Consider the following 115,343-nt stretch of genomic DNA (forward strand, 5'->3'; position numbering starts at 1 on the left):
TTATTAGTTTTTTTTTATTAAAATAAAAAAATTATTTATTATTTTCTTGTTATTAGCTTGGTGTTTTTATTTTTCCATAGTTTATCCACAAAATATGCAGCTGAATAATTGTTCGTTTTCAAAACAATTTATTAGATTCAGCGTTGGAGAATAGGCTTGTTTCTCAATGTAAGTTTGTTTCACATTTTGTGTGGAAATGATTTTTGTGATCCCCCACCTTTTAATATAAGCATTAGCAGTCATAAAATGTAATTTAGATCTGTGAAACAATGGATTGAGTTATGCACAAAGTTATCCACATTATCCACAGATAGATTTTTGCTTTTTCCCACTTATCCACATAAATCAAACAAATAGAACCGCAACTGTTATATTCAGAATATTTTTGGTATAATGTGTAGTTGTGATTATACAAATAATCTTTCTATATACATAAGTGTTTTAGGCAGGCGGGTTTATTTTTATCCGTGTCTGTTTTTGTGCCGTTTGATGAGTTTTAGCCGAAAGTATTCTCGGCAATTTTGGAGGTATAGTGGATGAATATCTGTGCTGTAGTTATGGCGGCCGGTGAAGGTAAATTAATGATGTCAAAACATGCCAAGGTCGCACATAGAATTGCCGGTAAACCTATGATCAGCTGGGTTCGTGAGGCCTTGACCAAAGCCGGTGCTGAAGATCAGGCATATATAGTGGGGCACAGACAGGAAGAAGTAAGGTCAATTCTAGGTGAGGACGTAGCCTTTATTCTGCAGGAACATCAGCTGGGAACAGGACATGCTGTTTTGCAGGCTTCACATTTTTTGGAAGGTAGAAGAGGTTGTACTCTTGTAATAAATGGAGATATGCCTTTAATTACTGCTAAGACTTTAAATAAAATTCTCAGTCGATTTCAGGAGGATAACTATGCTGCGATTGTTTTGTCTGCCGATGCTTTAAATCCTGAAGGTTACGGTAGAATAATACGTGATGATCGAGGATGTTTTCAGGCTATTGTTGAGCAGAAAGACGCTTCTGCTAAGCAACTTGAAGTAATGGAAGTTAATGCAGGACTTTATTGTTTCGATACGGCTCTTTTGCTTTCTGCTCTGGGGCGTATAGGCTGTCGAAATAAGCAGCATGAATATTATCTTACAGACACAATGGAAATATTGTTAAAGGATGGACATAAGATTGATGCTTATAAAACTTCTTTTGAAGAAATAATGGGTGTAAAAGACAGGGTTCAACTGCAGCTTGCAGCAGATAAACTAAATAAAAGAATTATTGAAAAACATATGCGAAAAGGCGTTACAGTTGTTGACCCTGCCAGTACATGGATTGATGAGTCTGTAATTATAGGGATGGACACTGTGATATTGCCGAATTGTTCGCTCAAAGGAAACACAATTATCGGCGAAGAATCTGTAATCGGACCGGATACACATTTGGCTGATGTCAGAGTAGGTGATAAAGTGCAGCTGGATCATGTTACTGCAAGAGAAGCTGAAATTGAAGAAGGTACAGTGGCAGGTCCTTATGTTCAGATCAGACCTGGTTCTTTAATTGGTCCATATTGCAGGCTGGGAAATTTTGTTGAAATAAAAAATTCAACAATAGGAGCTTATAGTCAGTTGGTTCATCAGACTTATGTTGGTGATGCAGATGTTGGCGAGAATGTGAATTTTGGTTGTGGTTGCAGCACTGCCAATTATGATGGTCTTAACAAATCAAGAACCAATATAGGAAGTCATGCTTTCATTGGCAGCAATAGTTGTTTGGTATCGCCAGTAGATGTTGAGGAAAATGCATATGTAGCAGCAGGCTCTACTATCACAGAAACAGTTCCTGCCTATTCTTTGTCAATAGCAAGAGCCAGACAGACCAATAAAGAAAATTGGGTTGTCAGCAGAGGACGAGTTAGAAATCAAAGAGTAAACCCTTAAGTTAGGATTTGCTGGCTGCCCTGCAAAATATAGATACCGGAGTAATATGGTTAGTTTTAAAAATTTCTTAAATAAGAACAGGAAAATATCCTTATCAAAAGATACAGGTGAAGATTTGTGGTTAATTGCTGGCTTGGGAAATCCGGGAAGTAAGTATGAGAAAACATGGCATAATGTTGGGTTTCTTACTTTAGAGATATTAAGTCAAAGGCATGATATAAATATTAATAGAATAAAATTTAAAGGGTTATATGGTCGTGGCAAAATCGGTGAAAAACAGGTGGTTTTATTGAAACCAACCACCTATATGAATCTAAGTGGAGAAAGTATACGCGAAGCAGCAGCTTTTTTTAAGATACCTGAGCAAAAAATTATCATTATATATGATGATCTTGATGTTGAGACCGGTCTTGTAAGAATTAGAGAAAAAGGTGGTCCGGGAACTCACAATGGAATGAAATCAGTGGTTAACTGTTTGTCCGGGAACCAATTTCCTCGTATAAGAATAGGAATAGGGCCTTTGCCTGAAAATTGGCAGCTTGTCAATTATGTGCTTTCAGAAATACCGGAGGATAAGAGAGATCTTTGCTGGGAAGGACTCAATACTGCTGCTGATGCGGTTGAAATCTGTGTACAAAAAGGCATAGACCTGGCTATGAATCGCTGCAACAAAAGGAAGAAAAAGAGTGATGATAAATAATAGCTATTTGCGAAAAAGTGCTTTGCGGGATAAAAAATTTGCTGAGCTTGATAAATTCTTTCATTTGAAAGACAGCCAGGCAATAAACATTAATGGGCCGGGTGATGCGCAAAAAACGGCTCTAATGATAGCTTTAACACAATCTGAAAATAAACCCCCCTGCCTTTTAGTGCCGGATGAGCTTCGAGCAAGAGCGGCATCATCTGAAATCAGAGCTTTTACAGATTCTTCCGTATTTATTTTCCGCCCTAAAGAATATAATCTGACAGATGCAGATGCTGTAAGCCGTGAATCTGAAATGAAAAGAATGGCAATACTGGATTCTGTTCTATCAAATAAAACAGAAGCTTTAATAATTACTGCTGCGGCATCTATGCAGAAGTTGATGCCTGTTGAAGTATTTCAAAAGTCTTCTTTTAAGATTAATCAGGGCATGAGCATTGAAATAGAAGATCTTTGTAAACACTTACAGAAGATAGGATATGAAAGAACCAGTCTTGTAGAAGATGCCGGACAATTTGCTCGTAGAGGCGATATTGTAGATGTTGCACTGCCTTCACCAGAGGAGGGCATAGAGGCAAATGCTCTTAGAATATCGTTTTTTGATCTGGATATTGACTGTATAAAAACATTTGATATGGCAACACAAAGATCACAGGAAAAAGTTGATCAGATAAATATATTTCCAATAAGAGAAATTCTTATTGAAGATTATCAGATAGAAGACTTGTCAAAAAAAATAGACGCTACAGCCGCTGCTGTATATCGCCAGTCAGTTGAATTGGGTGCCGCAAAAGCTTTGGCAGAAAATAGCAGAAGTATTTGCCGCAGAGATGCTGAACGTATTGCTCAATCCATTTATTTTGCAGGCCTGGATAGGTGGATTTCCTGGATATATCCCCAAAGTACAACTGTTTTTGACTATATAAATGCAAAACACAATAGTCTTTTTATAGATGAACCGTTAAGATTTAGAAATCGTCTTGACGCTGCACAAGCTGATTTGAACGAGCGAATAAAGCATATGATGGAAAAAGGGCAGACGGTTGTTGTCAGTGGAGAACCTTGTTTGCGAGGTGCAGATGTAGGAATTATTCTCAGCAATTGGCCTGGTCTAACTGCTTTTTGCCAAATTGCCTCATCTGGAAATGGTCTGCCGGGTGCAAAGTCTTTTGATATTCAGGGAAGAGCAGCTGATAATTTTCGCGGTAGAGAAAAACAGTTGATTGAGTTTATTAGACAACAACCGGAAGATTCCTTGAATATAGTTTTTACAGGTTCTGAAACAAGGAAAAAAAGAATAAGTGAGTTTTTTGCCGAAAATGAAATTAGTGCTTTGATTAGTGATAATTCTCTTGTTCAGGGATTTGTGTGGCCGGCTGCCAGAATAAGTGCAATTGGAACACAAGATGTTTTTGGCTCTGAAAAAAGTTCAAAAAAAAGACGACACTCCGGCATTAAGATAGATCTATTTAGTGATCTGGTTACAGGAGAGTTTGTTGTTCATGAAGCTCATGGTATAGGGCGTTATGAAGGTTTACATAATATGGATAATAATGGCATACGTCGTGATTATCTTAAAATCAGGTATGCAAATGATGATGTTTTGTATATACCTATAGAAAGTCTTGATCAGATTCAAAAATATGTAGGTGCTGAAGGCAGAGATCCAAGGTTATCAAAATTAGGCGGACAAGACTGGAATAAGCTAAAGGATAGAGCAAAACAGTCTATAAAAAAACTGGCAACCGATCTGATAAAGTTATATGCTCAGCGTCAGGCTGTAAAAGGATATCGCTTTTCTCCGGATACAGTTTGGCAAAATGAATTTGAGGATGATTTTCCTTATGTTGAGACTGAGGATCAGCTAAAATGTATTGAAGAAATTAAAACAGACATGGAATCAGAAAAAGTTATGGACAGGCTTTTGTGTGGTGATGTAGGGTTTGGTAAAACAGAAGTTGCTTTTCGTGCTATTTTTAAGTGTGTAATGGATAGTAAACAGGCTGTTATGCTTTCACCAACTACTGTTCTTGCACAACAGCATTATGAAAATTTAAAAAGGAGAATGGCTCAGTTTCCTGTAAAAATTGGTCTTTTAAGTAGATTTGCTTCTTCTGCAATGCAAAAACAAACTATAAAAGGTTTGAATAATGGAGAAATAGATATTGTTGTAGGCACACATCGGCTTTTATCAAAAGATGTTGTATATAAAGATCCGGGATTACTAGTGGTTGATGAAGAACAACGTTTTGGTGTTGATCATAAAGAAAAAATAAAGGATATCAGCCCTAATATAGATGTGCTTACTCTCACAGCTACACCTATTCCACGTACTTTGCATCTTTCCATGACAGGAATAAGAGATATCAGTGTAATTGAACAGGCTCCTCAGGAAAGAAGACCTGTTCAAACATATGTGATGGATTATGATGAAGACATTATAACTGAAGCTTGTTTGCGAGAGATATCACGCAAGGGTCAGGTTTTTTACCTTTTCAACGATACTAGAAAAATAATTGAGAAGACTGCAGCTTTAGAAAAATTGCTTCCAGGTGCTCAGATTGTTTATGCACACGGGAAAATGGGAGAGAAAAAATTAGAAGATATTATTAATTCCTTTATAAATGGTGAAGCAGATATTCTTGTTTGTACGACAATTATTGAGTCCGGAATAGATATGCCAAATGTAAATACAATTATTGTTGAAAATGCTGATAGATTAGGTCTATCGCAATTATATCAGCTAAGAGGAAGGGTTGGACGCTCCGACAGACAGGCCTTTGCATATATAACATATAGACGGGATAAAATTCTTACCGAAATTGCTGAAAAAAGGCTTGCTGCAATTAGAGATTTCACTGAACTTGGTGCTGGATTTAAAATTGCTTTGAGAGATCTGGAAGTAAGAGGTGCAGGGAATTTGCTTGGAGCTGAACAGCATGGACATCTTGATTCAATAGGATATGATCTCTATTGTAAAATGCTGGAAGAAACTATAAAAGAGATGCAGGGATTTGAAAAACAAAAACTTCAGCCTACTGTAATTGATCTTGATGTGGATGCATATCTTTCCTCCTCGTTTATTCCTGATGAAGGACAGAGAATGGACATGTACAGAAAAATAGCTGGCATAGACAGTTTGACCGTGTATCATGATGTTATAGATGAAATAATCGACAGATATGGAGATTTGCCTGTTGCAGCAATGACTTTAACCGATATTGCCTATATTAGGGGGATATCCCAAAAAAGAGGGCTTATTCGCATATATGAGCAAAAACCCAATATAGTAATGACCTATGCTGATCAGTATAAACCAGATATGGCATTTGTTTCTGCGCTGATGTCACTGCCGGAGGCAAAAGGTATGCTTTTATTTAATGCAGGAATTAAACCACATATTGTATTCAGACAGGCTGGTGCCGACAGAAACAATATGATTTCAAAATTAAGGCGATTATTGGCTGCTGCCGAACAGGTTTTGAGCACTTTAAATGATCAAGCAAAAAGTTCATAGTAAATTAGCAGGACACGGTTGTTTGCAGATGATTCTATTTGATTTTATAAATGAATTCACGTATAATAACTTGGCTGAATGTCCTGGTGGCCTAATGGATAAGGCAGCAGTTTCCGGAGCTGCTGATACGGGTTCGATTCCTGTCCGGGACGCCAAAATAACCGCTGAAACTGCATCGTTTTGGCGGTTTATTTATTAAATATACTGTTTGTTGCTTTGGCAAGAAGTTTGGAAACAGTGGTATAAACAGAAGGTTTGAATTTTATGACTGATCTGAATTTTGTAAAGCCTCTAATAATAGGGAAAGTTAAACTGGAGAATAATATTGCTCTGGCTCCTATGGCCGGTACCACCGACATTACCTATCGTCAAATTTGCCGGCATTTTGGAGCTGGTTTTACTGTAACTGAACTTGTTAGTGCCAGAGGTATAGTCTATGATCCTGAGTTAAAAAGAAATTATCGGTTTCTGGAAATTTCTCCTGAAGAGAATCCTGTATCAATACAACTGTTTGGTTCTGACCCTCAGGATTTCTCAATAGCTATAAACCGTATATTAAAACATCCCATATTATCTCAATGCGCAATGATAGATATCAATATGGGATGTCCCGTTGCCAAAGTTGTTAAACAGGGGGCTGGCAGTGCATTGATGTGCAATCCTGCTCTGGCAGGAGAAATTGTTGGCAGAAGTGTTGAGGCTGCTGCTGAATATGATAAACCTGTTACCGTGAAAATACGAGCAGGTTGGGATGATCAGTCAATCAATTGTGCAGAAATAGCTAGAGTTTGTGAAAAAAATGGTGCAGCTGCCATAACTGTTCATGCCAGAACGAGAGCACAGATGTATAATGGTAAAGCTAACTGGGAATATATCACTGATGTGAAAAAATCTGTAAATATTCCTGTTTTTGGCAACGGAGACATAAATTCTGTTGATGCAGCCAGACAGATGATCCAGCAGACTAATAGTGACGGCATAATGATAGGAAGAGCGGCACAGGGTAATCCTTGGTTTTTTTCAAGCTTTTTAACACAAAAAACAGAAAAAAACGCAGCAGAATTGATAACAAATCTTGAACAGAAGCCTGATAAAGATGTAAGAATGTACTGGATTATTAAGCATTTAGATGGGATGATAGACAGATTAGGTGAGTCTACTGCGATCAAGGAAATGAGACCTCATCTAGCTCACTATTTTAAAAATACAAGGAATGCAACTACATTTCGTAGACAAATAATGACAGCACGAACAAGAGCTGAACTAATTTCTATACTGGAAGAATGGCGTATATATTGAACTAAATATTGTGAAAATACATAATAGAAGTTGTTTAATCTGCATAGTATAATGATAGCCACGGTGCTTGAGTTTTGTTGCAGAAATTATTTTAATACAGGAAAGCCCAGGCATCAGTAAGATACGACAAGGGGGAATCCTGGATATGAAAAATTATCCCACTGCTAAGATCCGCAATCTCGCTCTGCTGGGCCACGGTGGTTCCGGCAAGACAGCATTAGCTGAAGCAATTCTTTACCATGCAAAAGCAATTGACCGCATGGGCAAATCAAACGACGGAAATACTGTTATGGATTTCGATCCCGAGGAAATTCGCCGCAATATTTCTATTAACACTTCAGTAGCGACTTGTGAGTGGAAAGATTGCAAGATTAATCTGCTTGATACACCAGGTGATTTTGATTTCCTGGGAGAAGTAATGCAGGCGCTTCGTGTTGCCGATAGTTCATTAATTCTTGTTAGTGCCAAAGATGGTTTGTCAGTTGGTGCCGAGAAAGCAGTACGTCACTCTCGTAAGGCTGGTCTGCCGATATTCTTTATGATAAGTCGAATGGACGAAGCCAACGCAAATTTTGACAAATCTCTTTTAAGTTTGAAAGAGAAATATAACAATCAGGTAATTCCTTTTATTTTGCCTATAGTAACCGATGGCAAAATGACAGGACTGATTGATGTTATAGAGCAGCAAGCATATGTTTTTGATGCTAAAGGTGCTATGACACCAGGTGCGATACCTGATGATATGGCTGATCAGATTGCTGAACTTCAGGAAAATATAAATGAGGCTATTGCTGAAACTGATGAAACCCTGATGGAAAAATATTTTGGTGGTGAAGGCTATAGTGATGAAGAAAAATTGAACGGTTTACGTACTGCTATTTTAAACGGTTCAATCTATCCGGTTTTTGCGGGTTCTTCTGGATCGAACTGGGGAATATCCGCTATGGTAGATAGACTTATCAAATATATGCCGTCTCCGGCAGACCGTCCTGTCGTTAAAGCGGAGAAACCAGACGGAACTGAATTTGACTTAAAAACTGATTCAGACGGTCCTCTGGCTGCTTTTGTTTTCAAAACAATTGCTGATCCTTTTGTTGGAAGAATATCAATTTTCCGTGTCTATTCCGGTGTTTTTAAAGGCAATACAACTCTTTTCAATCCCAAGAAAGAAAAAGATGAAAGAATTGGTAATGCTTATATGCTTCTTGGTAAGAAGCAGATTGGTTCCGAACAAATTGTAGCAGGAGATATTGGAGCTGTTACAAAACTTCTGGTAACTGCAACAAATGATACACTTTGTGACAAATCTTCGCCGATTATTCTACCACCGATAAAGTTTCCTGTTCCTTGTTTATCTATGGCTATTTTGCCTAAGGTAAAGGGTGAAGAGGATAAAATTGTTGCAGGTCTACATAAACTGGAAGATGAAGATCCTGTTTTCTCAGTGGTAAACAATGCAGAAACCCATCAAGTTGTGCTGTCTGGACTTGGTGAGCAGCAGCTTGATGTTTTGCGGTCAAAACTTAAGGCTAAGTTCAATGTTGAAGCTACTCTTGAGGAACCAAGAGTGCCTTATAGAGAAACAATAAGGAAAAAGGTTAAAGTGCAGGGCAAACATAAAAAACAATCAGGAGGGCACGGTCAATACGGTGATGTGTGGATAGAATTCGAACCGGGAGATGCTGAGAACCTGACTTTTGAAGAGAAGATATTCGGTGGTTCTGTTCCCAAATCATTCCATCCTGCAGTTGAGAAGGGTCTCCAGGACGCGATAAAAAAAGGTGTGCTTGCAGGCTATCCTGTAGTTAATCTTAAAGCCGTCCTTGTTGATGGATCCTATCACGATGTTGATTCTTCTGAGATGTCATTTAAACTTGCTGCACGGCTTGCTTATAAGAATGGCTTGCCACAGGCATCCCCTGTTTTGCTTGAACCAATAAGCACCGTACAGGTGCATATTCCAGATGATTATCTGGGAGATATAATGGGCGATATGAATAAAAGAAGAGGCAGAATTATGGGAATTAATCCTGACAGCGAAGGTCAGGTAGTGGTTGCAGAGGCGCCAACTTCTGAATTGGCAAAATACGCAACTGATCTAAAATCAATGACACAGGGAAGAGGTTGGTATACCATTGAGTTTGCAAGATACGAGCAGGCTCCTCAACCAATAGCAGATAAAGTAATAGCTGACGCAAAAGCACGTTCGGAAGAAGAAGGCGATTAAGCACCTGATCCCTTGCAGAAAACCTCCTGGAACAATTAATTTGTTCAGGAGGTTTTTTCTTAGCCTGATCGTGTATGATTATAATTAGAAACAAGATTATTTATATTTAAGAAGAAGGTGCGGTGATTGATTTGATAGAGCAGAGAATTCAGGCATTGAATGAAAAAAATATCGGCAAAGGACCGGTTATATATTGGATGCAAAGAGATCAGCGAGCAATTGATAACTGGGCACTATTATTTGCAATTAATCAGGCTGAAACAATTAATCAGCCTATTATTGTAGTTTTTTGCTTGTTAAAGGAATTTCTAGGTGCGCCAAATAGAATGTTTGAATTTATGCTTGCAGGCTTAAAAGAGACATGGGAATACCTTGCAACTAAAGATATTCCCATGTTGATACTTGATGGGGCAAATGATCAAAGCCTGGTTCAATTATCTGAAAAAATAAATGCAGGCGTTATTGTAACTGATTTTAATCCAATCAAGCCTATTAATAAATGGAAAATAGCAGTTTCGGAAAAAATTAATTGCAGGATGATTCAAGTTGATGCTCACAATATTGTTCCTTGTACTGTAGCTTCAGATAAACAAGAGTATTCTGCAAGAACTTTTAGAATTAAAATAAACAAAATGTTGCCTTTATGGCTCAATGAATATACGCCTATTAAATTTTCTTCAAAAAGACAAAGCGAATTCTTTAGGTTGTTAAAAGAAAGTTCGCATTTTTTAGGCAATGAAAATAATATGAATTCTGAAAATAAATTCGATGATCAGATTGGTAAAATAGCAGATATCTATACTCAAACAAGAGAATTGTTAAATGAATATAAATCTAAAAAAGATTTGGGCTTTCTAGTAAAGCCTGGATATAAAAATGCTCAAAAAATTTTCGGGCAATTTATAAATCAGAGATTACCTGAGTATCATTTAAGGAATGATCCCAATGCTAACGTTGTTTCTTTCATGTCTGCATATCTGCACTTTGGACAGATTTCTGCACAAAGATTAGCTCTTGATATTTTTAAGGAAAAAAAAGCAAATGCTGGGAATTCCGAAAAGTGTTTGGATTATCTTGAGCAATTAATAATAAGAAGAGAATTATCTGACAATTTTTGTTGCTATAATAGTGATTATGATAATGTAAATTGTTTTCCTGATTGGGCCAAAAGATCACATGCCAGGCATGCAAATGATTTAAGACCATATAAATATACATTATCACAATTGGAGAATGCAGAAACGCATGACGCTTTATGGAATGCTGCCCAGAAAAACATGGTTAAAACAGGTAATATGCCTGGATACTTAAGAATGTATTGGGCTAAAAAAATATTAGAGTGGACAAACAATTCAGAGGAATCTCAGACTATCTGCATATATCTTAATGATAAGTATATGTTAGATGGAAGAGATCCAAATGGTTATGCAGGAATTGCCTGGTCGATTGGAGGGGTGCATGATAGGCCATGGATAGACAGACCTATATTCGGGCAAATTCGACTCATGACTTTGTCTGGTTGTTACAGAAAGTTTGATGTAGACAACTGGATTAAAAACAATTCTTAAACTGCCCGACAGATTGTTCTTATTTCTAACTTTTTTAAACAAATAAATTAGGTTTGGGAGGATATTTAAATGGATAATAAAAGTCCGGTAATCCTTAGTGAAAAACCAAGAATAGGTATAAGTGCATGTTGTATGTCCTGTCCTGTTAGATATAATGGGAAAGGTTTTGATCTGGTAAAAAATCTGGGACGGGAAAAACAGGATTTTGTTTGGACTGCAGTTTGTCCTGAATGCCAATCTGGTCTTGGAGTTATGAGAGAGCCAATACATATAAGTGGTACGAATGGGTCTGAAGTCTGGAGTGGCAAGGCACAAATTAGAAACAGGCAAGGACTTGATTTGACTGATCAAGTTAAGGCAGGATCACTTGAATGCCTTTCTGTTTTGCAAAGAGCCGGTATAAAAGCGTTTATCTATATGGATGGAAGTCCCACCTGTGGTGTATACAGAACTATTTTAAGAAAGCAAAGCAGAGGCAAGCCACCAGGTGTTTTTGGCTCACTACTGTATCAGAATGGTTTTTTTCTTATACCTGCTTTGGATTTGCAAAGTCCTTTAAAATGGTGGGACTGGCGCAGACGCCTTCTGGCCTACATCTGGCTAAATGAAATAAACATTGATGATCGATCGGATCTTTATGCTGTTTGGTATCGCCTTAAATTTTTAGCGCAGGAAATTGATAACACGAAGGCAAGGTCATTGGGGCATGAAATAGCAAATTGGACAGGATCCCTTGAATCTGAAAAAGTTTTGGATTTTAAAAAGCGTGTATCAGATATACTGAGAAATCCTTCTGATAAGGCAAGAATGATGAATAGTTTGTGGAAGAATTACAGCTTTTATAGAAAAGCCACCGGACAATCTATTCCTGAAATAGGGAAACCTGATGAATTGCGAAATATTACAACAATTGCACGGGAAATGATTCTCATGGAGCGCGCCGCAGCTGATGCAAATCTTGTGTTTGGCACTTCGCCTGTTTTGTACAGAGGTAATAGAAAGAAAACAGATAAAGAAATAAATGCAGAAGGCATACTTGACCGGTCAAGAAATGAATTCGCTTGAAATCTCAACCGGTCAAACTTTTATTTAATCATGAATAAACATTAGTTTCAAAGGAGGGGTTACACCGGTTTCGGGATCAAAATCCATGATTAAAATATCTGCCATATAATCATTCCAGCGCTGTACAACGGGACTGTCAGCCTGAACTTTTGTTGCATGTTCTATATCGGCACATTCATAATAGCCAAAAAGATCTGTTCCGGAAAGCCAGATGGAATAATTATGAATGCCTGCTTCATTTAGGACCGCAGTCATTTCAGGCCATATTTCGTCGTGCCTTTTTTTATAATCCTCTTCTGTGCCCTGTTTTATTCTTGCTCTCCATGCAAACTTTTCTGCTTTTTTACTCATTAACTTTTCCTCCTATTTAGTAATTCTTGATGGTACCAAAAGGTTTAATAAATAGACTAAGCAATATTATACCTTCCATCCTATTATTCGGCTAATAAATTTATTAAATTCCATTGAATCAGACTCTTGATATATGCTTTCACTTTGTCCATGTGTTTCTATATATCCCTTGCTTACAAAAGCAACATAATCACAGGCATGTCTGGCAAAACCAATTTCATGGGTTACTAGAATAAGATCACGATTTTGTTTCCTAAGATTATTAATCACATCAAGTACCTCAGCAGTTATTTCAGGATCAAGTGCTGAGGTAGGTTCATCAAAAAGCAAAATTTCTGGTTCAAGAGATAATGCTCTGGCGATTGCAACTCTTTGTTTTTGTCCGCCGGAAAGAAGATTTGGAGAGTGTTCGAGATGCTCACTCAAACCAAATTGAGAAAGTAGTTCACATGCTTTTTCCTTGGCATATTGGCGTTTTATACCTCTGGTTTTAGTTAGAGGTAAAATTATATTTTCAAGGACTGTTAAATGTGGAAAAAGATTGTATGATTGAAATACTACAGCAATTCTTTTTCGATGTTCAAGCATAGTTTGTTCACATGAAAAATCAACTTTTTTGTCATTTAATATTATTTCGCCTTCATCCGGTATTTCAAGTCCGGCCAGAATACGTAACAAAGTTGTTTTTCCTCCGCCTGAGGGACCTATTATTGCAAGAGATGATATACTGTTTAATTCCAGATTTAATTTATCTATTGCTGCAATATCACCATATTTTTTTGTTAAATTTTTAATTTTAATTTGCATATGCCATTTTCCTCTCAAGTTTTCTTGTGATCAGAGAAATTGGCAAAGTAAGAGCCAGATAACCAATTGCCAGTAGAATATAATTCTCAAAACTGGTAAAGGTTATACTATCAACCTCCTGAACATTTTTTGTGAATTCATTTACTGCTATTAGAGAAAGAATAGATGAGTCTTTAATCAAAGAAGCAAACTGGCCTGTTAGAGGCGGTAAAACTATTCTGCTTACCTGAGGGATTACAATGTATCTGTAGGTCTGTGATTTTGTGAAGCATAGAGATCTGGCTGTTTCTAGCTGCGCAGATGCAACACTATCCAAACCTGCCCGGATTATTTCAGAAACATATGCTCCTGCAAAAATAGATAAAATAATAATGCCCATCAAATATCTGTTATTTAACCTATAAGCTGTTCCGATAAAATAAAAGAAAAAAATCGTCTGAACAAGAAGAGGAGTTCCTCTTATTACCTCTATATATACAGTTGCAAGATAGCGAAAAAAGAGGATCTCGGACCTTTTTGCAATAGCTGAAAGAATCCCTATTACTAAACTTAATATAAGTGAAAAAAAACTGATCAGAATAGTTATTCCAAAACCAAAAGCAAACTTGTTTCTATATTCGAGCAACCTTAACCATTGCCACCTGTGTTGAAGCTGCCAACCGGCAAAGCCAAAAAAAGTGATCAATAATACTATTACGAGCAAAGCGTGCAACCATGGTTTGCTGGTTTTCCAGCTTTTATTTTTCATTTTATATCAAAGAAAAAAGGTATGCCCAATGAATCAAATGTGTTTTTCTCTTCCGACAAGTGGGATTCTGCTAGTCTATCAAAACCTCCGCTGCTTCTGAAAACTTCAATAAAATCATTTATCTGAGAAGTTAACTCAGGATTTTTTTTGCTTACTCCTATTCCCCAAAAATCGGGTTGCTCCTGATATCTTTCGAGATTTATTCTGGTCGTGCTTTCGTGTTCAAGCCAATTGCGATAGATAGTAAGCTGATCGTAGGTAAAAGCGTCTGCTTTTCCTTGCACAACTTCCAGTACACATGCTCCCTCATTATCAAAAATCATTATATTTTCTTCAGGAAGATTTTCCTGAGCATAAAGATGCCCGGAAGTGCCTCTTTTAACTGCCAGTATTTTGCCGGATTCTTTAAGATCATCATACTGATAGACATCAGAATCAGCGTTTATTAGCAGAGCTAAGCCTGTTGACGCGTAAGGTTCTGAAAAGTCTATTGTTTTTCTGCGTTCTTCATTTATAGTCATAGATGAAATTATAATATCTATTTTTCCAGATTCAAGAGACGGTATCAGACCACTCCATGCCAAGTTTTCTATTATTACTTCCTTGTCTAGATATTCACCCAGTTCTTTTGCAAGATCTACACTTAGACCGGCAGGATTATTATTAGCATCAGTAGTTTCAAAAGGAGGATATTTCAATTCCATCCCTACTACCAGTTTGCTTTCGTCTCTCTTACCACAACTTGAAAACAAAAAACTTATGCTTATCATTCCAATAATTACAAGCAGGCTAAAAAATTTAGTTTTTTTCCTTATCATAATCTATACACAGGGACATCTTCAGAGTCCTTGCTACCTCCTTTTTAACCATTATACTAGATAGCGCATTAATCCTGACATCTTTCTTTCAATTTTTTAACAAGTTTTTCCAGTCTTTCAATTACTTCTTCGCGCTGTCTTTGTACAGTTGGTATTTTTTGAATATAATCATCAAAATAATAACTTAAAGATCTTAGTATGTTTGCCTCGCTTAGCATAATGGAAATAGGGGTTTTCTTTTGGGCGGTGCTTGGAGAAAACAGAGCATTGCAATTTTCTTTGTAAACGATATTGACACTTATGTCTTCAAGGCCGGGAGTCAGGTTACTCAAATAAAGGTTGTAGTTTGTTTTTTGCCGAAGCACATCGATGATTTCAAGAAGCCAGCGAATTGTATTTTTTGTATCAAGTAAAAGTGGGTTTTCCAGACAAAGTAAACAAGCGTCCACTTCTGTTTGACCTTCATTTTCAATTTGTTCCAGCAAAGAAATAGGTAGAATATCGAAATACTTTTCCTGCTCAATTTTTTCAAAAAAAACTTTTTTATGAAGTTTAATTTGCTGTATCAAATCTTTTGACTTTACAGTTTTTAAGGTTTTATCTGAAAAAGAATCAAGTATATCATGTGGGAGCATTAAAGCATTCAGATGACTACGTATATTAAATACATTACCAACTCTTTGCCTTGTTTCCAAACCGGTTTCTAAAAGGAGCTGGCAATTTTGTTTTGTGAATACTGAAAAAAGATTATTGCATTGGCAAAGGTGAGCCTCATAAATAGATTCAAACATGGCAACTGTAGATTTTTCTGTATAGTACAAAGTAAGAGTGTCTTCAGGATCAGCGTCTGCTGTATTCCAAGCGGCAATCGTAATATGTCCACGGGAAATGAAAAGCGTTCTTTTTACATTCTGATCAGTATATCTTGGATGATAATAAGAGTTGATATTACCCACAAGATGTAAAGGCATCCAGTATCTTAAAGCATCCATTATTTCTTCTTTTTGACGATTAACCACGTGAATCACTGAAATTGTATGTCCGGATTCGATAATCTGCTTTAATAAAGACGCCCATATCATAGTGAATTGTTTATCACCTGTAAGCCATTCCAGATCATCTTCGCTGGTAAGGAGAAGATCATGCTTGCGATCTGATTGAACAATGCTAAGCAAAAAATTTAGTACTGCCTGTCTGCGCCCGGTAAGTCCTTTGTATATTTCATAATCACAGATTTTCCCTGGAACGGCAGTTGGTTTTGTTAATGTTTCTGCTGCCTGCGTCATTTTCTCAAAAACTTTTTTGTGATTTGTTGTCATTAGTCCGGCTATATTGGCTATTATATTGTTTGTCATATCAGGATTCTGAGGCTGATTCATAGACGCATTGAGATCAATTGGTTCATCAGATACCAACCAGTCAGAAAGTGCATGTATTCTTCTGCTTTCATCATTAAGAGCATCTTCGGGAAGATGACTTTTAAGAATAAAATCTAAATATTCCTTCTGATAATGATATGAATTAAGTTTAAGAAAAAAACTTGCAATTGCCGGTATGTGAGGTGAGTTCACGGACATTACTCTTTCACCGGATTTCCACCTGCTCACAAGAGAAGCATCAACATTGATTCCTCTTGCCAGTTTGCTGTTGCTAACCTTAAAAAGCTGCATAAGTCCTCGTAATTTATGATCAAAATACATATTAAACCTCCGTGAGTATTATAGACCTAAACATTATGGCATGTATAAGAGGTATGGTCAATGACAATCAGTGTCAAATAGTGCCAAATAATTAATCGTGACAAGTTATATGACATTTTCAAAATTTGATTCTTAAATTTGCTTTTGGTTGTAACATAAGGCTTTTTAAGTGCATAATACTTATTATTTAATAAGCAGCATTGCCACTAGCGATATTGCTTTGAAAAAGTAAACCTGTTATATTGATATCGTCTTAAAACAAAAAAAATTTTAAGTCAAAAGAGTTTTGGGACGTTGCTGTCATTTTTAAAATGTATATAATTATATGCACAAATAGAGGAGTAATTGCTGTGATTGACTACAGTTGTCCTGGTTTGATTCATTTTGCCATGTCTGCTGGGACGGGTTCAACTAGCTTCCCTTGGCTGGATTTTTTAGTTGTAATGCTACTTGTGGCTTTAACCGCTTTTTTTGCCGCAGCTGAGCTGGCGATAATATCATTGAACGATAATAAAATAAGTAAGCAAGCTGAACAAGGTGACAAAAGAGCCGCTCGTTTATGCAAGATTATTAGTGAGCCTGGTGCGTTTATGGCAACCATAAGGGTTGCTATAACTTTAACTGGATTTTCTTCGGCAGCTTATGCTGTATTACGATTTACAGATCAAATATACTTAGCTTTTAATTATGATGCTAATTGGCTTAAAATAGTCATAGCCTTTGCCATAATTATTTTTCTGACATACTTTTCTTTAGTTTTTGGGGAGCTGTTGCCAAAAAGATTGGCTCAATCTTATCCTGAAAAGTTTGCCAGATCAGTTTCTGTTATCATAAGTGCTGCTGGAATAATTTTACGTCCTTTTGTTTTTATTCTTACTAAATCAACAAATTTTGTTTTAAGAATTTTAGGTGTTGATCCAAGTGGCACAGACAAAACTGTTACTGAAGAAGAAATTCGTATGATGGTTGATGTAGGTCGTGAATCCGGGAATATAGATGATGAAGAGAGTGTTCTTATTGAAAATATTTTTGAGTTTAACGACAAAGCTGTCTCGGAAATAATGACACACAGAACAAGTATAGTTTCGTTGGATGTAGAATCTGATTACTCAGAAGTTATGGAAGTAGCTATAAGTGAAAAATATACCAGAATACCTGTGTATGAAGAAACTATCGATAATATAATCGGTATTCTTCATATAAAGGATCTGATTTATCATGTTGCAGAGGGTCTTGATCAACCTTTTTCCTTAAAGAAAATGATAAGAGATCCCTATATTGTGCCTGAATCTAAAACAATAGATGTTTTGTTCAGGGAAATGCAAAAAGAACATGCACAAATGGCAGTTGTCATAGATGAATACGGAGGGACTGCCGGTATAGTTACTTTAGAAGATCTGATGGAAGAGGTTTTTGGCAGTATTCAGGATGAATATGATGATGAAGAACAGGATATAATTAGAAAAGATGACCTTACTTATGTCATATCAGGATTAACCCCTTTAGATGAAGTTTCAGATGTGATAGGGTTCGATTTCCCAGATGAGGATTACGATACTCTGGCAGGTTTAATGCTTAGTCTTCTTGGCAGAATTCCTGAAGAAAACGAGTTTCCAGAGGTAAGGTATAAAAATTTCAGATTGAAAGTCATGAGTATGGAGGAAAAACGAGTTTCTCTTGTAGAAGTTAAAGTTTTTCCAGAAGGCAAGGAAGAGGGTAAGAAAGAGTTTGATTGACGAAAAATATAAGTTTGACGGAATACTATTCGATATGGATGGGACTATTCTTGATACCATACCTTTGATCATTGAAAGTTTTCAGTTTGCGTATAAGAAACATTTTGGACATGTTGTTGATGAAAAAGAAATCTTAGCAGGGATAGGAGTCCCACTTGAAGATGTTTTTTCTAAACTTTCACCCGAAGAATCAAAGTCAATAATTAAAACATATACAGATTATAATCATCAATTATTGCCATCTCATATTGGCCTTTTTGTAGGTATAATTGAGCTTTTGGAACACTTGAAGTATACAGGCATGAAAACAGGGATTGTTACTTCTAAAAGAACTGATTCAGCGATTGCAAGCTTAAAGCCTTTTAATCTTTTAAAATATTTTGATCTTATACAAGCCAAAGAAGCAACAAAAAAGCATAAGCCTGATCCTGAACCACTGATTAAAGCAATGCATGATTTAGACCTTACTGACCCCCGGAGGGTGGTCTATGTTGGTGACAGTGTTCATGATTTGCTATGTGCAAAAAACGCTGGTTGTAAGGCTGCTATTGTTGACTGGACAAGAATGCCAAAAGAAGATTTGCTTAAGCATAATCCAGATATCTGGATTAATAAAGCGATGGATCTTTATGATTGGGTGGTGAATAAATAATGGCTAGGTATGGGTATATGAAACTTGATTGTGAAGAGACTGATGTTAGTAGACAGGCTTTGCTTCTTGATCCGATGGGTGATTTTACAAGAATTTTTGTTGATCAGATTAACAATGGAAAGATTGTCAGGGAACAAAGAAAAAGACTACTATCTTTACTTCAGCAAGGCGATCTTGTTTATGTTGCAGCTGCAGATCGGTTTTGTGATAATACCAGAGATTTTTTAATAACTGCCGACAAAGTTCTGCAAAGTGGTGCAGAACTGATTCTTCTTCAGGAGAATATTGACACTAGAAGTCCGGCAGGAAGACAAGCTCTAAAAGTTCTAACGGCTTTTGCCGAAATTGATTATAAATGGCAATCTGAAAGAAAAAAAATGGGAATTCAGACTGCTCGTAATCAAGGAAGAAGAATAGGCAGGCCTCCGGTTTCTGTTCCGGCTGATTTTAGAAGAATATGTCAGGACTGGACAAATGGGGAAATAAATGGTCAAGAAGCTGCAAATCGTAGTGGTTTGCGAAGTACCAGTTTTTACAAAAAAGCTGCCGAACTTGGCTTTAAAGCGCCTTCACGCAAGAAGAATCATTAAAGCTGTCATATTTACGACATAATATTTTCGTAATATAACGATTGAATTGACCAAAATGCTTGTGTATAATGACGTGTGATTATGACACATTACATAATCGATTCCCAACAGAATCGATATTTATCTAAAACAAAGGACGGATTTAAGTATGAAAGATACTACAGAAAGCCAGAAAAAGTGGAAAGCAGAAGAAATGCGTGAAGAACGCAAAGCTCGTCTGGCTCAGATGAAGTCGAAAAATGGCGGCAAAAAACCGGTCAGATCTGGAAGCCGTTTAGCTGCGGTAATAACAATTGCCGTACTTGTTGTGCTTCTGCTTGTTGCCGGCCTGTGGGGAGCTGTAAGATTGGGTCTGCCTCAACAGCATCTTGCAGCAATGACGGTTGGTGATGAAAACATTAAAGTGGTTGAATTTAACTATTATTATCATAATCTGGCAGGACAGTTCCAGCTGGATCCTAATGATCCGGCAAGTGCGCAGACCTTAAAATCTGATAGCGGTATAGAAGGCTATGAAACAGTAGAAGATTACATTAAAGATGTTGCTGCCCAACAGGCTCAGATGAATGTAATGCTCGCAAGTATGGCAAAGCAGGACGGCCTTTCTCTGGATGATGAGGATAGAGCAGTCATTGATGATTTCTATACGCAGATTGAAACAAACGCTGCCCAGCAGGAAATAAGCACAAATGCATATTTAGTGTCACTGTTCGGTAGAGGCGCAAGCAAAGATTCTATGCAGCCTATACTTGAAAGATACCTGCTTGCGCAGAAATACAGCACAGAAAAACAAGCATCCTTTACTTTTGAAGACGATGAAATAGAAAATTATTACCAGGAAAACAAAGATAATTATGATCGTGTTTCATATAGACTTTTTACTGTAAAAGCTGATTATGATTCAGATTCAACAGATGAAGAAAAAGAAGCTGCAATGTTAGAAGCAAAGGAAAAGGCAAGTGAAATGCTCTCGGCTGTTAGTGATGATGAATCTTTCAAGCAGGCATGCATAGATTTTGCTGCTGATGATGATGAGCGTCTTTCTTATGAGTCTTCCGATAAAAGTAAACTTATACTGAAACTCAAAAGCTCGATATCAGGCTCAGATGCTTCAGATTGGTTGTTTGATTCTGGCAGGTCTGAAAATGATAAAACTATTATTGAAGCCAGCGCCGGTTATCAGGTTATTTTGTTTCTGGAAAGAAGCGAGTCAGATTTTTCCTACGTAAATGCCAATCATATATTGATTAGTGCAGACCGGAACAACGCTGAGGCTGCCGAAATTGCAGAGGCAAAAGAAACAGCCGAGTCAATTTATGCGGAATATCTTGCAGGCGATAAATCACAGGAATCTTTTGCTGAGCTTGCCAAAGAACATTCATTAGATTCCAGTGCGGCTAACGGTGGGCTAATTGAAGGGATCTATCCAGGTCAAATGGTTGCTGAATTTGAGCATTGGTTGTTTGAATCAGGAAGAAAAGTTGGTGATACAGATATTGTTCAGACCGATTATGGTTTCCATATAATGTATTATGCCGGCACATCGGGCGACTCTGATCGCCATATAAGAATAGAATCGGAATTGCGTTCGCAGGCATATGAAAAATACGTAGAAGAATCTTTGATTAACTATCCATACTCAATTAATTCATTTGGTTATCGATTTACAACCTGAATTATTCGGACTTTAAGAGCAGTCGAGATTAAGACTGCTCTTTTTTTATCAGATAATCTTCGTGAAATTATACAAATCATGTAAAAAAATGGACATAAAAAAAGTGCCAAATCTCGTTGACACTTAGTCTCTGTAGTGCTATTATTTTATAACGCGTCATAAGTTGGAGGCATATCGTCTGCCCGCCAGATTATGCGCAAAAGATCTCGTGTTATGTCAATTATAACATCTGAAGTAGAACCGTCAATCTTTTTGTTGCGGTTCACAATAAACGGCCAGGCCGGAATATGCGTGAGGTGATCGTTGATGGTGCGTCCCGTCAAGTTGGGAAGAGCCGAAAGAATGTCCTATTCGAGAATTGATGAAGTCATCGATATCCCGAATCTGATAGAGATTCAAAAGAGCAGCTACCAGTGGTTTATAGATGAAGGTCTAATGGAAGTGCTGCGAGATGTCTCGCCGATAACCGATTATTCTGGTGACATCGAATTATCCTTTATTGATAAAGAGTTTGATATCACCAGCCCTACCTACTCTATTGAAGATTGCAAAGAAAGAGATGCTAATTATGCAGCTCCTTTACGTGTAAAAGTAAGACTGCATAATAAGAAGGATGATATTCTGAAGGATCAGCAGATCTATATTGGGGAATTCCCCATTATGACTGATAACGGTACCTTCATTATTAATGGTGCAGAACGTGTTATTATCAGTCAGCTGGTAAGGTCACCGGGTGCATATTTTGATATTGCTCGTGACAAAAATGACAAAGAACTGTACTCAAGCCAGGTTATTCCAAACAGGGGAGCATGGCTGGAGTATGAGACTGATGGCAATGACTTGCTTTGGGTACGTGTAGATAGAACAAGAAAGTTTCATCTAACTATCTTTTTGCGTTCTTTGGGCTTTGGTACTAATGAGCAAATTATTGAAACTTTCGGTGAAGAAAACAGCTTGATGCAGACAATGCTAAAAGATGGCTGTCGAAATCGTGAAGAGGGTCTGCAAGAACTGTATAAGAAATTGCGACCTGGTGAGCCTGTATCAGTAGAGGGTGCGGAAACATTGCTTCATAACATGTTTTTTGATCCCAAAAGATATGATCTTGCTCGTGTAGGTATATATAAGATTAATAAAAAGCTTAGCCTTGCAGCCAGACTGGTTGGACACAAGGCTTCTGAAAACATTGTAGATGAAGATGGTGAACTGCTTATCTCGGAAGGTGATATTATCACTGCAGATATTGCACAAGCCATTCAGCAAAGTGGGATTAATGATGTAACGGTTTACCCGATGCTGGTAATTGGTGATACTGTAACTCAGCTCGAGAATAAGCTTAAAGTAATTGGTAATAACCGTGTTGATGCCGGTTTGTTCTTGTTGCGCCATTTCTCAACTGACGAAATCGGTGATCTGGATGTTAAGTCATTAGGGGTTACAGAACTGGTTCGTACCAATGTTCTTAGACAGATTATTCAGGAGGCTCAAGGATCAGATAAACCCGTTGCACGCTTAAAAGAATTACTGATGAATAATGTTTCTGAGTTGATGCCTAAGCATCTTACTGTTGAAGATATTGTTGCAACGGTTAGTTATACAATAGGTCTTGAGTATGGTATTGGGGAGAAAGATGATATTGATCATCTTGGTAACAGACGTATCAGATCAGTAGGTGAATTGCTTCAGAACCAGATCAGAGTGGGTTTTTCCAGAATGGAAAGAGTTGTTCGTGAGCGCATGGGAACTTTAACAGACATGGCTACTGCAACACCTCAGCAAATAGTAAATACCAGACCTGTAAGTGCCGCTGTTAAGGAATTCTTCGGTTCCAGCCAGTTGTCACAGTTTATGGATCAACCAAATCCTCTAGCTGAGTTAACACACAAACGGCGTTTGTCGGCTTTAGGTCCTGGTGGACTTTCTCGTGAACGTGCTAATTTTGAAGTTCGAGACGTACATTCATCGCATTATGGACGCATGTGTCCTATTGAAACTCCTGAAGGTCCTAATATCGGTCTGATCAACTCACTTGCTACATATGCTCGTGTAAATAGATATGGCTTTATTGAGACTCCTTATCGTGTTTATGATAAAGAGAAAGGTATCGTTACAAGAGAAGTAAAATACATGACAGCTGATCAGGAAGATTATTTTAATATTGCTCAGGCGAATGAACCTTTAGATGAGCAAGGTAGATTTGTTGCTAAAAAAGTTGTTTGTAGATATCTTGATAAATTTATTGAGATGGAGCCGGCAAAAGTTGATTTGATGGACGTATCTCCGAAACAGCTTGTTTCGGTTGCGACTGCATTAATTCCTTTTTTGGGTAATGACGATGCTAACCGTGCTTTGATGGGTTCAAACATGCAAAGACAAGCTGTTCCTCTCATTAATACCGAATCTCCGATAATTGGTACCGGGATGGAGCATAGAGCTGCAAAAGACTCAGGTGTATGCGCAGTAGCTAGGCAGTCTGGTGTAGTTGAATATGTAGGTTCAGATAAAATAGTTATAAAAACTGGAAGTCTAGGGCATGATACGTATAATCTGACAAAATACCAACGCTCAAATCAGGGAACCTGTATTAATCAGCATCCTCTTGTTAGAGTTGGTGACAAAGTAGAAGCTGGGGATATCATAGCAGATGGTCCTTCTGTAGATAATGGTGAAATAGCTTTAGGACGCAATGTTCTTATCGGCTTTATGACTTGGGAAGGCTACAACTATGAAGATGCTGTTCTTATTAATGAACGTTTAGTAAGAGATGATGTCTACACTTCAATACATATTGAAGAATATGAATGTGAAGCCAGAGACACTAAACTGGGTCCTGAGGAGATAACAAGGGAAATACCCAATGTAGGTGATGAAGCTCTTAAGGATCTGGACGAAAATGGTATTATCAGGATCGGCGCCGAGGTAAGAGCGGGCGATATTATTGTAGGTAAAGTTACACCTAAAGGTGAGACAGAGCTTACCGCTGAAGAACGCCTTTATAGAGCGATTTTTGGTGAAAAAATAAGAGAAGTTCGAGATACATCGGTTCGTGTGCCGCATGGTGAGTCAGGCATCATTGTTGATGTAAAAGTATTTACACGTGAGAATGACGATGATCTCAAGCATGGCGTGAATAAGTTGGTTCGTGTATATATCGCTCAGAAACGAAAAATTTCTGTTGGTGATAAAATGGCAGGTAGACATGGTAATAAAGGTGTTATTTCTCGTATATTACCTGAGGAAGATATGCCGTTTATGCCAGATGGGACACCACTGGATATTGTATTGAATCCTCTGGGCGTTCCCTCGCGTATGAATATCGGACAGCTTCTGGAAGTTCATCTTGGTCTTGCAGCCCGCAAATTAGGTTGGAAAATTGCAACTCCTGTTTTTGATGGTGCTACTGAAGAAGATGTTAGTGAAGCGTTTAGACTTGCAGGCATGGATGAAGATGGTAAAACTATTCTCTTTGATGGTCGTACAGGAGATCCTTTTGAAAACAGGGTGACTGTAGGTATAATGTATTACCTTAAACTTCTACATCTTGTTGACGATAAAATACATGCACGTTCCATTGGCCCATACTCTCTTGTTACACAGCAACCATTGGGTGGTAAAGCACAGTTTGGCGGACAGCGTTTTGGAGAGATGGAAGTCTGGGCTCTTGAAGCATATGGTGCAAGTTATACTCTGCAAGAGATATTAACTGTTAAGTCAGATGATATTTCAGGAAGAACAAAAACTTATGAAGCTATCGTAAAAGGTGAGAGTGTACCTGAAGCCGGTGTGCCTGAATCCTTTAAGGTATTGGTAAAAGAGCTGCAAAGTCTTTCTCTTGATGTTCAGTTATTTACAGATGAGAGACAGATTATAGCTATCAAAGAGTCGGTTGACGAAGAAAATGATGTCCCTGAAATTGATCGCAATAAGCTTGATGAGTTAATGGGAACAACCTCGTCTGTCAATGAAAATCTGGCTGCTGCCGGTTTTTCTGAAGGAGTACTGGATGCAGAAGGCGGAGTATCTTCTGATTACCAGGATGAAGACAATGATAACGATAGTTTTGCCGGCTTTGTTGATCTGGCGATTGGCGATACCGACGATCGTGACGAAGACTGATTTAGAGTTATAAACTGATAACTGGCAGGTGGAACATTTTGATGTTAAACCTGCCGGATATTTTCTGTTATGCGGAAGGAGACAGCGCATCATGTTTGAAATGAACAATTTTGAGGCCATTGGTATAAGCCTGGCATCACCGGAAAAAATTCTGGAATGGTCGCGCGGTGAGGTTAAAAAACCCGAAACTATTAATTACCGTACTTTAAAACCTGAAAGAGACGGTTTGTTTTGTGAGAAAATATTTGGCCCTACAAAAGACTGGGAATGTCATTGTGGTAAATATAAAAAAATCAGATACAAAGGAATAGTTTGTGATCGCTGTGGTGTTGAGGTAACAAAGTCCAAAGTAAGACGTGAGAGATTAGGCCATATAAAATTGGCTGCACCTGTTTCTCATATTTGGTATTTCAGAGGAATTCCAAGTAGAATGGGACTTATTCTTGATATGTCACCACGTAATCTTGAAAAGGTTCTTTATTTTGCCGCCTATGTTGTTATAGATCCCGGAATGACTAGATTTTCTTTGCGTCAGGTCATTAATGAACGTGAATATCGTGAAGCAATCGAAGAATTTGGTAGAAATTCTTTCCGTGCAAAAATGGGTGCGGAAGCAGTTAAAGAATTACTTGCATCAATTAAAGTTGATGAAATGGCAGCTGAATTGAGAGAAGAATTCAAAACTGCTAGTGGTCAGAAAAAAGTTAGAATAATTAAAAGACTGGAAGTTGTAGAAGCTTTTAAGAAATCTGGAAATCATCCTGATTGGATGATTTTAGATGTTTTGCCTGTACTGCCCCCGGAATTAAGACCTATGGTTCAGCTAGATGGTGGCAGATTTGCAACCTCAGATCTTAATGATCTGTATAGAAGAGTCATAAATCGTAATAACAGGCTTAATAAACTACTGCAGTTGGGCGCACCTGATATTATTGTCAGAAACGAAAAAAGGATGCTGCAAGAGGCTGTGGATGCTCTTATTGATAATGGCCGCCGTGGCAGACCTGTTACAGGTGCAGGAAATCGTGCCCTGAAATCACTTTCAGATATGTTAAAAGGTAAACAAGGCCGTTTCCGTCAGAATCTGCTTGGAAAACGTGTTGATTATTCTGGTCGTTCGGTTATAGTTGTTGGACCTGAGCTTAAATTGCATCAATGTGGTTTGCCTAAAGAGATGGCTTTGGAATTGTTCAAGCCTTTTGTAATGAAGAAAATAGTACAGGCAGGGCATGCGCATAATATAAAAACTGCTCGTCGTCTTGTAGAGCGGGCAAATGATCTTGTTTGGGACATGCTTGAAGAAGTTATCAAAGATCATCCTGTTCTGCTTAACCGTGCACCTACTCTTCATAGATTAGGCATACAGGCTTTTGAACCGGTTCTTGTTGAAGGTCGTGCGATAAAACTTCATCCTCTTGTTTGTACAGCTTATAACGCAGACTTTGATGGAGATCAGATGGCTGTTCATGTGCCTCTTTCTGCTGAAGCTCAAGCTGAAGCAAGATTTTTGATGCTATCTGCGAATAATCTTCTGAAACCTCAAGATGGTAAACCTGTTACTGTACCTACTCAGGACATGGTTATGGGCTGTTACTATTTGACAATAGACAAAGAAGGTGAAAAAGGAGAGGGCAAAATATTCGCCAGCCTTGAAGAAGCTATAATGGCTTATGATGACAAGGAAGCTGCTCTCCATAGCAGGGTTAAAATCCGTCAGAAGAAGACCATAAATGGTAAAACTTACAGTGGACTTGTAGAGAGTACTCTAGGTAGATTTATTTTTAACGAGATTATTCCGCAAGATCTTGGTTTTGTGGATCGTAGTAAAGAAGAAAATGCACTTGTTCTTGAATGTGATTTCCTTGCCGGCAAAAAAGAACTTGGCAGGATAATAGAACGTTGCATACATACACATGGTATTACAAAGACAGCTAAGATTCTTGACCAGATTAAATCTCTGGGTTATCACTACTCAACTAAAGGTGGAATATCAATCGGCATATTCGATATGATTGTTCCTGATGTCAAAAAGAAATTTATTGATGAAGCTGAACAAAAGGTAGACTATATTAATCGTCAGCATGAACGTGGATTGCTTAATGATGACGGCAGATATAAATCAGTTGTTGAAATCTGGCGCAGAACAACTGATGATATTACGGAAGCTTTGAAAAATAATCTCGGTAAATTCAATCCCGTGTATATGATGTCACAATCAGGCGCCAGAGGTAATATTAATCAGATAAAACAGCTTGCCGGTATGCGTGGTAATATGACAGATACATCTGGTAAAACTATTGAAATACCGATTAAGTCAAACTTGCGTGAGGGTATGAATGTTCTCGAATTCTTTATATCTTCACACGGTGCACGTAAGGCTCTGTCAGATACTGCTCTTAAAACTGCTGACTCAGGATATTTGACCAGAAGACTGGTTGACGTTGCTCAGGATGTTATTGTACGAGAAGAAGACTGTGGTACGGAAGAGTATATAGAAGTTGGTTCTGTTATTGTTGGCGGTGGCAATAAGAAAAGAATAGTTGAATCTCTTGAAGACAGAATCAGTGGAAGATATGCTGCAAAAGACATTATTAATCCTGAAACAGGAGAGATCATGGTGCAGGCACAGTCAATAATCAAGCCAAGAATGGCTGCTGCTATTTCTGATCTAGGGATTAAAAAAGTTGCAATTCGTTCGGTTCTGACATGTCGTGCCAGAGTTGGTGTTTGCAGTAAGTGCTATGGATTGAATTTGGCAACAGCTGAACCTGTAGTTGGTGGTGAAGCCGTAGGTATCATGGCTGCTCAATCTATCGGTGAACCTGGCACACAGCTTACGATGCGTACTTTCCATACAGGAGGGATAGCTTCGGGTGATGATATTACTCAAGGTTTGCCACGTGTTGAAGAACTGTTTGAGGCCAGAAAACCAAAAGGACAGGCAATCATATCAGAAATAGCTGGTGTGGTTAAAATAGAAGAAGCCAGTAAGCGTAAGCGCGAGATTACAATTACTGCTCCTGATGGAGAGACAATAACCATAGCTGTTCCTTTAAGTGCACCTTTACTGGTGCAGACAGGTGATACAATTGAAGAGGGAGACTTACTCACTGATGGTTCTGTAAATCCTCATGATATTATGAGAATAAAAGGTGTTAGAGGTGTACAGAAGTATATTATTGGTGAAGTCTTAAAGGTTTATAAGAATAACGGTGTTGAGATAAATGATAAACATCTTGAGATCATAACCAGGCAGATGATGCGTAAGATAAGAGTAGATGATCCAGGTGACACTGATCTTATGACAGGAAGCCTTGTTGATATGTTTGATTTCGAAAGAGAGAACGACAGAGTATCGGCACAAGGACTTACATTAGCAAGTGGCAAAAGAGTTCTTTTAGGTATAACAAAGGCATCTCTTGCAACTGATTCTTTCCTTTCGGCAGCATCGTTCCAGGAAACAACAAGAGTTCTGACAGACGCAGCTGTAAAAGGTAAAATTGATCCGCTTCTGGGTCTAAAAGAAAATGTAATTATTGGTAAACTGATACCTGCAGGAACAGGAATGACAAGCTATAGAAATATAACTGCTGTGCCTGTTGTTGAACAAAATTTTGATCTTATAGAAGAATAAAACAATTTAAGTTTAATAAAAAAGAAGGGGCTGTCTCAAAACTGTTTGAAAGAACGTGAGAGATAGCTCTTTTTTCATGCCTAAACAGGCTAAAAAATTTGGAAAACCAAATCAGGACAAGTAAATTTTGTGGAAAACCAGTAAAAAACAAATTTATGGCGTACAAAATTAAGCTCAGGAGCGAATCTGAACTGAAAAACTTTTTTAAGCGGCATGCACAGTTGAATATAGCCCCCGTTTTTGCCATAAAAAAGAGCCGTCCCATAATTTTCATTTTGAGACAGCCCCTTTTTAATCGGAAAAATCACTTAATTCTTCAAGATTCAGGTCAGAAAGTTTTAAATCAGGGAATTCCTCTTTTGTTCTTTTTATATAATTAAAAAGAACCTGCGATGATTTTCTTTGGGTGCTTAGACCACACAGATAATCAAGTGAAACATCCATTAGTCCGGCTATTTTGTTTAACATAGCCAGGTCTGGTTCTCTGGTTGATTTTTCATAATGAGTATAAGTCGATCGTGAGATATTTAATAAATTAGCAATCTCTTTCTGAGTCAATGATTTTTCTTTTCTGAGTTGATAAAGTTTTTGACCTAAGTCCATAATAACCTCACAATTGTTAATGTTGCATATTGCAACATTAACTAAACAAAAAATGAATCATTCTTATAATGAAACATCATGTTCCAAACTGCAACACAATGTTGCGAATTGTAACTGGCAAATGATTAAGAAGTAGACGTTTGACAATTATTCTTTCTGAATATATTATGATGATGTTGCAATACGCCACATAAAAATGCATGAGGTATGGTTTTGAGTATAAATGGCAAAAATGCAAAGAGATACTGGCTGATTAAAGTCAGAAAGGAATTGAACTATAAACAGGATCAGGTTGCTGATGCTGCAGGTTTATCAAGAACCTTTTATTGTCAAATTGAAAATGGCAGCAGAAACCCTTCCCCAGCAAAAGCAAAAAAAATAGCAAAATTTCTGAATACAGATTGGACATATTTTTATTCAGAGAATGAAAATATATCTAATCTGTAATATCAATTGTTAGTCAGCAAATACGCTTTTAAATTTTCTGGAGCATTATTTGTTATAAAAGCTGTGAGGCCATTATAATAGCGTGAAATAGCACTTATTTGATTTTGATCATCACATTTAAATATCAAAGGTACGGCGGTGTTCATCTGCAAATCAGTGAGCGCCTCAATCAGATCAGATTGCTCTGCAAATTTTATCTGATTGAGATCAATGCAGATCGCTTCCGGATCTTCATCAAGGTAATCAAGCACATCATCAACCATATCTGCAATATCATGGCAAATTATGATAGGCCAATTTTCTCTGTCAGAGAGTGTTATATAATTTCTTCCAGAAGAAATTATAGCTTTTTTCTCTTCTTCTTTGGACAATATCTTACTAAATTGAGGCAAAACTTTTTTTTGAGTACAAGTTTTGTTATAAATAGTTTTTTTCTCTATCAATTTTTTATACAAAGATTTGATATGAGCAGGAGTTGTTCCACAGCAACCACCAAAGAGTTTAACCCCTATTGGCAGAAATGCAAGCATTTGTTCAGCAAATTCTTCCTCATTCATATCAAAAACTGTTTTACCATCTTTATCCAGGCTTGGAACTCCTGCATTCGGTTTGGCGAAAATCTCGCATGTACTTAAAGAAAAATCTATGCTCATATGTTTAACCATTTCCATAGGTCCGGAGGAACAGTTCAGTCCAACTGCCTGTACGTCAAGGCAGGCAAGGGATAAAAGGCATGTTTCAAAAGAATTTCCTGATAAGGTTCTGCCATTTTTTTCAAGTGTAAAAGACACCATTATTGGTAGATTGCTTGCCTCTCTTATTGCAATAACTGCTGCACGAGTCTGAGCTAAATCCATCATCGTTTCAACAACAAAAAGATCAACTCCACCTTGTTCAAGGCCAATAACCTGCTCTTTGTATATTTCAACTAAATCATCAAAATCAAGATCGCCTGCCGGTTTAAGGAATAATCCTGTAGGAGACAAGTCGCCTGCTACCCAAAAGTCTTTTTCTGGATATTTCACTTTCATGTCATCTCTTACTTGACATGATATTGAAGCCAGCTGCTTATTCATTTCTATTACATCTTTTTGATCAGCGGGTAGATTATGTCTTGCAAGTTTTATTTTATTGGCACCAAAACTAAATGCGTATACAACATTGCTTCCAGATTCATAAAATGATTTTTGCAATTGCTGCAGAACATCGGGATTGTCCAGAATCCAAGCTTCTGGACATACTCCTGATGGCATTCCTGCATATTGCAAATTAGTGCCAGTTGCACCATCAAGCAATACTAATGATTTACACTTTTCTAAAAAATCACTCTTCTTCATAGAATTCCGGCCTTTCCTCGTTTTCTGAAGGATCATAAAATCTTATATTTTCAAGCCTGTCCGTCCAGCTAGCTGTTGAAGCAGATAAAGGGTAACCATTTTGGGCTATTGATATTTGTAGAATTCTGGCATTAATAATTATTGCTTCACTCTCTTTCCTGGCAGGCCAGGCATTGATTTGAGAAGATCCTGAATAATTATCGGTTAACAAGATTGTTCCCTGTGGTAATCTATTATCTGAAGGTGCAGGCAAAAGCATCAGGTCAAAATTTCCAGACTCAGCCATCGCGGCCATCTCAGGCCAGTCAACAGCAACAGGCTGTATTTTAATATTAAATCGTTCAAGTTCTGCCGACAAATCAGTGATTGTGCTTAAATTGTACTGTTCAACAGTATCATTTACTCCCTTGAAATAATACCATTCGATAGTATCATCGAGTGAATTCAAAAGATTAACTTCCGACTGACTTAAATCGAGTTTGGCTATAGCTCTTAAAAAAGCTGCTCTTTTTTCTGTAGAATTTAGAACTTTTGCCTGATCTCCTCTTCCAGTCAAAGCGTACGATTCAATTTTGCTTGCTGAAGGATAAAAGGTATATTGTTTTAAAGATTCTGAGCGTATATACATACGTTCATTCCATTGGTTTCTTACTATATCAAGTTTTCCGGCTTTGAGTAAATCATATTTGTCTTCCAAAGCAATTTTCTGAAATGTTATTTCTTCGATTACTCCTGCATAACCTTGTCTTAAATTAATTACTACTTCATCTTCGCTGTATTCTTTTAATTCAAAAGCACCACTTCCTTCAGGAGCTTTTTTGTCATTATACATTTCAAATACATTATCACTTGAATAATCATAATAATCACTTTTTAAAATGCCTACGGTAAAAAGTGCAAAATCAGGATCAGTTACAGACTGATTGAATTGAAAAATAACAGAATCATCTTTTTCGCCTTTTTCTATCGAGATGATATCTGAAAATCTACCTTTATATGGACCATTGTAGGAGCCCGATATTAGACAATTGTAAGTGAAAATAACATCATTTATATCAACGGCTCTGCCATCACGAAAAAAATGCCCTGGTTTAAGAGTAAACGTTAAGGTTTTGGCCGATTGATCAAAAAGCCAGCTTGAAGCTAAAACAGGCATGGGCTGATAATTATCATTTAATTTTATAAGTGGTTCAAAAATAAGAGATACAAGATCTTTCTCGCCGTCACTGCTTGAATATATAGGATTTATAATTTCGACAGCATCATCTATTCCTACAACAATACTTTTACCTCTGGAAAGACTGACTGGGGAAACAGCAAGAGGATCTCCCAGAATAGTTTTGTTTGAAATAATTTTTTCAGAAATTTCCGTCGTGCTTTCAGAATAATCAGCCTTATCAGATCCTATTGACGCATCTGATCCATTCTGCTCAATTTCTGTAGTTTTGATCCAGTTATTTACATTAATCGCTATTATGATCAGGATTATCAGAGCCACAACAATAGCAACCCCATTTGCAATATGCTGAAATTTGCTTAATGGCGGTGCCGGCTCAGGGAAAACAGGTGTCACATTTCTAATTCCATTATCTTCTTTTTTGCCGTGTTTTCTATCTTTCATAGATAAGATTATAGCATGAAGTAGTAGTTAAAATAAGAAGTTATAAGCTAGATATTTCGAAATATGTACTTAAAAAATCTTCTCTGAATACGTAACAGAGGTTATTAAATAAAAATTGGTTAGGATCTGCTTGACATACTAATAGTTATATATATAATTTAATTAAAGACAAAGATAGTCAAAGTCTAAGGGGGCTAAAATATGGCTCGGATAAGTGATAGTATTGAAGCAATATTAAAAAAGATGATAGATCAGAATCAAGGAAGTGTGGAAATCACAAGAAGTGAACTTGCTGATATAGTAAAGTGTGTTCCATCACAAATTACATATGTACTTACTACCAGATTTACAAATGGGCAGGGATATCTTGTAGAAAGCCGCAGAGGCGGTGGTGGCTGGATCAGGATATCAAGAGTTGTACACGATTCACCAGCAAATTATTTGATGCATGCTTTGAATAATATAGGTGATCATTTGTCACAGCATCAGTCTACCGTGTTGGTAAGGAATTTTATTGATTACGGAGTTATAAGTAAAAATATAGCCGACCTTATTCTGGCAGCTGTTTCTGATCAGGCTTTATCCGATCTTGAACCAGATATCCGCGATCAGATAAGGATGAAAATTTTTAAAAATATGTTGACGAGTTTAATTATAAGGGTAAAGCATAACAAAATTAATTAGTCAAAACATATTCCAAAGTAAACTGATCCAATAAAAATAAAGCTGAAATATAAAGCTTAGGGGAGGAAATAAAATGCGTTGTGACAATTGTAAAAAAAATGAAGCAACTTTACATATATCACAAACAATTAATGGCAAAACGCAAGAACAGCACTTGTGCGCAAATTGCGCACAAGAGACAGGTATAAATAATTCTTTTAATCCCTATGTTGAAGAATTTTTGAAATCTGGCTCTATAGCACAGGGCATTTTCAATACTGCCGGAGGAATTCCTGCTTTTGGAAATACAGGAATAAAGCCTGTTGTTTGTTCTTCTTGTGGACAAAGATATGAAGAGTTTCGGAAATCAGGACTTTTGGGATGTAGTAATTGTTATAAAGCATTTGAGGATCGTCTGGATGCTATTTTTCGCAGAGTTCAAGGTGGAAATAGACATGTAGGAAGAAAGGCTTGTGAAACAGCAGGACAACAAGAGCTTTTGCTTTATAGACATCAAATGATAGATCTAAAAAATAAATTACAGGAATATGTAGAAAAAGAAGAGTACGAGAAAGCAGCAGAATTACGTGATGAGATACGTGATTTGCAAAAACAGATTACAATTATTGAAAAACAAAACATTGCTGACAATTGTAAGACTGCTCAATTACCAAGCAAGTCTGAAGCGTCCAGCGAAATTGATAACTCTAAAAATTATGAAGAAAACGATAATACGAATGGAGAGGACTCTTCCAAAGGAAAAGGAGGTGAGTCAGAATGACATGGTATATTGATCAGGGGCCGGAAAGCGATGTAGCTATCAGCAGTAGGATAAGACTTGCCAGAGATCTGACGCAATATCCTTTTCCACATAAATTAGATCATCGTCAGGCGGCTCAGGTTGCAGATGAGGTTGAAACAGCTTTTTTCAGCTGCTCTCCAGTTATGGAAAAACAGTATTTAAAAGTTAGTCTTGAAAATCTTACTGATGAAGAACGGCTTGCACTGGCAGAGAAACATCTCATTTCAGATCAATTTGCAAAAGCAGGTACAAAACATGGTCTTATTATCAGTAAGGATGAAGCTGTTTCAATTATGATAAATGAGGAAGATCATATAAGAATACAATCGATGCGGGCTGGTCTTGCCTTAGAAAATGCTTATCAGACTGCTGCCGAGATATCATTAATGCTTGAACAGAAACTTTCTTTGGCATATTGTGAAGAATATGGTTTTCTTACTGCCTGCCCTACTAATACAGGAACAGGTATGAGGGCTTCGGTAATGGTTCATTTGCCTGGTATGAGTATGGCAGGAAGTATAAAAAATATTGTTGAAAGCTTGAGTAAATTAGGTTTTGCTGTCAGAGGCTATTTTGGTGAAGGAAGTAAAAGTCAAGGGCATTTATATCAAATATCAAATCAGCTTACACTTGGATTTTCAGAAGAAGATCTGATTAATGATCTAAAAAGAATAGTACAACAGCTGATTGAACAGGAAAGACAAATAAGAAGAGAATTATATAAGCATAGAACAGCAGTGCTTGAAGACAGAATTATGCGGTCATATGGTATCTTAAATAATGCCAGAATCATTTCGGCAGAAGAAGCGATGTCTTTACTTTCAGATGTCAGACTAGGATTGGCTTTGGGCTTGATTCGTGACATCACAGCTTCAGATATAAATAGACTTTATGCCTATTTAGGGCCTGCAGGTATTCAGAAGATGAATGGAAGGCCTATGTCAGCTGAAGAAAGAGATCTTAGCCGAGCTGAGATGATAAGAAATATATTTTGACCAGTTATAAAAGCAAATTAAAAGAAACGTTAAGAGGAGGATAAAGACATGATGTTCAGATTTTCAGAAAGAACAGGAGCTGTATTGGCTATAGCATATCAAACGGCTAAGGCTTATCAAACTAATTACATAGGAACAGAACATCTTTTGATAGGAATTTTATCTGAGGGAAGTGGAATGGCCTTTGAAGCCCTTTCCAGAGCTGGATTGAGCATAGAACACGTGCAGGCGGCACTTGTTCAACTTACAAACCAACAACCTCAAGAAGTAGAACCAGAGGAACAACTTCAAGCCGATAAAATAATGTCAATGTTTACTCCAAGAACAAGAAGAGTAGTGGAACTTGGAGCCTATGAGGCACAAAACAGAAAACAGACAGTTTTGGAGCCAGAACATATTCTTATGGGCATTATACGCGAAGGTGAAAGCGTTGCGGTAAGAGTTCTTAAGGCTGCTCAGATAGACTCCCAAAAGTTATATGCAGCATTATCCGAGAGTATCGGTAAGTCAACATATGATGAATCTGCAACAGATAGCAGACAGACAACTGATCCGGATTTGGCAGAAATAAACCAGAATTTAAATAATATGAACAGTTCTGCTGCAGAAAATAATTTGAAAAGCAATAAGGGACAAAAGACTCCGGTTCTTGATAAATATGGACGTGACCTAACAAAATTAGCAGCCGAAAAGCGATTTGATCCAATAATTGGACGAGACGAAGAAATCAGCCGCGTGATGCAAATACTTTGTCGTCGCACAAAGAACAACCCTGTTCTCATAGGAGAACCAGGTGTTGGCAAAACGGCCATTGCCGAGGGTCTTGCTCAAAAAATAATAAGTGGAAATATGCCGGAGCTTCTTAGGAAAAAAAGACTTGTAGCACTTGATATGACAGGAATGTTAGCAGGCTCAAAATATAGAGGCGAATTTGAAGAAAGATTAAAAAAAGCACTGGATGAAGTAATTTCAGCTGGAAATGTAATTCTTTTTATTGATGAGCTTCATACAATTATAGGGGCTGGTAATGCTGAAGGTGCCATGGATGCCGCTAATATATTAAAACCACTGTTGGCAAGAGGAGAGATGCAGGTTATAGGTGCCACTACTCTGGAAGAGTATAGAAAGCATATAGAAAAAGATTCTGCATTGGAAAGACGTTTCCAGCCGATTACGGTGGGTGAACCAACTCCTGAAGAAGCTATACAAATTATGAAAGGCTTAAGAGATAAATATGAGAAGCACCATAAGGTGAGAATAACTGATAAGGCGGTTGAAGCTGCCGTGCAGCTTTCGGTAAGATACATACCAGATCGTTTTTTGCCTGATAAAGCAATTGATCTTATCGATGAATCAGCATCAAAATTGAGAATGGGACATACCAGCACTGAACCGGAAGCTCTGAAATCTCTCGAAACAGAGCTTGAGGAAATTATTAAAACAAAAAAAGATGCTGCTGATCAGGAAGATTTTGAAAAAGCAGCACAACTTAGACAGGAAGAAATAAAACTGATGCAAAAAATAGATCAGATAAAAAAAGAATGGAAAGATAATGAAACAGAATACCAGCTCATTCTTGATGAAAACATGGTTGCTGATATTGTATCAAGCTGGACTGGAATTCCTGTACGCAAATTGACGGAAAATGATACTGAAAAATTGAGAAAGCTGGAAGATGAATTAAGAAAAAGAGTAATCGGGCAGGATGAAGCGGTAACTGCAATTGCAAAAGCTATCCGAAGAGGCAGGCTTGGTCTTAAAGATCCCAAAAGACCAACTGGATCTTTTATTTTTCTCGGAACCACCGGTGTTGGGAAAACTGAATTAGCAAGAGCATTGGCCGAGGTTTTGTTTGGTTCAGAGAATTCTATGATTAGAATTGATATGTCGGAATATATGGAAAAATTTGACGTTAGCAAATTAATTGGCTCGCCTCCAGGGTATGTTGGTTACGAAGAAGGTGGACAGTTAACTGAAAAAGTAAGAAGAAAGCCTTATTCAGTTGTCCTTTTTGATGAAATAGAAAAAGCTCACCCCGATGTTTTTAATACTTTATTGCAAATTATGGAAGATGGTAGACTGACAGATAGTCAGGGACGAGTTGTAAGCTTTCAGAATACAGTCATAATTATGACTTCGAACATTGGAGCAAGGCTATTAACTACTTCTGCTGGACGTAAAATAGGCTTTGATATTACATCAGATCAAAACGATGATGGATCGGCACCATATCTTTATGGTGGCAAGAGTTTTGATGCTGCTAAAAATCTTGTGATGGAAGAAGTAAAAAAAGCTTTTAACCCCGAATTCATAAATAGAGTAGACGAAATAATATTCTTCAGAATGTTGGATAAGAATTCAATGCTTAGCATTGTTGATATAATGCTAAAAAGTCTCTATAAGCGAATAAATGAAATAGGGTTGCAAGTAGTTATTTCAGAAAATGCCAAGTTATGGCTTTCGGAGAGGGGATATGACCCCACATTCGGAGCAAGACCTTTGAGACGTGTTATTCAATCACTCGTAGAGGATCAGTTTTCGGAAGCTCTTTTAGATGGAATAATTGCTGAAGGAGATCTTGCATTAGTTGATGTTGTTGATGAAAAAATCGTTATAACTAAAGGAAGCAAGGATAATAAAGAAGCAGTAAAAATAAATGAAGATAAACCTTTAGGATCAGAAGATGAGGTTGAGAACAAATGACATTGTTTCACAAAGAAAATATAGCCTGCCCCTATTGTTTAAATGAGGAAGAAATAACTATCTGGGATGAAATTGATGCAGTTGAAGATCCGGATCTAAAAGAAAAGCTTCTTAAAAAGAAACTGCAGGTATTTGACTGCAGAAATTGTGGAAGAACACATTTACTTGCAAGCTCTATGCTATTTAAGGATGAGCATAACAAAATTATGATATGGTGTGATCCTAAACTAGAAAGTCAGACAGATCAGGCAAAATTGCCTGGTCTGCTCAATTCTTTTAATGCACCGGAATCATATAAATTAAGATTGACAACAAGTAATAACCAAATGATAGAGAAAATTCATCTGGACGATCATAATTTGGATGACAGAATAATGGAAGTTGTTAAACTGGCAGTACTTGAGTGGCAGCAAGAAGAAATTAAGATAAGCGAATTATACTTCTTGTCTGCTTCTGCTGAACGATTACTTTTTTTGGCTTTAGGCGAGGACAAAAACTGGTATCAATTACCAGTATCTGCGGAGTTATATAATCAGATTGAGGCAAGGATTGGAGATCGTTTTGCAGAAGACAGAGGCTGGCAAAAAATTGACAAATCTTTTGGGATAGAATATTTCAAACTTTTCAAGTGAGTTCAAATTACAATAGACATGTCAAATAAAGTTGAAAGAACTGGCATTGTTAGCCCAATAAGTACAGAGATTATTGCGCCATATACTACCATTAGTAAAATTGATAAAATAAGAGCTCGATTTTCATCAAGCTGGCATAGTTGCCGTATAGCCAGAAAAATGATAATTGTGGAAATTGCAAATGAGCAGCAAAGAAAAAATCCAGCATGAACAAGTGACGTAGACAAGGCTGATATCGCCATGAAAATAAAAATAGTACTGTAAAAAGATACTGGACTTATGGCTGAGTAAAGTCTTATAAAATCAGTTGGTTGACGAGCGATAAAACGCAGGGTTGTGTAAATTAATGCAATGATAATAAAATGCAGACATAAAATGAAAGCAATTCCTTGGGCGAAGAGAAATAAATTGTTCATGAAAGTTACCCTTAGCCCGGTTTTGATTATTGTCAGTTCCATCAGAGCACTTAAACGGCTTTGCCTGGTCATAGAGATAAATAAAAATCCGCCTGCGATACATTCAATAAATAAAAGCAGGAACGCTTTACGCTGATCGGCAAATTGAGATGCTTGCCGTATTGTATCGGCTGGTCTGGTGAAATACCTTAATATTTGTTGAAAACCGGCAAAAATAGCCGCTTTGTCTGGTTTATAAAAAGTTTTGTTTTTTGTTTTACTGTGTTTGAAATTTTTTTCTTTATTACTTGTGTATTTATTCTTAAACTTGTTTTTCCAGCTGCCGCTGCTTGCTTGGTTAAAACCAGTGCTATTGTTATTTTTTTTAGCCCTGTTTGTGCTCTTGTCAGTATTATAACCTGATCTGCTAGCCCCTGAATCAGCTTTTTCAGGAGAGGTTGTGTCTTCGCGACAAGTGCACTTTTCGCCTGGCGACAATGCGCGGCCGCAGTAGAAACAATATCGAGCCATAACTGAAAATTCCTCCACAGGTTTTGTCTATTCTATAATAATGCGAATATGTTATCATAGTGTGACAAAAAAATATCAATCTTTATTTTTTTGGGATAACCGATAGGAGATAGCAACTATGAACATATTAGATCAGTTAAAAGAACAATTCAAGTTAAAATCAGAACAGATAGAAAAGACAGTAGATCTTTTGAACGATGGTAACACAATTCCGTTTATTGCGAGATATAGAAAAGAAGTAACCGGCAATCTAGATGATCAGACATTGAGACTGCTTGCTGATAGATATGAACAGCTCAAAGCCATTGAACAAAAGCGAGAAGATATACTACGTCTTTTACAAGAACAGGAAGTATTAACAGACGAGTTGAAAAAGAAAATTGATTCTGCTTTGACAATAACTGAGCTTGAAGATTTGTACAGACCTTATAGACCTAAGAGAAAAACAAGAGCCAGTATTGCCATATCTCAAGGGCTTGAACCGTTGGCCGATATGTTGATTGAACAAAAACATGGAGAGACAGAAATTATAGCTTTAGCAGAAAATATTCTAAGAATATCAGAAGATTCAGAGCTTGAGACTTCTGAACAGGCTATTAGTGGTGCACTGGATATACTTGCCGAGCGTGTTTCAGATGATGCTTGGGTTAGACGGCGTCTAAGACAGGAATATTTACGCAATGGTATCGTAGAATCAACCAAAACTAAACAGGCAGAGGAATCTGTATATGAGGCGTATTATGATTTTAAAGAACCTGTTCGCCAAATAGCATCCCACCGAATTCTTGCTTTAAATAGAGGCGAGAAGGAAAAAATGCTTAATGTAAAAGTTGTTTTGCCTGTCAATGAGGTTATATCACTTCTTTCTGCTTACACCTTAATTGAAGGCAGCAAATCGGCAGACTACCTTTTAAAGATGATAGAAGATGCCTGGAAAAGACTATTACAACCATCTTTAGAAAATGAGATTCGTCAGATTATGACAGAGCAGGCTCAGGAAAAGTCTATCAATGTATTTAGCAGTAATTTAAGAAGCCTTCTTATGCAGGCTCCTGTAAAAGGTTTTAGAATAATAGGCCTTGATCCGGCTTATCGAACTGGCTGCAAACTGGCTGTTGTTGACGAAACCGGACTTGTTCTTAGTACAGATGTTATTTATCCTACTCCCCCTCATCTCAGGATAAAAGAGGCTTCAGAAAAAATGCTGATGTTGATCAAAAAGTATGATATAGGCTTGATTGCCATAGGCAATGGTACTGCGTCAAGAGAATCAGAGCAATTTGTTCGCGATCTGATTCATGATAATAAGCTTTCTGTACGTTGGCTTATCGTGAGTGAAGCAGGTGCTTCGGTATATTCAGCTTCAAAATTAGGCGCAGAAGAATTTCCCGAATATGATGTATCTTTAAGAAGTGCTGTTTCTATTGCCCGCAGACTTCAAGATCCACTGGCAGAGCTTGTAAAAATTGAACCAAAAGCGATAGGAGTTGGTCAGTACCAGCATGATATGAATCAAAAAAGACTTGATGAAGCACTTGGTGGAATTGTTGAGGCTTGTGTTAACGAGGTAGGTGTAGATATAAATACTGCATCCCCTTCTCTATTAGGATATGTAGCGGGACTTACGCCTGCTGTTGCTAAAAATATTGTAGCACAAAGGGAAAAGGCCGGTTCCTTTAAATCAAGAAAGGAACTTCTGAAAATACCTAGACTAGGAGCAAAGGCTTTCGAACAATGTGCAGGATTTTTAAGAATCCCTGAAGCTATAGAGCCACTTGATAATACATCTGTTCATCCTGAATCTTACGAAAAGGTATATCAGCTCAGTAAGATGCTTGGGGAAGCCCCATCATCTTTACTTGCTGAAAAAGCCGAAAAATCAGATATTTCAGAATTGGCCAAAGCTCTGGAAATAGGAGAATTAACACTTTTAGATATAATAGATGCATTGAAAAGACCAGGCAGAGATCCGCGTGATGATTTGCCTCAACCTGTGTTAAGAAGTGATTTGATGGATTTATCCGACCTTAAACCAGATATGGTTTTGCAGGGTGTAGTGAGAAATGTTGCAGACTTTGGAGCTTTTGTAGATTTGGGAATGCACCAGGATGGGTTGGTTCACATCTCCGAGCTAGCAGATCATTTTGTAAAAGATCCTCTTACCGTTGTTAGTGTTGGAAAAGCTGTGCAGGTTCGCGTTCTCAGTGTAGATGTGAAGCGTAAAAGGATTTCTCTTAGCATGAAAGGCTTGCGACAGGAGTAGTACTATATGGTGCATAAAAAACCAGACAGAAAAAAACGAAAGAAAGGCATTAGAAGTCCGGCTCGCTGGTTATATAGGCCGGTTTTAGTGATAATGTATCTGCCTTTTTATCTTTTTTTTCGGTTAAGGATTAATAGAGATCAAAGAATCCATGCATTAAAAGGCCCTGTTATAGTATTGGGCAATCACCCATCCTATCTTGATCCTTTTTTTGCAGCATTAGCTTTGCCGAGTTTTAGTATAAATTTTGTTGCTGCAAGCCTGTTTTTTAGAAATAAAAGGCTTAAGTTAATCCTTGATCTGCTTGGGGTTATACCGAAGACTCAATTTAGATCAGATGCAGGAGCTTTAAAACAAATGATGCAGGTCTTAAAAGACAATGGTGCTCTTGGTATTTTTCCGGAGGGACAAAGATCTGTAGATGGCAGCTCTCATAGTCTGGATAACACAATTTCAAAACTGGTAAAAAAAATGGAGTGTCCTGTTATTTCTATAAAAATATCAGGAGCATATCTTGCTTGGCCAAGATGGTCTGAAAGTGGATTAAGACCAGGTAGAGTAGAGATAGATGTAAAACTGTTATTAAAAAAAGATGACATAAAAACTTTGTCAGAAACAGAAATTGCAACATTAATACAAAAAAATATTAGTTTTAATGATTATGACTGGCAAATGTCTTTTGAGAGAAAAAATAAATACCTGAGTTTGGCTCCTGCCGCCGGGCTGCACAGGATCTGTCACCAGTGTCCTGCCTGTCAAAAAATTATGGCAATGAAATCAAAAGGCAAAAAATTATTTTGTACTATTTGCGATGCTGAATATACGCTGGACAGTTCTGGTTTTATCTCAAACGGAAATAAAAAGTTTAGCTTAAACACAGTCTGGAAATGGAGACATTGGCAGCAAAAAGAACTTGATTTCAAATTTAAAAACAACCCTTCTTATATGTTGGCATTTAATGTTAAGACAGAAACAGCAGGCCTTAAAGATACCTTTAGTTATAGTGGGAAAGGCTTGCTCAAAATAGATAAAGCAGGTTTATTCTACGACGGTGTTGACTGCAATGGGGATTCAGTTCAATTTAGAAGTCCGGCGGGTAAAACTGTTCAGTTTAGTGCAGATTATGGCAGACGTCTTGAAATTTCCCATGACAGTGGAGCTTTTCGTTTTTACCCGGAACAAGGACAGGCGACAGTAATAATCACGGATTCCCTGATTTTGCTTGACAATAGTAGATATGACAAATAAACTGACAAAAAATGAATATTTTCAACTAATGTTTATGATATATTATTATAATGACAATTATCTTTAGCAAATAAATGCAGAATGGAAGGATGGTCTAAAAGATGAGCTATATCTGGAATGAAACATCAGAAACAATGCCTTATGAAAAAATCCGAGAAATACAAGGACAACGTCTTGTTGAATGCGTGCATCGCATGTATGGTAAGGTTCCATATTATACGGAAAAAATGAAAGCTGCAGGAATTGAACCTGGAGATATTAAATCTCTTGATGATCTGGCAAGTCTTCCGTTTACTGATAAAGAAGATATGAGAGACAATTATCCTTATGGAACTTTTGCGGTACCTCTTTCTGATATAGTAAGGATCCATTCTTCTTCTGGCACAACAGGCAAGCAAAAAGTAGTGGGCTATACACAATCTGACATAGATGTTTGGGCAGAGTGCTGTGCCAGATCTTTGGCTTCTACAGGAATGACAAATAAAGATATTCTCCATGTTGCATATGGCTATGGATTATTTACCGGTGGATTAGGATTGCATTATGGTGCTGAAAAAATGGGTGCAACAACTATTCCTGTATCATCTGGAAACACAAAAAGACAGATACAGATACTTGTTGATTTCAAGCCAACTGCTCTGGCCTGTACTCCTAGCTATGCCCTTCATCTTGCTGATGAAATGGCCACTTATGGTGTAGATAAATCCATGCTGTCGCTTAAGGTTGGCATTTTTGGAGCTGAGCCGTGGTCTGTTGAAATGAAGCAGCAAATAGAGGATAAGTTGGGTCTTAAAGCTTTCGATATATATGGCCTTTCTGAAACGATGGGTCCGGGTGTGTCTATGAGCTGTGAGGCTGGATCAAAATTACATATTCAGTCAGATCATTTTATTGCCGAAATTGTTGATCCTGATACAGGAAAACCTCTTCCCTCCGGAGAATTGGGAGAATTGGTTTTTTCCAGTGTAACAAAAGAAGGAACACCTTTATTGAGATACAATACACATGATCTGACAAGATTGTATTATGATAAATGTGATTGTGGAAGAACAACTGTTCGCATGGATAAAGTAACTGGCAGAGCAGATGATATGCTGATTATTAGAGGAGTCAATGTTTTTCCAACCCAGATAGAATCTATTTTGCTTAATTATGGTGAAGTTGAACCACATTATATGATATATGTCGATCGTGTGCATAATCTGGATAGAATGGAAATACAGATAGAAATGACAAAAGCTTTCTTTTCTGATTCAATACGTGAAATTGAAAATACTGAACGTCGTCTTAATGCAGACATACAATCCTTGCTTGGAATATCTGCCAAAATAACTCTGGTAGAGCCAAGATCTTTGCCAAGGAGTGAAGGTAAAGCAAAACGGGTTATAGACAAAAGAACATACTAATAACTTATCAATAAACTCTTACAGTTGAATAAGAATTGTTTTTTATGTCCTGAGAGGACATTCCGCCTGCAGCAAATGTGGTGTCAAATCTTACCCAGCTGGCACCACTGAGCTGCTGCCAGGAAAAACCTGCTACTATTACCCAGCCTACACCATCTATGTAAACTTCGTTCCAGGCATGATAACCTTGTGGTGTATTACCCATTATCAAACGTGTAGCAATCCCTTGAGATCTGAGCATGGCACACATAAGTGACGCATAATCGTAACATATACCTGTGCGGCTGCTAAGAGTCTGATCTGGGTTTGGTATATATGTTGTAACCTGTCCATTTGTTATCTGACTGGCAAGCGAACGATTATAGCTGATATTTTTTGTGATCCAGTTGTAAACTGCATCTATCTTACCGTCAAGCGTACTTTGACCTGAGCAAAGGCTGTTGGCAAGTGAAACGGAAGCAGATCCGCGAGAAAAATCAGTTATGATAGAAGACGCTGTATAAGGTTTAAGTCCTGACGCCAAAGACACATTAAAACTATGAACCAGTGGAGCTGGAAAAGTTCCTCCGGCATCATATGCTACTGCAATATTATATGCTCCACTACCCATCTGGAGTGGAATGCCTACAAAAGAACCTCGGCGCTGTAACTCATACTGGTACATAGTGCCATCTTTTGATATTTGAACCAGACATCTTACATTAGCAGGCAATCTATCTACCTTTACCAGAACAACTCCGTTAGGTGCACTTCCTACGTCCAAAGTGACAGCAATTATATCACCGTACTCAGCATTTACATAATTGGCATTACTGCCGTAATTATCTCTGAAAAAAGCTCCATAATTTACATAATTAAAAGTGCCTCCACTTGGTTTAGGGGCTGTTGTTGTTGTAGTTGGCGGCGGCGGTGGTGGTGCCGTAGTTGTTGTAGCCGCTGTTGCAGTAGGTTGAAGAGCTGCTGTTGTTTCTGTAACTTGTGCTTGAGTTGTAGTTGCTTTAGTACTGGTAGAAGTGTCTTTTTTCGTTTCAGTCCCTGTTCCTGTTTCAGTGGTTTCCGACTCGCTTGTTTCAGTAGGTTTGGTTGTTGTAACTTTTGTGGTGGTTGGCCTTGGTGTTGGTGTAGCAGCCGCAGTCGTTGTCTGACTGGTTGCAGTTGTTGCAGAAGTCTCTGTAGTTGTTTCACTTTCGGTAGGCGGGGTTCTTAATTTGCAGCCTTGCACCATAAACATCAGCAACATAAAAACCATTAAAAAAACCAATGTTTTCTGGCTTTTTTTTCTAAAAAAATCTTTTGTTGCAAATTGTTGAAATAAATTTTTCATTTTATCAATACTCCTACCGAGTTAACTGTAAATACAATAGGTTTATTATACTGCAATTTTTAACAGCTATAAAGACTTTAGTCTATACCTTTAGTCAATGTAACAAAAAGCTGTTCACAATATAGTAATAATGTTTTTCTAAGTGTATAATTAATTAAATTAACAGTATATTTTAATTCGGGCAGGGGGCTGGATTTATGTCAAAAACAAGATCAAGCAGATTAGAAGCTGAGGAATTGGCCTGGTTTTGTGAACAAATTGCTCTTGTTCAAAAATCAGGAATAGGTGTATCCGAAGGAGTATCTCTTCTAGTTGAAAGCACTGACGAGCCAAGACAGCAAACTTTTCTAAAAAAACTGGCTGCCGAATTAAAGGATATGGTTCCTTTGTCTGCGGCTATGCGTTCTGTGGGCGGATTTCCTGCCTATTTACTTCATATGGCAGAAATAGGTGAAGTTTCAGGTAACCTAGATACAGTTATGACAAATCTGTCTGAGTTCTACAGGCGTGATGCTGAACTTAAACGCAGGTTAAGAAGTGCTTTGATTTATCCAATCGTTTTGCTCGTCATGATGGCAGCGATTATTGTTCTTCTTATTGTGAGAGTTCTTCCGGTTTTCAGCGAAATTTTGACAGCGTTTGGTGGAAATATGCCGCCATTTTCGAGAGGCTTGATGAATTTTGGCATATTTCTCTCTAATGAAGGATATTGGCTTGTTCCGCTTATTCTTATTCTTATTATATTAATCATATTCTGGTTCAAAAGAAGTAAAGGCCGTATGGGACTTGAGAAATTTAAGACAAAAGCTCCGATAATCGGTTCTATCTACAGACAAATTTATGCAGCCCGTTTTGCTCTTGCTTTGTCTTATCTTATTAGCAGCGGTATAGATCTTGATACATCTTTAAAGATGACTCAGGATATGCTTGATAATGAATTAATAAGAAACAGGATTAAGAATTGTCGTCAGCAGATTGCAAATGGCATGGATCCTTTTGAAGCTTTGCAAAAAACTGAACTTTTCCCCAAAATATTTGCGAGAATGCTGGCTTTGGGCAGCAGGACAGGTAATCTTGATCAGGTAATGAGTAAAATTGCAAACACTTATGAATCAGATATTCAAAATAAACTTGCTAGACTGACGGGATTGGTTGAACCACTGCTGGTTATAATTTTATCTGTAATTGTTGCTGTTATATTACTTACTGTGATGTTGCCTCTTATTGAGATTATGTCTTCAATAGGTTAATGAAAGCAGGTATTTTCATGTCAGGATTCAGTCGTGCGACCATCAAAGGTTCAGGTGCCGTAATAGGGATAATAATTGCGATTCTGATAATGGTTCAGGTTTCCTTGAGTCTGATCAGAATAGAAAATCAAAGCAGAGAAGCAGGACTTGATACTGCCAGAGATGCTGTTTATAGTGCTGCGTTGCAATGTTATGCCCTGGAAGGTTCATATCCTGCCGACATTGGATATCTGGTGGATAATTATGGGCTGCAGCTGCAGGAAAACAGATATGTTTATTTTTATCAGTCGCTTGGCGGAAATCTTACTCCGGTAATTGAGGTGGTTCCAAAATGAATCAATCAAAAAAAGGCTATACTTTGATAGAGCTGGTTCTTGTTCTTTTTTTGCTGGTTCTGGTAGCGTCATTGGTTTTTTCTTTGACTGCCGCAGGCAGCGAAGCTTGGCTTCGTCTTAGTTCGGCAAGAGAAGAGCGGTCAGACCTCAGAACTGCAATGTCCTATATTGAGGTGCAGTTGAGAAAGGCAGACATGGCAGATGGAATTTCTATAGAAGCAGATCCATTTAATGGAGAATCAGCATTGTATCTGGTAAAAAGAATAAAGAACCCTACTATACCGGATAATGATCAAACAATAACCTGGATATATCTAGAGGATAATACTTTATATGAATTTGTCACTATGCCGGGCATGGAAACTATTTTCACACAGGGTCGTCCATTGTTAGATAATATTAACTGGGAATTAAATATTGTCTCTGATCATATGATCGAAATAAAACTCTGGAGTGATATTGCCGGCAACAATCAAAAAGAGCTTGTCAGCAGGCAGATTTATATTCGTTCAGGGGGATTGTTAAAGTGATAAGAACTAAAGTTTTTTGTGATAATATAATCCCGAAAACCAGAAAAAATTCGGTTGGAAAACTAAATTGCAGAACCGGTTTTTCTTTGGCAGAATTGATTGTAGCAATAGCATTGCTTTCAATTTTTGGTGTTATTGTTGCCCGTATGTATTTTATTTCTGATCAGGTGGCGCATAGTACGAAACAGCTTGACAAGGCGATAGTTGTAACTTCAAACATTGTTGATCAGTGGAAATCCTGGGAAATTGATGCGGCCGCTGATGGAATCGCCAATGATAACTTTTCAGATCTTGCTGGATTAGATATGACAAGATTTGTGCAATTTAGATCGGATGGAGAAAAATGGATAGGCCAGCTCGATTCTGAAATGAATATTGTAGAGAACACCGAAAGTGAATACAACATAGTAGTTGAACTGAAAAAATCCGACAATGACAATATATGGGTTTTAAATGTCAGTATTTTGAATGCAGATGATCAAAAAAAAGATTCAGTGTTCTATGAGGTAAGAAGCAGTCGATATTTCCCGCCGGAGGTATTGAAATGAATAAAATAATCAATAAAAAAGGTAGTGCTTCCGCACTGATTATTTTGGTTTTAACTGTGCTGGTTTTGTTGGGTGTTCTATCTCTTGTCACAGTTGCATCTGATCTGAGGCTTGCACAAAAAAGGGCACAGTGGCAAAAAGAGTATTATCAAACAGATTCAGTTGCTGTTGAATTTTATGCCGCTATTGATACTGAAGCAAAAAAATATTTTGCTGATAATGAAAATATTAATGAGAGTGAATTTGTTGCTGAAATGGCAAATCATTTTAAAATCTGGCTAAGTGATCAGGATATACATGAATATGATATATGGCAGGAACAAAACGAATTGTTTATCACAGCATCTGTTAGTATTGTATATCCACCTCCGCCTGCAAGTCAGATGCTTGATCTTAAGTTGAGCATAAAGCCTGACAAAAATGACAATCAAATACATCTTAATATTCTGGAATGGACTCAGTGGCAGACCAGTCAACCTGTCACAGAAGAAACCGGCGTTGTCTGGATTCCAGATTGAGAAAGAGGATAACATGACAATATTTGAGATAATGCAGGAAGCCGTTCGACAGGAAGCTTCAGATATTTTCATTACGGTAGGCGTACCTCCAACGTTTAAAGTACATGGAGCCTTGAAAACTTTGCAAGGTATAAATAAGTTGAGTCCTTCAGAAACTGAAGATTTTGCCAGACAGTTGTTTGTTAAAGAAAAAGATCTTGTTGCTTTTCTCGAACAAGGTGAAAGAGATTTTTCATTATCTCTGCCAGAAATTGGCCGGTTTAGAGTAAATGTTTTTTGGCAGAGAGGATCATATGCTGTTTCTATCAGGAGGATTTATACAAAACTTCCTGATCCTGATGATTTAGGTCTGCCTGATTCTGTAATAAGTCTGGCAGATAAATTAAAGGGATTGATTCTGGTAACTGGTCCGACAGGTTGTGGCAAGACAACAACTTTGGCGGCTTTAATCAATAAAATAAATAAAGATCGAGCTTGTCATGTGCTGACTTTAGAAGATCCTATTGAATATTTGCATAACCACAAAAAAAGTATTATTAATCAAAGAGAAATAGGTACAGACTCTCAGACTTATCAGATGGCTCTTAGAGCTGCGCTGCGTCAGTCACCAGATGTAATACAGATAGGTGAAATGAGAGATCTTGAGACCATGGCGATAGCTTTAACTGCTGCTGAAACAGGCCATCTTGTGTTTTCTACATTACACACTGTTGGTTCTGCCAAAACTATCGATCGTATAATAGATGTTTTCCCGCCGGATCAGCAGCAGCAAGTTAGAATTCAGCTTTCTACTGTTCTTCTGGCTGTTGTTTCCCAGCAGCTTATTCCATCTGATAAAATAGATGCCGGGCGTGTTCCTGCTTTTGAAGTTATGATTGTTAACAGTGCTATTCGAAATATGATCAGAGAAGGTAAAACTCCTCAGATTGATGGTGTCATACAAACAAATCGTGCGCAAGGTATGATCAGTATGGATGCCAGTATAGCTGATTTATATAATCGTAATATGATTAGCATGGAAGATGCTCTTCATTATGCGGTTAATCCAGAGACTTTGCAAAGATATATACAACAGACAAAATGATCTGATTTCAATATAATTATTATGCGATTTTGATTTAAAACTAACAATCATCAGTAAGTGATTGCTTTTTTACATGCTTTGCGATTGACATGTTGGCTTTAAGGTAAGAAAATGAAAGGTAATAATCAGAAAGGCGGCTTGGGTTTTTGAATAATATTCAGGATACATCACAAATCGCTGTGGTAGGCTTAGGCCTTATCGGCGGCTCAATTGCGAAGCGGCTCAATTTAAATGGTTTTAAGGTAGTTGGCTTTGATCCTGATCTGAAAACTGTTCAGACTGCGATCAATGAATCTGTTTTATCTGCCGGAGCCGTATGGCCGAAATTGTCTGCTGTTTCAAATGAAGATGAAAAATTTTTTAAGGAAGACTCTGCCAAAGAAGAAAGTAATTTTTTTGTTTATAATGAAGCGTGGCAAAAACTTGAGAATTGCACAGCTGTTTTTATATGTACTCCGCCGGAATATGTTGCTTGTGCGGTTGCTTATGTAAGAAGGTTTTCCGATGCAGTAATTACAGATGTTGCCAGTGTTAAAAAACCGGTAATGGAAACTGTCTTCGACAGAAGGTTTGTGGGTGGACATCCAATGGCTGGTTCTGAGAAAAATGGTTATACATATTCTTCAGATTCGCTTCTTGAGAATGCAGTATATGTACTTTGCATACCAGAAAATTGTGATTTGTCCCTAAAAGAGTATAACACCCTGATAAAAATTATTTCTTTGACGGGCGCGTCAATACTTGAACTTGATTATAAAACTCATGATAAAGCGGTTGCTGCTATAAGTCATTTACCTCATGCCGCTGCTTCTGCACTAAGTCTTCTTGTAGCACAACAAGGGGATGACAGTTTATCAAGGCTGGCAGCAGGAGGATTTAGAGATATTACTCGTATAGCATCTTCAAGTCCTCAGCTCTGGGCTGCTATATGTATCCAATCTGGTGCTCCGCTTTCTGATTTGTTAGGTCAATATATTGATTTGCTATCAGAATTTAGAGATGGTTTAAAAGATAAGGATAAGAAGAAACTTGAAAAATTCTTCTTCCAGGCTGCGCAATTCAGGAATTCTCTGCCTGTTGATGGAAGAGGTGCTTTAAATGCACAGAGCTCTTTAACGGTATATGTAAAAGATCGTCCTGGAGAACTTGGAAGAATAACAACTTTACTCGGAGAAAATGAAATTAATATAAATAATATTAGAATAAAGGAATTTAGAGATTATGAAGGTGGATGCCTGCAGATTCTGCTGCCCGATAGTTCTCAATCTGTGAAAGCTACATGGCTTTTAAAGGAGGCAGGATATGAGTGTGATTAAAAAAACAGAAAAATATGGATTGATCGGGCATCCTCTCGGGCATAGCCTTTCTCCTTATATACATAATAAACTTATGAAATCGGCAGGGATAGAATCTGAATATGAGCTTATAGATGTTGAACCGGGCAGTTTTTTGCAGGAAATACCTTCTGTACTAAGCAGGTACAAAGGTTTAAATTGTACTATCCCCTATAAAGAAAGAATCATTTCATTATTAGACAGCCTTGATGAATATTCTGCTACTTTGCGTTCGGTTAATACTATTTTAAATAGTCGTGGATATAATACAGATAGAGAAGGATTTCTCAATGATGGTCCTGCCTTATATGACAGATCTGTAATGATACTTGGTGCGGGTGGAGTAAGCAGAATGCTTTCTTTTGCTGCCGCAGGTGAAAAAGCCAGTAGAATTGCAATCTGGGCAAGAAGGCTTGAACAGGCTGAAAGACTGGCTTTGGATGTGCATAAACTTTATCCTGATCAGATAATAGATGTTTTGAATGATCCAGATGAACTTGAAGGTATTAACTGGGTTCTTCTTCAGGGCACTCCTGCCGGGATGTGGCCACAAACGGGCGAGCTGCCTTTGCCCGAAGATAAAATGCAAAAATTACTTGGTAAAACAATTCAAGTATACGACACCATATATAATCCGGTAGCTACCAGATTGGTTCTGATGGCAAGATCTATGGGAATACCTGCCAGTGGAGGTTTGGGAATGTTATTTGCTCAAGCTCTTGCTGCTCAACGAATATGGCACCCGCAAGCTATATTTAATGAAGATGTGCTTGCTTCAATTCAAGAGTCTCTATCTTCAGAAATTTTCAGGCAATTCCCTACAACAATTGTATTTACCGGATTTATGGGTAGTGGCAAAAGCACAATTGGAGAAAAATTGGCTTCTTATATTAATTTACCGCTGATAGATCTGGATATTGAAATTGAAAAAGACAATGGCAAAACGATAAATCAGATTTTTAATGATTCAGGCGAAGCCGGTTTTAGAAAAAAAGAGTCGGAGATGTTGGAGAAATTTCTTGGGGCTGACAGAAGTCAGATTCTTGCAACCGGTGGAGGCGCACTTATGTCTGATTATAATCAAAAGCTTTTGCGTCAAAAATCGGCTCTTGTTATTTATCTTCAATGTCCACTGCCGGAAATAAGAAAAAGATTAGGACAAGGAAAAGGCCGTCCTTTATGGCAAGATAGTCAAAGTGACGAACTACAAAAATTATATGACCGCAGGCAGGGGATTTATCAGACTGTCGCCGATAGAATAATTTCAGCTGATCAGGATCCCGATCAACTGGTAGCTGCTTTGGCGGCAGACTTAGGATATGGAGGAAAAATGAAATGATTTTAGTCCTTAAACAAGGTACAAACAGAGAAAAGGTTGAGGAAATATGTAAGTGGCTTACAGATAGTTATGGTGTTCAGACCAGTCCTATATATGGAAGTGCAACTACGATAATTGGTCTTGTTGGAGATACTTCGGCTATTGAACTGGAAGCTGTAGAGATGCACGATGCTGTTGAAAGGGCGATGAAGGTTCAAGAGCCATACAAACGTGCAAACAGGAAATTCCATCCTGATGATACTGTTATCAAAGTAGGTAATGTTGATATTGGCAGTAAACAGATTTGTATAGCTGCAGGTCCTTGCTCTGTTGAATCGGAAGATCAAATAAAAATGGTAGCCGCATCAGTTAAAGATTGTGGTGCTTTGATGTTAAGAGGCGGTGCCTTTAAACCTCGCACATCTCCTTATGCCTTTCAAGGCTTAAAAGCTGAAGGCTTGATGTACATGAAAAGAGCACGTTTATCTTCTGGTTTGCCTGTTATTTCAGAAATCACTAATCCCGCTCAGTTAGAATTATTCATGGAATTTGTAGACATTATTCAGGTGGGAACAAGAAATATGCAGAATTTTGAGTTGCTAAAAGAGTTAGGCCGTGTCCGCAAACCTGTTTTACTAAAAAGAGGGTTCGCTAGTACCATAGATGAGCTGCTTATGTCGGCAGAATATATTATGAGTGGTGGCAATCAAGATGTTATTTTGTGCGAAAGAGGAGTTCGAACTTTTGAAACAAGTACAAGAAATACTCTAGATATCAGTGCTGTTCCTGTGTTAAAAAGCAAAACGCATTTGCCCGTTTTTGTAGATCCAAGTCATGCAGGCGGCTTTGCCTGGTTGGTTGAACCTTTAGCAAAAGCTGCTATAGCTGCAGGTGCTGATGGTCTTATTATTGAAGTTCACAATGATCCCAAGCATGCTTTGTCAGATGGACAACAGTCACTTACTCCTGAAGCTTTCGGGGATCTTATGAATAAACTAAGACCTATTGCTGAGGCAATCGGCAGATCACTTTAATAAAAATAGAATTCAAGTTTATATGAAAAAATATGCAAAATCGCAGGAGGTAATTACATGCCGGAATTATTAGCTAAAACATCTGGAGGAGATTATCCTATTGTAATACGTAAAGGTGCTCTGAAAAAGACTGGAGAAATTGCATCTGGTTCATGCAGCGGTAAAAGAGTATGTATAGTCAGTGATGAAAATGTCTGGCCTTTATACGGAAGTATTGTCAGTGAATCTTTAAAATTAAGTGGTTTTGATGTTTTTTCGGCCCTTGTTCCTGCTGGTGAAGCCAGCAAATCTTTTGATCAACTCATTAAATTGTATGAAAAATTTCATGAGTTTTCAATAACCAGATCTGATTTGATTATAGCTTTAGGCGGTGGTGTAATCGGTGATTTGGCAGGATATGCCGCTGCCAGTTGGTTAAGAGGCGTTCCTTTAATACAGATTCCAACAACTTTGCTTGCTCAGGTTGACTCCTCAATTGGTGGCAAAACTGCTATTGATTTGCCTTATGGCAAGAACCTTATCGGAGCTTTTTATCAACCAAGGGCAGTAATAATGGATCCTACTGTGCTTACATCTTTGTCTCGATCCCAGATGTCGGATGGAATGGCAGAGGTTATAAAATATGGATTAATAAGGGATTTAAACTTATTTGAACAGGTTGAAAGCAAAACTTATGATTTGGAATGGATTTTGGAAAGATGTGTTCGTATAAAAATTACCGTTGTAGCTAAGGATGAGCGTGACACTGGTGAACGTATGCTCCTGAATTTTGGACATACTGTTGGTCATGCGATTGAAAAAGTTACCGAATATAAGAGATATACGCATGGTGAGGCTGTTGCTATCGGCATGGTTGCTGCAGCCAGAATTGGTGAATTTACAGGTGATACACCAGAAGGGTTATCAGAAAGAATAAAAAAACTTCTTGAAAAATATCAACTGCCTGTAGAAACAGACATTGGTTACGATCAGTTAATTAAAGCAATAAATGCAGACAAAAAAAATATGGGTTCAAAACTTTACTTCGTATTGCTGCATGATATAGGAGATGCTTTTCTGAAGCCTATGAAAAGAGAACAAATCGAAATGGTAATGCAGGAGGTGCGACCTGATGTCTGATCTTTCCATGAAAGTTGAGCCAGGCATATTATGTGGAAAAATAAACCCTCCTCCTTCAAAGAGTGATGCACACAGGGCAATTATCTGTGCAGCGTTGGCTGGGGAAAATAAATGGCCTGAAGGTCTTGGTAAGATTTTATCAGATGATATATCGGTTACCTTAAAATGCATGAAAGATTTAAGGAACAACTCAAATACTCTGGATTGCGGTGAGTCCGGAACAACTCTTAGGTTGTTGGTTCCTATTACCGCAGCATTAGGGAAGAATATTACATTCACAGGTAGAGGCAGACTTCCTGAAAGACCAATGAAAGAGTATAAAGATATATTTAAAAATCACAATGCAGATGTGTTAATGCCAGAAAACAAAAGTTTACCGTTGACTGTTAAAGGCAAGCTGTCCTCGGGCACTTTTCGCGTTCCTGGAAATATCAGCTCCCAGTATATATCAGGTTTGTTGCTTGCCCTACCTTTAATTGAAGGTGATTCAGAAATAGAAATCAGCAGCAAGCTTGAATCCGCACCATATGTTGATATGACAATTAAGACAATGCTTACTTACGGAGTTCAGGTTAATAAAACTGCTAATGGTTTTTTTGTTGCTGGCGGACAAAAATATATATCTGCAAATTACCAGGTAGAAGCAGATTTTTCTCAGGCTGCTTTTTGGCTTACTGCTTCTTTTGGGGGCAATAAAGTAGATGTTACCGGATTGAATAATTCTTCCATACAGGGTGACAAAGAAATTATAAATTTACTTAAAGATTTCTCTAAAAAGAGGAGAGAGTATACCATAGATGTTTCGCAAATACCTGATCTTGTACCGATTCTTTCTGTGGCGGCAGCTTTGGTTGATGCAAAAACTGAACTTATAAATGGTGCCAGGTTGAGATTAAAAGAAAGTGACAGACTGGCGAGTACTGAAGCTTCACTTACATCAATTGGTGCGGATGTCAGGCAGACTGAAAATGGTCTAATCATTAATGGTGGTAAAAAATTAAAGGGTGGAACCTCTTCTTCATACAATGATCATCGCATTGCTATGGCTCTTGCTATTGCTGCTCTTTTCACTGAAAAAGGTGTGATAATCGAAGGGGCACAGGCTGTTAAAAAATCTTATCCTGATTTTTTTGACAGGTTTAGAGAATTGGGAGGAATTTGCTATGAGCTCGATATGGGGTAATACAATAAAAATCAGCATTTTTGGAGAATCGCATGGTTCAGGCATAGGCGTTGTTATTGATGGTCTACCTCCTGGAATGTCTATTGATGAAGATGATATTCAGAAAATGATGCAAAGACGAGCACCTGGCAGAACCGCATGGTCTACGCCTAGACAGGAAGCTGACAAAGTAGAAATAATGTCAGGTTTTTTTGAAGGCCGTACTACAGGAACGCCATTAGCTGCAATTATCAGGAATACAGATACACGTTCCTCTGATTACAATGAATTAAGAATTAAGCCTAGACCAGGACATGCAGATCTTACCGGTCTGGCCAGATATAAAGGGTTTAATGATCCACGTGGAGGAGGTCATTTTTCTGGTAGATTGACGGCTCCTTTTACTTTTGCAGGAGCAATTTGCAAACAAATACTAGCTAAAAGAAATATTCTTGTTGCTGCCAGAATAGTAGAAATAGCAGGTATTTCTGATTTGCCTGTGGATTATACTGAACCTGATATTGCTTTGTTGCGTGGGTTTGCTGAAAAAAACTTCCCGACTGTTTCAGAAACAGCTGCACAATCAATGCAGCAGGCTGTCTTAAAAGCGAAAGCCGCTACTGATTCTGTGGGCGGAGTTATTGAGGGTGCGATTATAGGCTTGCCGGCTGGCTTGGGCGATCCCATATTTGACGGGGTTGAGTCAAGACTGGCAGGGCTTGTTTATTCCATACCGGCAGTTAAAGGTTTGGAATTTGGTGCTGGTTTTCAAGCTGCTAAGCGTCATGGGTCGCAAAACAATGATGAACCTTTTTTCTCAGAAAAAGGAATTAGATTAAGATCAAATAATAGTGGTGGAGCAGATGGAGGTATAAGCAATGGCATGCCAATAGTTTTTCGGGCTGCTTTTAAGCCTACGGCTTCAATCAGTCTTCCGCAGAGGACAATAAATCTAAAAACCGGACAGGACGAAGAGCTTATTATACATGGTAGACATGATCCGTGTATCGTACCGAGAGCTGTGCCTGTGATTGAGGCGGCTGCAGCAATTTTTGCGCTTGATCTTATTATGGAGTCTGATGGTAAAACATCAGCCTTTAACCCAGAATAAATAAATCAGAAAAATCAAAAACAAACTGCAAATACATCTGAAAGAAGGTGGCTAATATGATGAATTCTGAAAAAGATGGAAAAAATAATGATAAAAGACCTGCTCTTCTATTACTAAACGGGCCAAACCTGAATATGCTTGGAAGACGTAATCCGGATCAATACGGTAGTTTTACTTTAGTAGATGTTGAACAGAGCTGCAAACATCTCGCAGATACTAAAGGCTTTGATTTGTTTTGTTTCCAATCAAATCATGAAGGTCAGCTTATTGACCGCATTCATGAAGCAATAGATTACTGCGATGGTATGCTTATAAATCCAGGTGCTTTTACACATTATAGCTATGCTCTCAGAGACGCAATAGAAATTTGCCCTTTCCCCGTTATGGAAATACATATATCTGATATTTCCAAGAGGGAAGATTTTCGTAAATTGTCAGTTGTAAAAGATGTTTGCTGTGCTCAGGTTGCTGGATTTGGGTTGGATAGTTATAAAATAGGAATTGAACAGCTGATAAGAATAATACAGGAGAAGGAGAACATTCCTTTATGAGTATTAGTCAAAACGAAGAAAATTTAGCACATATTTCTGAATCTTCAACGCAAAACACAGCTGATTTGTCTGAATTGAGAGATCAGATCAGCTTAGTTGATTCGTCTATATTAAAACTTTTTTCTGAAAGAATGCAGATTGCTCGAGATATTGCCAAAAACAAATTAAATAGTCAAAAGCCTGTTTATGATTCCAGGAGAGAGGAAGAATTATTAACCGAGGTTAGAGCAAGATATTCCGGAAGCGATTGTCTTCGCGCGGAAAATCTAATGCGTAGTCTTATGCGGATGTCTCGTGGAGTTCAATACGATTTATTAAGAAATTATGATGAAAATTATGAAATAGGCAAGATTCTGGAATTAGCAAGTACACATTTGCCTGCAATAAAAAGGGTGGTATATCAAGGGGCAGAATCTTCATATTCATCGAGAGCTTGCCGAAAAATGTATCCGGAGGCGAAATTTACTTCTGTTACAACTTTTGCCCAGGCTTGTAGTCTTGTAGTAGAAGGAGCGGCAGATGTAGCTGTTTTGCCATTGGAAAACAGTACAGCCGGAACAGTTGACGATGTGTATGATCTTATGATTGAACACCATTTGTCAATCTGGCAATCTTTAGCTATGCCGATTGAGCATAGATTGATGGCGTTTCCAGGTGTTCAGCTTTCTGATATAAAACAAGTTATATCGCATCCTCAGGCTCTCGCTCAATGTTCAGAAGCAATCAGAAGATATGGCTGGTCGGTGAAAGAATCTCTTAATACTGCCTATGCTGCTGCTTATGCAGCAGAAGGTAAAAACAGTTATACTGCCGCTATCGCCTCAGATGAAGCCGCTGTTAACTATAATTTAACGATTTTGCTGCCGAATTTGTGCAATACTACTCATAACCAAACCAGATTTATTGCTGTTGGCAGACAGACCATTATCACACCTGAAGCGGATAGAATAAGTCTTGTACTTAGATTGCCTCATCAAAGTGGTTCTTTAGCATCTACTCTTGCTCTTTTTGCAGATCGTGGACTTAATCTGAGTAAGATTCAATCAAGACCTGATCCATATCAGCCATGGACTTATCTGTTTTATCTTGACGTAGATTGTCCGGCTAATGATGAAAGAGCATTGTCTGCATTGTATCAATTGAGCAGAGAAATGCCATATTTAAAGCTTTTGGGTTGGTACAATGAAGCTGTTTATTCTGGATCGGAGGATAATAGAAATGATTGATATGGTAAATATCAGTAAAAGCTATCATGGTAAAGTAAGGGCAGTTGATAATTTAAATCTGCAAATAGAGCCAGGTCAAATTTTTGGGTTTCTTGGACCAAACGGGGCAGGCAAAACAACAACAATAAAAATGATGACGGGAATACTTACGCCTGATAATGGAGATATTCTGCTGCACGGAAAAAGTATAATAAATGATCCTCTTAAAGCTAAACGTAGTTTTGGCTTTGTGCCTGACGATCCAAATGTTTTTCCTAGATTGAAAGCAGTGGAATATCTTAAATTTATGGCTGATGCATACAATGTTTCAACAGAACTGAGAATAAAAAGAATAAATGAAATGTCGGTAAGACTAGGCCTGTCGGATGCTTTATCAGATAGGATACAAAGTTATTCACATGGAATGCGTCAGAAATTAATGATAATGGGGGCTCTTATTCATCAGCCTGATATCTGGATTCTGGATGAACCTATGACTGGACTGGATCCTCAGTCTTCTTTCCAGCTTAAAGCAATGATGAGAGAACATGCTGACCAGGGTAAAACAGTTTTCTTCTCAACGCATGTTCTGGAAGTTGCGGAAAAAGTTTGCGATAAAGTTGCTATTATTGATCATGGGCAAATCAGATTTTGTGGCAGTTTATCTGAATTAAAAGATAAATTCAAATCAGATGATTCTCTCGAATCTATATTCTTGGAGATAGTTGCTGCAAAGGAGCAGATGTCATGAAACAATCTTTTTATCTGGCATGGATAATGATAAGGGGGAATGGCATAGCCAGCTTCGGCAGTGATTCCCGCAAGAAGAAGCGTTTTGGCAATATGGCTAGTTTGCTGCTTTTTGTCTTTGTTTTTCTCTATCTTGGTATAATCATGTCCGTTTCAAGCATGGGTTTGTTCAGAGTATTGGCTCCGATGAATCTTGAGACTTTAATCCCGCAGCTTTATTTATCTGCTGCTGTGATTATCTCTTTTTTCTTTGGGGCTATTTATGCTGTAAGTATTTTCTATTATTCATCAGATGTTGAAAAACTATTACCTCTACCGATAAGAGCTGAAACTGTAATCAGTGCCAAAATGATTGTGACAGCTGCATATGTTGAATTATTTGTAATTATGTTTGTTCTCCCAGCTATGGTTGTTTATGGTGCAATAACAAAGGCAAGTTTCTTTTTTTATTTTTTCGTTTTTTACATTTTGCTTTTACTGCCTTTGATTCCTCTTTGTCTTGCTGCCGTGCTCGTCATTCTTCTGATGAGATTAACTTCTTTTGCCCGTAATAAAGACAGATTTAACACTATTTCTGGTATTCTTATAATGGTTATTACACTTGGCATTATGTTCTTTATTCAATCAGCATCCGGCAGATCAGATCGAGATCTTGTATTTTTAATTGAGCAGGGAACTGATAATGTTTCACGCATTGCAACGACAATATTTCCTGGAACAAGTCAAGCCGTTTCGTTACTAATCAATGCAGGTAGATATAATCCACTTAAAGATATTTTTTTGATAGCTGCTTTTTCCGTCTTTTCCTGGGGCTTGATGATTATTGTAGGAAGAGCATTTTATTTCAAAGGGGTTATTGGTCTTTCCTCATCAGCTGCTAAAAGACGTAAAATAACCGAAAATGAATTGTTAGACGCAGGTAAATCAGGAAATTTTTTCTTTACATACATTCTAAAGGATTTAAGGGTATTAGTCAGAACGCCGGTATTTTTTATGAATAATATTCTAATGAATTTTTTGTGGCCGGTATTTTTTGTTATTCCGGTTTTAACCGGTGAAGGAAGTCCCGCTGAGGTATTAAAATCTTTCAGGCAGGCGGGAGCTATGATCGATATGAGTTCGGACAGAGTAATAGCTATTGTTTTTTGCATAGTCTTTGCCCTTGCAGCTTTTGTTTCCGGTACAAATGGTATTGCTTCAAGTGCGATATCTCGGGAAGGTAAGGTTTTTTATATTATGAAAACAATACCTGTATCATATAGTAAACAGCTTATGGCAAAAGTCTGTGCCGGGGCGATAACTGGTCTGGCAGGTGTTTCCATAGCTCTGATTCTTGCTGGTTTGGCTTTCATGCCACCTTTGTGGGTTTTTCTTCCTGTTCTGCTTATACTTCCAGGGGCTGTTATTATGCCTTCTATTGTTGGAATTGTTTTTGATGTTTTGTGGCCAAAATTAAAATGGGATAATGAGCAGAAAGCTGTTAAGCAGAATCTGAATGTGCTTTATGGAATGATATCTTCACTTGCTTTAATAGTTATAGTAGTGGGTCCTGTTTTAATTTTTTCAAGCTTCTGGCCTGTATCTTTGATTATTCTGATAACCTGCAACTGGATATTAAATTTTGCGTTTTATTTTCTGATTAGAAAAAAAAGCAGCAAATATATGTCACAAATAGAAGTATAATCAAAGAAGTGTATTCTTCGTGCTGGAACTAGCATCTCAAGATATGTTATAATTGCTCGTCTGTATAGTCAGAACATATTTCAGGAGGGAAATTCATGGTTGAGCAGAATTTTATCGTTCAGATACGTCAGACTGAAAAAAAAGCTGATGATATAATAGATGCTGCCCGCGCTAAATCAAGGCAGGAAATAGAAAATGCTCGTGAAAAAGTCGAGCAAATGCTGCGGACTGCCCGTGATCAGGCAGAAAAAGAGCAAACTGAAAAAATCGCAGAAACGGAAAAACTTGTTAAAGAGATTGAGAATAATATTGCTGAAAAAGTAATACCTTTAGATGATAAGCAGTTGGATAAAGCTGCTGCAACCGTTGCGGAAAGGATCGTGGAATACTGTGTCGATCGTTAAAATGAGTCGAATAACAGTTGTCGGATTATCAGAAGATAAATCTGATGTAATAGAGAGCTTAATGAATCTTGGAGCCGTTGAGCTTGATGTTGAACAAGAGCTGCCAGATCCTGAAGAAGAAGTAGAACAAGTATTGGAAGATAGTGTTGCTACTTCGGCACATCCGGGCTGGATAGAAGCTCAGATGGGTTTTTACGATGATAGTCAAAATCAGTTAGACAGCGAAGAAAGATTATACTCGAATACTCTGGATATAATGTCGAGACTTGCTCTTGCTATTGAGCAGTGTAAAACCTGGCTTGCTGAAACAGGAAGTGATAAAAAAATATCAGTAGATGATGATACTTTTCTTCTTGCAGCAAGACGGGAAAAGCAGATCATGACGGCTCTTGAAAATTTCGAACAAACAAGAGTGCATCTTGAGGAATTGAAAAACAAAAAATCTCACGAATTACTCCGCTTGGAAATTTTGCTTCCTTGGCGTGGTTTAGATATTGATCTTTCTATTGAAGGAACAACTTCTACAAGGATTTTTTTAGGTAGTCTTGATACTTATGAACAGGTAGAGCAATTATCTGCAGAACTAGACAGAGATGCTCCTGAAAATCATATTGAGATGCTGCGCCAAGATGACGCACATGTTCTGTTGGCTTTGGCTGTATGGCGTCCAAAAGAAGATATTGCACAGTCTGCTTTACGCCGTTTAGGGTTTAGAAGTATGCCTCTTCAAGGTGAAGGTGGCAAAATAGATGAGATGATCAGAGCATCTGAGAATTCCTTGAAGGAATTGGAAAAAGACATCATTAATTGCAAAAAAGAACTCGATAAATTGGCTGAATCGAAAAATGATTTTGGTTTATTGCATGACTTTTATCTGATAAGAAGTGAAAAAATAAAGGCAATCGGTGAAATATCGGGCAGCAGAAGTACTTTCTGGTTGACCGGGTGGATTCCTACCAAACTGGTTGCGAGTGTTGAAAAAAAATTAAAAAACAAATATATGCTGGCAATTGAAAACAGGCAAGCAGATAAAAATGAGGAGCATCCAATACTTTTAAAGAATCCTGGAGTAGTAAAACCTTATGAAGTCGTCGTAGAAATGTTTAGTGCACCTTCTGTTAAAGATATTGACCCCTCACCTTTGCTTGCTCCTTTTTTCTTTTTCTTTTTTGGGATGATGCTCAGCGATGTCGGTTATGGGTTGGTTCTAACTGTGCTTTGTGGACTTTTGATCTGGAAATTTAAGGTTAAAGGTGAATTGGCTAGAATGTCCAAAATGCTATTCATCAGCGGAATTGGATCTATTATATGGGGCTTTGTTTTCGGTGGTTTCTTTGGCAATATGCTGACAACTCTAAGTGATGGAAAAATAAACATGCCGTCTCTTTGGTTTAATCCAATGGATGATCCCACTAAGCTAATGATATGGAGTATGATTTTTGGTGTTATCCATCTTTTTGCAGGTATGGGCGCCAGAATCTATATGCTTTATAGATTGGGAAAACTTAAAGATGGACTTCTTGATGTTGCTCCCTGGTATTTAATAATAATCGGACTAGGATTGATGCTAGGCGGCATCGGTGGTTCTGCGGGCATGTATACTGCACTTGCAGGTGCACTTGTTTTACTTCTTTTTGGTGGCAGAGAGGCCAAAAATCCGATTATGCGTTTGTTAAAAGGTCTTATTTCAATTTATAATATTACGAGTTATTTCAGTGATATTCTTTCATATACCAGAATTCTTGCTCTTGTGCTTGCAACCAGTGTTATAGGAATGGTAGTTAACCTTCTAGGTTTTCTGCTTGGACCGACTCCTGGCGGTATAATTCTTTTTATCGTTGTCGCTATTTTAGGACATTCGCTTAATCTTGCATTATCGGCATTGTCGGCATATGTTCATACAAGCCGTCTGCAATATGTTGAGTTTTTTGGTAAATTCTATGAAGGAGGAGGTCGACTCTGGAAACCATTGCAAATCAAAACAAAGTATACAGAGCTGGTTCGCAAGGGTTGATTTTTTGAATATAAATTTTAATTGTAAAAAAAATTAGTATAATTAGAAAGATACATAATAGGAGGAATATTTTATGAGTGATTTTATTTCTTTGTTGGGTCCGGTTTTAACTATGCTGGCAGGTGCCTTAGCGGCTCTTTTGCCTGGAATTGGTTCAGCCAGAGCTGTAGGTAGAGTTGGCGAAGTTGCAAGTGGTGTTTTGACTGAAGATCCAAGTAAATTTGGTAAATTGCTGATTTTACAGGCTTTGCCCGGAACACAGGGCATTTATGGGCTGCTCACATGGTTTATGATTATGCTTAGCTCTAATATGCTAACTGGTAATATGGATCTTAGTTGGCAGAGAGGTTTTGCATATCTGATGGCTGCATTGCCAATTGCAATAGTAGGCTATTACTCAGCCGTTTATCAAGGTCGCGTTTCTGAAGCGGGTGTGGCTCTGGTAGCTAAAAGACCTGAAGAACAGTCAAAAGCTATGGTTATGTCAGCAATGGTAGAGACATATGCTATTCTTGCATTGCTTGCTTCTGTTCTTTCGGTGCTTAACATCAACTGATTTTTTATAGTGTTAAATCAAATTATTCTGATAATGTTTTTATTTTTGTATAAAACGAATTCAGATATTTAATAATCTTTGATTTCAAAGATGAAGGAAAGGAGCTATTTCTTTGGACGGTCTAAAATCAATACAGGATCGAATCCTGGAACAGGCTCGCGAGAAAGCGGAAGAAATAGAAACTGCTTCCTTGGAGCAGTGTAATGAAATCATTAAAGAGGCAGAGGCAGAGTGTGCAGCTATACTGTCTGAGGCGAGGGAAAAGGCTGATGCTCAGGCGCAAGCTATGATAAACAGGGCAAGAAGTCTAGCCGCAATGGAAGAACGAAAAAACAATTTGCAGCAGCGTCAAAAATTGATTGATACAGTTTTAGGCAAAGCACTCGAAAATGTTTGCAAACTTTCTTCTGATAAAAAACTAGAATTATATAAAAGCATGATCAATACTGTAGGTGCTGAAAAAGGAATCATAACCTTAGCCAGTAAAGATTTGGCCTTGGCCGAGTCTTTAATAAACAGTATAGGACAGAGTTTTGAAATATCAGATAAGGCAGGAATTTTTGCTGGTGGTTTAATCTTAAGACGTGACAAAATTGAAGACAATCTGACTTTTGATCTGATTGTGCGCAATAACAGACCCCAGCTTTCAGCATTGGCTGCAAAGGCATTGCCTCAGGATCTTGTAAGTGATAAAAAGGAGTAAGGCTGTTTATGAGTGGAGATAAATCCAAACAAAAAACGGCAGTTAACCCTGATGATTATGGTTATGCTACCGGCAGGATTAGAGCTCTTGAGGCAAGTTTGATGTCGCAGGCAGATTTGGCGAGACTTTTTGAAATGCGCCATCAAGACGACATAATAAGGTTAATGCAGGAAAAGGGTTATATTAATGCCGCAATAGAGGAAGCCCTTAAAAACAAATCTATACAAACGTATGAAATTGTGCAGCAGATCATTCCTGACGATAAACTCATGGAAGCTATTTTATTGTTTAATGACTGTCATAATCTAAAAGTCATTCTAAAGTATCTTTCTACATGGTGGACTAATGCTTCCGGCGTTGAAAAAACAGAGGATTTGCCTGAATCTGATTCAGCTTTGGCACATCAGGGTCTTAAGGATTTGTGGCGTGAGCCTGCTTTGGTCGAACCGGTAAAACTATTCCGTGCAGTTAGAGATCGTAAAAAAGATCAATTGCCGGAGTGGCTTTATGAATTGGCTCTATCTGGTGCACAATGTTATCTAAAAACTTATGATGCAGGCAGTGTCGATATATTGATTGATAAAGCTGCTTGGTCAAAGGCAATGGTATTGGCCGAAGAATTAGGCAATGATTTTTTTAAGGGTTATCTGATCTTGAAACAAAATCTGCTTAATCTGGAAATTTTGCTTAGATGCCGTAATTTGCATACAGGGAAAGATTATCTGAAAAAAGCCTTGCTTCCGGTGCCCGGTATTTTGGAAAATGACTGGCTTGATGCATACGATTACGATAGTGATATGCTAGCGGCAATGACAAAGCAATTAGAGATGAATGGTAAATACTCTTTTAAAGAAATAGAAAAAATTATTAAGGAACAGGGAAAGGGAAATATCTCTACTGTTTATAATAATGCTGCTGATATGGCAATATTTGATTGGATAGGACGGGCTTCTTTGGTGTTAAGAGGACCCGAAGTTCCTTTAGCATATTTGCTGCGAAGAGAACTGGAAATAAAAAATATCAGGATAGCATATACTTGTCTGCGTAACGGGATATCTTCTGCACAGGCTCGTGAACTTGCAAGAGCTTCAGTTTGATATTAAGGAGTGTAGCTAATGTATAAAGTCGGTGTTATAGGCGACCGCGATAGTGTAATTGGTTTCAGAGCAATAGGGATGACAGTTTTTGATACTGAATTATCTGAAGAAGCAGGAAACTACCTTAATCAGATGGTTCGTGAAAATTATGCTGTTGTTTTTATAACTGAGAAATTGGCCGAAGATAATATGGAATTGATCCGAGAGCTAAGAAACCAAAAATTACCGGCTGTAATTCCGATTCCATCGATTACAGGCAGTACAGGTTTGGGAATGAAACAAGTAAGAGAATCAGTCAAAAAAGCCGTAGGTATGGACATTTTTGCTGCTTCTGAAGATGAATAAGATAAAATGCAACTTAGATTTTTTGAAAGCAAACAGTGAGATTTTGATAATACGCCGGAGTTGAATCTGTTTAAGACTGGACTCGGCAGCATGAGGAGTGAAATAATGAAAAGCACTATTCAGGGCAGAATCGTCAAGGTATCCGGCCCACTCGTAATAGCTGAAGGTATGCGTGATGCTGAAATGTTCGACGTGGTACGTGTTTCAGACAAAAAGCTGATCGGTGAAATAATCGAAATGCACGGTGACAGGGCTTCGATTCAGGTATATGAAGAAACAGCCGGTCTAGGTCCGGGTGAGATTGTTGAATCAGAGGGAGCTCCTTTATCGGTTGAGCTGGCTCCGGGTTTGATCAGTCAGATTTTTGATGGAATACAGAGACCTTTGGAGAGGATAAAAGAACAAGCTGGCAGTAATATTGCCAGAGGTGTTTCTGTAGCTTCACTTGATCGGGAAACTTTATGGGAATTTGTTCCTGCGGTAAATGTTGGCGATAAGGTTGAAGCGGGTGATATTATTGGTACAGTTCAGGAAACAGAGCTTGTTTTACATAAAATACTTGTGCCTTATGGGATTAAAGGAACGATTCAAAAAATAGCTTCAGGTGAATTTAAGATCACCGATACAATATCCGTAATTTCTCTTGAAAATGGTGAATCCAAGGAAATAACAATGATGCAGAAGTGGCCTGTACGAAGAGGAAGGCCATATCTTGAGAAAATTGCTCCTGATGAGCCTTTAATGACAGGTCAAAGAGCGATAGATACAATGTTTCCTATCGTAATGGGTGGAACTGCAACTATTCCCGGACCTTTTGGCAGTGGGAAGACTGTTGTTCAGCATCAGCTTGCCAAATGGTCTGCTGCAGACATAGTAGTATATATCGGTTGTGGTGAACGTGGTAACGAAATGACTGATGTTCTTCGTGAGTTCCCGGAATTGATGGATGCCAAATCGGGTTATTCTTTGATGAAAAGAACAATTTTGATTGCCAATACATCAGATATGCCGGTTGCAGCTCGCGAGGCTTCGATTTACACAGGAATAACTATTGCTGAATATTTCCGGGATATGGGATATTCAGTTGCAATTATGGCAGATTCTACATCACGTTGGGCAGAAGCCTTGCGTGAAATGTCAGGCCGTCTTGAGGAAATGCCCGGTGAAGAAGGATACCCTGCATATCTGGGGTCACGCTTAGCTAATTTCTATGAAAGAGCAGGTTGTGTTCATTGCCTTGGAAAAGAAAAACGTATTGGTGTTTTGACAGCAATAGGTGCTGTTTCTCCTCCGGGCGGAGATCTTTCTGACCCTGTTGCTCAGTCTACTTTGCGTATAGTAAAGGTTTTCTGGGGTCTTGATTCTGCTTTAGCATATAAGCGTCATTTCCCTGCTATTAACTGGCTTAACAGTTACTCACTTTATGCCGATAAGGTAGGACAATGGATGGATCGCAATATAACTGCCGGCTGGAGTAATTTGCGAGCAGATCTGCTAAAATTACTTCAAGACGAAGCAGAATTAGAAGAAATTGTCCGATTAGTCGGGCAGGATGCTTTATCTGTTTCTGATCGTCTTAAGCTTGAGGCTGCCCGTTCTATGCGTGAAGACTTTTTGCAGCAGGATTCCTTTGATGATATAGATACATACTGTTCTTTGAACAAACAGCATAAAATGCTTTCTATTATGATGAAATTTTATTATGATGGCACGAAAGCATTGGAGCGTAATGCTTCCTTTAAAGATTTGTCAGGTATACCTGTCAGATATGACATAAGTCGTTTTAAATCTCTGCCTGAGGATAAGGTAGATGCCGCTTATGAGCAGATGAATAAAGATCTGTCTGAGCAGATAAATGCAATAATACCTCAGGGGGTGAGATAATGGCTAAGGAATATCGTACAATCGAGGAAGTTGCTGGTCCGCTGATGCTGGTTCAGCAGGTGAGTGGAGTTAAATATGATGAGCTAGGAGAAATTGAATTGCCTACGGGTGAAATAAGGCGCTGTAAAGTTCTTGAGGTTAATGGTACAGATGCTTTAGTTCAGCTTTTTGAGAGTTCTCTGGGAATAAATGTTGAACAAAGTAAGGTGCGCTTTTTGGGCAAAGGTCTTGAACTGGCTGTGTCTCCCGATATTCTGGGTAGAGTTTTTGACGGCATGGGACATCCTACTGATGGCGGACCGGAAATTATTCCTGAAGCGATGCTTGATATTAACGGACAACCAATGAATCCGGCTGCGCGCGATTATCCCAATGAGTTTATACAAACAGGGGTTTCAGCAATTGACGGTTTGAACACCCTTGTAAGAGGGCAGAAATTGCCAATATTTACAGCATCTGGTTTGCCACATTCGCAGTTGGCAGCCCAGATAGCCCGTCAGGCAAAAGTTCGAGATGGCTCAGGTAAATTTGCGGTTGTTTTTGCTGCTATGGGAATTACTTTTGAGGAAGCGGACTATTTTGTAAGTGATTTCCGTAAAACCGGAGCAATTGATAGAACAGTAATGTTTATGAATTTAGCAAATGATCCTGCTATTGAGCGTATTTCTACGCCGAGAATGGCTTTGACTGCCGCTGAGTATCTGGCCTTTACTTTAGATATGCATGTTCTTGTTATCATGACAGATATCACTTATTATGCGGAAGCCTTGAGAGAAGTCTCTGCTGCACGTAAAGAAGTTCCGGGAAGAAGGGGCTATCCTGGTTATCTTTATACCGACCTTGCTACTATGTATGAACGCGCCGGCAGACAGCAGGGAAAAAATGGTTCTATTACACTTGTTCCAATATTAACAATGCCTGATGATGATAAAACGCATCCTATTCCCGATTTGACAGGTTATATCACAGAAGGGCAGATCGTTCTTAGTCGTGAATTGTATAGAAGAGGTATCAGACCACCAATAGATGTTATGCCTTCATTGTCTCGTTTAAAAGATAAAGGTATAGGTGAAGGTAAAACCAGAGCCGATCATGCCAATACAATGAATCAGCTTTTTGCTGCTTATTCACGAGGTAAAGATGCAAAAGAACTGCAGGTTATTTTGGGAGAAGATGCTTTATCAGAAGTAGACAGAATATATGCAAATTTCGCAGATGCTTTCGAAACTGAATATATATCACAAGGTTTTGAAACAGACCGGACGATTCTTGATACTTTGCAAACTGGCTGGAAACTTTTGTCCATGCTCCCACGCACTGAGTTAAAAAGAGTTAAGGAAGCATTTATAGAACAGTATTACGGGAAGGACTGAGCAAAATGGCAAAACGTCAGGTCAATCCAAATCGTATGGAGCTGCTTCGTCTGAAAAAACAACTTGTTACTGCCAGACGAGGTCATAAAATGCTTAAAGATAAAAGAGATGAACTGATGAGGCAATTTCTGGAGATAGTTAAAGCTAATCAGGTTTTAAGGAAAAGAATGGAAAGTCTTTTGGCTGCAGCCAATAAGGATATGGTTGTGGCAAGGGCTGTTATCGATCCTCCTGTTCTGGAATCTGCCTTGATGTCTGGTCGTGAGAGTTTATCTCTTGATATAGATACGAGGAATGTTATGAGTGTAAAAGTGCCTGTTTTTTCATCTCGTTTTGAACTTAGCGGTCTTCAGGAAACTTTACCTTATAGTATGGCTTCGGTAGGTGGAGAACTGGATCAGGCAATAATTGCCTTACAGGAAGCCTTGCCTGTAATGATCGAACTGGCAGAATCTGAAAAAACTGCCCAGCTTCTTGCTGATGAAATTGAAAAAACAAGAAGACGCGTCAATTCTCTTGAATATGTAATGATTCCTGAACTGCAGGATAGTATCAGATCAATCACTATGAAAATGGATGAAAATGAAAGAGGAAATTTAACACGATTAATGAAAGTAAAGGATATGATTGTAAATCAGGCCATTGAAAAGGCAAGACAAAGGGATGAAGCAGCCGAAATTTTGGAACAAGCCTAAACAGTTTTTTCGTGTTATTCATAATTAAACATTAAAATTGATTTGAGGAACATTATATTTGACATGGTATTTTTTATATAGCAAATATTCTAAAGTTAAAAGGAAGTTGTTAGCAAGATTTTTTCTAAAGCAACTTCTTTTTTTCTATATTTTTTCAAGTAGAATTGATTGACAAGCTAAAATATTACAGTTATAATAGCACAATGCTTTATCGATTTAGCTAGGTGAAGTGATAAAGTGAAGAAGATTTATTTGATATAATAGTTATTAAAGATTAATTTTAGAATAAATTAAGTAGAAATAGTTTCGAAATAAAGAATAACAGACCATTTTTGAAGCAGATGGAGGTTTATTATGGGACAGTGGAAATTTCACACGCCGGAAGGTGTCATGGATTATTTGCCGCAGGAATGCAAAAAGAAAAGAGATCTTGAGGCTATAATTAGATCCGTTTTCAGTAAACGGGGTTATGATGAAATCGAAACTCCCGGGTTCGAATTTTATGATGTTTATGCTGGTACAACTAATTTTACTTTGCAAGAAAATCTTTTTAAGTTTTTTGATCATAAAGGCCGTATTTTATGTTTGCGATATGATGGTACAGTACCTGTTGCAAGATTTGCCGCTACAGTATGCAAAGAGTCAAAGACTCCACTAAGATATTCCTACCTTGGTAATATGTACAGGTTTAACGAGTCTGGAGGGGGGCGGCAAAGAGAGTTTACACAAGCAGGTGTTGAATTGCTTGGCTGTAAAAGTGCGGAGGCTGATGCTGAAATAATTGCTACTGCTATTGAATCGGCACAAGCTTTAGGCATCAAGGATTTACAGGTTTCTATCGGACAGGTTAGCTTTTTTAAAGGGCTTGTTACCAGATGGAAGTTAAATGAAGAACAGGCAGAACAGCTTCAGTATATGATAGACGCTAGAGAAACTGTTGCACTTGATGAATTAATTAGCCAATTAGAGCTGCCGGCAGGAGATAAAGAAATTTTGGATTTGATGACTTCTGCAGATGGGAATCCTGATGTTATAAAAAAGCTACTTGAAATGGTTGATTATGAAGAGTGCAGAGAGGCATTATTTAATCTGCAAAAGGTGTTGGAAATTTTATCGGAATATTCGATGACGAGGTATATTTCTGTAGATCTGGGTATGTTGCAAAGTATTAATTATTATTCTGGAATAATATTTAAAGGTTTTACATACGGTTTGGGTTTTCCTCTTTTTAGTGGTGGTCGTTATGATCAGGTAGTGTCTGCCTTTGGACGTGATCTTGCGGCTACGGGTTTTTCTATAGGGATTAATTTTGTAATGACAGCTCTTAGACGGCAAGGAAATGAGACGAATTCTTTAGATCATATTATAAGACTGATTTATGAACCAGTACAACGTAAAGAGGCTTTATTAAAGGCTTCTATATGGCGCGAAAAAAATTTGAGAGTTATTTGTGAGTCTTCTGCTGACTATAAAGCCGATTTTGAACAAGGATCGATAAAAGGAACAAAAACAATAAATCTGGAAACCTTAAAACTTTTAGCAAGCGAAAAATCTGTCGTGGTTAGAATTAAAGAAGACAACTCGATTGAACTTTTGGAAGATGGGGGAAGTATATAATGAATGAAATACTTACTATTGCTCTTTCTAAGGGGAGACTGGCCGATCAGGCAATAGAATTACTTGAAAAAGCCGGCTATAATTGTGATGCGGCTAAAACCAAATCCCGTCGTCTTATTCTTGAGGACGAAAGCACTAAAATGCGCTTTATAATGGCAAAACCTGCAGATGTACCTACTTATGTAGAATACGGAGCTGCAGATATTGGAGTTGTTGGAAAGGATACATTGCTGGAAGAAGGCAGGCAGCTTTATGAAGTAATAGATTTAGGGTTTGGAGCTTGCCGGATGTGCGTATGTGGACCCAAATCGTTAATAGGTAAATTAGATCAGATACCGAATAAGAGAATAGGTACAAAATACCCTCAGATAGCACGGGATTATTTTGAAATTAAAAAGCGCGAAAGTGTAGAAATAATTAAGTTGAACGGTTCGGTCGAACTTGCACCTTTAATAGGTCTTGCAGATATTATAGTCGATATTGTTGAAAGTGGCAGAACTCTGGAGGAAAACGGTCTTACCGTGCTGGAAACTATTGCTCCGATAAGTGCAAGGATGATTGTAAATAGAGTTAGTATGAAGATGAAAGCAGATAGAATAAACCCTATGATTCAATCTGTAAAGAAACAATTGTCAGGAGGTCAGAATCAATGACCGGCAATATTAAAATAATAAATACCGACAGAAAAGAGCTTGCTGCCATAACGGAAAAGCTAGGTATGAGAGGGAAAATGGATCTCCAACCGGTTATAAAATCTGTTGAGGAAATAATAAAACAGGTTAAAAACAGGGGCGATTCAGCAGTTTCTGAATATACAGAAATGTTTGATAAAATAGCTGTTCAGCCTTCTGAAATGCGTGTGCGGGAAATTGATATAGGTAAAGCTCTTGATCAAATATCTATTGATTTGCTGGATACGATAAAGCAGTCTGCGAATAATATTCACATCTTTCATGAGGCACAGCTGCCGCAAAATATAAAAATAGACACTTCTTTTGGTGGATATACAGGTCTGATACATCGCTCTTTAGATACTGTGGGTATTTATGTTCCGGGGGGAAGTGCCCCTCTAATTTCCTCAGTGTTGATGCTTGCAATACCGGCAAAAGCTGCTGGTGTCAAACGAATTGTAATGTGTACACCTCCGAGCGCCGATGGTAGCATTAATTCTGCTGTGCTGGCTGCTGCTTCGGTCGCCGGTGTAGATGAAATATACAAAGTAGGTGGAGCTCAGGCAATTGCTGCGATGGCATATGGAACAGAGACCATACCTGAGGTAGATAAAATATGCGGTCCTGGAAATATTTATGTAAATACTGCTAAGAGACTTGTTTACGGTCATTGTGACATCGATATGTTTGCAGGACCAAGTGAAATACTTGTTATTGCCGATAGTTCTGCAGATCCTGATTTTGTAGCGGTTGATCTGCTTTCACAGTCTGAGCATGATCCTCTTTCTTCTAGTATTCTCCTTACAGATCAGCCGGAACTTGCAAGGAAAGTATCAGATTCAATTGATAAAAGAGTTGCTGCCATGCCCAGAAAATCAATACTGGAACAGTCATTGCACGATTATGGAGCAATCATTGTAGTTCCAGATATTTCAACTGCAGTGGATTTTGCAAATGAGCTAGCTCCTGAGCATTTGGAGTTATGCCTTGAAAATCCTGAAAAGTGGCTAAAAAGGATAAGGAATGCCGGAGCAGTTTTTATTGGCAACTATAGTCCTGAACCTTTAGGGGATTATTTTGCTGGACCTAATCATGTATTGCCTACGAGCGGCACTGCAAGATTTTTTTCGCCTCTAAATACAAATGATTTTATCAAAAAAATAAGTCTTATTAATTATACCCAAAAAGATTTGGAAGTCTGTTGGAAAAAAATAGCAGATTTTGCAGAAGCTGAGCAACTGCCAGCCCATGCTGATGCTGTCAGAGCAAGATTTGGTGAAGATATATATAAAGAATGAGGTAGAGGATTAAAGCAAATATTTCTTTAGTTCAGACAAATATTTTTATCAGGAGGGAATAAAGTGCAATTTTCAGAAAACAGTAAAATTACTGACTCAAATAAAAATTCGCTTGAAAAAAATGATGCCAGGCGTTTCTGGACAAGTAAAACGGCAGGGCTTGTACCGTATATTCCAGGAGAACAACCTCGTGGTAAAAAATTTATTAAACTAAATACCAATGAAAATCCTTATTCACCACCTGAAGAAGTGATAAAATCTGTTCAAGAGTTTTCTTTTGATAGTTTAAGGCTATATCCTGATCCAACAACTCTTGATTTGCGTAAATCTATTGCCGATTATTTTGGTGTATCTACAGAAAATGTATTTGCCGGAAACGGTTCTGATGAGGTGCTTGCTTTTGCTTTTAAGGCTTTCTTCGATAAAAATGAGCATCAGGTTGTTTTCCCTGATATTACCTACAGTTTTTATCCGGTGTATGCAGATTTTTTTGAATTGAACTGGCAAACTATACCTCTAAATGAAAATTATGAAATAAATATTGCTGATTATTGTCAACAAGAAAAAGCTGTTGTTTTGGCTAATCCAAATGCACCAACCGGTGTTGCCTTAACACTTTACGATATAGAATGTATAGTAAAGGCGGATCAAAACCGTTTGGTTATAATCGACGAAGCATATGTGGATTTCGGTGCGGAATCTGCAGTTCAGCTCTTATCTGAATATGACAATCTTTTAGTAATACAGACTATGTCAAAATCAAGATCTCTTGCAGGTATGCGCATAGGATACGCAATAGGTGATGCTGCTTTAATAGAAGGATTGCAACGTGTGAGAGATTCTATAAATTCATACACTTTGGACACAATTGCTCAGAAAGCAGGAATTGCTGCAATAAATTCTTCTGATTGGTTTGAGATTACTATTAGCAAAATAATTAAAACAAGAGAGAAGGTAAAAAGAGAACTTGAGAAAATTGGTTTTGAAGTATTGCCTTCCAAGGCAAATTTTCTTTTTGCCAGGCATTCTGTTATCGAAGCACAATATATATATGATAAGTTAAGAGAGGCAGGAATACTTGTTCGCTATTTTAATAAAGAAAGAATAAATCAATTTTTGAGAATAAGTATAGGTACAGAGGATGATATGAACATTTTTATCGAAAAAATTGCAAAAATTATCGAATAATAATTGTAAAACGGATAAATTATGCATGATATTATTTCTTTGTGAATTTGTTTGTGGTCATACCTGCATTAGTCTATTATAATTAGAAATGATTGCTATTCACGAATAAACAATCAATAAGATCGGGAGGTTATCATGAGACAAGCAAAATTAAGTCGCCAAACACTGGAAACACAAATAGAAGTTTCGGTTGTTCTTGACGGTTCAGGTAAATCTGAGATTAAGACCGGCATTGGCTTTTTTGATCATATGCTGATTCTTTTGGCAAAGCATGCCAGTATTGATCTTTTTATAAACGCCGTCGGTGATTTAGAGGTTGATGGACATCATACGGTTGAGGACACCGGTATAGTTCTGGGACAAGTAATCGCCAGAGCATTGGGTGACAAGAGAGGTATTCAAAGATATGGCAATGCAATTGTACCAATGGATGAAGCTTTAACAGAAGCTGTACTGGATCTCTCAGGGAGACCTTTTCTTGTTTTTGATGCAAATTTCTCATCTTCCTTGATAGGTGACTTTGATACTCAAATGACAGAAGAGTTTTTTCGTGCTCTTGCTTTCAATGCCGGCATGACGCTTCATTTGAATTGTCGATATGGTAAGAATGATCACCATAAAGCCGAAGGCTTGTTTAAGGCTTTTGCTCGTGCTTTACGTGCTGCTGTTAGCATAGATTCGCAAAATTCACAACAGATACCAAGTAGTAAAGGTGTTTTATAATTTTTTTTATTAGCAGGAGGAATAATTATGCTGATTAACGACACTTCATTTATCGATCTACCGTTATTTATCAAGGGAAAAGTCAGGAATGTCTATGATCTTGGGGACAAGCTTCTTATAGTTGTTACTGATCGTGTTTCTGCTTTTGATGTTGTTTTTGATGAACTGATTCCAGATAAGGGCGTTGTTTTGAACAGTATTGCTGCTTTCTGGTTTAACTATACAAAAGATCTGATTCCAAATCATGTTATTTCTACTGATCCTTCAGAGTACCCTGCAGGTTTATCAAAATTCAAAAATGAGCTTAAAGGACGTTCCATGCTTGTTCGCAAAATAGATATGCTCCCGGTTGAATGTATTGTCAGAGGATATCTCGAAGGTTCGGCACTCAAAGAATACAATAAGGACGGTACTGTCTGTGGTGTTAAACTTCCTGATGGATTAAAACAAGGAGATAAGTTGCCTGAGCCGATGTTCACTCCTTCTACAAAAGCTGAAAGTGGACACGACATTAATATTACTTATGAAGAACTGATTGAAATAACCGGTGCTGAAATGGCTCAGAATCTGAAAGATAAGAGTCTTGCTTTATATAATAAAGCAGCTGATTATGCTGAAAGTGTAGGCATTATTTTGGCAGATACAAAATTTGAGTTTGGACAGGAAAATGGTGAACTGGTTGTTGCTGATGAGATTTTCACACCAGATTCGTCAAGATTCTGGGACAAAGCCGAATGGCAGCCTGGAAAAGCTCAAAAAAGTTTCGACAAACAGTATCTGCGTGAATGGCTGGAAACTCTGGATTGGGATAAAAATCCACCTGCTCCGGCACTGCCTGAAGAAGTTATTGAAAAAACATCAATAAAATATAAAGAAGCATATCAGCGTCTTACAGGTAAGGATTTGGCATGATTTCTATTATTGATTACGAGATGGGAAATCTCGGAAGTGTCGCTAAGGCACTAGCATTTTTAGGTGCAGAAGTCGCTGTTACAAATGACCCAGGAGAGATATCAAAAGCTGATGCTGTGATTTTGCCTGGTGTTGGTGCAATGGAGTACGCATATAATAATTTGAAAAAGACTGGTATGGATAAAGCTGTATTGGAGTCAATAAACACCGGACGTCCTTTTTTGGGGATTTGTTTAGGCATGCAATTGATGTTTGAAAGTAGTGAAGAAGGCAATGCCAAAGGATTGGCTGTAATTCCCGGCAGGGTACGCAGATTTGAAAAGCATCCTGGATTGAAAATCCCTCATATGGGCTGGAATAGTCTACAGGATTGCTCAGATGACCTTCTTATTCCAAACCAGTACTACTATTTTGTGCACTCATACTACTGTCAGCCTGAAGATAATAATTGTATTGCTGCTTCTAGCAGTCATGGACAGGTTTTTACTGCTGCAGTAAGACACAAAAACATGCTATTAACTCAATTTCATCCTGAAAAAAGTGGTAATGCCGGACTAACTTTGTTAAAGTCATGGCTTGATAAAGAGGTATATTTAAAATGATAATTTATCCTGCAATTGATTTACTTGGTGGACGTTGTGTAAGACTTCGTCAAGGCGATTATAATCAGGTTACTGTTTATAATGATAATCCAATTGAAATGGCAAAGCAGTTTGTAGATGCAGGTGCTGAGTGGATACATGTGGTAGATCTTGACGCAGCCAAAACCGGAGCTCCTGTACATGCTCGTCTTATATGTGAAATACGCCAGCAAACAGGTGTTCATATACAGACGGGTGGAGGTATACGTAATATTTCACACCTGAAAACCTTAATTGAGGATTATGAAATTGATAGGGCTGTACTTGGTACCGCTGCGGTAAGAGACCGCAAGTTTACATTAGAGGCATTGAAAAAATTTGGAAATAAAATAGCGATTGGAATCGATGCTAGAGACGGCGAGGTTAGTGTTTCCGGCTGGACGCAAGGTAGTGGTATAAGTGCGGTTGATCTGGCAATGGATATGGCGCAGGCAGGTGCACAAAATATAATATATACTGATATATCTCGTGACGGAATGTTAACAGGCCCTGCTTTGGAAGGCACAAAAATAATGGTGGAAAAAACAGGTCTGAATATAATTGCTTCTGGTGGGATAAGCAATATTGAAGACATAAAAGCAGTTGAGAAAACAGGTGCTTCCGGTGTAATAGTCGGAAAAGCCATTTATGAGGGAAAGGTGAGTCTCGAGCAATGTTGGCAAAAAGAATAATTCCTTGTCTTGATGTAAAGGGCGGCCGTGTGGTTAAAGGTATAAATTTTATTAATATTCGTGATGCGGGAGATCCTGTTGAAATAGCTAGGGCATATAATGAATCAGGCGCAGATGAGCTTGTTTTTCTTGACATTTCAGCAACTTTGGAAGAGCGCGGAACGATGATTGACGTTGTAAAACAGGTTGCTGCACAGGTGTTTATACCTTTTACCGTAGGTGGAGGCATAAGAACATTGGAGGATATCAGAACTATTCTCCAGGCTGGTGCAGATAAGGTTTCTTTAAACTCATCGGCTGTTGCAGAACCTCAGCTTATTACTGAAGCTTCTCAGAGGTTCGGCAGTCAGTGTATAGTAGTTGCTATTGATGTTCGACAAAGAAGTGATGGCAATTATGAGGTAATGGTTGCAGGTGGAACAAAGCAAACTGGTCTGGAGGCTGTTGAGTGGGCTAAACAAGCTGAAAAGCTTGGTGCCGGCGAAATACTTTTGACAAGTATGGAAAAAGACGGGACAAAATCAGGATATGACATAGAAATTACAAGAAAAATAGCAGACGCTGTTAATATACCGGTGATAGCCTCTGGTGGAGCGGGTTGTCTTGAAGATTTTTATGATGGAATAGTTTCTGGAGGCGCAGATGCTGTTCTTGCTGCCAGTCTTTTTCATTTTGGAGAAATAAAAGTAAACAACCTAAAAAATTATTTGGCATTAAGAGGTATTTCTATAAGAAAATTTGATAATCACATGCAGACACAATCTGCTGATGTCAATAGTACTCTTGACTTGCCCCTGCCTGTTGAGATTGAAACAGTGAATTGGAAATTTTTCAAAAAAGATAATCAAGATTTGCTGACAGCAGTAGTTAGAGACTATTTGTCAGGAGAGATATTAATGGTTGCATGGTTGAATTGCCTTGCCTGGGAAAAGAGCTGTAAAACAGGTCTCATGCATTATTATAGCCGCAGTCGTGACAAGCAGTGGCTTAAGGGAGAATCTTCGGGGCATTTCCAGCAAATAAGAGCAGTTCATGTTGATTGTGATGGCGATACGATTCTCGTTGATGTATTACAATTGGGCAATGCCTGTCATACAGGTGAGCACTCTTGTTTTTTTAGATCACTTAAGGATTTTGCAAAAGCCAGAACAGATATTATCGATTAAGTTGCCTGAAATGATTATTCTGTCTATAATGACAAGATGTTTATAGAAAAGAGAGGAAATGTGCATGAGTAACATAGGCAAAATTCTTGATGAATTATATGAAGTAGTCCTTGACCGTAAAGAAAATCCTAAAGAAGGATCCTATACAAATTATCTTTTAAACAAGGGGATTGACAAAATCTGCAAAAAAGTTGGAGAAGAGTCTGCCGAAGTTATCATTGCGGCTAAAAATAATTCAAAAGAGGAAATTATTTACGAAGCATCCGACTTGCTCTATCATCTAAATGTTTTGCTTGTAGAGCAAGGTGTTACTTTGGATGATATTTACAATGAATTAAAGAAAAGAAGATAAGCTAAATATTTGACAAAAGACCTGCCCTGTGGTATCATTCGTTTGCTTGTCCACATCAGGGTCTTTTTTTTTGTGACCAATTTAGGACATGTAATCCAGGTCGTTTATTACGGAGGAGTGATAGAGATGGCAAAACCAGGAGCTCGTGACAAAATTACACTGGCATGTACAGTATGTAAACAGCGTAATTACAACACTATGAAAAATAAGAAGAACGATCCTGATCGTTTGGAAATGAAGAAGTACTGCAGATTCTGCCGTAAACACACTGATCATAAAGAAACAAAATGATTTGTGTATTTAAGGCACATTTAAGGATGGTTTGAACATGGCAGAAAGAGAAATCAGCGAAAAGAAAGACAACAAGAAAGTTCAGAAAAAGAAAAATATTTTTCAGAAAATCGCTGCTGTTTTTGCCCGTATGGGCAATGGTCTGAAGACGTTTTTCGGAAACCTTAAAGCCGAATTAAAGCGTGTAATATGGCCAGACAAAAAGCGCTTGGTTCAAAGTACGGCAACTGTTATTGTAATTTGTCTTTTTGCAGCAATTGCATTGTATATTGTAGATACGTTGCTCAGTACGGTTCTTACCGGAGTAGGTTTTTATTCGCCCAAAACGGAAGTTCCTGCTGTTACAGAAACAGTAGCTGAAACTAGTGAAGGAGCCTGATTCATGGTTGATCATAACCCTGAAGAAGCCAAATGGTATGTAGTACATACTTATTCTGGTTATGAAAACAAGGTTAAAGCTACTTTAGAGCGCCTTGTAGAAAATCGCGGCATCCATGATTATATTCAGGATGTATCTGTTCCTGTAGAGGAACAAATTGAAATAAAAGACGGTAAGAAAAAAACTATTCAGAGAAAAATTTATCCTGGATATGTTCTTGTTAAAATGGTTCTTACTGATGAAATTTGGTACATTGTTCGTAATACACGAGGTGTAACAGGTTTTGTTGGACCGACAAGTTCTAAACCAACACCTCTTACCGAAGAAGAACTCATGATTATGGGTCTGGAATCTACCTGGGAGCCTGTGGTTGATTATGGCGTTGGTGATTCTGTAAAAGTAATCAATGGTCCTCTTGAAAGTTTCATAGGTACCGTTGAAGAAATTAATATGGAAAAGAAAAAGGTCAGAGTTCTGGTTTTAATGTTTGGCAGAGAAACCCCTGTTGAACTTGAATTGACACAGATTTTAAGAATTTGATTCGACAGTACATTTGATGATAGCTGTTGAAACTTGTGTACGGTAACTTCAATATTGTATTAATATTGAAAATAATAAAAAAGAAAACATTTGGGAGGTGGCCAAAATGGCAAAGAAAATTACCGGGTATATCAAATTGCAGATTCCCGCAGGTAAAGCAACGCCAGCGCCACCGGTTGGACCAGCTCTTGGTCAGCATGGTATTAATATTGCTATGTTTGTTAAAGAGTTTAATGAAAGAACATCAAAAGATGCCGGACTTATAATACCGGTAATCATAACGGTTTATGCAGATCGTTCTTATTCTTTCATTACTAAAACTCCACCGGTGCCTGTTTTGCTGAAGAAAGCATGTAATATCGAAAGTGGTTCAGGAAAACCCGACAAAGATAAGGTTGCGAAGATTACGAAGTCAGAAGTTATGAAAATAGCTCAAGTGAAAATTGTTGACACTAATGCTTCGGATCTTGAAGCCTGCGCAAGAATGGTTGCAGGAACTGCACGTAGTATGGGTATTGTCGTTATAGACGACTAAGGCGAAGGAGTGTAATGAGATGAAAAGAGGCAAAAAGTATATTGAAGCCGCCAAACTGATCGATCGTTCCGCAGCCTATGAACCTGCAGAAGCAATCAGTCTGGTACAGAAGATGGCAACATCTAAATTTGACGAAACGATAGAATTACATATCCGTTTGGGTGTTGATTCACGTCATGCAGACCAACAGGTAAGAGGCGCTGTAGTGCTGCCTCATGGTACTGGTAAAAGCAAGAAAGTTCTTGTTTTTGCAAAAGGTCCCAAGGCTGATGAAGCAAAAGATGCCGGTGCTGATTTTGTTGGTGCTGAGGATATGGTTGAGAAAATCACAAAAGAAAACTGGTTTGACTTTGATGTGGTTGTAGCAACTCCTGATATGATGGGGGTTGTTGGTCGCCTGGGTAAAGTTTTAGGTCCTAAAGGATTGATGCCAAACCCTAAGTCTGGCACAGTAACAATGGATCTTGCTAAAGCTGTCGAAGAAATTAAAGCTGGTAAAATTGAGTATCGTCTTGATAAAACAAACATTATTCATTGTCCAATAGGCAAAGCTTCATTTGGTGATGAAAAACTTCAGGATAATTTCAAAACCATTATGGGTGCTGTAATTAAAGCTAAACCAGCTGCAGCTAAGGGTCAGTATCTGAAAAGTGTTACTATAACTTCTACCATGGGTCCTGGTATCAGACTTAATACTGCAAAATTAGTTTAATAGCAGCTATTAATTCTGACTATAATTGAAAATAATCCTATAAACCAAAGACAGCAGGTTTCTGGAAAGTGTAATTTCCTGCCGAGGTTAAGGTAGTATTGTATTTTATGCAATTCAACCCCTCCGTCTTTGGCGCGAGGGGTATTTTAATACTGAACAAGGAGGTGCTGATATGCCCAGTAAAAAAATTCTGAAATCAAAGCAGCAGATAGTAAATGATCTTGCTGAAGAATTCAAACAAGCACAAGCAATGGTATTTGCTGATTATCGTGGTCTTACCGTTGATCAGGATACCGCGCTGCGTACAGCGACACGTAAAGCAGGTGTGACATACAAGGTTGTCAAAAATTCTATGTCAAGCCGGGCTTTGGTTGAAGCAGGATACGAAGGTCTTGATGAAATTCTGAAAGGTCCTACAGCTATTGCTTACAGTAAAGATGATGTAATTTCACCTGCCAAAGTTATCAAAGAGTTTGCAGACAAGTTTGACAAACTTACAATCAAAGGTGGTACTCTGGAAGGAAAAGTTGCTGAATTAAGCGATATTAATAGATTGGCTTCTATACCGCCAGTTGAAATTCTGTATGGACAAGTTGTCTGTGGACTGGTTTCACCAATTGCAGGTCTGGCTATGTTGCTTAACGCAGTAAAAGAAAAGGCTGAAGAAGCCGGTGCTGAAACTGCTGCTGGTGTTGTAGCTGAAAAAACAGTTGAATAATATAAAAGATATATAAGGAGGTCATTTGAAATGGCTAGTGAAAAAGTAGCAAAATTTATTGAAGAAGTAAAAGCACTGACAGTTATGGAATTGGCAGAGCTGGTAAAAGAACTGGAAACAGAATTTGGCGTATCTGCGTCTGCAATGGCTGTTGCTGCTCCTGCAGCTGGTGGAGCTGCCGAAGGCGGAGCTGCTGCTGAAAAAACAGAGTTTGATGTTGTACTTAAGGGTGCAGGTGCATCTAAAATTGCAGTTATCAAGGTTGTTCGTGAGCTTACAGGTCTTGGACTTAAAGAAGCTAAAGAAATGGTTGATAATGCTCCTTCTACTATTAAAGAAGGAATCGGCAAAGAAGATGCTGAAGCTGCTGCCGCTAAGTTAAAAGACGCTGGCGCAGAAGTAGAAATGAAGTAATATAATTATTTTAGTTTTACTTAGAGCCGTAAAAAGGATATTTTTACAAATGAGAGTCGTTGTTACGGCTCTCATTTGTGTACCTTTTATGCGATACATATGAAATTTTGATTATGAGAAAAAAAGTAAAAAAAACTTCAAAAATATAGTTGACAAAAACAAAGTCTCTTGATAAACTCATTAAGCACCTCAGGGAGCAAGTGGTGCAAGCAACCAAATGGCGGCGTAGCTCAGTTGGCCAGAGCATTCGGTTCATACCCGAAGAGTCGTTGGTTCAAATCCGACCGCCGCTACCATGCGGCCCGTTGGTCAAGCGGTTAAGACATCGCCCTTTCACGGCGAAAACAGGAGTTCGATTCTCCTACGGGTCACCAAAAGGTTGCTAACCAGGTCGGTTATTAAATGCTCTGGAAGCATGCGGGTGGTATTCACCCAATTGTGCGGGATTAACTCAGTGGTAGAGTGTCACCTTGCCAAGGTGAAAGTCGCGAGTTCGAATCTCGTATCCCGCTCCAAAATGATAGCCGATGGAATTCCATCGGCTATCATCATATGGCACCATAGCCAAGTGGTAAGGCAGAGGTCTGCAAAACCTTTATTCTCCAGTTCAAATCTGGATGGTGCCTCCAAATTATAAGACCTCCGCAAGGGGGTCTTATTTTGTTATCTGACAGTGAAGCTCAAATAGATTTGCATTTAACTTTATGAGGGAGATTTTTATGAGTGATAATATTTTCAAGCAAAACAAAACGATGACTACAATAATGAAATCATATAGAGAGTATTTTTCCAAATCATATGAAAAAAGATTGATGGAAGCCATACATGGTCAAATATCAGCCGATAAGCAGCAAGAGGTTGTGGAAAATGCAGTAGAAGGTGATCTTAATATCTGGTATGAAACAAAATTATCAGATATTTTGACACAAGAAAATACTGAATCGTTTGTTGATAATTATGATCATACGGTTGAGCAGTGGTTGGAAAGCTTAAATTCTGAAGATGCTTTGATAGCTTTGGCATTGCATGCCGCTGTAATTTGTGATGATGCAATGCCTAGACGAATTCTAAGCAAACTATATTACTCAGACATAAATATAAAAAGCAGATTATTAGAAATATGTTTGCAGACAAACTGGGCATCACAAAATGATAATGAAGAAAATAGTAGTTTGGAAGTCAAACAATCTCAGTTGATTTGCTGTGAATTTATAAAGGTTCTGGGACAATGGCAATCTGCTGAAACTCTCCAGAAGTTACTTGTAAAATTTTGTGAATACACAAATCCAGATGAGCTTATTTCAGAGGCTGTGGGAATCTATTTGATAAATATGGGACATGCTGCTATTGAAAGTATTGTCGAAAAAACAAATATGCTTATGGAAATTGATCCGGAAAAGCAGATTGTTCATGAGTATTTGCTGATGGCATTGTCAGGAATAGGGCAATCTTTTAAACAAGAAAATATCTTTTCTGCTTTGCGCAAATCTATGCGTAAAATGAAAATACCTGTCATAGCTGCTGCTTGCATCGGAGATTATGGTGATCCCAGGGGAATAAGAGTTTTGCGCAGTTTCCTTGAGGCGAACCTACCTGCTGTTACCCCCGCTTTATATCAGGAAGCTGTTTCTGCTATTAAGAAATTAGGTGGTGGACTGGAAGGTTTAGAGCATCCTATGTTTCCTTCAAGGCAACCATGACAGGAACTATATGATAAGCTATAATGAATATAGTTCGTAAAGTGGCTCTAAAAGCCTCTGAAGAGCAAATTTGATAATGAAGCGTTAGGAGAATAAGATGGCGCCGGTATCTTTACAGAATCTCGTGAAAGAATTTGATCTTGAAGTAATTGTAGAATTTGATAATTTGGATGATATCTTAATTTCTGTTGCTGATGTAACTCGACCTGGACTGCAGTTAGCGGGTTATTTCGATCATTTTGGCCCTGATAGAATTCAGGTTTTGGGCAATATGGAAACTGCTTTTCTGGAAAGGCTTGAAAGTAAGGACAAAGAATTGCGTATAGACGCACTTTTTTCTAAAGGAATTCCTTGTCTTGTTTTAACCAGAAGCCATGTTGCTTTTCCGGAATTAATAACTTGTGCTCAAAAATACTCCATACCCATTTTCCGCACAGGCGAGACAACTGCTTCTTTTGTGAGTTCTCTAGTTAAATATTTAAATGTAGAGCTTGCCCCCAGATCTTCATTACATGGCGTTCTGGTTGAAGTTTATGGTGAAGGTATTCTTATATTGGGAGAAAGTGGTGTCGGCAAGTCAGAAACAGCTCTGGAAATAGTTAAGCGTGGTCATCGTTTGATAGCTGATGATGTAGTTGAAGTACGTAAAGTATCTGATACAACACTACTTGGAAGAGCTCCGGAAATAATCAGGCATCTGATTGAAATACGAGGGATAGGGATTCTTGACGTAAAAGAATTATACGGAGTTTCTTCAGTAAAGATGCAGGAAAACATAAATTTTGTCATCAATTTGGAACTTTGGGATGAAAAGAAGACATATGAGCGTCTCGGTTTGAATGAGGAGTCTACTGATATTTTAGGTATAGATGTCCCTTCAATAACTATCCCTGTAAGGCCTGGTAGGAATCTGGCTATAATTGTTGAGGTGGCAGCTATTAATTTCAGACAAAAATCGATGGGGTATAATGCTGCAAAAGCTTTGACCGACAGATTATTCTGGACTTAATTAAGTTATTCATATTATATTGCCCGGACAACCGGATTGCTGATGTTGGGAGTAAACAGATGAATTTGCATCAAGAGCTTGTGGCCTTGCTGCCTGCTGCCGGAGAGCGGTTTTTGCCTGATCAATGTATGTCAGGTTATACAACTTTCAGGTTAGGTGGCTTAGCAGATTGTCTTTATTTGCCGCAGTCTGCTGAAGAATTGATGACTGTATACAGATATTGTAATAAAAATAATATACCTGTTACTTTGCTGGGAAAAGGATCAAATGTGGTTATATCTGATGAGGGTATCAGAGGACTTACTGTACTGATATCAGACAATATATCTGATATTAGTGTTCAAGATGAAACTATAATAGCTCAGGCTGGTTGTAGTCTTGCTGCTGTGGCTGCAATGGCTGCTAAGAATTCTCTAAGTGGATTGGAATTTGCATCAGGTATACCTGGCACTGTAGGTGGAGGTGTCATGATGAATGCCGGTGCTTATGAGGGTTGTTTAGCTGATACTGTGCTTTGGACAGAATTTGTTGATCCTGAAAACGGCTGTGGATTGCTAAATGCAAAAGAACATAATTTTGGATACAGAACAAGCGTTTTTGCTGGTAGTTCGAATATTATAATGAAAACTGCTTTTAATTTAAAAAAAGCAAAACAAAGTGATATATACGAGCAAATGGCAGATCTCGCTGCCAGAAGGAGAAAAAGTCAGCCTCTGGATAAACCTAGTGCAGGCAGTGCATTCAAAAGACCGCCGGGTAATTATGCCGGTAAATTGATTTCTGAGTGTAATTTGCAAGGATATCAAATCGGTGGTGCTGCTGTTTCCTCAAAACATGCAGGTTTTATTGTGAATATGGGTCAAGCTACTGCCACAGAAGTCTTTTTGCTGTTTTGTCATGTTCAGCAGACCGTTTGGAAAGAAACAGGAATACTACTTGAACCAGAAGTTAGATTTGCAGGCGATTGGCAAAACGTCTCTGAAGAACTGAAGTATTGTAAATATATTTGATGGAGGATTGAAGCATGGAAGTTGTAGTCCTTACCGGAATGTCCGGTGCAGGTAAAAGTATGGCTTTAAACTATCTTGAGGACATGGGGTATTTTTGCATTGACAATTTGCCGCCGCGACTTCTACCGGAATTAATTAAAGCATATTCCCATCAAAGAAATGGACAAGATGAAAAAGATCCTCAAAGACTTGCTTTTGGTATAGATATCAGAAGTGCAGGTCAATCGGATGATTTGATGCCGGATCTGGAAAAGATATCTGCTATGGGTGTGAGCCATAGAGTTATATATCTCGAAGCTGCTGATCAGGCCTTGATCAATCGTTATAAAGAGAGTCGCAGGAATCATCCTCTGGCACATAATTATGGCCTTTCCAAAGCTATACAGACTGAAAGAATCAGACTGGAAGGGCTGAGGGGACTGGCTTCTGATATTATTGATACAACAGAAATCAGTCCGTCTGATTTAAGAAATAGACTATATGAAATGTTATCTACCAGCGACCGCGATGAAAGAATGACCATTCTTATTCAGTCTTTTGGATTTAAGTATGGAATACCGGTTGACTGTGACTGTGTTATAGATGTAAGATTTATTCCCAATCCATTCTATAATTCTCAACTAAAAAGCCAGTCTGGTCTTGATCAGGAAGTAGCTGATTTTGTCTTGTCTTTTGATGAAACTATAGAATATATGAATCGCCAGGAAGATATTTTTGAATATACAATTCCTTACTATATACGTGAAGGAAAGGTCAGATTAACTATAGGTGTAGGCTGCACAGGAGGAAGACACAGATCAGTTGCGTTGGCTGAAAATCTTGCTTTAAGACTGAGAGATAATAACTTAAGAGTTGTAGTAGATCATAGAGATATCAACAAAGATCCCAAACTTGCCAAACGCACCGATAGTGATCTTTGATATTTGTTATATAGGTGAATGATGCTTACAGATACTGAAGAAAAATTAATACGTTATGCAAGAAAACCAGAATCAGGGCCACGTATAACTGTGCTTGGAGGCGGTACCGGTCTTTCAACACTTTTGCGTGGACTTAAACTATATACACATAATTTAACTGCAATAGTTACTGTAGCTGATAACGGTGGATCATCAGGCATGCTAAGACAAGATATGGGAATACTTCCTCCAGGAGATATACGCAATTGCATAATGGCTCTTGCGGATACCGAACCTTTACTTAGTGATCTGTTTTATTATCGTTTTACAGACGGTAGATTAAAAGGTCAAAGTTTTGGGAATCTTTTTATTGCAGCTATGGATGCTATTTGCGGAAATTTTTTTGAAGCAATTACGAATGTTTCTAAAGTTCTTGCCGTAAAAGGAAAAGTATTGCCGGTTAGTTTGCAGAATTTAAATATAAAAGCAGTTTTGGAAAACGGTACAATTATAATTGGTGAGTCTGAAATTGGCAACAGAGTTGATCCGGAAAAGAATGACATAGTGGATATTTATATGGAACCAGAAACCGCTATGCCTATGCCAGAAGTTGCAAAAGCAATAAGCAGTGCAGATCTTATTGTACTGGGGCCGGGTAGTTTATATACGAGTATCATTCCCAATTTGTTGTTTCCTTCTGTTTGTGAGGCTCTTGATAAAAGCAAAGCCCCAATCGCATATGTTGGTAATATCATGACTCAGCCTGCCGAAACTTATAATTATGATACTTCAAAACACATAAAGGCTATTTTGCATCATGTAAACAGATACCGGTCAGAGAGTTTTGATATTATTGATTATTGTATTGTAAATAATGCTTCGATAGATGATCATCTGATTGAGAAGTATCATCTTGAAAGTGCAGTTCTTGTAGAAACCAACAGTGAAGCTATTAAAGCAATGAATATCGAACTTATAAAAGCTCCTATGGCCTGTGTCCATGATGGGAAAATCAGGCATGACCACACGGTTCTGGCCAGAACCGTGATTAGTTTGATTGATAGGGAAAAAACTGCAACCGGGAGTAAAAGTAATGTCTGAAAGCTTTTCTTTTTCCAGGCAGGTGAAAGACGAATTAATTGAGATTGCCTGCCAAGATCATACTAATAAGAAACTTTGCTTATTATCATGTCTGATGGCAGCTGCCAGATTGAGACCTGGTTTAGTTCAGCTTACAACTTCCCATCCAGACTTTGCTAAACTTGTATCAGATTGGTTTATGGAAATCTATAATGAGGAAGTTGTTTATTCTAAAGGTAAGGAATTATTTTCCATTACTATAAACAATCGTGCGGTCTATAAAAGAATTGCTACTGATTTAAATAATTTCTTCGGTTATGAAACCGGATTAAACAGCCTTGGTATAGCAAAAACATTGTCGCTGCAGCAGGTACAGGCTGCTGTTCGCTGTATGTTTTTGGCATGTGGATCAATTGGCGATCCTAATATAGCCTACCATCTGGAATTTTCGTTAAGGCGACTGCCGGCGGCTTTATGGTTAATGCCACAACTTGAGATTTTAGAAATGAAGGGTCACCTGCTCAAAAGACAAGGGTACAGTGTTATATATTTAAAAGATGGACGTCAGATCTCTGATTGGCTTTTGAAATGTGGTGCACACACTTCGTTACTTAGTTTTGAATCTCTCCGTGTTGATAAAGAAATGCGAAATTCTGTAAATCGGGTTGTTAACTGTGATAGTGCCAATTCGCAAAGAATTGCTAATGCTTCTGCCAGACAGCTTGATCTTCTTAGATCACTTGAAGCTGTACATGGTTTTGGCTTTTTACCGGAAGACCTTCTTGCTGCTGCCAGAGCTCGTCTTGATAACCCTGATTTCTCTTTAAAAGAACTTGGTGAGGTAATGAATCCGCCTTTAGGTAAATCAGGGATGAATCATAGGTTAAAAAAGCTTGAAAAAATAGCTGCAGAAATATTATCGCAAAATAAAAGGATGCAAAATAAATAAGGAGTTAAAAAATGGATATAGTACTGGTAGAACCTGAAATACCGCAGAATACAGGGAATATTGCCAGAACCTGTGTTGCAGTAGGCTGCAGATTACATTTGATAGAGCCAATGGGGTTTAGTATTGATAATAAACAGATAAAAAGAGCAGGACTTGATTACTGGTTTGATCTTGATTTAAAAATATGGCCTGATCTGGATTCTTGTATGAAAAGTTTTAGAGACAGAAGAATTTTCTATGCCACTACAAAGGCAAAAAAAATATATAGTGATGTACAGTTCGATTCTGAAAGTGTGATATTGTTTGGTAAAGAGACAAAGGGGTTACCGGAATCTCTTTTGCTTGCGCATAAAGAAAGATGCATTAGAATCCCTATGTTGCAAGACAGACGATCCTTAAACCTGTCAAATTCTGTAGCTATAATAATCTATGAGGCGTTAAGACAGCAAAATTTTTCAGGAATGCAACTATTGAATGAACATTTGGATAAATTGGATTTTTGAAATTGATTTGTTCAATTGTAGCAAATATTTTATTTTTATTTGTTTTTAAATAACAATTTTTGATAAAGTATTTTTCTTTTGTACTTAAGGGTGCTATAATCCTCTTTGTGGCGTTTACTTATTAAGGGGGAGCTGCATGGAGTTTTGTCGGGAAATAAATTCAATAAATTGTGAGCTTTCTGGATATAGAAAAGGCTTTTTGAGTATAAGGCTTGATCTGGTGAAAGGACTTATAGTCTGGAAAGATAGTAATCACTGGTGCAATAATTTTGTCAGATCGCTGACTTTTCAAGAAATTGAAATGATTCGCAGAGTTTTACCTGATTTATGTAGAGGAAATGTTAAGCATTCCTGTCAGATATCAGTCCATCAGCGAGCGCCTGCCCATCAAAAAATAGAGACTGATAGTATGGGTGGAAATATCAAGGCGGAAAATAGTCTTTACAGCTGGCAAATGACAATAAATCGGGAAAGCGAAGCATGCTGGTGCTTAAGGGGTCACAGCCCTTTGACCGAGTCATGGCGCAAAATGACAAAAACTATCGAACAAATTAGCAGAATTCCTGTAAGATTACAATAAAGTTAAATATATTATTAAATATAAAAACATATCAATGTTTACCGAAGAGCGGTTATTTGGTAAAATATTCGCAGTGCTTTTATAAGTTTTGCAAGTCAAAATTTATAAATTCTGAAACGGAAGGGCAATGAATGGATTTTTTGGAAGGGTTCTTATTAGGGCCGTTGTGGAGCGATACTGAGTATGAGACCCAGAAGCATGTAGGATTTCACCTTTTTTGGGGAGCAGTTATTAGTGGTTGCTTTTTGTGGTTGTTGATTTTCCCGGAGAGTATGACTTTATGGAGAAATTTACCTGTTTTTCTTTATTTTTTCTTCTTTATTGTTTTTCTTGTCTCTACCCCTTTTGCAGCTAGATTATATTATCAGGTTGCTTTACCTGTTAAATTTCTTATTTTATTACTGCAGGTTATGAAACTTGCTTGTGCCTACATGATTTCCTTTAATTTCTTTTTGCCACGTTATCAGTTGAATTTAGCTGAATTGCCTCAGACTTTTATGGATGAGATAAATGAATCAATAAGTTCAGCTACTGAATTTTTCGATCAATTTGGCAGAACTTCCGGTATGCTTTTAGGCATTGTTGGCGGTGGGTTAATGATTGTTTTAAGAATAGTATTAATCTTAGTAATTGCTGTTCTTGTCCCAATATTGATTTTATATGCTGTTAGATTACTCCAGTGGGCATGGGATTATTTTGCTCAAAGACACATTCTTAGAGAGTCACATCGCTGAAATATGATGTTATAATAAATATGTTGATATCCAGGCAGCATCAATTATAAACTGTCTGTTTTGTTTTGCTGAAAGCAGGTTTAATGAGGTAATGAAAATGAGAAAAACGAAAATAATTTGTACTATGGGTCCTGCACTGGAAAATGATGATTTGCTGCGTAAACTTATGTTGTCAGGCATGAATGTTGCCAGACTTAATTTTTCTCACGGAGATCATGAAGAACATCTAGAGAGAGTTAACAAAATAAAAAAGCTTAGAGACGAATTAAAATTGCCGATTGCATTGCTTTTGGATACAAAAGGTCCGGAAATAAGGACAGGTAATTTTAAAAATAATAAGGTGGAACTAAAAGAAGACTCATTGGTAACGATAACTACGGAAGATACAACAGGAGATGAAAGTCTAATCTCAGTTAGCTATGCTGATTTTTATAAGGATGTCTATAAAGGCTCAAAAATACTTATCGACGATGGGCTGGTTGAACTTGAAGTAATAAAAGTAGAAGATAATAATGTTGTCTGTAAAGTTCTGAACGGAGGAATTGTTTCTAATCATAAAAGCATAAACCTCCCGGGTGCAAAGATTAATCTGCCTGCTTTGACCAGCAAAGATATTGATGATATAAAATTTGCAATAGAGCATGATTTTGATTTTATTGCAGCTTCTTTTGTGCGTAAAGCAACGGATGTTCTTGAAATTAGAAAAATACTTGAAAAACACAAAGGGGATTCTATTCATATTATTGCTAAGATTGAAAATAGAGAAGGAATCAGTAATTTTGATGATATTATAAAAGTTGCTGATGGAATAATGGTTGCAAGAGGCGACCTTGGTGTTGAAATACCTATGCAGGAAGTTCCTACAGTTCAGAAATCTCTTATTCAGAAGTGTTATAGAATAGGGAAACCTTGCATAACTGCTACACAAATGCTTGATTCAATGATCAGGAATCCAAGACCAACAAGAGCAGAGGTTAGTGATGTTGCAAATGCAATTTTGGATGGAACCAGTGCTATCATGTTGTCGGGCGAAACTGCTGCCGGGCGCTATCCACTTGAAAGTCTGAAAATGATGGTAAGCATTGCACAGCAGACAGAAAAATCAATTGATTACTGGTCAGAATTTATTAAAACAAATTATGAGATGGTTTCCAGTGTAACAAATGCTATAAGTCACGCTACCTGTATGACGGCGATGGACTTAAAAGCTGCTGCCATTGTTGCAGTAACACATAGTGGACGCACTGCCAGACTTATATCAAGATTTAGACCGGAGTGTCCGATTATTGCAACAACGGTTTCACCAAGATCACTACGTCAACTTTCGCTTTCTTGGGGTGTACAGCCTTATCTGGTAGATGAAGTACATACAACAGATGCCATGTTTGAGGTAGGGATGAATAAAGCTCTCGAATCAGGAGTTGTAAAAAACGGCGATGTCGTAGTAATTACAGGTGGAACCCCTATTGGCATGAGTGGAACTACTAATACCTTAAAAGTTCAAAATATAGGTAGAATTTTAGTAGACGGTAAGGGTATAGGCAAAGGTTCTGTTTCTGGAGAAGCTCTCGTAATTCATAGTGCTGAGGATTTGAGACTTGCTGATTTACGGCAGGATTATATATTAGTAGCAACCCAAACTGATAATGAAATGCTTCCGGCAATGAAGAAAGCCGTAGCATTGGTCGTGGAGACTACTGATCCGGGTAATCATGCAGCGATTGTGGGCTTGGCACTTGATATCCCTATTATATATGCTTGTGAAAATGCGACCAGAATTCTAAAAACAGGGTCTATAATAGCTGTAGATATTGAAAGAGGAACCATTAGTTGACAATTTGTACACATTTAGATCATACTTTTTTTCAATTACTACAATTTGTGATCAAATAGCTGAGGTATAAATATATCATAGCAGTATGACAAAACTATAATATATAGTTATACTTGCAGGGAGGCGATCTCATGGTTGAAAATACAGGTTTTGAAGAGAATAAGAATATAGACAACAATGGTTTACCAAAAAATAATACTGATTCACCTATGCAGGAAACTCAGCAAAATAGTAATGAGTATTACAAACAAGACCAGACGCAATATAGGCAGGAACAAGTGCCAAATAATAATGCCCCATATGCTTCTGGTCAGAATTATGCTGGAGCCTATTATTATCGCGAGGATGATGGCTCAGTTTATAACAGAAACATAAATACGCCTTATCAGGGTAATTTTAATTCATCAAATAGTAGAGTAAGTCCGATAAATGAGTCTGTAAAACCTAGAAAAAGTGTCAGAATAGCAGGTTTGATAGCAATCTTTCTTGCTGTTTCTGTTTTGATGTCATCTGCTACAGGAATTGCAGTTTATAAAATTATGCAAAATAATAGTCAGATATCAGATGATCAGATCCCGATAGTTACAGAAACTCAGGGTACAACTCAGAAGGATAGCGATTCAACGGATTCAGAAGTGAGCGAATCTGCAGAAGATGGTACAGATCGCCATTTTAATCTTGAGAGTGCTGCTACAAGGCAAGATGGAGACAGAGAAGCCCTGTCAACGATGGAAATAGCGTCCTTAGGCAGGCCTGCCGTTGTTGCAATTTCTACAGAAACTACTATGACAGATATATTTGGTCAGACAGGCGCCGTTGAGGCAGCAGGCTCCGGATTTATAATAACTTCGGATGGTTATATAGTAACTAATAATCACGTTATAGATGGTGCAGAAACTATAACTGTTACTATGGAAAGTGGTGAAATATCTGAGGCTATACTGGTGGGAGCCGATGCGATGAATGACCTTGCTGTACTAAAAGTTGATGGTGAAAATCTACCAACCGTAACCCTGGGTGATTCAGATGATCTTCAGATAGGGGAACTTGCTGTTGCGATAGGCAATCCGCTTGGCAGATTGAGTGGGACTGTAACGGCGGGAATAATCAGCGCACTTGATAGAACTATAACAATTGATGGACAGACACTTAATTTGCTTCAGACTGATGCTGCTATTAATAGTGGTAATTCAGGCGGTGCTTTATTTAATTCTTATGGAGAAGTAATCGGGATAAATACTGCCAAAAATGCCGGTTCAGGAGTTGAGGGTCTTGGTTTTGCGATTCCCATAAATAATGCAAAACCAATAGTGGAAAGTCTTATCCAGTATGGTTATGTTAGCGGAAGATCAAAACTGGGTATATCCACAAGAGATGTTACTTCCCAGATGGCCTATTATTATCAAATGCCTGAGGGAATTTATATCGTTGAAGTAGAAAGAAACGGAGCTGCATATAAAGCCGGACTCATTCAGGGTGATATTATTATTAAAATAGATGATCAGGAAATGACTACGGCTTCGGAATTACTTAATTATCGTAACAGTAAATCTCCTGGAGATACAATAAAGATTACGTTTATAAGAAATGGCGAAGAGCGAACTGCAGATCTTGTTTTACAAGAGGATATACCTGCGGATGTTCAGTCTACTTCTACTTATTATGAAAATTATGAGAGCGCATAATATAGAATTAATAAAAAATTGTTTTTATAAAATGGCAATAACCTTTGATATGGTTGTTGCCATTTTCTTTTTCATGTTATCATTGTCGAGATAGAAAGATTGGTATATAGCTTTATCAAATGATTTCAGACAGGGGGAGTTATTATGACAGGTAGACAATGGTTCAGAAAAGATGTTTTGATACCTTTGCTCTTTTTAATTTTACCAGGGTATGGTATTTGCTGGGTTCGACAGCAGATGATCAAGCAACCTGAACTGATGGATAACAGACTTTTTTATTATGCGTGGATAATAAGCCTCATAATTTATATCATATTGGTATTTATTACAATTAAACATGCAGCGGCTTCATATTCCCTGGAAAGATTTAATCCTGGCAATCCACAGAGTTTGAAACGTCTGAAAAAACTTCGTAGATTTCATTTGAAAAAAGCTTTAAAAATAAGACTAAGGGATTGGGCTGCACCTTCTGAGGATCTGACTCAATGGCTTAGCAGCCTTGGTTATCAGGCAACTGCCAGAACACCACATGGAAGAGTTTTTGAAAAAAAGAGAAATTTTACACTTTTTAAAAAAATAAAACCCGTGGATAGAGTTTTTATTTTCAAACATAATCTACTAAATGTTATTATAATAGATCAATTGCTTAAAGATAGTATTCGTTATATCAAGCAACAGACGGATAATCCTTCACCGCGTAATCTTCTTATTCTGATTATGGATAGAGATGATGAAAATGAAGCTGTTTCTGCAGCTGCCGGAGTAGTTAATTTTTTGGGTAAATTCAATGGAGGGACTTTAGGAGTTTTCCTGTTGGATCTAAAATTTGGCAAACTCTACTATCCAATAGACAGATCTTTACAACCTTCAAATCATCGAAGGTTTCAGGATTTTCTTAGAATAAAATTATTGCGCTGGTTGGCTGAAACTTCACCAAAAGTTAGATTATCCCGAGAAAGTATTGAAACAGCTAGCTATGAAAAATCAAAAATAAGATCCATTAATGTAGACAACATTGAAAATACAGAGCCCTTTGATTCTGAAAAACTGTCCAAAGCAGTTCCACTGACTCCCAAAACAGAAGGGGATATTGTTAGAAAAACAAATGATGATAATGTTGATGGCGCAAGCAGTAACCAATTTGAAGAAGATTAATTTAAATTATAAAAACATTTTGCGAAGTATATTTGCTATTTTCTTTTACTCGCTTAATTGCAAACGTTTCCACAAAAATACAGCAAATCTTACTTTCTGTTACATAGTCACAGAAGATAAAAAATTTCTTTGCTAGAATCTAGATGATTCAAGAAAGATATATAACGTTTTCGAAGTTTGTTTTCCTATGACTATAAAGATTGTTTGAGGTGTTGTCATGAAAGTGTTGATTGTTGGTGGTGTGGCTGGTGGTGCATCTGCTGCAGCGAGATTACGCAGGTTGGATGAAAAAGCAGAGATAATTCTATTTGAAAAGGGAGAGTATATTTCTTATGCGAATTGTGGCCTTCCCTATTATATTGGTGATGTCATAAAAGATAAGGCAAAGCTTCTTGTTCAGACTCCCGAAGCTATGAAAGAGCGTTTTAATATAGACATTAGAATAAAAAGCGAAGTACTTTCAATTGATAAAGCAAAACATGAGGTTTTAGTACACGATTATGATTCAGGAAAAGACTATGTAGAAACATATGATAAACTTATTCTATCACCAGGTGCTGAACCTAAAAAGCCACCACTTGAAGGTCTGGATCTTCCAGAAATATTTACTTTACGGAATATTCCTGATACTTATAAAATAAGAGAGTATGTTGATAATAATTCGCCATCTTCAGCAGTTGTCATAGGTGGTGGGTTTATTGGCGTTGAGATGGCCGAAAACCTTATGGATCGCGGAATTGATGTCACACTGGTAGAGTTTACAGATCAGGTAGTGGCATCAATGGATTCTGATATGGCAGCTTTTTTACATCAGCATATGAGAATGAAAGGTCTTAATCTTCTTTTTAGGACAGGTGCAGCCGGTTTCGTACGTGGAGCCGATAATAAGGTTATTGTGCGCCTAAATAATGGTCAGAGCATTACAACTGAGTTGGTAATTTTTTCTATTGGTGTGGCTCCAGACAGTAAATTAGCAAAAGAAGCAGGATTAGAATTAGGTATCAATAACAGTATTAAGGTAGATGAATATTTATATACATCTGATCCTGATATTCTTGCAGTTGGGGATGCCATTGAAATCAAAAATTATGTTACAGGGCAGCCTGGTCTAATACCTCTTGCAGGCCCTGCCAATAAACAAGGTAGAATAGCAGCAGAAAATATAAGTGGTAGGAATGTTCCTTTTGAAGGTGTTCAGGGAAGTGCTGTTTTAAAAGTTTTTGATATGACTGCTGCTTCAACTGGCCTTAATGAAAAGCAATTAAAAAGAGATAAAATCAGTTATGAAAAAACCTATGTTCATCCTTTGAATCATGCTGGTTATTATCCTGGCGCAACACAGATGTCACTAAAAATGATGTTTGATCCTGCAAGTGGCAAAATTTTAGGTGCGCAAGCCGTGGGTATTAGCGGTGTCGAAAAACGTATTGATGTTTTAGCTACGGCACAAAGATTAAAGGCTACTGTTTTTGATCTGGAGAAACTGGAACTAACATATGCACCACCTTTTTCATCAGCTAAAGATCCTGTAAATATGCTTGGTTTCACTGCAGCTAATATAATTAAAAAAGATGTTGAAATTTTTCATTACCATGATATTGCGGATTTAAATCTGGATGCAGTCATGCTGGTTGATGTAAGGACTAAGGAAGAATATGACCTGGGCAGCGTGCAAGGAGCTGTTAATATTCCTCTTGACGAAATACGTGACAGAATAAACGAATTTGATAAAAACAGAGCGATCTATATTTTCTGTCAGGTTGGTCTTAGGGGTTATCTTGCAAGTAGAATACTAAAACAGAATGGCTTTGAGAAGGTATATAATTTAAGTGGAGGGTACAAGTTGTATCATACAATCGCATTAAATGAAAATGCGGAGATACCATATGATTGTTATGGGGAAGCTGTTTCAGATGAAGGTGAGGGAGAAAAATTAGCTGCCTGTCCAGTAATTAATCCAGCTGATCTGGAACCCAAAAGAACGCTAACGATTGATGCCACAGGGTTACAATGTCCAGGACCAATACTGAAACTGGCAGAGGGTATCAAACAGATTGAGACAGGAGATAGGTTGATTATAAATGCGACTGATCCAGGATTTGCTTCTGATGTAGGTGTATGGTGCGAAAGAACAGGACATGTTCTTGAAAAAATGGAGCAGACATCAGGCACTATAAATGTATCTGTTCGCAAGTCTGTTTATCAAACTGTAAAATCTGGAAACAAGTTGGCTCCAGAAGCTAATGATAAATCTATAGTTGTATTCAGCGGAGATTTGGATAAGGCAATAGCAGCTTTGATTATTGCCAATGGTGCCGCTTCAATGGGACGTAAAGTTACTCTGTTCTTTACTTTCTGGGGATTGAATATTCTTAGAAAACCAGATAAAGTATCTGTCAGGAAGAATTTTATTGAAAAAATGTTTGGTAAAATGATGCCAAGAGGAGCAAAAAAACTTGGATTGTCCAGAATGAATATGGCAGGTATGGGCTCCAAGATGATAAAAAACATAATGAAAAATAAAAATGTATCTTCACTAGAGGAATTGATGCAATCAGGGATTGATCAGGGAATTAGATTTGTAGCCTGTCAGATGTCAATGGATCTTATGGGCATACATGCGGAAGAACTTATAGATGGTGTAGAAATAGGAGGGGTTGCGACTTTCCTTGGATCGGCAGAGGAATCAGATACCAATTTATTTATATAGAGAATTGAAGAAGAGGTGAAAGTATTGCGGGGAGAAAGAAGTATTATATTAATAGGTATGCCTGCCAGTGGTAAAAGTACAATAGGGCTGCTTCTGGCCAAAACTATATGTGCAGGTTTTATTGATACTGATATTCTTATTCAGCAAAATTGCAATATGACTTTACAGAAGTATATAGATAAATTTGGATTGGAGTCTTTTATTCGTAAAGAATCGGAAATAATCTGTTCACTACCAGAAAGTATTCCTTTTTCTGTAATTGCTACAGGAGGTAGTGCAGTTATGAATGAAGACGCTATGAAACACCTCAAAAAATTAGGTTTATGTATTTTTCTAAATGTACCTTTGCCGGAGATACAAAGACGGTTGAACAATATACATACAAGGGGTATAGTAATGAGAGAAAATCAATCTCTGTCAGACATATACAGAGAAAGAGAACCCTTATATAAGATGTTCAGTGATATAGTAATTGATGCTGATTGCAGTTCGCCGGAGGCGTTGGTTGATTCTTTAATGGCTGAAACAGGAATTGAAAAATGCGAACAATAGAAAATTTTTTTTCTTCGAAATCAGAAAATTGTTTAAAAGCACCCGTAAAGGTAAAAATAAAGGATAATAAAATATTCATAGATGCAGTGTTTTCTTATAATAAAGCAGCTCTGAAACCGTGGATAATTGATGGCCTCTGTCAGGCTGACCTGATAGAGGCCGCAGTAATTAACTATTGGTCGGGAATGTATCGTCTAAGATCAGATTGTTTTAAGGGTTATATAAAGACCGAGGTTATTGTAAGTATACATCGGGACAACAAAGAAGAAGGCTTGGTAAGTGATTTTTTTAGTAAATTAACGGGACAAAAATCAAGAACTGTTAAAATAAAAATAAAGAAATTGCGATTCAGAACAGCCTATGTTATTAGTCCCTGGTATAGGAGATTATGGGGGATTTTAAAAACAGGACAGATTGAAAGCCTGGGTACCAATTGGAGTATTAATTCCCCTGGTTTTGTGGTATTACCTGAATTTCAATTTGGTAAATTAAGAAGAAACGAAAAGCTTGCAGCCCATGAAGCAGGGCATATTTTTGGATTAGGCGATGCCTATGGTGCTATTTACAGATTTTTTTATAATGCTCCTGCAACAAAATTTTATATGATGAATAGTAACTATAAGGTGCAACCTAAAGAGATTGTAATGCTGTTAAAAGCACATCAAACTGGTAAAATGCAGTTTTTTTCCCGAAAATGGGATTCGAAAATATTCAAAGAAGGGTTTAATAAAGAAATAGAAGTAAACAGCAAAAAAATAGAAAAATATTTTGAGGCTAAAAAAAGACGCTAATCCGCTATGTTTATTAAAGTATCTATAAAAGTAGAAGAAAATGAGCTAGTCTTATGATACAATATGACTGTTCATATTAACTATAAATACTGTCTGGGGGATTTGCTGATGTATCTTTTAGCCATAGATTTAGGGACTACGTCTGTAAAAGTATCTTTATTCGATGATAAAACAAATGTTATCAAGTCATGCCATGAAAGAGTAAAAACAAATAATTTACCCGGTGGATATTCTGAGCAAAATCCTGTTGACTGGCTGGAAATTATAGTTAGAAATAGTAATAAGATTGTTTCTGAGCATAAAGAAAAAACAGATGATATTGCTGCTATAGCCGTAACAGGTCACATGATGGGTTGTTTGCCTGTAGATAAAAAAGGCAACCCTCTCATTGGTCATATGCTTCATTCGGATACACGCGCCAGAGAAGAAGTTAAATTATTAAAAAAACAGATTGGCAGTGAGAATATCTATAATATGACGGGGAATGTGCTGGCTGGAGCATCTGTACTGGCAAAGATGATGTGGTTAAAGAGTAAACATCCTGATTTATATGATAAGACTAATTATTTTCTAAATGCAAAGGATTTTATCAATGGATTTTTAACAGGCTGTTATGATAAATCTGATTTTTCAGATGCCTCGCATGCAGGCATAATAGACATACATAAGAGAGAATATCCCCGCGAGCTTTATCGTTCATTAAATCTTGATATTGATAAAATGCCTCGGCTTTTTGCCGGAACTGATATTATTGGCGTTCTTTGTGAAAAGACTGCTGATTTGCTTGGAATAAAGGCAGGAATTCCTGTAGTTGCAGGCGCTGGAGATGGTGCTTGCTCTGCTATTGGTGCGGGTGCTGGAAATCCCGGAGATACATATTGCTGTATGGGAACTACCGCATGGATAGCTGCGATAGCAAAAGAACCTGTTCTTGACTCAGAGCAAAGAAGTTACAATATCATTACCGGTGACGCCAAGGCAGTTGGTTCATACGGAACTATACAAAATTGTGGCAGATCTACAGATTTCGCACAAGCGTTTTTTGCTGTTGAGAAAATGAAGGAATTTGATCAATTGGCAGAAAAAGCTCCGGCTGGTTCTGAAAATCTTATTTTCTTGCCATATATTGATGGAGAAAGAGCACCTGTTTTTGATCCAGAAACTCAAGGCGTGTTTTTTGGCTTAAGTACCAAACATGATAGAAGCCATGGCTTAAGAGCTGTTTTAGAAGGTGTTGCTTTTGCTTTGCGTCAGAATTCCGATGTTCACAGATCAAATGGTTTAATTGTTGATCGCGTAAGTCTTATAGGCGGTGGTGGTAAAAGCCGTATATGGAGAGAGATTCTGGCAAGTTCTTTGCCAGCAGTTATTACAAGAATGGACGTTCCTTCAGAGGATGCAACTACTTTAGGGGCTGCTATTCTTGCAGGAACAGGTATAGGTCTTTATTCAAATATGCAGGCGGGGATTCAATTAATTAAAACAGTTGAAGAAACTATGCCACAAACTGATTTGGTTGAGAGTTACAATCAGCTATACGAGATATATCTGGAACTTTATCCTGCTTTGAAAGCTTCATTTGCCAGATTAGCAGCAAAGAAAAATTGAGATTTAAAATATTATTCAATACGTTTATGTAAATAATCTCCCGGTCAGTTAATGAACGGGAGATTATTCAATGTCAGGTGCTTTGTCTGCGTTGTCTGGATACCACCATTGCTACCATTATAAAAGCAGCGGCAAATGCTATTTGAATAAGCAGAGCCTGGGTAAAATTATTGAATTCGAGTAAGTTTATATCTGTATGGATATTGGCAATACGAACTGCTCTAACATACCAGTAGGTTGGAGTAAAGCTTGCTACTGCTAAAACTTTTTCTCCCAATAGTTCCTGTGGCACAAAAACCCCACTAATAAAACATGTCCCCAGAGCCAGAACATTAGCTACTGCTTGCTGGGTATTACGATTCTTAACAAATTGACTAACCAGGAAACTCATACTCATGGCTGCAATTATAAAGACAAGCGTATTAATAATTAAAAGCAACCACTGATGGATACTGCTTATCTGATTATAAAAGTAAAGACTTACAAGACTAAAGACAATCCAACTGATCAGGGCAAAAACAAAATTACCAAGTAATAACTGTAAATTGAAGCTAAAGAGATTAACAGGTGAACTTAAATTTCGTTTTCTGATATCTTTTTGCTGGAATGCCAGCATCAAAGAAGTAACTGCCAGTATCATAATTGCAATGAGTGAATATGCCAGAAATGTGAAATAAAAGCTTAATAAACTAAAGTTTTCAGTTACTTCACCTGTATTAACAGTAACATTGCTGCTCATTGCCAAATCTTCTTTTACATTGTCAATGATCTGTTCTGGCGGCATATTAGGATCTGCCAGAATGTATCGATTGACTGCATTAAGATATCTGTCAATAATCTGATCGGAATATGTGCCTTGATAAGAATCAGGAAGAGTAGTTCTAATCAATTTTTCCGGATCATTTCCTGCTAACATATCTTCACTAAATCCAGAAGGTATTTGCAGGATGTAAACTACTTGCCGGAAAAAGAGAGCATCTTGAAACTGTTCAGGTTCAATCTCAACTAATCTGCCATATTCGCCTAGATATTCTACAAGTCCATCTGATATAGGATTTCCTTCATCATTATTTGTTATCGCCATTCTTGGGCGGCTAACAGAAAAATCAGCTGTATCGGCTTGTGGATTCCAAATAGTCATTAGAATTACAAAGCCTAAAAAAACGCATAGATAAATAATCATTGATGTCATATTCTTAGCCAGAATTTTTAAACATGCTTTAAATACTTGCATAACGCTGCCTCCTCATAACAGAAAAGATAATAACTGCACAAATCAATTGAAAAACAAGCATGGCAGCTATATTTTGCCAGAATCTATCCAGACTGTCATAATAGTAAAGTGAATAAAAAGAATCGCTAACAAGATTTGCAGGATTGATCCATCGCATAATAGGAGCATTGTTCGTAATAATAAATTTCATATCAGCGACCATCAGACCAGAGAAAAAGGTTGTAATCATTGAAAATGCTATCAGTATGGAAACTTTGATTCCTTCACTTATATTAGAAATAACTCCTATCAGTGCACCGATACTTACACCTAAAGAACTACTTATTAAACTTGCCAGAATTATCAGCCATACTCTGTCTCCGAACTTTATGCCAATTATCTGACTAAGATAGATCAATAAAAGAATTACTGATGCAAAATGCAGGATAAATGCTGCCGCAATAGAATAAAGAAATTGTTTCATTTTTGGTACTGGTGATAGATTTACTCTTGCCGCCTGATCGGAAAGATTAGCTTTTACAGATATAATTTCCTTTAGTCCCCAGAATCCTCCATAAAGGCATGCCATTGCTATAAGAGCATAAAAATAAGTCAAAACACTATCTGGATTTGATGAGCTGATAGGCTTATCTTCTAAATACGACTTTGTCTGTGAAAAAAGAAGGTTAAAATCAAGTTGAGGGTTTTCTGCTGCCAGTCGATTAATTGAAGATCTAACCTGCATATATTCATCTGTGAATATTTTAAGTATTGATTGCTGCATGCCTGAATTTTTGACAACAATTTCAAATGTTTCTCCTGGAATTATATATCCTATAATCTGTGCATCATTTAGAAGTTCATCGGCCTGTTCAGTATTTAATTTTTGCAAATTAAATATTGCCTGATCACCTTCAGATAATTCTTCCATAATGCTTTGGAAAACTAAATCTTTATCCCAATAATCATTTGTTATGACTGCCACTGGTACTGAGTTAAATATTTCATCGCCATTCAAATTAGAAAAAGCGAAATTAAAAAGTGTAGCCAGAATAATTGGGAAAAGTAATGTCCAGAAAAGCATTTGTTTATCTCTTATTCCAGTTAAAAATCTATAATAAAAAATATGTTTGAACATTTATTTGCCTCCTTCTTAATCTCTTAATTCTTTTCCTGTCATCTCAAGGAAAACATCATTAAGTGTAGGCAATTCACAAAAAACAGTTCCATAAGTAATATTGTGCCTGTTCAGACAGGAGATAATGCCGGCAAGACTATGTTTGTTTTGTGCTGATCTTGCGACAATAGCACCTTCTTTTATTTTGGCGGAAACAATACCAGGGAATTCTCTTATTTCATCAATTACTTCATCTATTTCAGCTGCAAAGGTTTCAATCAATTCAATCGTAATTTTTTCGCCGATATTAATCATATTTTTTAGTTCGGGAACACTTCCGATGGCAATTACCTTGCCTTTATCCATAATTGCGACCTGACTGCATATTTTTTCTACTTCTTCCATATAATGTGAAGTATAAATAATCGTTGCTCCCTGTCGATTGAGCTCAACAATACCTTCAAGTATTTTGTTCCTGCTCTGGGGATCGACAGCTACCGTAGGTTCATCAAGAATTATAAGTTTTGGTTTATGAGCAATGCCGCAAGCTATGTTTAAGCGTCTGAGAAGTCCTCCGCTTAGTTTTTTGGGGTAGAATTTGCGAAAGTCCTGAAGTCCTACGAATTCCACAGCTTCTTCAACCAATTTTTTCCTTTGTTTTTTATCTTTGATATATAAACCGCAGAAATAATCAATATTTTCTACAACTGTCAATTCCTCATAAACAGCAACATTTTGCATTATTATGCCAATATCTTTTTTCAAATCATAGGAATCAGGTTCGATTTTTTGGTCAAAAACTTCTATCAGGCCTTTGCTGTATTTTAGCAAGGCAAGTATGCACATTATTGCTGTAGTTTTTCCCGAACCGTTAGGCCCTAGCAGGCCGAATATTTCGCCCTCTTTTACTTCTAGATTGAAATGATCAAGCGCGATAACATCACCATATCTTTTCACTAAATTGTCAATTTTTACTATCATATCAAACCCTCCATTTATAATTTCTATTAAGTATATAATGCCCTGATCAGTGATTTGATTAAAGTGAAAATTTTCCCTGCTTGGCATGACATTTGTCATTGTGAAACAAAATTATATATTTTCAATACTATTGATCATGGATCAGGCAAATGATACGATCTGATAGAAAGGTGGAGATAGAAGTGAATGTCCTGTTGGATAAGCTTATTTTTTTCCTTATATGTGTATCATTTTATCTTCAGACAGAGTCTGGAGATCTGCTTGTTGTTCCTGTGATCATTACTATACTTGTGAGTTCAACAGGAAGCTTGATAGATAATAAGATTTATCGTTTGTCTATCACTTTGCTATTTATTGGTGCAAGTATATATATTCCTTCGCTAATGTTTTTTTTGCCATTGATATGTCTTGATATTTTTTTGACCGGTAAAAATATTTTTGCTTTATTTTCATTAATTCCGATTATAATTCATGTTAATGAATTTACTTTAATCATGCCACTGCAGATTATTCTGCTGATTTTTCTTGCCGGCTTGTTTTTTTACCGTGCTAGAGCAACTGAAAGCTGGCGCGAACAGTCTATGTTTTTGAGAGATGAAGCACATGAATATAGCCTGAAAATGCAAAAAAAGCAAAAGAACCTGCTTGAAAAACAAGATTATGAGGTTAATCTGGCAAGACTTTCTGAAAGAAACCGCATAGCCAGAGAAATACATGATAATCTGGGTCATCAGCTTTCCAGGGCAATTATACAGGTTGGAGCTTTAATGACAATCTGCAAACATGAACCAGAAAAAGAGCAGCTTGAAAGTATAAAACAGACCTTAACTGATGGCATGAACAGTATTCGGGATAGTATACATGATCTGCATGAAAAATCATTATCCCTAGAAATAGAAACAAAAAAAATAGCAGAACAATTTCAATTTTGTCCACTAAATCTTGTTTATGATATGCAAACAAGCCCGGGAGCAGAATATAAATATGCAATAATCGCAATAATCAAAGAGGCACTTTCGAATATTATGCGTCATAGTAATGCGACTGAGGTCGATCTTTTGTTGAGAGAACATCCTGGATTTTATCAACTGGTGATTGAAGATAATGGCTCTAATCAATCAGAAAAAATCAATTTTGAGCAGTCAACAGGTATTGGATTACGCAGTATGCAAGAAAGGGTTATGTCATTAAATGGCAATATACACATCAGTTCTGATAGTGGTTTCAGAATATTTGTTACATTACCGAAGAACAAATAGGTAAAGTTTTAATAGAATCAGCCGATAAGGATGACAGGGACATTATCTGAGCATAATCTTGCCATGATAATTATTTAACTTTGAGTTCTGGAAAATACAACTTATTGGGCTAAATCTGTTGTAAATGCAGATTTTCAAAATGCCAATGGAGGTATACTATGGCTGATAATGGGAAAAAGGGAAAAATTAAGAACAAAGGGAAGCAAAAAGCAGAAGATATCCGCAACCGCATAAAAGCAACACAAAGTGTTAATGCCAGGCTGACAGTAATTATCGTATCTATGATAGTAGTTGTAGCTGTTGGACTAACAATGGTTTCCGTACTGATGTCATCAGCTAATCTGAAAAAAAATATTGATGAATCAATGCAGGAACTGTCGATTCAAACTTCTAATGTAATTACTGAGCGACTAACAGGAATACTGGATAGTATGCAGAGCTTTGCTCTAAGCAGAGATATCTGGAATATTGAAGCAGATGAAGAAAAGATCAAACCTTTGCTACGTGAATTTGCAGAGTTAAATGGGCATGATTATGCTTATATAACAGATGCTAATGGAATTGGTTATACCAGTCAGGACAATCCGACAGATATCAGAGAAAGAGCCTATTTCCCTATAGTAATGGGAGGGGATACTTTTATAACTGAACCGACTCTTAGTGTAAGTACGGGAAATCTTGTCATATTATTTGTTGTACCTATCAAGGATGATAGCGGCAATGTGATCGGTATATTGGGAGCCGGCCGTGACGGAATGAATCTTACTCGTATGATTGAAAATATCAGCTATGCTGAAACAGGTTCAGCATTTGTACTTGGCAGAACGGGCACTCTTATTGCCAGTGGTAATACTGATCTGGTAATTGAAGGCTTTAATATTTTTGAAGCTGCTGAGATGAATGATGAATATATTTCCATGAAACCGCAGACTGAGGCTATGATTTCCGGGGAAACAGGTATTAGTCAGTTCACCTTTATGGGAAATCATATGCAGTCAGCATATGCACCTATTTCTCTTACCGGTTGGTCAGTTGCTGTTCAGGCTCCTATACGTGAAGCCTATGCAGCCATGAATAATATGCGTAGCATTCTGATTGCATCAGCAATTGCTGCTTTCGTAGTAAGTCTTCTATTGAGCGTATTTTTTATCAGACGAGTTAGTAAGCCAATAAGTCAGTCGGCAGAGTATATTCAGCAATTATCTCTTGGTAAAACAGATCTGGCAATACCTGCTGAATTGAAAACCAGAAAAGATGAAATTGGTCTGCTTGTGAGATCGGTCGATGAAATTTCTGGAAGTATTAAGGAAAAAAGTGATGCAGCTATGTCTATAGCCAAGGGCAATCTAGATGTTGTTATCACACCTAAGTCTGAAGAAGATATGTTGTCAATCAGTATGCAGTCTATGATAGGCAGCCTTGGTGCGATGATTGAAGAGAGCAAGAGACTTACTGTTGCCGCAACAGAAGGGCAGCTGATGACGCGTGGTGAAACTGATAAATTCTCAGGTGCCTACAAAGAGATAATAGCAGGTATAAATGAAACCTTGGAAGCTATAACTGTGCCGGTAAGTGAGGCACAGCGTATTATGGCGCTGATGGCTGTAAATGATTATACAGAGAAAATGAATGGCGATTATAAAGGCATGATTCTTGATTTTGCGGATTCGGTTAATACTGTTATCGACAATCTGCATGATTTTGAGAATGCGCTTAATGAAGTAGCTATTGGTGATTTCAAATCATATGACGCACTTGCCGCTGTAGGTGGTTTATGTGATAAAGATCAGTTAAGACCAAACTTCATTGCCATGATGAAATCAGTTATGACACTGGCTGATGAAACAGGTAAAGTTGCTAAAGCTGCTGCAATGGGAGATCTTACTTATAGAGGGGATCAGGATTCGCTGCAGGGTGTGTATTCTGAAGTTATAGGAAGCCTGAATAATGCACTTGATAATATTGCCAAACCAATTAACGCTATATCAGAGGTGCTGTCTGCTATGGCAGAAGGTGATTTGAGTCAGCGTATGGCAGGTGAATATAGTGGTAGCTATGAAAACATGCAGATTGCTATTAATAGAAGTCTTGATAAAACGCATACCCTGATAAGTGAAATAGTAAATGCCGCAGAACAAGTTAAAATGGGTGCTTCGCAAGTTGCTGATGGTAGTCAGTCACTATCTCAGGGTTCAACGGAGCAGGCAAGTTCAGTTGAGGAACTTTCTGCTAGTCTTACAGAGATTGCGTCACAGACAAGACAGAATGCCGGTAATGCAGGTCAAGCCAATCAATTGGCAGAAAAAGCCAGTGATGATGCTAATCAGGGTAATACTCATATGCAGGAAATGGTTGATGCAATGGCTCAGATTAATGAAGCATCAGCAAATATTGCTAAAATTATCAAAGTAATAGATGATATTGCTTTCCAAACTAATATACTTGCACTCAATGCGGCTGTTGAAGCGGCTCGTGCTGGTCAACATGGTAAAGGGTTCGCTGTTGTTGCTGAAGAGGTAAGGAATCTAGCAGGCAGAAGTGCAGAAGCTGCTAAAGAAACAACCGAGTATATCGAAACAACACTTAGCAGAGTTGATGGAGGTACTAAAATTGCACATGATACAGCCAAGTCTCTGGCTGAAATTGTTGAAGGTGTTCGTCAGGTTGCTCAGCTTGTTGAAGATATTGCCACTGCCTCTAACGAACAGGCCAGTGGTATTGCTCAGATAAATCAAGGCATTGATCAGGTATCTAAAGTTGTTCAGTCAAATTCTGCAACTGCCGAAGAAAGTGCTGCTGCCAGTGAAGAATTACAGCAACAGGCGCAGATGCTTAATGAAAGAGTAAGTGAATTTAAGCTATAATAAAAAGCTAGTTTTGTTTTTGGCCGAAATATAAAAGATTTTATAAAAGCCTGCTTTTGCTGAGATTGCAAAAGCAGGCTTTTAAATGCTATTTTTTATAGAGATAGAATTGATTCTTAAATCGCTGGTTTACTAACATACTTTAATTGAAAAAAGATTGATAAGTGTTAAGCAATCTTCTGAATGGTGCTGGAGAAAAAATGAAAATTATAATTATTGATGATGATAGACTAATAAGTATGTCCCTGAAAATGATAATTGAAACAGAAAAGCAGATGGAAGTTGCAGCAATAGGTGTAGATGGCAGCGATGTTTTGCCTTTATATCAGAAATATCAACCAGATATAGTTCTAATGGATATAAGAATGCAATCACTTGACGGACTTAGTGCCGGGCAACGTTTGTTAGAATATGATAATAAGGCAAAAATAATTTTTCTGACTACTTTTGCTGATGATGAATATATAATCAAAGCTATCAGAATGGGTGCCAGAGGCTATATCCTGAAACAGAATTATGAAAGCCTGATTACTGCTTTATATGCTGTAGAAGCAGGTCAAAGCGTTTTCGGAGATGATATAGTTGCAAAAATTCCCAGCCTTATGTCAAATCAAAAAAAACTTAATTGGCAAGAATATGATCTAAAAGAGAGAGAAATAGAAATTATTAAAATGGTTGCACAAGGTTTGAATAATAAAGAAATTGCAAATTCTCTATTTCTCGGAGAAGGTACAGTCAGGAATTCTATTAGCATAATTCTGGAGAAAATGAATTTGCGTGATCGCACACAGTTGGCGATTTGGTATTACAAAAAAGGAAGTCGCCAAGATTAGGTCGAAATTATAATTGAAAAAATAATGAGCACTGATCACTTATAAACTCTTTTTTCTTGTTTTTTGAATTGATCATATTGCTTTTTTTGAATTTTTCGAACAATCACAGCCATTAAACGATCAGGCAAAAATTTAGATATTATTACTGCCAATTTATTTCCTAAACCTGGAACTATTATGGTTTTTCTTTTATCAATGCCTTTAATAGCTGCTTTTGCCACTGCTTGGGCGGACATAGCATTAGATATATCTGCTTTGCCTGAATTCTTGGAAAAATTTGTTGCTGTAGCACCGGGGCATAAAACCCCCACATATACTCCGCTATTTCTCAGTTCGTCTGCCAATGCTAAAGAAAAAGAATATACATATGCTTTGCTTGCATAATATACTGAAATATATGATCCTGGCTGAAATGCACCTGTTGAAGCAACATTTAGTATTTGGCCATTCTGGCGTTTTAGCATATCTTGACCAAGTAATTTGCATATTTGAGTTAAAGCCAAGATATTTAGGTTTATAGTTGTCTGATTATCGCTTGCATCATGACTAAAAAACAAACCTGTTTTGCCACTTCCAGCATTATTTATCAAAAGATCTATTTCAATATTATTAGCTTTTAATTGACTATAAATATTAGCTGGAGCATCAACCTCGCTAAGATCAGTATTAATGATAAATATCCTGCAGCCTTTTTGCTCCAGTTTTGCAGCCAGTTCAGACAATTTTGGCTTACTTCTTGCCACTAGAACTAAGCGTTCATATTTTGCAGACAACTGTAAGGCCATCTCATATCCTATTCCTGAAGATGCTCCAGTGATTAATGCTGTTTTCATATAATACAGACTTTTATTTTTATAAAAGCCATTTCACTTCCTTTTCTTTTGTTTATTGCATATTTTTACTAAAGAGTATAACATGACCGGAGATTGTTTTTCGATATTAGGCCGAAGACTTGTTTTAAAATTTTAGAAATTGGTAAGAATATAATATTTAAATTAGGACTCTGTTAACTAAGAATGAGAAAAAATTCAAGAGGTATATTATGAACAAGAAAAAAGTCAGTCCGCTTTTTATGTTTGGCAGTATGTATATTTTCTGGGTAAACGGATTACTTGTATTGATGACAAGTGCTATTTTGATTTACCTAATTTCAGACTATAATATTGCTTATGATCAGGCTGGCCTATTATTATCAGTTCAAGCAGTGGGAAATTTGATTTCAAATTTTCTTAGTGGCTGGCTTGCTTCACATATAGGCAGGAAAAAAACATTAATTACTGCGGCTGTTCTTTTTACAATTGGTTTTGGGTTGGTTGCTTTTTTGCCTCCTCTTTATATTTTGTATATAGCTCTTTTTATTACTGGTTTAGGCTGGGGATCGGCAAACAATATGATTAATTTTCTCGTTACAAGGGCTACAGAAGGTGATACTGGTAAAATATCGATAGTCCATACCTGTTACTCAGTTGGTGCTTTTATTGCACCGCTTATGATAGGATTATCAGTAAATTTAGGTTTGGGCTGGCGGCCAGCTGTAGCCGCAATTGCTTTCTTAAGTTTATTAATGATACCTCTGATTATGTTAATGCCAATAACAGAATCAAATAATTTAAAATCAAAACATATTGAAGATAATTTGCATAAAACCAGGTCTAATAATTTTTTGAGACAATGGCGCTATTATCTTTTTATGTTAATTCTATTTTGTTATGTTGGCATAGAAGTAGGTTTTAGTGGCTGGCTTGTTTCATACCTGAACAATACACGTTCGATTTCTGAAGCAAGATCACAGAGCTTGCTATCATTACTATGGGTTTTTATGATTTTTGGTAGGATCGCAGCCGCAGTTTTTGGCAATAAAATACGTAAAGCGCCTTTGCTCATGATAGAAGCGGCAGGCTGCACTGTGTCAGCTGTCATACTTATATCATCTCAATCACCAGTTTGGCTCACTATAGCAGTTGTTCTTATGGGTATTTCACTTTCTGCTTTTTATGGTATATGTATTGCAAATGCCGGCTATTTGATATCTGAATCAGCTTTGGCAAGTGGTTTACTATTATCTCTAGGTGGACTTGGTGCAACTATAATTCCTTATTTTGCCGGTTTGATTTCGAATAAAACTGATTTGATAAACGGAATGTGGTTTTTAGCTGTTATCTCTTTAATCATGACCTTGCTGACAAGTATAAACGCAATAACTGCTCGTATAGCCGAACTAAAAGAAATAAAGAAAGTAAAAGCAACGGATTTCTTATTTCCGAGATAGTTCTTGCTATTCAGTATATTTCAAAAAAACATATCAAATAATGGCAGATTGATTGACTTTTTACCTCTGAGGTGATAATATTTCCCTTGCCTGTGAAATAATTATTTGACAGTGTTTATATGGATACGGAGAGTTGGCTGAGCTGGTCGAAGGCGCATGACTGGAAATCATGTTTACGTGAAAGCGTAACCGGGGTTCGAATCCCCGACTCTCCGCCACTGAAAAGGTCTGAGGCTGTAAGGTTTCAGGCTTTTTTCTTTCTGATTTGCAATGCTTTTTCACTCAGTTTAAGTTCAGATAAAAGATCTAATTAAAAGTACCATGGGTTAACCAAAAGGTTTTCGCTATAATCACTCAAAGGAAATTTGTACTTTTTTGTAAAACTATTATCCAATCGTAACCAATAAAGCTTTTTATTAAGACAGAAAATAAGTATAATCTAAGCACAGAATTACATAAAAGGTTAACCACGTTTTCCTGAAAAAACGCGGCTGAAAACAGAGTTCTTGCCTCCAGAATTGCAAGACAGAAAAAGATTGATGTAATTTTATTCTATTTGAGGAGGCGATTCGTATGAAAAAGAAACTGTTTGATTTTAAAAACTTATCCAAGAAAACTAATTCAAGAAGCAAGATTAATTTTAAGGGCAGGTTCAGAGTATTTTTACTATTAGCCGTGTTCCTGTTATCTCTTTTGCCTGTTTATCCTGCTTTAGCAGATAACAATGCAATAGATTATAACGATACCTATAAATATTTGGGAACCGGTATTAATGGAACCAATATCTCTGGTACGTCTGTTGGTACCAGAAAATTCGATATGACAGGGGGATATGCAGCTTTTTGTGTTGATATAAATACTACTATTAACACAAATTCCAATTATGTCAAATTACCTCTGGATCATACAGAAAGTCTGAAAATGTTCCACAGCCAAAACGCAAGACCAGATAAAATCAGAGCATTATTGACATATGGCTGGGATAAGACGAGTCCAAATGAGATTACTGCTATTCAATATGCCCTCTGGAATGAGATGCATGGAACTCAGTTGCCTAGCAATGCATCTTCAACAATTAAGAATATATACAACAAGCTGGTTGATGATGCCCAGACTCCACCGATTCCCGTTGGAGAAGGTTTGAATCCTAATACTTTTACTCTTACTGGGCCAACTCCCGATCAACAGCAATATGTATCTGGGACTACAAATTATTCTTTTGATTTTTCTGCAACATCAAATGCTAATATAATCTTTGCTGTTTTTGACAGTAACGAAGATCAGTTGGCAGAAGCAAATTATGATATTCAAGATAAGGGAAACGGAAATTATACGCTGACATTGAAAAATGTAGCATCACCTTCAGGATACAGATTGCAGGCAACAACTCTTAAAAATACAGCTGTTGATGCACATGTATTTTTAAGCTTTAGTAATAACACTATAAACACAAAACTTTCACAGACTGTAGCGGGTGTAAAATTAAGTGAAACAACTCAAAGTGCTTCATTTAATGTAAACATTTATCCTTACACAGCGGAAGGTAGTATAACTCTTTCCGGTAATAAAACTTTGACCGGTAGAACTTTGACAGCAGACGAATTCGAATTTTCACTTTATGAGGGTGATGATTTAATAGATACAGCCAAAAATTTAGCAAACGGAAGCTTCAGTTTTGCTAAAATTAATTATACGCAGGAAGATATTGGCAGTAAAACCTATACTGTCAAGGAGAAACCTGGTACTTTAGGTGGAGTAGCATATGATACTTCAGAACATACTGTAATAGTAAACATTTCTGATAATGGCGATGGTACTTTGAAAGTTGAAATCGACGAAGAAAGCGATGCTCTTGAGTTTAGAAACACGTATTCTGCGACAGGAAGCATGGATCTTTCTGGTAGTAAAACACTCTCTGGTAGAGCATTGAAAGCAGGAGAGTTTGAATTTGCTCTTTATGAGGATGGTAAAATAATTGATACAGCCCAAAACTTAGCAAACGGAAGCTTCAGTTTTGGAACAATCAATTACACTCTTGGTGATGTTGGTGAAAAAATATATACAGTAATAGAAAGAGCTGGTACAGCTGGTGGCGTGACATATGACACAACACAGTATACAGTTAAAGTAAATATATCAGATAACCGTGATGGCACATTAGATGTAGTAATCGATGAAGAAAGTGATAATCCGGATGCACTGGATTTCACAAACACATATGAAGCAGAAGGCAAGATAGATCTTTCCGGTAATAAGATATTAACTGGAAGAGCAATGATTGCCGGGGAATTCGAGTTTGCATTGTATGAAGGCGAAGCCCTTGTAGAGACAACAACTAATGCAGCAAATGGAAGCTTCAGCTTTGGAACAATTGATTACACTCTGGAAGATGTTGGTTATAAAACATACATGATAGTTGAAACAACCGGTACGGCTGGTGGTGTGACATACGACGATAAAACTGTCACAGTTATAGTCA

At 37.6% G+C, this 115,343-nt stretch carries 99 protein-coding genes, 6 tRNA genes, 1 pseudogene and 1 other annotated feature (1 of these 107 running past the window's edge); of the genes and pseudogenes, 92 read left to right on the plus strand and 14 right to left on the minus strand.

Translation table 11 applies throughout. The annotated features are described in order from the left end of the window. The first annotated feature begins 536 nt into the window (after positions 1-536). The 8 genes from glmU (at position 537) to AC0KSB_RS00920 (ending at position 12,301) form a co-directional block, all read left to right on the plus strand. Positions 537-1,922 (plus strand): bifunctional UDP-N-acetylglucosamine diphosphorylase/glucosamine-1-phosphate N-acetyltransferase GlmU, encoded by a 1,386-nt coding sequence (gene glmU / locus AC0KSB_RS00885; RefSeq protein WP_472305790.1) that lies wholly within the window; start codon positions 537-539, stop codon positions 1,920-1,922. A 115-nt stretch (positions 1,923-2,037) separates the two neighbouring features. After that, on the plus strand, positions 2,038-2,622 hold the full coding sequence (gene pth, locus AC0KSB_RS00890; RefSeq protein ID WP_472305978.1) for an aminoacyl-tRNA hydrolase: 585 nt from the start codon (positions 2,038-2,040) through the stop codon (positions 2,620-2,622). Continuing rightward, a complete protein-coding gene (gene mfd / locus AC0KSB_RS00895) occupies positions 2,612-6,142 on the plus strand; it encodes a transcription-repair coupling factor (RefSeq protein WP_472305980.1) in 3,531 nt (1,176 codons plus the stop codon). Before pth ends, mfd begins: the two co-directional genes overlap by 11 nt. 80 nt (positions 6,143-6,222) lie before the next feature. Then, a tRNA-Arg gene (locus tag AC0KSB_RS00900) sits at positions 6,223-6,297 on the plus strand. 109 nt (positions 6,298-6,406) lie between these two features. Continuing rightward, positions 6,407-7,441, plus strand: a complete 1,035-nt coding sequence (gene dusB, locus AC0KSB_RS00905) for a tRNA dihydrouridine synthase DusB (protein WP_472305792.1) — start codon at positions 6,407-6,409, stop codon at positions 7,439-7,441. Positions 7,442-7,586: 145 nt separating this feature from the next. Then, positions 7,587-9,668, plus strand: a complete 2,082-nt coding sequence (gene fusA, locus AC0KSB_RS00910; protein ID WP_472305794.1) for an elongation factor G — start codon at positions 7,587-7,589, stop codon at positions 9,666-9,668. Between the two features lie 122 nt (positions 9,669-9,790). Then, positions 9,791-11,236 carry a deoxyribodipyrimidine photo-lyase gene (locus tag AC0KSB_RS00915; RefSeq protein WP_472305796.1) on the plus strand — a complete coding sequence of 482 codons (1,446 nt, stop codon included), beginning with the start codon at positions 9,791-9,793 and terminating at the stop codon, positions 11,234-11,236. 69 nt (positions 11,237-11,305) lie between these two features. Further along, on the plus strand, positions 11,306-12,301 hold the full coding sequence (locus tag AC0KSB_RS00920) for a 2-thiouracil desulfurase family protein (RefSeq protein ID WP_472305798.1): 996 nt from the start codon (positions 11,306-11,308) through the stop codon (positions 12,299-12,301). Between the two features lie 24 nt (positions 12,302-12,325). Here the strand turns inward: AC0KSB_RS00920 and AC0KSB_RS00925 are convergent, their stop codons facing one another. The 5 genes from AC0KSB_RS00925 to AC0KSB_RS00945 form a co-directional block, all read right to left on the minus strand. Then, a complete protein-coding gene (locus AC0KSB_RS00925) occupies positions 12,326-12,652 on the minus strand; it encodes an L-rhamnose mutarotase (RefSeq protein ID WP_472305799.1) in 327 nt (108 codons plus the stop codon). 66 nt (positions 12,653-12,718) lie between these two features. Continuing rightward, positions 12,719-13,459 (minus strand): amino acid ABC transporter ATP-binding protein, encoded by a 741-nt coding sequence (locus AC0KSB_RS00930; protein WP_472305801.1) that lies wholly within the window; start codon positions 13,457-13,459, stop codon positions 12,719-12,721. Continuing rightward, on the minus strand, positions 13,449-14,207 hold the full coding sequence (locus AC0KSB_RS00935) for an amino acid ABC transporter permease (RefSeq protein WP_472305803.1): 759 nt from the start codon (positions 14,205-14,207) through the stop codon (positions 13,449-13,451). The genes AC0KSB_RS00930 and AC0KSB_RS00935 overlap by 11 nt, the downstream gene beginning before the upstream one ends. After that, positions 14,204-15,025, minus strand: a complete 822-nt coding sequence (locus AC0KSB_RS00940) for a transporter substrate-binding domain-containing protein (protein WP_472305805.1) — start codon at positions 15,023-15,025, stop codon at positions 14,204-14,206. The genes AC0KSB_RS00935 and AC0KSB_RS00940 overlap by 4 nt, the downstream gene beginning before the upstream one ends. Positions 15,026-15,093: 68 nt before the next feature. Further along, entirely contained in the window at positions 15,094-16,725 is a 1,632-nt protein-coding gene (locus tag AC0KSB_RS00945; protein ID WP_472305807.1) for a hypothetical protein, read from the minus strand. A 350-nt stretch (positions 16,726-17,075) separates the two neighbouring features. On the opposite strand from AC0KSB_RS00945, the gene AC0KSB_RS00950 reads away from it, so the two are divergent. From AC0KSB_RS00950 to rpoC, 6 genes are all read left to right on the plus strand, one after another. Continuing rightward, positions 17,076-18,461, plus strand: coding sequence for a hemolysin family protein (locus AC0KSB_RS00950; RefSeq protein ID WP_472305808.1), 1,386 nt, complete (start codon positions 17,076-17,078; stop codon positions 18,459-18,461). Next, positions 18,454-19,113, plus strand: coding sequence for an HAD family hydrolase (locus AC0KSB_RS00955; RefSeq protein WP_472305810.1), 660 nt, complete (start codon positions 18,454-18,456; stop codon positions 19,111-19,113). The genes AC0KSB_RS00950 and AC0KSB_RS00955 overlap by 8 nt, the downstream gene beginning before the upstream one ends. Beyond that, positions 19,113-19,703, plus strand: a complete 591-nt coding sequence (locus AC0KSB_RS00960) for a recombinase family protein (RefSeq protein WP_472305812.1) — start codon at positions 19,113-19,115, stop codon at positions 19,701-19,703. The genes AC0KSB_RS00955 and AC0KSB_RS00960 overlap by 1 nt, the downstream gene beginning before the upstream one ends. Before the next feature lie 148 nt (positions 19,704-19,851). Continuing rightward, positions 19,852-21,378 (plus strand): peptidylprolyl isomerase, encoded by a 1,527-nt coding sequence (locus AC0KSB_RS00965; protein WP_472305814.1) that lies wholly within the window; start codon positions 19,852-19,854, stop codon positions 21,376-21,378. A gap of 306 nt (positions 21,379-21,684) precedes the next feature. Beyond that, complete coding sequence (gene rpoB / locus AC0KSB_RS00970) at positions 21,685-25,494, plus strand: DNA-directed RNA polymerase subunit beta (RefSeq protein ID WP_472305816.1); 3,810 nt, start codon at positions 21,685-21,687, stop codon at positions 25,492-25,494. 91 nt (positions 25,495-25,585) lie between these two features. Next, positions 25,586-29,128 (plus strand): DNA-directed RNA polymerase subunit beta', encoded by a 3,543-nt coding sequence (gene rpoC / locus AC0KSB_RS00975; RefSeq protein ID WP_472305818.1) that lies wholly within the window; start codon positions 25,586-25,588, stop codon positions 29,126-29,128. 291 nt (positions 29,129-29,419) lie between these two features. Here rpoC and AC0KSB_RS00980 read toward each other — a convergent pair whose 3' ends face one another. Continuing rightward, complete coding sequence (locus tag AC0KSB_RS00980; RefSeq protein ID WP_472305820.1) at positions 29,420-29,731, minus strand: helix-turn-helix domain-containing protein; 312 nt, start codon at positions 29,729-29,731, stop codon at positions 29,420-29,422. A 213-nt stretch (positions 29,732-29,944) separates the two neighbouring features. Here AC0KSB_RS00980 and AC0KSB_RS00985 point away from each other — a divergent pair, with 213 nt between their 5' ends. Beyond that, positions 29,945-30,178, plus strand: coding sequence for a helix-turn-helix transcriptional regulator (locus AC0KSB_RS00985; protein WP_472305822.1), 234 nt, complete (start codon positions 29,945-29,947; stop codon positions 30,176-30,178). A 2-nt stretch (positions 30,179-30,180) separates the two neighbouring features. On the opposite strand, the gene AC0KSB_RS00990 is transcribed toward AC0KSB_RS00985, so the two are convergent. Together AC0KSB_RS00990 and AC0KSB_RS00995 are read right to left on the minus strand one after the other, a co-directional pair. After that, a complete protein-coding gene (locus tag AC0KSB_RS00990; RefSeq protein WP_472305824.1) occupies positions 30,181-31,515 on the minus strand; it encodes a homocysteine S-methyltransferase family protein in 1,335 nt (444 codons plus the stop codon). Next, entirely contained in the window at positions 31,502-33,136 is a 1,635-nt protein-coding gene (locus AC0KSB_RS00995) for an ABC transporter substrate-binding protein (RefSeq protein WP_472305826.1), read from the minus strand. Before AC0KSB_RS00995 ends, AC0KSB_RS00990 begins: the two co-directional genes overlap by 14 nt. A 201-nt stretch (positions 33,137-33,337) precedes the next feature. Here AC0KSB_RS00995 and AC0KSB_RS01000 point away from each other — a divergent pair, with 201 nt between their 5' ends. From AC0KSB_RS01000 to AC0KSB_RS01020, 5 genes are all read left to right on the plus strand, one after another. Then, a complete protein-coding gene (locus AC0KSB_RS01000) occupies positions 33,338-33,820 on the plus strand; it encodes a CtsR family transcriptional regulator (RefSeq protein ID WP_472305828.1) in 483 nt (160 codons plus the stop codon). Between the two features lie 73 nt (positions 33,821-33,893). Next, a complete protein-coding gene (locus AC0KSB_RS01005) occupies positions 33,894-34,580 on the plus strand; it encodes a UvrB/UvrC motif-containing protein (RefSeq protein WP_472305830.1) in 687 nt (228 codons plus the stop codon). Beyond that, on the plus strand, positions 34,577-35,596 hold the full coding sequence (locus AC0KSB_RS01010; RefSeq protein ID WP_472305832.1) for a protein arginine kinase: 1,020 nt from the start codon (positions 34,577-34,579) through the stop codon (positions 35,594-35,596). Before AC0KSB_RS01005 ends, AC0KSB_RS01010 begins: the two co-directional genes overlap by 4 nt. 48 nt (positions 35,597-35,644) lie before the next feature. After that, positions 35,645-38,299, plus strand: coding sequence for an ATP-dependent Clp protease ATP-binding subunit (locus AC0KSB_RS01015; RefSeq protein ID WP_472305834.1), 2,655 nt, complete (start codon positions 35,645-35,647; stop codon positions 38,297-38,299). Then, positions 38,296-38,931, plus strand: a complete 636-nt coding sequence (locus tag AC0KSB_RS01020) for a CpXC domain-containing protein (protein ID WP_472305836.1) — start codon at positions 38,296-38,298, stop codon at positions 38,929-38,931. Before AC0KSB_RS01015 ends, AC0KSB_RS01020 begins: the two co-directional genes overlap by 4 nt. Positions 38,932-38,933: 2 nt before the next feature. On the opposite strand, the gene AC0KSB_RS01025 is transcribed toward AC0KSB_RS01020, so the two are convergent. Continuing rightward, positions 38,934-39,857 carry a Yip1 family protein gene (locus AC0KSB_RS01025; protein ID WP_472305837.1) on the minus strand — a complete coding sequence of 308 codons (924 nt, stop codon included), beginning with the start codon at positions 39,855-39,857 and terminating at the stop codon, positions 38,934-38,936. Positions 39,858-39,975: 118 nt separating this feature from the next. Between AC0KSB_RS01025 and AC0KSB_RS01030 the strand changes: the two genes are divergently transcribed. The 3 genes from AC0KSB_RS01030 to AC0KSB_RS01040 all read left to right on the plus strand — a co-directional run bounded on the left by AC0KSB_RS01030 (position 39,976) and on the right by AC0KSB_RS01040 (position 44,774). Beyond that, on the plus strand, positions 39,976-42,120 hold the full coding sequence (locus AC0KSB_RS01030; protein WP_472305839.1) for a Tex family protein: 2,145 nt from the start codon (positions 39,976-39,978) through the stop codon (positions 42,118-42,120). 6 nt (positions 42,121-42,126) lie between these two features. After that, positions 42,127-43,368, plus strand: a complete 1,242-nt coding sequence (locus AC0KSB_RS01035) for a lysophospholipid acyltransferase family protein (RefSeq protein ID WP_472305841.1) — start codon at positions 42,127-42,129, stop codon at positions 43,366-43,368. A gap of 101 nt (positions 43,369-43,469) precedes the next feature. Next, positions 43,470-44,774, plus strand: coding sequence for a phenylacetate--CoA ligase family protein (locus AC0KSB_RS01040; protein WP_472305843.1), 1,305 nt, complete (start codon positions 43,470-43,472; stop codon positions 44,772-44,774). Between the two features lie 7 nt (positions 44,775-44,781). Here the strand turns inward: AC0KSB_RS01040 and AC0KSB_RS01045 are convergent, their stop codons facing one another. Then, positions 44,782-46,098: a transglutaminase-like domain-containing protein gene (locus AC0KSB_RS01045; RefSeq protein ID WP_472305845.1), complete on the minus strand. Its 1,317-nt coding sequence runs from the start codon at positions 46,096-46,098 to the stop codon at positions 44,782-44,784. A gap of 197 nt (positions 46,099-46,295) precedes the next feature. On the opposite strand from AC0KSB_RS01045, the gene AC0KSB_RS01050 reads away from it, so the two are divergent. From AC0KSB_RS01050 to AC0KSB_RS01360, 63 genes and pseudogenes are all read left to right on the plus strand, one after another. Beyond that, positions 46,296-47,348 (plus strand): type II secretion system F family protein, encoded by a 1,053-nt coding sequence (locus tag AC0KSB_RS01050; RefSeq protein ID WP_472305847.1) that lies wholly within the window; start codon positions 46,296-46,298, stop codon positions 47,346-47,348. A 17-nt stretch (positions 47,349-47,365) separates the two neighbouring features. After that, entirely contained in the window at positions 47,366-47,683 is a 318-nt protein-coding gene (locus AC0KSB_RS01055; RefSeq protein WP_472305849.1) for a hypothetical protein, read from the plus strand. Continuing rightward, positions 47,680-48,213, plus strand: coding sequence for a DUF4860 domain-containing protein (locus AC0KSB_RS01060; protein WP_472305851.1), 534 nt, complete (start codon positions 47,680-47,682; stop codon positions 48,211-48,213). The genes AC0KSB_RS01055 and AC0KSB_RS01060 overlap by 4 nt, the downstream gene beginning before the upstream one ends. After that, positions 48,210-48,761, plus strand: a complete 552-nt coding sequence (locus AC0KSB_RS01065; RefSeq protein ID WP_472305853.1) for a PulJ/GspJ family protein — start codon at positions 48,210-48,212, stop codon at positions 48,759-48,761. Before AC0KSB_RS01060 ends, AC0KSB_RS01065 begins: the two co-directional genes overlap by 4 nt. Further along, positions 48,758-49,279: a hypothetical protein gene (locus AC0KSB_RS01070; protein ID WP_472305855.1), complete on the plus strand. Its 522-nt coding sequence runs from the start codon at positions 48,758-48,760 to the stop codon at positions 49,277-49,279. The genes AC0KSB_RS01065 and AC0KSB_RS01070 overlap by 4 nt, the downstream gene beginning before the upstream one ends. A 13-nt stretch (positions 49,280-49,292) precedes the next feature. Continuing rightward, a complete protein-coding gene (locus tag AC0KSB_RS01075) occupies positions 49,293-50,363 on the plus strand; it encodes a type IV pilus twitching motility protein PilT (RefSeq protein ID WP_472305857.1) in 1,071 nt (356 codons plus the stop codon). A 146-nt stretch (positions 50,364-50,509) separates the two neighbouring features. Continuing rightward, entirely contained in the window at positions 50,510-51,679 is a 1,170-nt protein-coding gene (locus AC0KSB_RS01080) for a prephenate dehydrogenase/arogenate dehydrogenase family protein (protein WP_472305859.1), read from the plus strand. Then, positions 51,666-53,036: a shikimate kinase gene (locus tag AC0KSB_RS01085; protein WP_472305861.1), complete on the plus strand. Its 1,371-nt coding sequence runs from the start codon at positions 51,666-51,668 to the stop codon at positions 53,034-53,036. The genes AC0KSB_RS01080 and AC0KSB_RS01085 overlap by 14 nt, the downstream gene beginning before the upstream one ends. Then, positions 53,033-54,049, plus strand: coding sequence for a 3-deoxy-7-phosphoheptulonate synthase (aroF, locus tag AC0KSB_RS01090; protein WP_472305863.1), 1,017 nt, complete (start codon positions 53,033-53,035; stop codon positions 54,047-54,049). The genes AC0KSB_RS01085 and aroF overlap by 4 nt, the downstream gene beginning before the upstream one ends. A gap of 57 nt (positions 54,050-54,106) precedes the next feature. Next, a complete protein-coding gene (gene aroB, locus AC0KSB_RS01095) occupies positions 54,107-55,168 on the plus strand; it encodes a 3-dehydroquinate synthase (RefSeq protein ID WP_472305865.1) in 1,062 nt (353 codons plus the stop codon). After that, positions 55,161-56,351 (plus strand): 3-phosphoshikimate 1-carboxyvinyltransferase, encoded by a 1,191-nt coding sequence (gene aroA, locus AC0KSB_RS01100; RefSeq protein ID WP_472305867.1) that lies wholly within the window; start codon positions 55,161-55,163, stop codon positions 56,349-56,351. Before aroB ends, aroA begins: the two co-directional genes overlap by 8 nt. Next, positions 56,332-57,441 carry a chorismate synthase gene (gene aroC, locus AC0KSB_RS01105; RefSeq protein ID WP_472305869.1) on the plus strand — a complete coding sequence of 370 codons (1,110 nt, stop codon included), beginning with the start codon at positions 56,332-56,334 and terminating at the stop codon, positions 57,439-57,441. The genes aroA and aroC overlap by 20 nt, the downstream gene beginning before the upstream one ends. Before the next feature lie 56 nt (positions 57,442-57,497). Continuing rightward, positions 57,498-57,992: a type II 3-dehydroquinate dehydratase gene (aroQ, locus tag AC0KSB_RS01110; protein WP_472305871.1), complete on the plus strand. Its 495-nt coding sequence runs from the start codon at positions 57,498-57,500 to the stop codon at positions 57,990-57,992. Continuing rightward, positions 57,989-59,218 (plus strand): bifunctional chorismate mutase/prephenate dehydratase, encoded by a 1,230-nt coding sequence (locus AC0KSB_RS01115; protein WP_472305873.1) that lies wholly within the window; start codon positions 57,989-57,991, stop codon positions 59,216-59,218. Before aroQ ends, AC0KSB_RS01115 begins: the two co-directional genes overlap by 4 nt. Next, entirely contained in the window at positions 59,211-59,948 is a 738-nt protein-coding gene (locus AC0KSB_RS01120; protein WP_472305875.1) for an ABC transporter ATP-binding protein, read from the plus strand. Before AC0KSB_RS01115 ends, AC0KSB_RS01120 begins: the two co-directional genes overlap by 8 nt. Continuing rightward, positions 59,945-61,630, plus strand: coding sequence for a putative ABC transporter permease subunit (locus tag AC0KSB_RS01125; protein ID WP_472305877.1), 1,686 nt, complete (start codon positions 59,945-59,947; stop codon positions 61,628-61,630). The genes AC0KSB_RS01120 and AC0KSB_RS01125 overlap by 4 nt, the downstream gene beginning before the upstream one ends. Before the next feature lie 95 nt (positions 61,631-61,725). Beyond that, on the plus strand, positions 61,726-62,034 hold the full coding sequence (locus tag AC0KSB_RS01130; RefSeq protein WP_472305879.1) for a hypothetical protein: 309 nt from the start codon (positions 61,726-61,728) through the stop codon (positions 62,032-62,034). Further along, positions 62,021-64,048 (plus strand): V-type ATP synthase subunit I, encoded by a 2,028-nt coding sequence (locus tag AC0KSB_RS01135; protein ID WP_472305881.1) that lies wholly within the window; start codon positions 62,021-62,023, stop codon positions 64,046-64,048. Before AC0KSB_RS01130 ends, AC0KSB_RS01135 begins: the two co-directional genes overlap by 14 nt. A 73-nt stretch (positions 64,049-64,121) precedes the next feature. Beyond that, complete coding sequence (locus tag AC0KSB_RS01140) at positions 64,122-64,604, plus strand: V-type ATP synthase subunit K (protein ID WP_472305883.1); 483 nt, start codon at positions 64,122-64,124, stop codon at positions 64,602-64,604. A 112-nt stretch (positions 64,605-64,716) separates the two neighbouring features. Then, the gene (locus AC0KSB_RS01145) at positions 64,717-65,307 is read left to right on the plus strand and encodes a V-type ATP synthase subunit E (protein WP_472305885.1); all 591 of its coding nucleotides are present in this window, start codon (positions 64,717-64,719) and stop codon (positions 65,305-65,307) included. An 8-nt stretch (positions 65,308-65,315) separates the two neighbouring features. Continuing rightward, entirely contained in the window at positions 65,316-66,404 is a 1,089-nt protein-coding gene (locus AC0KSB_RS01150) for a V-type ATPase subunit (protein ID WP_472305887.1), read from the plus strand. 18 nt (positions 66,405-66,422) lie between these two features. Continuing rightward, on the plus strand, positions 66,423-66,749 hold the full coding sequence (locus AC0KSB_RS01155; RefSeq protein WP_472305889.1) for a V-type ATP synthase subunit F: 327 nt from the start codon (positions 66,423-66,425) through the stop codon (positions 66,747-66,749). Positions 66,750-66,854: 105 nt separating this feature from the next. Further along, positions 66,855-68,633: a V-type ATP synthase subunit A gene (locus AC0KSB_RS01160; RefSeq protein WP_472305891.1), complete on the plus strand. Its 1,779-nt coding sequence runs from the start codon at positions 66,855-66,857 to the stop codon at positions 68,631-68,633. Beyond that, on the plus strand, positions 68,633-70,006 hold the full coding sequence (locus tag AC0KSB_RS01165; protein ID WP_472305893.1) for a V-type ATP synthase subunit B: 1,374 nt from the start codon (positions 68,633-68,635) through the stop codon (positions 70,004-70,006). Before AC0KSB_RS01160 ends, AC0KSB_RS01165 begins: the two co-directional genes overlap by 1 nt. A gap of 5 nt (positions 70,007-70,011) precedes the next feature. Continuing rightward, entirely contained in the window at positions 70,012-70,701 is a 690-nt protein-coding gene (locus tag AC0KSB_RS01170; protein ID WP_472305895.1) for a V-type ATP synthase subunit D, read from the plus strand. A 354-nt stretch (positions 70,702-71,055) separates the two neighbouring features. Further along, on the plus strand, positions 71,056-72,318 hold the full coding sequence (hisZ, locus tag AC0KSB_RS01175) for an ATP phosphoribosyltransferase regulatory subunit (RefSeq protein WP_472305897.1): 1,263 nt from the start codon (positions 71,056-71,058) through the stop codon (positions 72,316-72,318). Next, positions 72,318-72,971 carry an ATP phosphoribosyltransferase gene (hisG, locus tag AC0KSB_RS01180; protein WP_472305899.1) on the plus strand — a complete coding sequence of 218 codons (654 nt, stop codon included), beginning with the start codon at positions 72,318-72,320 and terminating at the stop codon, positions 72,969-72,971. Before hisZ ends, hisG begins: the two co-directional genes overlap by 1 nt. Beyond that, the gene (hisD, locus tag AC0KSB_RS01185) at positions 72,968-74,287 is read left to right on the plus strand and encodes a histidinol dehydrogenase (RefSeq protein WP_472305901.1); all 1,320 of its coding nucleotides are present in this window, start codon (positions 72,968-72,970) and stop codon (positions 74,285-74,287) included. The genes hisG and hisD overlap by 4 nt, the downstream gene beginning before the upstream one ends. A gap of 87 nt (positions 74,288-74,374) precedes the next feature. Continuing rightward, on the plus strand, positions 74,375-75,475 hold the full coding sequence (gene hisC / locus AC0KSB_RS01190; RefSeq protein WP_472305982.1) for a histidinol-phosphate transaminase: 1,101 nt from the start codon (positions 74,375-74,377) through the stop codon (positions 75,473-75,475). Between the two features lie 135 nt (positions 75,476-75,610). Further along, positions 75,611-76,198 (plus strand): imidazoleglycerol-phosphate dehydratase HisB, encoded by a 588-nt coding sequence (gene hisB, locus AC0KSB_RS01195; RefSeq protein ID WP_472305903.1) that lies wholly within the window; start codon positions 75,611-75,613, stop codon positions 76,196-76,198. 27 nt (positions 76,199-76,225) lie between these two features. Continuing rightward, a complete protein-coding gene (locus AC0KSB_RS01200) occupies positions 76,226-77,110 on the plus strand; it encodes a phosphoribosylaminoimidazolesuccinocarboxamide synthase (RefSeq protein ID WP_472305905.1) in 885 nt (294 codons plus the stop codon). Beyond that, on the plus strand, positions 77,107-77,712 hold the full coding sequence (gene hisH, locus AC0KSB_RS01205) for an imidazole glycerol phosphate synthase subunit HisH (protein WP_472305907.1): 606 nt from the start codon (positions 77,107-77,109) through the stop codon (positions 77,710-77,712). The genes AC0KSB_RS01200 and hisH overlap by 4 nt, the downstream gene beginning before the upstream one ends. Beyond that, positions 77,709-78,422 (plus strand): 1-(5-phosphoribosyl)-5-[(5-phosphoribosylamino)methylideneamino]imidazole-4-carboxamide isomerase, encoded by a 714-nt coding sequence (gene hisA / locus AC0KSB_RS01210; protein WP_472305909.1) that lies wholly within the window; start codon positions 77,709-77,711, stop codon positions 78,420-78,422. Before hisH ends, hisA begins: the two co-directional genes overlap by 4 nt. After that, positions 78,404-79,156: pseudogene (gene hisF, locus AC0KSB_RS01215) on the plus strand (imidazole glycerol phosphate synthase subunit HisF); the annotation flags it as partial. The gene hisA and the pseudogene hisF, both read left to right, overlap by 19 nt. Before the next feature lie 15 nt (positions 79,157-79,171). After that, positions 79,172-79,588 carry a phosphoribosyl-AMP cyclohydrolase gene (gene hisI / locus AC0KSB_RS01220; protein ID WP_472305984.1) on the plus strand — a complete coding sequence of 139 codons (417 nt, stop codon included), beginning with the start codon at positions 79,172-79,174 and terminating at the stop codon, positions 79,586-79,588. Positions 79,589-79,652: 64 nt separating this feature from the next. Beyond that, the gene (hisE, locus tag AC0KSB_RS01225; RefSeq protein WP_472305911.1) at positions 79,653-79,940 is read left to right on the plus strand and encodes a phosphoribosyl-ATP diphosphatase; all 288 of its coding nucleotides are present in this window, start codon (positions 79,653-79,655) and stop codon (positions 79,938-79,940) included. A 126-nt stretch (positions 79,941-80,066) separates the two neighbouring features. After that, positions 80,067-80,231 (plus strand): 50S ribosomal protein L33, encoded by a 165-nt coding sequence (gene rpmG / locus AC0KSB_RS01230; RefSeq protein ID WP_472305913.1) that lies wholly within the window; start codon positions 80,067-80,069, stop codon positions 80,229-80,231. Between the two features lie 37 nt (positions 80,232-80,268). Further along, positions 80,269-80,610 carry a preprotein translocase subunit SecE gene (gene secE / locus AC0KSB_RS01235; protein WP_472305915.1) on the plus strand — a complete coding sequence of 114 codons (342 nt, stop codon included), beginning with the start codon at positions 80,269-80,271 and terminating at the stop codon, positions 80,608-80,610. Between the two features lie 3 nt (positions 80,611-80,613). Further along, positions 80,614-81,150 (plus strand): transcription termination/antitermination protein NusG, encoded by a 537-nt coding sequence (gene nusG / locus AC0KSB_RS01240; RefSeq protein ID WP_472305917.1) that lies wholly within the window; start codon positions 80,614-80,616, stop codon positions 81,148-81,150. A gap of 106 nt (positions 81,151-81,256) precedes the next feature. Continuing rightward, complete coding sequence (gene rplK / locus AC0KSB_RS01245) at positions 81,257-81,685, plus strand: 50S ribosomal protein L11 (protein WP_472305919.1); 429 nt, start codon at positions 81,257-81,259, stop codon at positions 81,683-81,685. Between the two features lie 19 nt (positions 81,686-81,704). Then, positions 81,705-82,397, plus strand: a complete 693-nt coding sequence (gene rplA, locus AC0KSB_RS01250) for a 50S ribosomal protein L1 (RefSeq protein WP_472305921.1) — start codon at positions 81,705-81,707, stop codon at positions 82,395-82,397. 26 nt (positions 82,398-82,423) lie between these two features. Continuing rightward, positions 82,424-82,554, plus strand: a sequence feature (ribosomal protein L10 leader region). Positions 82,555-82,569: 15 nt separating this feature from the next. Beyond that, positions 82,570-83,115, plus strand: coding sequence for a 50S ribosomal protein L10 (gene rplJ / locus AC0KSB_RS01255; protein WP_472305923.1), 546 nt, complete (start codon positions 82,570-82,572; stop codon positions 83,113-83,115). A gap of 30 nt (positions 83,116-83,145) precedes the next feature. Further along, on the plus strand, positions 83,146-83,529 hold the full coding sequence (rplL, locus tag AC0KSB_RS01260; RefSeq protein ID WP_472305925.1) for a 50S ribosomal protein L7/L12: 384 nt from the start codon (positions 83,146-83,148) through the stop codon (positions 83,527-83,529). Between the two features lie 219 nt (positions 83,530-83,748). Beyond that, positions 83,749-83,825: transfer RNA gene (locus tag AC0KSB_RS01265), tRNA-Met, on the plus strand. Between the two features lie 3 nt (positions 83,826-83,828). Continuing rightward, a tRNA-Glu gene (locus AC0KSB_RS01270) sits at positions 83,829-83,903 on the plus strand. A 66-nt stretch (positions 83,904-83,969) separates the two neighbouring features. Further along, positions 83,970-84,044, plus strand: a tRNA-Gly gene (locus AC0KSB_RS01275). 39 nt (positions 84,045-84,083) lie between these two features. After that, positions 84,084-84,158, plus strand: a tRNA-Cys gene (locus AC0KSB_RS01280). 90 nt (positions 84,159-84,248) lie between these two features. After that, complete coding sequence (locus tag AC0KSB_RS01285) at positions 84,249-85,229, plus strand: hypothetical protein (protein WP_472305927.1); 981 nt, start codon at positions 84,249-84,251, stop codon at positions 85,227-85,229. Between the two features lie 97 nt (positions 85,230-85,326). After that, on the plus strand, positions 85,327-86,238 hold the full coding sequence (gene hprK / locus AC0KSB_RS01290; RefSeq protein WP_472305929.1) for an HPr(Ser) kinase/phosphatase: 912 nt from the start codon (positions 85,327-85,329) through the stop codon (positions 86,236-86,238). A gap of 59 nt (positions 86,239-86,297) precedes the next feature. Continuing rightward, the gene (gene murB / locus AC0KSB_RS01295) at positions 86,298-87,248 is read left to right on the plus strand and encodes a UDP-N-acetylmuramate dehydrogenase (protein ID WP_472305931.1); all 951 of its coding nucleotides are present in this window, start codon (positions 86,298-86,300) and stop codon (positions 87,246-87,248) included. Positions 87,249-87,262: 14 nt separating this feature from the next. After that, positions 87,263-88,168 (plus strand): RNase adapter RapZ, encoded by a 906-nt coding sequence (gene rapZ / locus AC0KSB_RS01300; RefSeq protein ID WP_472305933.1) that lies wholly within the window; start codon positions 87,263-87,265, stop codon positions 88,166-88,168. A gap of 18 nt (positions 88,169-88,186) precedes the next feature. Continuing rightward, complete coding sequence (locus tag AC0KSB_RS01305) at positions 88,187-89,248, plus strand: gluconeogenesis factor YvcK family protein (protein ID WP_472305935.1); 1,062 nt, start codon at positions 88,187-88,189, stop codon at positions 89,246-89,248. Further along, the gene (gene whiA / locus AC0KSB_RS01310; RefSeq protein ID WP_472305937.1) at positions 89,241-90,176 is read left to right on the plus strand and encodes a DNA-binding protein WhiA; all 936 of its coding nucleotides are present in this window, start codon (positions 89,241-89,243) and stop codon (positions 90,174-90,176) included. The genes AC0KSB_RS01305 and whiA overlap by 8 nt, the downstream gene beginning before the upstream one ends. Before the next feature lie 11 nt (positions 90,177-90,187). Next, a complete protein-coding gene (locus tag AC0KSB_RS01315; RefSeq protein WP_472305939.1) occupies positions 90,188-90,679 on the plus strand; it encodes a tRNA (cytidine(34)-2'-O)-methyltransferase in 492 nt (163 codons plus the stop codon). A 136-nt stretch (positions 90,680-90,815) separates the two neighbouring features. After that, positions 90,816-91,259, plus strand: a complete 444-nt coding sequence (locus AC0KSB_RS01320; RefSeq protein ID WP_472305941.1) for a hypothetical protein — start codon at positions 90,816-90,818, stop codon at positions 91,257-91,259. Between the two features lie 131 nt (positions 91,260-91,390). Continuing rightward, on the plus strand, positions 91,391-91,993 hold the full coding sequence (locus tag AC0KSB_RS01325) for a hypothetical protein (protein ID WP_472305943.1): 603 nt from the start codon (positions 91,391-91,393) through the stop codon (positions 91,991-91,993). 97 nt (positions 91,994-92,090) lie between these two features. After that, the gene (pyk, locus tag AC0KSB_RS01330; protein WP_472305945.1) at positions 92,091-93,827 is read left to right on the plus strand and encodes a pyruvate kinase; all 1,737 of its coding nucleotides are present in this window, start codon (positions 92,091-92,093) and stop codon (positions 93,825-93,827) included. 131 nt (positions 93,828-93,958) lie between these two features. Then, complete coding sequence (locus AC0KSB_RS01335; protein ID WP_472305947.1) at positions 93,959-95,512, plus strand: S1C family serine protease; 1,554 nt, start codon at positions 93,959-93,961, stop codon at positions 95,510-95,512. Positions 95,513-95,656: 144 nt separating this feature from the next. Next, a complete protein-coding gene (locus AC0KSB_RS01340) occupies positions 95,657-96,667 on the plus strand; it encodes a hypothetical protein (protein ID WP_472305949.1) in 1,011 nt (336 codons plus the stop codon). A gap of 217 nt (positions 96,668-96,884) precedes the next feature. After that, complete coding sequence (locus AC0KSB_RS01345; RefSeq protein WP_472305951.1) at positions 96,885-99,377, plus strand: DsrE/DsrF/DrsH-like family protein; 2,493 nt, start codon at positions 96,885-96,887, stop codon at positions 99,375-99,377. A gap of 24 nt (positions 99,378-99,401) precedes the next feature. Further along, positions 99,402-99,929, plus strand: a complete 528-nt coding sequence (locus AC0KSB_RS01350; RefSeq protein WP_472305953.1) for a shikimate kinase — start codon at positions 99,402-99,404, stop codon at positions 99,927-99,929. A 272-nt stretch (positions 99,930-100,201) separates the two neighbouring features. After that, complete coding sequence (locus AC0KSB_RS01355) at positions 100,202-100,720, plus strand: hypothetical protein (RefSeq protein WP_472305954.1); 519 nt, start codon at positions 100,202-100,204, stop codon at positions 100,718-100,720. Positions 100,721-100,828: 108 nt separating this feature from the next. After that, complete coding sequence (locus AC0KSB_RS01360; protein ID WP_472305956.1) at positions 100,829-102,328, plus strand: xylulokinase; 1,500 nt, start codon at positions 100,829-100,831, stop codon at positions 102,326-102,328. 73 nt (positions 102,329-102,401) lie between these two features. On the opposite strand, the gene AC0KSB_RS01365 is transcribed toward AC0KSB_RS01360, so the two are convergent. The 3 genes from AC0KSB_RS01365 to AC0KSB_RS01375 are packed head-to-tail and all read right to left on the minus strand — an operon-like array spanning position 102,402 to position 105,639. Next, positions 102,402-103,562, minus strand: a complete 1,161-nt coding sequence (locus AC0KSB_RS01365; RefSeq protein WP_472305958.1) for an ABC transporter permease — start codon at positions 103,560-103,562, stop codon at positions 102,402-102,404. Further along, positions 103,549-104,679, minus strand: coding sequence for an ABC transporter permease (locus tag AC0KSB_RS01370; RefSeq protein WP_472305960.1), 1,131 nt, complete (start codon positions 104,677-104,679; stop codon positions 103,549-103,551). The genes AC0KSB_RS01365 and AC0KSB_RS01370 overlap by 14 nt, the downstream gene beginning before the upstream one ends. Positions 104,680-104,694: 15 nt before the next feature. Continuing rightward, on the minus strand, positions 104,695-105,639 hold the full coding sequence (locus tag AC0KSB_RS01375; RefSeq protein ID WP_472305962.1) for an ABC transporter ATP-binding protein: 945 nt from the start codon (positions 105,637-105,639) through the stop codon (positions 104,695-104,697). Positions 105,640-105,821: 182 nt separating this feature from the next. Here AC0KSB_RS01375 and AC0KSB_RS01380 point away from each other — a divergent pair, with 182 nt between their 5' ends. The 3 genes from AC0KSB_RS01380 (at position 105,822) to AC0KSB_RS01390 (ending at position 110,595) form a co-directional block, all read left to right on the plus strand. Beyond that, positions 105,822-106,898 carry a sensor histidine kinase gene (locus AC0KSB_RS01380; RefSeq protein WP_472305964.1) on the plus strand — a complete coding sequence of 359 codons (1,077 nt, stop codon included), beginning with the start codon at positions 105,822-105,824 and terminating at the stop codon, positions 106,896-106,898. Positions 106,899-107,056: 158 nt separating this feature from the next. Next, positions 107,057-109,762, plus strand: coding sequence for a methyl-accepting chemotaxis protein (locus AC0KSB_RS01385; RefSeq protein ID WP_472305966.1), 2,706 nt, complete (start codon positions 107,057-107,059; stop codon positions 109,760-109,762). Positions 109,763-109,962: 200 nt separating this feature from the next. Then, the gene (locus AC0KSB_RS01390; RefSeq protein ID WP_472305968.1) at positions 109,963-110,595 is read left to right on the plus strand and encodes a response regulator; all 633 of its coding nucleotides are present in this window, start codon (positions 109,963-109,965) and stop codon (positions 110,593-110,595) included. Positions 110,596-110,630: 35 nt separating this feature from the next. On the opposite strand, the gene AC0KSB_RS01395 is transcribed toward AC0KSB_RS01390, so the two are convergent. Then, entirely contained in the window at positions 110,631-111,428 is a 798-nt protein-coding gene (locus tag AC0KSB_RS01395; RefSeq protein WP_472305970.1) for an SDR family NAD(P)-dependent oxidoreductase, read from the minus strand. A gap of 209 nt (positions 111,429-111,637) precedes the next feature. On the opposite strand from AC0KSB_RS01395, the gene AC0KSB_RS01400 reads away from it, so the two are divergent. The 3 genes from AC0KSB_RS01400 to AC0KSB_RS01410 form a co-directional block, all read left to right on the plus strand. After that, the gene (locus tag AC0KSB_RS01400; protein WP_472305972.1) at positions 111,638-112,864 is read left to right on the plus strand and encodes an MFS transporter; all 1,227 of its coding nucleotides are present in this window, start codon (positions 111,638-111,640) and stop codon (positions 112,862-112,864) included. Between the two features lie 127 nt (positions 112,865-112,991). Then, a tRNA-Ser gene (locus tag AC0KSB_RS01405) sits at positions 112,992-113,082 on the plus strand. 355 nt (positions 113,083-113,437) lie between these two features. Then, a protein-coding gene (locus tag AC0KSB_RS01410) for a Spy0128 family protein (RefSeq protein WP_472305974.1) crosses the window boundary here: on the plus strand, positions 113,438-115,343 show its 5' portion. Its footprint extends 1,487 nt past the window's final position; only the first 1,906 of its 3,393 coding nucleotides appear in the window; it begins with the start codon at positions 113,438-113,440; the stop codon falls past the right edge of the window.

The sequence above is a fragment of the Ercella succinigenes genome (genome assembly GCF_900002895.1).

Coding starts and splice junctions, on each gene's coding strand:
- glmU (WP_472305790.1), top strand. CDS start 537: ATGAATATCTGTGCTGTAGTTATGGCGGCCGGTGAAGGTAAATTAATG.
- mfd (WP_472305980.1), top strand. CDS start 2,612: ATGATAAATAATAGCTATTTGCGAAAAAGTGCTTTGCGGGATAAAAAA.
- dusB (WP_472305792.1), top strand. CDS start 6,407: ATGACTGATCTGAATTTTGTAAAGCCTCTAATAATAGGGAAAGTTAAA.
- fusA (WP_472305794.1), top strand. CDS start 7,587: ATGAAAAATTATCCCACTGCTAAGATCCGCAATCTCGCTCTGCTGGGC.
- AC0KSB_RS00920 (WP_472305798.1), top strand. CDS start 11,306: ATGGATAATAAAAGTCCGGTAATCCTTAGTGAAAAACCAAGAATAGGT.
- AC0KSB_RS00925 (WP_472305799.1), bottom strand. CDS start 12,652: ATGAGTAAAAAAGCAGAAAAGTTTGCATGGAGAGCAAGAATAAAACAG.
- AC0KSB_RS00930 (WP_472305801.1), bottom strand. CDS start 13,459: ATGCAAATTAAAATTAAAAATTTAACAAAAAAATATGGTGATATTGCA.
- AC0KSB_RS00935 (WP_472305803.1), bottom strand. CDS start 14,207: ATGAAAAATAAAAGCTGGAAAACCAGCAAACCATGGTTGCACGCTTTG.
- AC0KSB_RS00940 (WP_472305805.1), bottom strand. CDS start 15,025: ATGATAAGGAAAAAAACTAAATTTTTTAGCCTGCTTGTAATTATTGGA.
- AC0KSB_RS00945 (WP_472305807.1), bottom strand. CDS start 16,725: ATGTATTTTGATCATAAATTACGAGGACTTATGCAGCTTTTTAAGGTT.
- AC0KSB_RS00960 (WP_472305812.1), top strand. CDS start 19,113: ATGGCTAGGTATGGGTATATGAAACTTGATTGTGAAGAGACTGATGTT.
- AC0KSB_RS00965 (WP_472305814.1), top strand. CDS start 19,852: ATGAAAGATACTACAGAAAGCCAGAAAAAGTGGAAAGCAGAAGAAATG.
- rpoB (WP_472305816.1), top strand. CDS start 21,685: ATGGTGCGTCCCGTCAAGTTGGGAAGAGCCGAAAGAATGTCCTATTCG.
- rpoC (WP_472305818.1), top strand. CDS start 25,586: ATGTTTGAAATGAACAATTTTGAGGCCATTGGTATAAGCCTGGCATCA.
- AC0KSB_RS00980 (WP_472305820.1), bottom strand. CDS start 29,731: ATGGACTTAGGTCAAAAACTTTATCAACTCAGAAAAGAAAAATCATTG.
- AC0KSB_RS00990 (WP_472305824.1), bottom strand. CDS start 31,515: ATGAAGAAGAGTGATTTTTTAGAAAAGTGTAAATCATTAGTATTGCTT.
- AC0KSB_RS00995 (WP_472305826.1), bottom strand. CDS start 33,136: ATGAAAGATAGAAAACACGGCAAAAAAGAAGATAATGGAATTAGAAAT.
- AC0KSB_RS01000 (WP_472305828.1), top strand. CDS start 33,338: ATGGCTCGGATAAGTGATAGTATTGAAGCAATATTAAAAAAGATGATA.
- AC0KSB_RS01005 (WP_472305830.1), top strand. CDS start 33,894: ATGCGTTGTGACAATTGTAAAAAAAATGAAGCAACTTTACATATATCA.
- AC0KSB_RS01010 (WP_472305832.1), top strand. CDS start 34,577: ATGACATGGTATATTGATCAGGGGCCGGAAAGCGATGTAGCTATCAGC.
- AC0KSB_RS01015 (WP_472305834.1), top strand. CDS start 35,645: ATGATGTTCAGATTTTCAGAAAGAACAGGAGCTGTATTGGCTATAGCA.
- AC0KSB_RS01020 (WP_472305836.1), top strand. CDS start 38,296: ATGACATTGTTTCACAAAGAAAATATAGCCTGCCCCTATTGTTTAAAT.
- AC0KSB_RS01025 (WP_472305837.1), bottom strand. CDS start 39,857: ATGGCTCGATATTGTTTCTACTGCGGCCGCGCATTGTCGCCAGGCGAA.
- AC0KSB_RS01030 (WP_472305839.1), top strand. CDS start 39,976: ATGAACATATTAGATCAGTTAAAAGAACAATTCAAGTTAAAATCAGAA.
- AC0KSB_RS01035 (WP_472305841.1), top strand. CDS start 42,127: ATGGTGCATAAAAAACCAGACAGAAAAAAACGAAAGAAAGGCATTAGA.
- AC0KSB_RS01040 (WP_472305843.1), top strand. CDS start 43,470: ATGAGCTATATCTGGAATGAAACATCAGAAACAATGCCTTATGAAAAA.
- AC0KSB_RS01045 (WP_472305845.1), bottom strand. CDS start 46,098: ATGAAAAATTTATTTCAACAATTTGCAACAAAAGATTTTTTTAGAAAA.
- AC0KSB_RS01050 (WP_472305847.1), top strand. CDS start 46,296: ATGTCAAAAACAAGATCAAGCAGATTAGAAGCTGAGGAATTGGCCTGG.
- AC0KSB_RS01055 (WP_472305849.1), top strand. CDS start 47,366: ATGTCAGGATTCAGTCGTGCGACCATCAAAGGTTCAGGTGCCGTAATA.
- AC0KSB_RS01060 (WP_472305851.1), top strand. CDS start 47,680: ATGAATCAATCAAAAAAAGGCTATACTTTGATAGAGCTGGTTCTTGTT.
- AC0KSB_RS01070 (WP_472305855.1), top strand. CDS start 48,758: ATGAATAAAATAATCAATAAAAAAGGTAGTGCTTCCGCACTGATTATT.
- AC0KSB_RS01075 (WP_472305857.1), top strand. CDS start 49,293: ATGACAATATTTGAGATAATGCAGGAAGCCGTTCGACAGGAAGCTTCA.
- AC0KSB_RS01085 (WP_472305861.1), top strand. CDS start 51,666: ATGAGTGTGATTAAAAAAACAGAAAAATATGGATTGATCGGGCATCCT.
- aroF (WP_472305863.1), top strand. CDS start 53,033: ATGATTTTAGTCCTTAAACAAGGTACAAACAGAGAAAAGGTTGAGGAA.
- aroB (WP_472305865.1), top strand. CDS start 54,107: ATGCCGGAATTATTAGCTAAAACATCTGGAGGAGATTATCCTATTGTA.
- aroA (WP_472305867.1), top strand. CDS start 55,161: ATGTCTGATCTTTCCATGAAAGTTGAGCCAGGCATATTATGTGGAAAA.
- aroC (WP_472305869.1), top strand. CDS start 56,332: ATGAGCTCGATATGGGGTAATACAATAAAAATCAGCATTTTTGGAGAA.
- aroQ (WP_472305871.1), top strand. CDS start 57,498: ATGATGAATTCTGAAAAAGATGGAAAAAATAATGATAAAAGACCTGCT.
- AC0KSB_RS01115 (WP_472305873.1), top strand. CDS start 57,989: ATGAGTATTAGTCAAAACGAAGAAAATTTAGCACATATTTCTGAATCT.
- AC0KSB_RS01120 (WP_472305875.1), top strand. CDS start 59,211: ATGATTGATATGGTAAATATCAGTAAAAGCTATCATGGTAAAGTAAGG.
- AC0KSB_RS01125 (WP_472305877.1), top strand. CDS start 59,945: ATGAAACAATCTTTTTATCTGGCATGGATAATGATAAGGGGGAATGGC.
- AC0KSB_RS01130 (WP_472305879.1), top strand. CDS start 61,726: ATGGTTGAGCAGAATTTTATCGTTCAGATACGTCAGACTGAAAAAAAA.
- AC0KSB_RS01140 (WP_472305883.1), top strand. CDS start 64,122: ATGAGTGATTTTATTTCTTTGTTGGGTCCGGTTTTAACTATGCTGGCA.
- AC0KSB_RS01150 (WP_472305887.1), top strand. CDS start 65,316: ATGAGTGGAGATAAATCCAAACAAAAAACGGCAGTTAACCCTGATGAT.
- AC0KSB_RS01155 (WP_472305889.1), top strand. CDS start 66,423: ATGTATAAAGTCGGTGTTATAGGCGACCGCGATAGTGTAATTGGTTTC.
- AC0KSB_RS01160 (WP_472305891.1), top strand. CDS start 66,855: ATGAAAAGCACTATTCAGGGCAGAATCGTCAAGGTATCCGGCCCACTC.
- AC0KSB_RS01165 (WP_472305893.1), top strand. CDS start 68,633: ATGGCTAAGGAATATCGTACAATCGAGGAAGTTGCTGGTCCGCTGATG.
- AC0KSB_RS01170 (WP_472305895.1), top strand. CDS start 70,012: ATGGCAAAACGTCAGGTCAATCCAAATCGTATGGAGCTGCTTCGTCTG.
- hisZ (WP_472305897.1), top strand. CDS start 71,056: ATGGGACAGTGGAAATTTCACACGCCGGAAGGTGTCATGGATTATTTG.
- hisG (WP_472305899.1), top strand. CDS start 72,318: ATGAATGAAATACTTACTATTGCTCTTTCTAAGGGGAGACTGGCCGAT.
- hisD (WP_472305901.1), top strand. CDS start 72,968: ATGACCGGCAATATTAAAATAATAAATACCGACAGAAAAGAGCTTGCT.
- hisB (WP_472305903.1), top strand. CDS start 75,611: ATGAGACAAGCAAAATTAAGTCGCCAAACACTGGAAACACAAATAGAA.
- AC0KSB_RS01200 (WP_472305905.1), top strand. CDS start 76,226: ATGCTGATTAACGACACTTCATTTATCGATCTACCGTTATTTATCAAG.
- hisH (WP_472305907.1), top strand. CDS start 77,107: ATGATTTCTATTATTGATTACGAGATGGGAAATCTCGGAAGTGTCGCT.
- hisA (WP_472305909.1), top strand. CDS start 77,709: ATGATAATTTATCCTGCAATTGATTTACTTGGTGGACGTTGTGTAAGA.
- hisI (WP_472305984.1), top strand. CDS start 79,172: ATGCAGACACAATCTGCTGATGTCAATAGTACTCTTGACTTGCCCCTG.
- hisE (WP_472305911.1), top strand. CDS start 79,653: ATGAGTAACATAGGCAAAATTCTTGATGAATTATATGAAGTAGTCCTT.
- rpmG (WP_472305913.1), top strand. CDS start 80,067: ATGGCAAAACCAGGAGCTCGTGACAAAATTACACTGGCATGTACAGTA.
- secE (WP_472305915.1), top strand. CDS start 80,269: ATGGCAGAAAGAGAAATCAGCGAAAAGAAAGACAACAAGAAAGTTCAG.
- nusG (WP_472305917.1), top strand. CDS start 80,614: ATGGTTGATCATAACCCTGAAGAAGCCAAATGGTATGTAGTACATACT.
- rplK (WP_472305919.1), top strand. CDS start 81,257: ATGGCAAAGAAAATTACCGGGTATATCAAATTGCAGATTCCCGCAGGT.
- rplA (WP_472305921.1), top strand. CDS start 81,705: ATGAAAAGAGGCAAAAAGTATATTGAAGCCGCCAAACTGATCGATCGT.
- rplJ (WP_472305923.1), top strand. CDS start 82,570: ATGCCCAGTAAAAAAATTCTGAAATCAAAGCAGCAGATAGTAAATGAT.
- rplL (WP_472305925.1), top strand. CDS start 83,146: ATGGCTAGTGAAAAAGTAGCAAAATTTATTGAAGAAGTAAAAGCACTG.
- AC0KSB_RS01285 (WP_472305927.1), top strand. CDS start 84,249: ATGAGTGATAATATTTTCAAGCAAAACAAAACGATGACTACAATAATG.
- hprK (WP_472305929.1), top strand. CDS start 85,327: ATGGCGCCGGTATCTTTACAGAATCTCGTGAAAGAATTTGATCTTGAA.
- murB (WP_472305931.1), top strand. CDS start 86,298: ATGAATTTGCATCAAGAGCTTGTGGCCTTGCTGCCTGCTGCCGGAGAG.
- rapZ (WP_472305933.1), top strand. CDS start 87,263: ATGGAAGTTGTAGTCCTTACCGGAATGTCCGGTGCAGGTAAAAGTATG.
- AC0KSB_RS01305 (WP_472305935.1), top strand. CDS start 88,187: ATGATGCTTACAGATACTGAAGAAAAATTAATACGTTATGCAAGAAAA.
- whiA (WP_472305937.1), top strand. CDS start 89,241: ATGTCTGAAAGCTTTTCTTTTTCCAGGCAGGTGAAAGACGAATTAATT.
- AC0KSB_RS01315 (WP_472305939.1), top strand. CDS start 90,188: ATGGATATAGTACTGGTAGAACCTGAAATACCGCAGAATACAGGGAAT.
- AC0KSB_RS01320 (WP_472305941.1), top strand. CDS start 90,816: ATGGAGTTTTGTCGGGAAATAAATTCAATAAATTGTGAGCTTTCTGGA.
- AC0KSB_RS01325 (WP_472305943.1), top strand. CDS start 91,391: ATGGATTTTTTGGAAGGGTTCTTATTAGGGCCGTTGTGGAGCGATACT.
- pyk (WP_472305945.1), top strand. CDS start 92,091: ATGAGAAAAACGAAAATAATTTGTACTATGGGTCCTGCACTGGAAAAT.
- AC0KSB_RS01335 (WP_472305947.1), top strand. CDS start 93,959: ATGGTTGAAAATACAGGTTTTGAAGAGAATAAGAATATAGACAACAAT.
- AC0KSB_RS01340 (WP_472305949.1), top strand. CDS start 95,657: ATGACAGGTAGACAATGGTTCAGAAAAGATGTTTTGATACCTTTGCTC.
- AC0KSB_RS01345 (WP_472305951.1), top strand. CDS start 96,885: ATGAAAGTGTTGATTGTTGGTGGTGTGGCTGGTGGTGCATCTGCTGCA.
- AC0KSB_RS01360 (WP_472305956.1), top strand. CDS start 100,829: ATGTATCTTTTAGCCATAGATTTAGGGACTACGTCTGTAAAAGTATCT.
- AC0KSB_RS01365 (WP_472305958.1), bottom strand. CDS start 103,562: ATGCAAGTATTTAAAGCATGTTTAAAAATTCTGGCTAAGAATATGACA.
- AC0KSB_RS01370 (WP_472305960.1), bottom strand. CDS start 104,679: ATGTTCAAACATATTTTTTATTATAGATTTTTAACTGGAATAAGAGAT.
- AC0KSB_RS01375 (WP_472305962.1), bottom strand. CDS start 105,639: ATGATAGTAAAAATTGACAATTTAGTGAAAAGATATGGTGATGTTATC.
- AC0KSB_RS01385 (WP_472305966.1), top strand. CDS start 107,057: ATGGCTGATAATGGGAAAAAGGGAAAAATTAAGAACAAAGGGAAGCAA.
- AC0KSB_RS01390 (WP_472305968.1), top strand. CDS start 109,963: ATGAAAATTATAATTATTGATGATGATAGACTAATAAGTATGTCCCTG.
- AC0KSB_RS01395 (WP_472305970.1), bottom strand. CDS start 111,428: ATGAAAACAGCATTAATCACTGGAGCATCTTCAGGAATAGGATATGAG.
- AC0KSB_RS01400 (WP_472305972.1), top strand. CDS start 111,638: ATGAACAAGAAAAAAGTCAGTCCGCTTTTTATGTTTGGCAGTATGTAT.